102 protein-coding genes, 1 tRNA gene, 1 rRNA gene and 1 pseudogene (1 of these 105 running past the window's edge) are annotated in these 115,343 nt (G+C 44.9%); 21 read left to right on the top strand and 84 right to left on the bottom strand.

Features of this window, described 5'->3' with window-relative positions; genetic code table 11:
* The 5 genes from ACL9RM_RS00525 to ACL9RM_RS00505 form a co-directional block, all read right to left on the bottom strand.
* On the bottom strand, positions 1–590 hold the 5' portion of the coding sequence (locus ACL9RM_RS00525; protein ID WP_414125997.1) for a hypothetical protein. The gene continues 274 nt to the left of window position 1, outside the view; only the first 590 of its 864 coding nucleotides appear in the window; the start codon lies at positions 588–590; its stop codon lies beyond the left edge, outside the window.
* Between the two features lie 27 nt (positions 591–617).
* Positions 618–1,739, bottom strand: a complete 1,122-nt coding sequence (locus tag ACL9RM_RS00520) for a CHAP domain-containing protein (protein ID WP_414125995.1) — start codon at positions 1,737–1,739, stop codon at positions 618–620.
* Between the two features lie 121 nt (positions 1,740–1,860).
* Positions 1,861–3,285, bottom strand: a complete 1,425-nt coding sequence (gene araA, locus ACL9RM_RS00515; RefSeq protein WP_414126193.1) for an L-arabinose isomerase — start codon at positions 3,283–3,285, stop codon at positions 1,861–1,863.
* A 34-nt stretch (positions 3,286–3,319) separates the two neighbouring features.
* Positions 3,320–4,015, bottom strand: coding sequence for an L-ribulose-5-phosphate 4-epimerase (locus tag ACL9RM_RS00510; RefSeq protein WP_068939259.1), 696 nt, complete (start codon positions 4,013–4,015; stop codon positions 3,320–3,322).
* Between the two features lies 1 nt (position 4,016).
* Positions 4,017–5,630: a xylulokinase gene (locus tag ACL9RM_RS00505; RefSeq protein ID WP_414125992.1), complete on the bottom strand. Its 1,614-nt coding sequence runs from the start codon at positions 5,628–5,630 to the stop codon at positions 4,017–4,019.
* A 290-nt stretch (positions 5,631–5,920) separates the two neighbouring features.
* On the opposite strand from ACL9RM_RS00505, the gene ACL9RM_RS00500 reads away from it, so the two are divergent.
* Positions 5,921–7,009 (top strand): GntR family transcriptional regulator, encoded by a 1,089-nt coding sequence (locus ACL9RM_RS00500; protein WP_322159075.1) that lies wholly within the window; start codon positions 5,921–5,923, stop codon positions 7,007–7,009.
* 216 nt (positions 7,010–7,225) lie between these two features.
* Positions 7,226–9,220 (top strand): serine hydrolase, encoded by a 1,995-nt coding sequence (locus ACL9RM_RS00495; protein ID WP_414125990.1) that lies wholly within the window; start codon positions 7,226–7,228, stop codon positions 9,218–9,220.
* Between the two features lie 171 nt (positions 9,221–9,391).
* Here ACL9RM_RS00495 and ACL9RM_RS00490 read toward each other — a convergent pair whose 3' ends face one another.
* Together ACL9RM_RS00490 and ACL9RM_RS00485 are read right to left on the bottom strand one after the other, a co-directional pair.
* A complete protein-coding gene (locus tag ACL9RM_RS00490; protein ID WP_414125988.1) occupies positions 9,392–11,191 on the bottom strand; it encodes a response regulator in 1,800 nt (599 codons plus the stop codon).
* A 100-nt stretch (positions 11,192–11,291) separates the two neighbouring features.
* Positions 11,292–11,879 (bottom strand): sensor domain-containing protein, encoded by a 588-nt coding sequence (locus ACL9RM_RS00485; RefSeq protein ID WP_414126192.1) that lies wholly within the window; start codon positions 11,877–11,879, stop codon positions 11,292–11,294.
* A 397-nt stretch (positions 11,880–12,276) separates the two neighbouring features.
* On the opposite strand from ACL9RM_RS00485, the gene ACL9RM_RS00480 reads away from it, so the two are divergent.
* Together ACL9RM_RS00480 and ACL9RM_RS00475 are read left to right on the top strand one after the other, a co-directional pair.
* Complete coding sequence (locus ACL9RM_RS00480) at positions 12,277–12,516, top strand: hypothetical protein (RefSeq protein ID WP_254349798.1); 240 nt, start codon at positions 12,277–12,279, stop codon at positions 12,514–12,516.
* Positions 12,517–12,832: 316 nt separating this feature from the next.
* Complete coding sequence (locus ACL9RM_RS00475; protein WP_254349797.1) at positions 12,833–14,254, top strand: MDR family MFS transporter; 1,422 nt, start codon at positions 12,833–12,835, stop codon at positions 14,252–14,254.
* 136 nt (positions 14,255–14,390) lie between these two features.
* Here ACL9RM_RS00475 and ACL9RM_RS00470 read toward each other — a convergent pair whose 3' ends face one another.
* The 22 genes and pseudogenes from ACL9RM_RS00470 to ACL9RM_RS00365 form a co-directional block, all read right to left on the bottom strand.
* Positions 14,391–14,993 carry a class I SAM-dependent methyltransferase gene (locus ACL9RM_RS00470; RefSeq protein ID WP_414125986.1) on the bottom strand — a complete coding sequence of 201 codons (603 nt, stop codon included), beginning with the start codon at positions 14,991–14,993 and terminating at the stop codon, positions 14,391–14,393.
* Positions 14,994–15,224: 231 nt separating this feature from the next.
* The gene (locus ACL9RM_RS00465) at positions 15,225–15,758 is read right to left on the bottom strand and encodes a YceI family protein (RefSeq protein ID WP_414125983.1); all 534 of its coding nucleotides are present in this window, start codon (positions 15,756–15,758) and stop codon (positions 15,225–15,227) included.
* 222 nt (positions 15,759–15,980) lie between these two features.
* On the bottom strand, positions 15,981–17,315 hold the full coding sequence (locus ACL9RM_RS00460; protein WP_414125981.1) for an SMI1/KNR4 family protein: 1,335 nt from the start codon (positions 17,313–17,315) through the stop codon (positions 15,981–15,983).
* Between the two features lie 342 nt (positions 17,316–17,657).
* Positions 17,658–18,185 carry a hypothetical protein gene (locus ACL9RM_RS00455; protein ID WP_322159093.1) on the bottom strand — a complete coding sequence of 176 codons (528 nt, stop codon included), beginning with the start codon at positions 18,183–18,185 and terminating at the stop codon, positions 17,658–17,660.
* A 141-nt stretch (positions 18,186–18,326) separates the two neighbouring features.
* Positions 18,327–18,887, bottom strand: a complete 561-nt coding sequence (locus ACL9RM_RS00450; protein ID WP_414125979.1) for a DUF4303 domain-containing protein — start codon at positions 18,885–18,887, stop codon at positions 18,327–18,329.
* Between the two features lie 262 nt (positions 18,888–19,149).
* Positions 19,150–21,117: a GTP-binding protein gene (locus ACL9RM_RS00445; protein ID WP_414125976.1), complete on the bottom strand. Its 1,968-nt coding sequence runs from the start codon at positions 21,115–21,117 to the stop codon at positions 19,150–19,152.
* A 421-nt stretch (positions 21,118–21,538) separates the two neighbouring features.
* Entirely contained in the window at positions 21,539–23,260 is a 1,722-nt protein-coding gene (locus ACL9RM_RS00440; RefSeq protein ID WP_414125974.1) for a methyl-accepting chemotaxis protein, read from the bottom strand.
* Positions 23,261–23,360: 100 nt separating this feature from the next.
* The gene (locus ACL9RM_RS00435; protein ID WP_422759350.1) at positions 23,361–23,591 is read right to left on the bottom strand and encodes a hypothetical protein; all 231 of its coding nucleotides are present in this window, start codon (positions 23,589–23,591) and stop codon (positions 23,361–23,363) included.
* Positions 23,551–23,748, bottom strand: a complete 198-nt coding sequence (locus ACL9RM_RS00430) for a hypothetical protein (RefSeq protein WP_414125972.1) — start codon at positions 23,746–23,748, stop codon at positions 23,551–23,553. Before ACL9RM_RS00430 ends, ACL9RM_RS00435 begins: the two co-directional genes overlap by 41 nt.
* Before the next feature lie 252 nt (positions 23,749–24,000).
* Positions 24,001–24,093: pseudogene (locus ACL9RM_RS00425) on the bottom strand (methyl-accepting chemotaxis protein); the annotation flags it as partial.
* 175 nt (positions 24,094–24,268) lie between these two features.
* The gene (locus ACL9RM_RS00420; RefSeq protein WP_414125970.1) at positions 24,269–27,385 is read right to left on the bottom strand and encodes a DEAD/DEAH box helicase; all 3,117 of its coding nucleotides are present in this window, start codon (positions 27,383–27,385) and stop codon (positions 24,269–24,271) included.
* Between the two features lie 239 nt (positions 27,386–27,624).
* Positions 27,625–29,409 (bottom strand): M3 family oligoendopeptidase, encoded by a 1,785-nt coding sequence (locus ACL9RM_RS00415; RefSeq protein ID WP_414125968.1) that lies wholly within the window; start codon positions 29,407–29,409, stop codon positions 27,625–27,627.
* A 696-nt stretch (positions 29,410–30,105) separates the two neighbouring features.
* Entirely contained in the window at positions 30,106–30,357 is a 252-nt protein-coding gene (locus ACL9RM_RS00410; RefSeq protein ID WP_414125966.1) for a DUF2834 domain-containing protein, read from the bottom strand.
* A 317-nt stretch (positions 30,358–30,674) separates the two neighbouring features.
* Positions 30,675–31,463, bottom strand: coding sequence for a restriction endonuclease (locus ACL9RM_RS00405; protein ID WP_414125964.1), 789 nt, complete (start codon positions 31,461–31,463; stop codon positions 30,675–30,677).
* Entirely contained in the window at positions 31,464–31,691 is a 228-nt protein-coding gene (locus ACL9RM_RS00400) for a hypothetical protein (protein WP_422759349.1), read from the bottom strand.
* Between the two features lie 37 nt (positions 31,692–31,728).
* Positions 31,729–32,997, bottom strand: a complete 1,269-nt coding sequence (locus ACL9RM_RS00395) for a hypothetical protein (RefSeq protein WP_414125960.1) — start codon at positions 32,995–32,997, stop codon at positions 31,729–31,731.
* A 493-nt stretch (positions 32,998–33,490) separates the two neighbouring features.
* Positions 33,491–34,611, bottom strand: a protein-coding gene (locus ACL9RM_RS00390; protein WP_414125958.1) for an IS3 family transposase whose coding sequence is annotated in 2 segments (ribosomal slippage) — positions 33,491–34,362 and positions 34,362–34,611 — 1,122 coding nt in all. Because the reading frame shifts where the segments join, the coding sequence is not laid out codon by codon here.
* 318 nt (positions 34,612–34,929) lie between these two features.
* A complete protein-coding gene (locus tag ACL9RM_RS00385; protein WP_414125956.1) occupies positions 34,930–38,013 on the bottom strand; it encodes a type I restriction endonuclease subunit R, EcoR124 family in 3,084 nt (1,027 codons plus the stop codon).
* A gap of 12 nt (positions 38,014–38,025) precedes the next feature.
* Positions 38,026–39,237, bottom strand: a complete 1,212-nt coding sequence (locus ACL9RM_RS00380; RefSeq protein ID WP_414125954.1) for a restriction endonuclease subunit S — start codon at positions 39,235–39,237, stop codon at positions 38,026–38,028.
* Positions 39,234–41,798 (bottom strand): type I restriction-modification system subunit M, encoded by a 2,565-nt coding sequence (locus ACL9RM_RS00375; RefSeq protein ID WP_414125952.1) that lies wholly within the window; start codon positions 41,796–41,798, stop codon positions 39,234–39,236. Before ACL9RM_RS00375 ends, ACL9RM_RS00380 begins: the two co-directional genes overlap by 4 nt.
* A gap of 70 nt (positions 41,799–41,868) precedes the next feature.
* Positions 41,869–42,348, bottom strand: coding sequence for a 23S rRNA (pseudouridine(1915)-N(3))-methyltransferase RlmH (rlmH, locus tag ACL9RM_RS00370; protein ID WP_414125950.1), 480 nt, complete (start codon positions 42,346–42,348; stop codon positions 41,869–41,871).
* A 178-nt stretch (positions 42,349–42,526) separates the two neighbouring features.
* Positions 42,527–43,360 (bottom strand): DNA-binding protein, encoded by an 834-nt coding sequence (locus ACL9RM_RS00365; RefSeq protein WP_414125948.1) that lies wholly within the window; start codon positions 43,358–43,360, stop codon positions 42,527–42,529.
* Between the two features lie 177 nt (positions 43,361–43,537).
* Between ACL9RM_RS00365 and ACL9RM_RS00360 the strand changes: the two genes are divergently transcribed.
* Positions 43,538–43,882 carry a helix-turn-helix domain-containing protein gene (locus ACL9RM_RS00360; protein ID WP_322171823.1) on the top strand — a complete coding sequence of 115 codons (345 nt, stop codon included), beginning with the start codon at positions 43,538–43,540 and terminating at the stop codon, positions 43,880–43,882.
* Positions 43,883–43,964: 82 nt separating this feature from the next.
* On the opposite strand, the gene ACL9RM_RS00355 is transcribed toward ACL9RM_RS00360, so the two are convergent.
* The 4 genes from ACL9RM_RS00355 to ACL9RM_RS00340 form a co-directional block, all read right to left on the bottom strand.
* Positions 43,965–44,453, bottom strand: a complete 489-nt coding sequence (locus tag ACL9RM_RS00355) for a DinB family protein (protein WP_414125946.1) — start codon at positions 44,451–44,453, stop codon at positions 43,965–43,967.
* 29 nt (positions 44,454–44,482) lie between these two features.
* On the bottom strand, positions 44,483–45,418 hold the full coding sequence (locus ACL9RM_RS00350) for an AraC family transcriptional regulator (RefSeq protein WP_414125944.1): 936 nt from the start codon (positions 45,416–45,418) through the stop codon (positions 44,483–44,485).
* Between the two features lie 123 nt (positions 45,419–45,541).
* Positions 45,542–45,709, bottom strand: coding sequence for a CxxH/CxxC protein (locus tag ACL9RM_RS00345; protein ID WP_013373879.1), 168 nt, complete (start codon positions 45,707–45,709; stop codon positions 45,542–45,544).
* Positions 45,710–45,814: 105 nt separating this feature from the next.
* The gene (locus ACL9RM_RS00340) at positions 45,815–46,579 is read right to left on the bottom strand and encodes a class I SAM-dependent methyltransferase (RefSeq protein ID WP_414125942.1); all 765 of its coding nucleotides are present in this window, start codon (positions 46,577–46,579) and stop codon (positions 45,815–45,817) included.
* Between the two features lie 213 nt (positions 46,580–46,792).
* On the opposite strand from ACL9RM_RS00340, the gene ACL9RM_RS00335 reads away from it, so the two are divergent.
* Positions 46,793–48,514: a cellulase family glycosylhydrolase gene (locus ACL9RM_RS00335; RefSeq protein ID WP_414125940.1), complete on the top strand. Its 1,722-nt coding sequence runs from the start codon at positions 46,793–46,795 to the stop codon at positions 48,512–48,514.
* An 85-nt stretch (positions 48,515–48,599) separates the two neighbouring features.
* Here the strand turns inward: ACL9RM_RS00335 and ACL9RM_RS00330 are convergent, their stop codons facing one another.
* Positions 48,600–49,835, bottom strand: a complete 1,236-nt coding sequence (locus tag ACL9RM_RS00330) for a S1C family serine protease (RefSeq protein WP_414125938.1) — start codon at positions 49,833–49,835, stop codon at positions 48,600–48,602.
* Positions 49,836–50,338: 503 nt separating this feature from the next.
* Here ACL9RM_RS00330 and ACL9RM_RS00325 point away from each other — a divergent pair.
* Positions 50,339–50,545, top strand: coding sequence for a hypothetical protein (locus tag ACL9RM_RS00325; protein ID WP_025723164.1), 207 nt, complete (start codon positions 50,339–50,341; stop codon positions 50,543–50,545).
* On the opposite strand, the gene ACL9RM_RS00320 is transcribed toward ACL9RM_RS00325, so the two are convergent.
* The 32 genes from ACL9RM_RS00320 to rpsF form a co-directional block, all read right to left on the bottom strand.
* Positions 50,514–51,320: an MBL fold metallo-hydrolase gene (locus ACL9RM_RS00320; protein ID WP_023991120.1), complete on the bottom strand. Its 807-nt coding sequence runs from the start codon at positions 51,318–51,320 to the stop codon at positions 50,514–50,516. The genes ACL9RM_RS00325 and ACL9RM_RS00320 overlap by 32 nt on opposite strands.
* A gap of 6 nt (positions 51,321–51,326) precedes the next feature.
* Positions 51,327–52,091: a two-component system regulatory protein YycI gene (gene yycI, locus ACL9RM_RS00315; RefSeq protein ID WP_028540969.1), complete on the bottom strand. Its 765-nt coding sequence runs from the start codon at positions 52,089–52,091 to the stop codon at positions 51,327–51,329.
* 18 nt (positions 52,092–52,109) lie between these two features.
* Positions 52,110–53,450, bottom strand: coding sequence for a YycH family regulatory protein (locus ACL9RM_RS00310; RefSeq protein WP_414125935.1), 1,341 nt, complete (start codon positions 53,448–53,450; stop codon positions 52,110–52,112).
* Positions 53,447–55,201, bottom strand: a complete 1,755-nt coding sequence (walK, locus tag ACL9RM_RS00305; protein WP_413466305.1) for a cell wall metabolism sensor histidine kinase WalK — start codon at positions 55,199–55,201, stop codon at positions 53,447–53,449. Before walK ends, ACL9RM_RS00310 begins: the two co-directional genes overlap by 4 nt.
* A gap of 71 nt (positions 55,202–55,272) precedes the next feature.
* Complete coding sequence (gene yycF / locus ACL9RM_RS00300) at positions 55,273–56,004, bottom strand: response regulator YycF (RefSeq protein WP_254349776.1); 732 nt, start codon at positions 56,002–56,004, stop codon at positions 55,273–55,275.
* Between the two features lie 232 nt (positions 56,005–56,236).
* Positions 56,237–57,760, bottom strand: coding sequence for a peptidoglycan DD-metalloendopeptidase family protein (locus ACL9RM_RS00295; RefSeq protein WP_414125933.1), 1,524 nt, complete (start codon positions 57,758–57,760; stop codon positions 56,237–56,239).
* A 323-nt stretch (positions 57,761–58,083) separates the two neighbouring features.
* Positions 58,084–58,740 carry a hypothetical protein gene (locus ACL9RM_RS00290; protein ID WP_322171815.1) on the bottom strand — a complete coding sequence of 219 codons (657 nt, stop codon included), beginning with the start codon at positions 58,738–58,740 and terminating at the stop codon, positions 58,084–58,086.
* A gap of 147 nt (positions 58,741–58,887) precedes the next feature.
* The gene (locus tag ACL9RM_RS00285; protein WP_414125930.1) at positions 58,888–59,604 is read right to left on the bottom strand and encodes a GntR family transcriptional regulator; all 717 of its coding nucleotides are present in this window, start codon (positions 59,602–59,604) and stop codon (positions 58,888–58,890) included.
* A gap of 27 nt (positions 59,605–59,631) precedes the next feature.
* Complete coding sequence (locus ACL9RM_RS00280) at positions 59,632–60,639, bottom strand: CehA/McbA family metallohydrolase (RefSeq protein WP_414125928.1); 1,008 nt, start codon at positions 60,637–60,639, stop codon at positions 59,632–59,634.
* Complete coding sequence (locus ACL9RM_RS00275) at positions 60,632–61,099, bottom strand: hypothetical protein (RefSeq protein ID WP_414125926.1); 468 nt, start codon at positions 61,097–61,099, stop codon at positions 60,632–60,634. The genes ACL9RM_RS00280 and ACL9RM_RS00275 overlap by 8 nt, the downstream gene beginning before the upstream one ends.
* Entirely contained in the window at positions 61,096–62,610 is a 1,515-nt protein-coding gene (locus ACL9RM_RS00270) for a hypothetical protein (protein ID WP_250267078.1), read from the bottom strand. Before ACL9RM_RS00270 ends, ACL9RM_RS00275 begins: the two co-directional genes overlap by 4 nt.
* A gap of 30 nt (positions 62,611–62,640) precedes the next feature.
* Positions 62,641–63,483: an ABC transporter permease gene (locus tag ACL9RM_RS00265; RefSeq protein ID WP_165178318.1), complete on the bottom strand. Its 843-nt coding sequence runs from the start codon at positions 63,481–63,483 to the stop codon at positions 62,641–62,643.
* Positions 63,484–63,485: 2 nt separating this feature from the next.
* Positions 63,486–64,655: an extracellular solute-binding protein gene (locus ACL9RM_RS00260; protein WP_025723151.1), complete on the bottom strand. Its 1,170-nt coding sequence runs from the start codon at positions 64,653–64,655 to the stop codon at positions 63,486–63,488.
* Between the two features lie 98 nt (positions 64,656–64,753).
* Entirely contained in the window at positions 64,754–65,785 is a 1,032-nt protein-coding gene (locus ACL9RM_RS00255) for an ABC transporter ATP-binding protein (RefSeq protein ID WP_250267080.1), read from the bottom strand.
* 53 nt (positions 65,786–65,838) lie between these two features.
* Positions 65,839–66,663 carry an ABC transporter permease gene (locus ACL9RM_RS00250; RefSeq protein ID WP_250267081.1) on the bottom strand — a complete coding sequence of 275 codons (825 nt, stop codon included), beginning with the start codon at positions 66,661–66,663 and terminating at the stop codon, positions 65,839–65,841.
* A 204-nt stretch (positions 66,664–66,867) separates the two neighbouring features.
* On the bottom strand, positions 66,868–68,154 hold the full coding sequence (locus tag ACL9RM_RS00245) for an adenylosuccinate synthase (RefSeq protein ID WP_029518946.1): 1,287 nt from the start codon (positions 68,152–68,154) through the stop codon (positions 66,868–66,870).
* Between the two features lie 377 nt (positions 68,155–68,531).
* Positions 68,532–69,890, bottom strand: coding sequence for a replicative DNA helicase (gene dnaB, locus ACL9RM_RS00240; RefSeq protein ID WP_013373892.1), 1,359 nt, complete (start codon positions 69,888–69,890; stop codon positions 68,532–68,534).
* A 2-nt stretch (positions 69,891–69,892) separates the two neighbouring features.
* Positions 69,893–70,336, bottom strand: a complete 444-nt coding sequence (rplI, locus tag ACL9RM_RS00235; protein WP_013312788.1) for a 50S ribosomal protein L9 — start codon at positions 70,334–70,336, stop codon at positions 69,893–69,895.
* Positions 70,333–72,321: a DHH family phosphoesterase gene (locus tag ACL9RM_RS00230; RefSeq protein WP_039272108.1), complete on the bottom strand. Its 1,989-nt coding sequence runs from the start codon at positions 72,319–72,321 to the stop codon at positions 70,333–70,335. Before ACL9RM_RS00230 ends, rplI begins: the two co-directional genes overlap by 4 nt.
* An 11-nt stretch (positions 72,322–72,332) precedes the next feature.
* Complete coding sequence (locus ACL9RM_RS00225) at positions 72,333–73,250, bottom strand: DUF2232 domain-containing protein (RefSeq protein ID WP_039272110.1); 918 nt, start codon at positions 73,248–73,250, stop codon at positions 72,333–72,335.
* 5 nt (positions 73,251–73,255) lie between these two features.
* The gene (locus ACL9RM_RS00220; protein WP_013312791.1) at positions 73,256–73,558 is read right to left on the bottom strand and encodes a MazG-like family protein; all 303 of its coding nucleotides are present in this window, start codon (positions 73,556–73,558) and stop codon (positions 73,256–73,258) included.
* Between the two features lie 121 nt (positions 73,559–73,679).
* A complete protein-coding gene (locus ACL9RM_RS00215) occupies positions 73,680–74,108 on the bottom strand; it encodes a CBS domain-containing protein (protein ID WP_013312792.1) in 429 nt (142 codons plus the stop codon).
* 45 nt (positions 74,109–74,153) lie between these two features.
* Positions 74,154–75,212, bottom strand: coding sequence for an LCP family protein (locus ACL9RM_RS00210; RefSeq protein WP_250267083.1), 1,059 nt, complete (start codon positions 75,210–75,212; stop codon positions 74,154–74,156).
* Positions 75,213–75,448: 236 nt separating this feature from the next.
* Positions 75,449–76,390, bottom strand: a complete 942-nt coding sequence (locus ACL9RM_RS00205) for a D-alanyl-D-alanine carboxypeptidase family protein (RefSeq protein ID WP_061830438.1) — start codon at positions 76,388–76,390, stop codon at positions 75,449–75,451.
* 159 nt (positions 76,391–76,549) lie between these two features.
* The gene (locus ACL9RM_RS00200; RefSeq protein ID WP_250267085.1) at positions 76,550–77,515 is read right to left on the bottom strand and encodes an ABC transporter ATP-binding protein; all 966 of its coding nucleotides are present in this window, start codon (positions 77,513–77,515) and stop codon (positions 76,550–76,552) included.
* A complete protein-coding gene (locus ACL9RM_RS00195; RefSeq protein ID WP_149034876.1) occupies positions 77,512–78,495 on the bottom strand; it encodes an ABC transporter ATP-binding protein in 984 nt (327 codons plus the stop codon). Before ACL9RM_RS00195 ends, ACL9RM_RS00200 begins: the two co-directional genes overlap by 4 nt.
* A 13-nt stretch (positions 78,496–78,508) precedes the next feature.
* Positions 78,509–79,432: an oligopeptide ABC transporter permease gene (gene opp4C, locus ACL9RM_RS00190; protein WP_250267086.1), complete on the bottom strand. Its 924-nt coding sequence runs from the start codon at positions 79,430–79,432 to the stop codon at positions 78,509–78,511.
* Between the two features lie 11 nt (positions 79,433–79,443).
* Complete coding sequence (locus tag ACL9RM_RS00185) at positions 79,444–80,406, bottom strand: ABC transporter permease (protein ID WP_061830440.1); 963 nt, start codon at positions 80,404–80,406, stop codon at positions 79,444–79,446.
* A 68-nt stretch (positions 80,407–80,474) separates the two neighbouring features.
* Positions 80,475–82,214, bottom strand: coding sequence for an ABC transporter substrate-binding protein (locus ACL9RM_RS00180; RefSeq protein ID WP_165178321.1), 1,740 nt, complete (start codon positions 82,212–82,214; stop codon positions 80,475–80,477).
* A 526-nt stretch (positions 82,215–82,740) separates the two neighbouring features.
* Entirely contained in the window at positions 82,741–83,013 is a 273-nt protein-coding gene (gene rpsR / locus ACL9RM_RS00175) for a 30S ribosomal protein S18 (protein WP_013312800.1), read from the bottom strand.
* 21 nt (positions 83,014–83,034) lie between these two features.
* Positions 83,035–83,526: a single-stranded DNA-binding protein gene (gene ssb, locus ACL9RM_RS00170; protein ID WP_013312801.1), complete on the bottom strand. Its 492-nt coding sequence runs from the start codon at positions 83,524–83,526 to the stop codon at positions 83,035–83,037.
* A 49-nt stretch (positions 83,527–83,575) separates the two neighbouring features.
* The gene (gene rpsF, locus ACL9RM_RS00165; RefSeq protein ID WP_013312802.1) at positions 83,576–83,860 is read right to left on the bottom strand and encodes a 30S ribosomal protein S6; all 285 of its coding nucleotides are present in this window, start codon (positions 83,858–83,860) and stop codon (positions 83,576–83,578) included.
* Between the two features lie 331 nt (positions 83,861–84,191).
* On the opposite strand from rpsF, the gene ACL9RM_RS00160 reads away from it, so the two are divergent.
* Positions 84,192–84,386 (top strand): YjzC family protein, encoded by a 195-nt coding sequence (locus ACL9RM_RS00160; RefSeq protein WP_013312803.1) that lies wholly within the window; start codon positions 84,192–84,194, stop codon positions 84,384–84,386.
* A 366-nt stretch (positions 84,387–84,752) separates the two neighbouring features.
* A complete protein-coding gene (locus ACL9RM_RS00155) occupies positions 84,753–85,070 on the top strand; it encodes a hypothetical protein (protein WP_013312804.1) in 318 nt (105 codons plus the stop codon).
* 79 nt (positions 85,071–85,149) lie between these two features.
* On the opposite strand, the gene ACL9RM_RS00150 is transcribed toward ACL9RM_RS00155, so the two are convergent.
* A complete protein-coding gene (locus tag ACL9RM_RS00150) occupies positions 85,150–85,515 on the bottom strand; it encodes a hypothetical protein (RefSeq protein ID WP_250267087.1) in 366 nt (121 codons plus the stop codon).
* 161 nt (positions 85,516–85,676) lie between these two features.
* Between ACL9RM_RS00150 and ACL9RM_RS00145 the strand changes: the two genes are divergently transcribed.
* Entirely contained in the window at positions 85,677–85,889 is a 213-nt protein-coding gene (locus tag ACL9RM_RS00145; protein ID WP_250267089.1) for a helix-turn-helix domain-containing protein, read from the top strand.
* 732 nt (positions 85,890–86,621) lie between these two features.
* A complete protein-coding gene (locus ACL9RM_RS00140) occupies positions 86,622–87,293 on the top strand; it encodes a hypothetical protein (RefSeq protein WP_250267090.1) in 672 nt (223 codons plus the stop codon).
* Positions 87,294–87,823: 530 nt separating this feature from the next.
* Here the strand turns inward: ACL9RM_RS00140 and ACL9RM_RS00135 are convergent.
* The 5 genes from ACL9RM_RS00135 to ACL9RM_RS00115 all read right to left on the bottom strand — a co-directional run bounded on the left by ACL9RM_RS00135 (position 87,824) and on the right by ACL9RM_RS00115 (position 90,545).
* Positions 87,824–87,955, bottom strand: a complete 132-nt coding sequence (locus ACL9RM_RS00135; RefSeq protein WP_414125917.1) for a putative holin-like toxin — start codon at positions 87,953–87,955, stop codon at positions 87,824–87,826.
* A gap of 219 nt (positions 87,956–88,174) precedes the next feature.
* Positions 88,175–88,912 (bottom strand): tyrosine-type recombinase/integrase, encoded by a 738-nt coding sequence (locus ACL9RM_RS00130; protein WP_250267091.1) that lies wholly within the window; start codon positions 88,910–88,912, stop codon positions 88,175–88,177.
* 300 nt (positions 88,913–89,212) lie between these two features.
* A tRNA-Ser gene (locus ACL9RM_RS00125) sits at positions 89,213–89,303 on the bottom strand.
* A 77-nt stretch (positions 89,304–89,380) separates the two neighbouring features.
* Positions 89,381–89,605: a DUF951 domain-containing protein gene (locus ACL9RM_RS00120; protein WP_025723137.1), complete on the bottom strand. Its 225-nt coding sequence runs from the start codon at positions 89,603–89,605 to the stop codon at positions 89,381–89,383.
* Positions 89,595–90,545: a mechanosensitive ion channel family protein gene (locus tag ACL9RM_RS00115; RefSeq protein WP_235306825.1), complete on the bottom strand. Its 951-nt coding sequence runs from the start codon at positions 90,543–90,545 to the stop codon at positions 89,595–89,597. Before ACL9RM_RS00115 ends, ACL9RM_RS00120 begins: the two co-directional genes overlap by 11 nt.
* Before the next feature lie 250 nt (positions 90,546–90,795).
* Between ACL9RM_RS00115 and yyaC the strand changes: the two genes are divergently transcribed.
* On the top strand, positions 90,796–91,401 hold the full coding sequence (gene yyaC / locus ACL9RM_RS00110; protein WP_051717975.1) for a spore protease YyaC: 606 nt from the start codon (positions 90,796–90,798) through the stop codon (positions 91,399–91,401).
* On the opposite strand, the gene ACL9RM_RS00105 is transcribed toward yyaC, so the two are convergent.
* The 11 genes from ACL9RM_RS00105 to rpmH all read right to left on the bottom strand — a co-directional run bounded on the left by ACL9RM_RS00105 (position 91,355) and on the right by rpmH (position 101,766).
* Positions 91,355–91,876: a DUF4446 family protein gene (locus ACL9RM_RS00105; RefSeq protein WP_061830444.1), complete on the bottom strand. Its 522-nt coding sequence runs from the start codon at positions 91,874–91,876 to the stop codon at positions 91,355–91,357. The genes yyaC and ACL9RM_RS00105 overlap by 47 nt on opposite strands.
* Positions 91,877–92,074: 198 nt before the next feature.
* Entirely contained in the window at positions 92,075–92,917 is an 843-nt protein-coding gene (locus ACL9RM_RS00100) for a ParB/RepB/Spo0J family partition protein (RefSeq protein WP_039272130.1), read from the bottom strand.
* On the bottom strand, positions 92,910–93,671 hold the full coding sequence (locus ACL9RM_RS00095; RefSeq protein ID WP_013312810.1) for a ParA family protein: 762 nt from the start codon (positions 93,669–93,671) through the stop codon (positions 92,910–92,912). The genes ACL9RM_RS00100 and ACL9RM_RS00095 overlap by 8 nt, the downstream gene beginning before the upstream one ends.
* 186 nt (positions 93,672–93,857) lie before the next feature.
* Positions 93,858–94,676, bottom strand: coding sequence for a nucleoid occlusion protein (gene noc / locus ACL9RM_RS00090; RefSeq protein WP_013312811.1), 819 nt, complete (start codon positions 94,674–94,676; stop codon positions 93,858–93,860).
* 431 nt (positions 94,677–95,107) lie between these two features.
* Positions 95,108–95,830, bottom strand: coding sequence for a 16S rRNA (guanine(527)-N(7))-methyltransferase RsmG (rsmG, locus tag ACL9RM_RS00085; protein WP_250267092.1), 723 nt, complete (start codon positions 95,828–95,830; stop codon positions 95,108–95,110).
* Complete coding sequence (mnmG, locus tag ACL9RM_RS00080) at positions 95,830–97,719, bottom strand: tRNA uridine-5-carboxymethylaminomethyl(34) synthesis enzyme MnmG (protein WP_103049706.1); 1,890 nt, start codon at positions 97,717–97,719, stop codon at positions 95,830–95,832. The genes rsmG and mnmG overlap by 1 nt, the downstream gene beginning before the upstream one ends.
* A gap of 97 nt (positions 97,720–97,816) precedes the next feature.
* Positions 97,817–99,193 carry a tRNA uridine-5-carboxymethylaminomethyl(34) synthesis GTPase MnmE gene (mnmE, locus tag ACL9RM_RS00075; RefSeq protein WP_250267093.1) on the bottom strand — a complete coding sequence of 459 codons (1,377 nt, stop codon included), beginning with the start codon at positions 99,191–99,193 and terminating at the stop codon, positions 97,817–97,819.
* A gap of 128 nt (positions 99,194–99,321) precedes the next feature.
* Positions 99,322–100,083, bottom strand: coding sequence for an RNA-binding cell elongation regulator Jag/EloR (gene jag / locus ACL9RM_RS00070; RefSeq protein ID WP_250267095.1), 762 nt, complete (start codon positions 100,081–100,083; stop codon positions 99,322–99,324).
* Positions 100,080–100,946 (bottom strand): YidC/Oxa1 family membrane protein insertase, encoded by an 867-nt coding sequence (locus tag ACL9RM_RS00065; RefSeq protein ID WP_029518972.1) that lies wholly within the window; start codon positions 100,944–100,946, stop codon positions 100,080–100,082. The genes jag and ACL9RM_RS00065 overlap by 4 nt, the downstream gene beginning before the upstream one ends.
* Positions 100,947–101,017: 71 nt before the next feature.
* Positions 101,018–101,368, bottom strand: a complete 351-nt coding sequence (rnpA, locus tag ACL9RM_RS00060) for a ribonuclease P protein component (RefSeq protein WP_013312817.1) — start codon at positions 101,366–101,368, stop codon at positions 101,018–101,020.
* Between the two features lie 263 nt (positions 101,369–101,631).
* Complete coding sequence (gene rpmH, locus ACL9RM_RS00055; RefSeq protein ID WP_007433250.1) at positions 101,632–101,766, bottom strand: 50S ribosomal protein L34; 135 nt, start codon at positions 101,764–101,766, stop codon at positions 101,632–101,634.
* Positions 101,767–102,839: 1,073 nt separating this feature from the next.
* Between rpmH and dnaA the strand changes: the two genes are divergently transcribed.
* The 6 genes from dnaA to gyrB all read left to right on the top strand — a co-directional run bounded on the left by dnaA (position 102,840) and on the right by gyrB (position 109,160).
* Positions 102,840–104,186, top strand: a complete 1,347-nt coding sequence (dnaA, locus tag ACL9RM_RS00050) for a chromosomal replication initiator protein DnaA (RefSeq protein ID WP_103049703.1) — start codon at positions 102,840–102,842, stop codon at positions 104,184–104,186.
* Positions 104,187–104,372: 186 nt separating this feature from the next.
* Positions 104,373–105,515, top strand: a complete 1,143-nt coding sequence (dnaN, locus tag ACL9RM_RS00045) for a DNA polymerase III subunit beta (protein ID WP_250267097.1) — start codon at positions 104,373–104,375, stop codon at positions 105,513–105,515.
* Positions 105,516–105,562: 47 nt separating this feature from the next.
* A complete protein-coding gene (gene yaaA / locus ACL9RM_RS00040) occupies positions 105,563–105,781 on the top strand; it encodes a S4 domain-containing protein YaaA (RefSeq protein ID WP_023986416.1) in 219 nt (72 codons plus the stop codon).
* 54 nt (positions 105,782–105,835) lie between these two features.
* Positions 105,836–106,951 carry a DNA replication/repair protein RecF gene (recF, locus tag ACL9RM_RS00035; RefSeq protein ID WP_013308098.1) on the top strand — a complete coding sequence of 372 codons (1,116 nt, stop codon included), beginning with the start codon at positions 105,836–105,838 and terminating at the stop codon, positions 106,949–106,951.
* Positions 106,952–106,967: 16 nt separating this feature from the next.
* Positions 106,968–107,219, top strand: coding sequence for an extracellular matrix regulator RemB (gene remB / locus ACL9RM_RS00030; RefSeq protein ID WP_007433255.1), 252 nt, complete (start codon positions 106,968–106,970; stop codon positions 107,217–107,219).
* A gap of 30 nt (positions 107,220–107,249) precedes the next feature.
* Positions 107,250–109,160: a DNA topoisomerase (ATP-hydrolyzing) subunit B gene (gene gyrB, locus ACL9RM_RS00025; RefSeq protein ID WP_061830445.1), complete on the top strand. Its 1,911-nt coding sequence runs from the start codon at positions 107,250–107,252 to the stop codon at positions 109,158–109,160.
* 140 nt (positions 109,161–109,300) lie between these two features.
* Here the strand turns inward: gyrB and ACL9RM_RS00020 are convergent, their stop codons facing one another.
* Positions 109,301–110,128 carry a YheC/YheD family protein gene (locus ACL9RM_RS00020; RefSeq protein WP_061830446.1) on the bottom strand — a complete coding sequence of 276 codons (828 nt, stop codon included), beginning with the start codon at positions 110,126–110,128 and terminating at the stop codon, positions 109,301–109,303.
* Positions 110,129–110,593: 465 nt separating this feature from the next.
* On the opposite strand from ACL9RM_RS00020, the gene gyrA reads away from it, so the two are divergent.
* From gyrA to ACL9RM_RS00005, 3 genes are all read left to right on the top strand, one after another.
* Positions 110,594–113,158 (top strand): DNA gyrase subunit A, encoded by a 2,565-nt coding sequence (gyrA, locus tag ACL9RM_RS00015; RefSeq protein ID WP_061830447.1) that lies wholly within the window; start codon positions 110,594–110,596, stop codon positions 113,156–113,158.
* A 215-nt stretch (positions 113,159–113,373) separates the two neighbouring features.
* Positions 113,374–114,462 (top strand): HD-GYP domain-containing protein, encoded by a 1,089-nt coding sequence (locus ACL9RM_RS00010; protein ID WP_061830448.1) that lies wholly within the window; start codon positions 113,374–113,376, stop codon positions 114,460–114,462.
* A gap of 320 nt (positions 114,463–114,782) precedes the next feature.
* Positions 114,783–115,343 (top strand): 16S ribosomal RNA (locus ACL9RM_RS00005); the annotation flags it as partial.

Here is a 115,343-nt window from a genome sequence, read left to right as displayed (position 1 = left end):
TGCTTCAAATAGAACAAAATTGGATTTAACTCCTGAATTTGCTCCGCAATCTGTAATACATGCTGAATAAAACGATCTTCTCCAGCGTTATGTCGGGCGAGTAGTGCACACCCCGGGTTCTGTAAAAAACAGCATTCGAGTATTATCAACTTTTCTTTTTCTCGCTGATCTTTAACAAAAGACTTCCAACGTTGAATCATCAACTCGCAGTGCTTTTCTACGGGTACTCCATCGTAAATTTCATAACGCCGGATTTCCTCATGCAAACTAGAAGGGATTCCATTTGGAGCTGATTGCTGCGCAAGTGCATATGCGATTAAAGAGTCGTTGCCATTCACAGATACAAACGGATCAATGTAATGAAACACCTCAGAATAGATAGATCGGAGCCGATCAAGTTCTTCGTTCGGCATACATGCAACCGATTCATAATCAGCGGGATGTCGTAAGTTCCCTTCTAAAAATAGTTCCGATTCTATTTGATGTGTGTTTAACATGTCATGTATGTGTCTAGATAATGTGGATTTGCCAGAGCCAGGTATACCTTCAACGATAACCAGTTTCGTTTTCGTAGCTGGTAAATTGGCCATAGTATCACATCCTTATGAATTAAATGATTACCTTAAGGAGAAACCAATTATCTCGTTATAACGCCTATTATATTTAACGGATCGGCGTATATTGCCCACTGAAATGAAAATAATAGCCGTTGTCTGGATATATCCGAGAATACAATGACCTCTATCCCTGTATAAAACACTGGAGTAGTTCTTATTGTCTTTGTTACCTTCTGCAACCAAAATCTGGTTGTCATCACAACCTAAAATAATTCCTATATGATCGTGGGACTTATCCGACAGAAGCTTCTCGTAAACGACAATATCACCACGTGCTGGCTCAAATCCATCTTGCTTATCGTGATAAAAAAATCCTATTTCAGGCAGCTGGGCCCAATCCAACCATGCACCAACTCCAGCTAATCGATACATACAGTTGGGATATCGAATGGGCAGTAGAATTCCAACCTGCATACAACAATAATATACAAATGCAGCGCACCAATTGCCTTCCAGTACTTTATAAATATCAGAGTCCGGCCAATACTTGCAAATTTCCCGATAACGTTCATCTTCCGGGACACCAACAATGTTTTTCCCTGCAAACGTTTCTGCAAAATCAGCCAGCATAAGACGTTTGTCTTCAGCGTTACTGTTTTTCGTTTCCGTATCTGCGTTGAATTCCACTTCTACAAGCTCCACCGGAATCCCCAATTCAACAAACACATTTTGCAGTCTACGTATATCCGTCTTAAATGAATGGTTACCTGCATTCTGTAAGTACATCTGCAATAAAATAGCATCTTTAATTATTTCTTCGTATGGTCCATGTCCTTGATGTCTGTCTCCTTGATAAAAGATCGAGCGGAGAATGACAAGCTGCTCTTCGTCGGTAAAGAGTTGGGTGTTACGTAGTATAGGTCTTACAGCATCCGCACTGTTGGGACCAGGGAAGTCCTTAATTCCGGTTTTATAGAAATAGAACCCGTGTAGCAGTCCCGCGATTGCAGCGATCTCCACATCTTGTCCCCTTCTCATAGCAAGCATTGAAGCAAAATTGGATACCCCGAAAAGGTGAACCCAAGCTTCCTGCTTCTTAGAGGTATTCTCTGTAGTAACAAGCATTTCATGAACAAGACCACGAACACTTTCAAGCCGCTTAAACTTACTCTCATAAATCAAGCTTTCGCCTCCCTACCCTGCCCACTTCAACTTCCCTTATCTCGACATCCTTAGAAAACCAATAAAAAGCACTGGGTCCTGAGGACTGACCCAATGCTTTTAGTAGATGACTATCTTCTAGTTACTTAATAATTACGTATTCCAGGTTAACCAGTTTTGCATAAGTAACAATTTGGTCTGTGGTTAGATTCAAGGAAACCACGGTATGGTGACCACCGCCGTTCTCAATCCATGCTTTAACCCCATCTTGGAAGTTTGGCTTCACATTCCACAGTACACGGGCCACTGGAAGATTCGGAGCAGGAACTGTCGGTTCAAATGCAGTAACCTCATTGATCAACAGTTTATAATGCGTGCCAAAGTCAGCCATGGAAACAACTACACCGTCTCCTGCCTTGCCGTCAAACACCAGACGAGCTGGATCTTCACGATCGCCGATACCTAACGGAGAAACGATGATTTTAGGCTTGTTGCTTGCCAACGTTGGGTCAACTTCAAGCATATGGGATTGAAGGATCGATTCCTGACCAGCCGCTAATTCATAGGTGTAGTCTTCCATAAAGCCAGTGGATTGGTTATGGCTCATGACTTTAAGCAGACGATCGAGCGCTGCAGTCTTCCAATCTCCTTCACCGGCGAAGCCGTATCCTTGTGCCATCAAACGTTGAACGGCAAGACCAGGAAGTTGTTTCATACCATAGAGGTCTTCGAAGTTCGTAGTGAAGGCAGTATAGCCGCCATGATCCAGGAACCGTTTAAGGGCAATTTCATAGCTTGCTTGCACTCTTACGCTGGCTTCCCAAGCTTCCTTGCTATAAGTACCATAATCAAGTTCATAGAGTTCGGAGTATTCCGCGAACAAAGCATCAATCTCTTCTTCTTTCACAGCATTGACGTACTGAACAAGGTCGCCAATTCCGAAGTAGTCAACGGTCCATCCAAATTGAATTTGAGCTTCGACCTTATCACCTTCCGTAACGCCAACGTTACGCATATTGTCGCCAAAGCGGGCAACTTTGATATTGAAGCTTTCGTTATATGCAACCGCTACATCCATCCACTCTGCGATTTGCTTCTGCACTTCCGCACGTTCCCAGTACCCTACAACCACTTTATTCTGTTTCTTCAGACGGGCATTGATGAATCCATATTCACGGTCACCATGAGCTGCCTGATTGAGGTTCATGAAGTCCATGTCAATCGTAGCCCAAGGAATGCTTTCATTGAACTGTGTGGCCAAATGAAGCAACGGCTTCTGCAGCAATTTAGTACCGCGAATCCACATTTTTGCAGGCGAGAAGGTATGCATCCAAGTGATGACACCGGCAACTTCGTCACGATAGTTGACTTCTTTCATGAGATTGGTGATTTTGTCTGCACTAACCGCCAGATCCTGCAATACAAGCGGATAAGGCAGAACGCCACTCTTATTTAAGGCATCGGTCATTTCTTGTGCGTGTGCTTTAACTTCTGCTAATGCTTCTTCCCCATACAGATGCTGTGAACCTACGACAAACCAGAACTGTTTTGTACCTACTGTTGACATCATTCATCCTCTTTTCTTAATTTTTTAGTTTATATTACTTTTGCCCGTAGTACGCGTCTTTCCCATGTTTGCGTAAATAATGTTTATCTAGAATGCGTTGCGGCAATTCTTCAGCAAAATGATTCAATTCTCGTGCGAATAAATTCATTTTCGAAACTTCTTCCAACACGACGCTATTCATGACTGCCGATTTTGCATCTTTGCCCCAAGTGAAGGGAGCATGACCCTTAAGCAGAACACCCGGCACTGCTAAAATATCCAGCCCGCGCTGCTCAAAAGTTTCGATGATGACACGGCCGGTTTCCGCTTCGTAACCACGATCAATCTCCTCTTGTGTCAAGAAACGGGCACAAGGAACAGAACCATAGAAGGTGTCTGCATGAGTAGTCCCCATTACAGGTACATCCAAGCCTGCTTGAGCCCAAATGGTCGCCCAAGTCGAATGCGTGTGTACAATACCGCCGATCTCTGCATAATGCTTATAAAGTACGGCGTGAGTCGGTGTATCTGATGAAGGTCTCATTTCTCCTTCAACAACATTGCCATCAAAATCAACAACCACCATATCGCTAGGTTTCATCGTGTCATAACTAACACCACTTGGTTTGATAACGAATAAGCGGCTCTCACGATCAACAGCGCTTACGTTACCCCAGGTGTATTTCACGAGTCCATGTTTAGGCAAATCCAGATTGGCTTGATATACTTCTTCTTTCAGTTGCTCTAACACGTCAATTCCTCCAGTTTTCCACTAGATTATCTACAGCAGCCTGTTCAATCGCCAGGCCTTGTGTGTAGCGTTCCATGAATGCTTCAAATCCCTTAACGTCGGAACTGTCGGGAGAAATTTCTTGCCCCTCAGCATCTCTAAATACTTTTTGGTCGAGGAAGTCTTCCAGACTTTCTTGTTGATCCTTGTTCATCATGTAAGAAGCCAGAATAGCAATCCCCCACGCCCCACCTTCTCCAGCTGTTGACATCACTGATACCGGGACATTCATGGCAGCCGCAACAATTTTTTGTCCGACGATAGGGGTTTTAAATAAACCACCGTGAGCCAGAATGCTGTCAATTGCGACATTTTCTTTCTTTGTCAAAATATCCATTCCGATTTTCAAAGCAGCAAACGCAGTGAAAAGATGAGTCCGCATGAAATTGGCCAAATTGAAACGGCTTTCAGGAGAGCGGACAAACAATGGCCGGCCTTTCTCTATTCCGGTGATATTCTCCCCTGACAAATAGCCATAGCTGAGTAAACCGCCGCCATCTGGATCTGCTTCCAAAGCCTTGTTCAGCAGCACACTGAACAATTGATTCGGATCCGCCTTTTGCCCCATTGCCTCAGAGAATTCACGGAACAATCCCAGCCAAGCATTGATATCACTTGAACAGTTGTTGGCATGAACCATTCCGACCGGATTACCATTCGGTGTAGTCACCAGATCAATTTCCGGATATACCGCTGAAAGGTCCTTCTCTAATACAAGCATGGCAAAAACCGAGGTTCCCACAGAGACGTTGCCAGTCCGTTTTCTCACACTATTCGTAGCGACCATCCCTGTTCCCGCATCACCTTCTGGAGGACAAAGCGGAATACCTGGTTGTAAATCTTCGGATTTATCTAAGATTTTAGCTCCCGCGGCGGTTAGTACACCTGCCTGCTCGCCTGAAATATAAACTTTAGGGAGAATTCCTTCTAGCTTCCAATCGTAACCTTTGGCTGCAATGAGTTCATCGAACTGCTTAACCATCGATTGGTTATAATCATGTGTAGTCTCATCAATGGGGAATATGCCCGAAGCATCCCCGACGCCAATAGCCTTATTGCCAGTCAGCAGCCAGTGAATATATCCAGCTAACGTCGTCATAAAATCAATCTGAGGGACATGTTGCTCTTCGTTCAATATAGCTTGATACAGGTGAGCAATACTCCATCGCTCAGGGATGTTGAATTGGAATTTATCAGTTAACACTTTTGCGGCAGCACCGGTTGTCGCATTCCGCCAAGTCCGGAACGGAACAAGCAACTCGCCCTTGCTGTCAAAAGCCATATAGCCGTGCATCATTGCAGAGAATCCTATAGAACCAACGGTACGAAGGGTAATCCCATATTTTCGTTCAACCTCTTGCTTCATTTCACTATAAGCCTCTTGCAGACCCGTAATAATACTCTCTAAGTTGTACGTCCAATAACCGTCCACCAAGAGATTTTCCCACTCATAGCTTCCAGATGCGATGGTTTCAAAATGATGATCAATCAGCACTGCCTTGATACGTGTGGATCCAAATTCGATACCAAGTGAGGTTTCTCCCTTAGTAATCGCTTGTTTAATGTCTTGATCCATGCTCACGTTACTCCTCTCTCTGAACAACTGTTATAATCGCAATAATTGAAAGAAGGCGCTTTCTTTAATTTACAACCTTAGTATATTTTTTGTTCGTACATTTGTCAACACACATACATAGTTATACATACAAATATTCTGATAAACCGAGAATTTATCTATTTTTTCTTTAGTATTAATGCATGTTAGGCTATGGATTATAATAAGCTCATAATTATGCTAAAATATGTACATACAAATATTATGGGTAGGTAAATTAGTATTAGGACAACCAGGAAAGAAGGAATAAAGTGAAACCAAAGTATCAGGTCATCCTTGAGGATATAAAGAGCAACATTCTATCAGGAGCATACAGCGTAGGAGAACAAATTCCAACGGAATCGGCTTTGCAGGATATGTATAAAGTTAGCCGTCAGACGGTACGTAAGGCAATTTTAGAACTATCCAACGAGGGTTTTTTAAGAAGTGAAAAAGGATCGGGCACTTATGTCAGTAACCAATTTCGATCAAAAAACGGCGGGAATTCCAGTAATAAAACCATCGGAGTCATCACAACCTACATTTCCGATTACATCTTCCCTTCTATTATTCGCGGGATTGAAGCCAGATTGAATGAAGATAATTATTCATTGCTATTAGCTAGTACAAATAATGATGTCGCACAGGAAAAGAAAGCTTTGGAGATGATGTTGTCCTTTGGTGTGGATGGCTTGATCATTGAGCCTACGAAGAGCAATCTATATAATCCCAATATCTCTTACTATCTGACGTTCAAGGAGCAGGATGTTCCGTTTATCATGATTAATGCTTATTATGAAGAGTTGGAAGTTCCCTTCTTTTGTCTCGATGACGTACAGTCCAGCTATCTGGCAACAAAAGAATTGATTGCTAACGGACACACACACATTGGTATCATTGCCAAAATGGACGATTTACAAGGAAAGCATCGAATGAAGGGCTATATCAAGGCGCTTGGAGAAGCCAAATTACGGTTTTACCCAGAGCAAGTGCTGTCATTCTATACAGAGACGAAGCAGGACCTGTCCACCAACTTAAAAAAATTCCTAACCGAACAAAGAGACGGGTTATCCGCAATTGTCTGCTATAACGACGAGGTAGGATTAGAAGTTGTACATGTATGCAGACAACTTGGTATATCTGTTCCCGAAGACTTATCCATTATTGGTCAAGATAATTCCTATATTTCCAAGAATGCAAACATCAAACTAACGACATTAACACACCCACAGGAACAAATGGGACGTGATGCCGCCGATTGGGTTATCAAGAAACTGCAAGGAAAGAAGGACCTACGCAACCACACCTATTATCAACCTGTGTTAATTGAAGGAGAGACGGTAAAAAAGAAACTGAAGTGAAGGGGTCCAACATTCATTGTAAACAATCAAATGGATACACCCAAAAACGATATTACCATTGAACACTAGGCACCTAGTGCCTAATTGTCATATGACACTTTGAAGTGACTGGTATGGGTCGGTGACGAAATGTAACTTGTTGGTATGACAAGTCCTTTGCCATACTTGGTTTTGCCGGACGCTATGAGGCAAAAATACATTTCAAGGAGATCATTCATGAAAAAAATGATTCACACCAATCTCGCGGTTCTACTGTTATCTGCTACGATAACTACCGCCTGTATGGCACCCAACGGCGCGTCAGTTGCCGCACCCGTTAACGCACCAGTTGCATCTGAAAAGACTAGCTTGGAGGGGCCGCGAAATGCCAAGGAACTAGAAGCTTTTGCAGATGGTGTTTTTGCGGACAAGATGAAGAAGTTTAATACAGTTGGTTCTAATTTTGTGGTCGTCACGGGTGGGAAAGTGATGCTAAGCAAAGGTTACGGTTATGCCGACAGGGAAAAAAGAATTCCTGTTGATAAAAATACCGTTTTCCAAATCGGCTCTGTTACAAAGTCATTCACTGCATTGGCAGCTATGCAGTTGGTCGATAAGGGGAAAATGGATTTAAAACACGATATCCAAGAGTATTTAGGAGGAATAAAGGTTCCGAATAAAACAGGAAAAAAACTGACGATGTTTGATCTACTTACATATTCAAGTGGATTTGATGAACCAGATATTCTCATGGAAATGCATCCAGAATACGCGGACAAATATTTTCCAATGAAGAAGTACATTGCATCAAATATGCCAACTGTTGTCAGGCCTCCAGGAGAAGCGTACACTTATGACAATTTTGGTTTCATGCTAGCTGGATATGCAGTAGCAAACGTAACGAGCATGTCATATTCCCGATATATGGAAAAGAATATTTTCAAACCGTTAGGCATGACTTCGACGAATGTGCGGTTTACCCCCCAATTGTTAAGCAGAATGGCTGCTCACTATGGACCAACAGGTGAACTGATACCTTTGGACGGGTTTAAACCAACAGAAAAACCTGAAGGCGGTATGGTTTCAACAGCAGATGACATGGCGAAGTACCTCATGATGCACCTGAACAAAGGAAAGTACAAAGGTAAAGAAGTGGTGAGTCCAAAGAGCATAGAGCAAATGCACACATACCAATTATTCCCTGATAAGGAGTTCCCGGTTACAACAATTGGATTCGAAGGCTACTTCAAAGAGAAGATGAATAATCAGCATGTGATTCTAAAAGGAGGAAATGTTACAGGGCATTCTTCCTTGATTGTTATTCTGCCTGAAAAGAATACAGCGATGTACATGTCCTACAATAACGACTCCATGATGAGTCTTGACGTGTATGAGGAATTTATGAATCATTATTATCCGAGAAAAGTAGAAGTTCCAAAGTCAACCTACGCGACAATAAGTGAGCAGCAGGCCCAAGACTACGTGGGATTATACCAAAACACGCGTATCGCTGCCTTAAGGACGAAGGTTTCGTATTCAGACGGGAAATTAATATTGGAGACAGGAACATCAGGCAGACATACACTCAAAATGATCCACCCTTTATTATTTGAAGATGAATCAGGTAATAAATTGACGTTTAATAAAAATGAAGCAGGTCATATTGCATATTTGTATTACATGCAGCTCCCAGACCTCGTTGCTTATGCGCAAAAAATAAACATTGATTCACCATTTTCTGATGTACCTGCGGGTAGTAAATATATTTCATATATAAACAACCTTAATGCTTTGAAAGTCATGAGCGGAAAGTCAGCCAACCTCTTCGATCCGAAAGGAACGATGACTCAGGGAGAATTCTCAGAAGTGCTGCTGCGCGCCCACGGGTGGTATAAACAACCATTCATGATTGAACCGAATAAGAAGCAGATGATGGCCGGACTACGTAATTATCAGCCTAATTCTCCTATCACTAGACAAATGGCGGCGGTAATGATCCAGAACCTGAAACAGGTTGAGCCTGGAACTAAGGTTAAATTGAGTGGCGAAACGGATGCTTGGGCAGTTAAAGCAGTCACAGCTCTTGTTTCCCAAGGTATCATGGACCCGGATACCAAGACCAATTTAGACGGCTCCATAAACTTCCGCTCCAAACAGCTTTTGAAGCGTCAAGAAGCCAGTGCCTTATTGGATCAAGCATTTAATTACTATACGTTGCCAATCAGTCACTAATTCAAAAGGTTAACCAGAAAAAGTAAGATAATGATACTTTATATAAGGTTTCCTGAACCCCCGATCAAACTGGGGGTTTTCTTGTACAATAAGAAACAAGCGGCTGCTGATGCTGCCGCTTGTTTTTAGTTTTCTCCATATCCAACGGAAATCCGCATCGAGCCGTAAGGTTTATTCCAGAAGCCCTGCCTCCCGGGCTTTTTGCACCGCTTCCTCCCGGTTGCGAACCCCCAGCTTCAGATAGACCGATGACGCATAGTTTCTAACCGTACCATCAGATAAATACAATTTGGAGGCAATGGTTTTATATCGCAGTCCTTTCGACACGGACTGTAAAATTTCAAGCTCCCGTGGAGTTAAGTCATAGGTCGCGGCCACTTGAGTTGTCGACCGATCTTCCCCACTCTTGTCTGCTTCCAGCTGTGCAAACAATTTGTGCGACATCTCCTGATCGATCAGCGTGCCTCCGCGATAGACCGTGCGTATTGTTTCGGCGAGCTCTACCGGCTTCATCGACTTCAATAAGTATCCGTCCGCTCCGCTTCGCAGCGCTTCCAGAGCCTGTCCAGTATCTTCGAACGTGGTGAGAATCAAGATGCGGATGTGGGGCCACGTTTGTTTTATGGTACGGGATGCGGAGATTCCGTCCAGGTTCGGCATGTCCAAATCCATGAGCACCAGCTGAGGCTGAACCTGCCTGCACAGTTCGATGGCTTGCTCGCCATCTTCTGCCACCCCTACGACTTGCAAATCTTGCTGCTCCTCGAGAAGAGTCCGCAGACTTTCACGGATAAAAGGCTGGTCATCGACGACCAACAGACGGATGACATCATCCTTAAGCTCCGTTTGTCGTGGCAGGGTGCAGGTAACGAGGGTGCCTTCGCCCGGTTGGGTATAGACGCCAACATGACCTTGCAAATTCATTGCTCGCTCTTTCATGGCGTTCAAGCCGAAGCCATCCCGTCCATGTTCCATCCCGCGGCCGTTATCTTGAATTTCCAGCCTCGTCTGCTGAGGCTCGAATTGCACCAAAACCGTAATCTCCGTCGAGTGTCCATGACGCACTGCATTCGTCAATGATTCTTGCAAGCAGCGATACAGCGCTATCTTCGCTTGCTTCGTTACAGGGTATTCCTCTCCGAAGGCCTGGAAACGAACCGACACCTTAGCATGCTCCTGAAACTCCTCTGCCAGCTTCCGCAAAGACTGAAGCAGTGGGAGTTCTTCATGCGGCGATTCGATTTGATGCACATAGCCTCTCACTTCATCCATATTCTGGCGGGCCAGGTTCAATAGGGAATCGAGACGTTTCGTTCCTGTATCCGTCTCTAGCTCAGGGCGCAAGGTTTCCAATCCCATAATGAGGGAAGTGTAGGCATGACCGACAGTATCATGAAGCTCTTTGGAGAGCCGATTTCGTTCTTCGGCCAGCGTGATGCGCTCGATTTGGGACAAGTACTGCTCCAGCACCGCATTTTGCTCGCGTATAATTTCGCTTTGACGATGATTGACCATCAATAAATGGAAGGAAAATCCGAATGCATAAGCCGTCCCGAATTGAATGGTCATAACCCAAAAATCAGTCTGCTCTACAAGCAGCTTAATTATAGTGGGTAGGAGCAATACCGATAAAGGACCTGACCAAAGATATGTTCTTTGTTTGCTGTTAGCGGCAATTAAAAATGGATACAACAGGAATGTGAGGTAGGCTTCCGGAAAAAACGAAGCTAAATACAAGCACAGCCCGCCCGGGATCACAATCTCGGTAAGCAGGTAGTATCTATAATTGAGCTGCAAGCACAGCCAGGGAACGGAAAAAGCAATAAGCTGCCAAAACACAAGAACCCAAAGCGGCAGCGTGAAATGAGCTTGCCGCTCTATGATAGTGAGCAGGAGAGAAGTACTGCAAATCAGGCGGATCATAAGCATGAACCAGTCGTACCAGAACCACTGCTTTACCATATCGAACAAAACCATCAACCCCTAAGAACTTTCAGTATGACATTACGTACCTATTATAGAGCAGAACATCATCCAACAATACTTTTAAATCCAGACCGGGACATTCCGGTTAACGGTTCACACTCTTGATCATAAGATGGGTGTAGCCGCCTAGCATACGCGTCAAGCTGTTCGCAAGCCTATAGCTCACCATAGTGAATACGACTCCTGAGGCCGAAACCAGTATGGATTTTATCACAGTATCTATAAGAAAACCCATAAAATAATAATTAAATAGCGGAAAGAGGAGCGGGGTCGCAATCATTGCGAGTGGAGTTATATAAAGCAAGGCCGCACTAATGAGGCTAAAAATACCCACCGGAAGCTTCAGCATCAGCCAGCCGATAGCAATCCAGTTGCGCCGATTTAGCAGCTCCTTCCTTGCTTGAAGCCAGATAGAGGCATCGGTGTTTATTGGTTTAACGTAAAGCTCGGTGGTAATGTCCGTATAGATCTTGGTCTGTGTGCGTTCAAATTGCAGGAAGGCGTATGTAGTTCGCAAAATGCGAGTAATCAGAGGAACGCCCGCGACGGTAAACGAAAGACTCAAGCCTAATGTAAGAGCGACCAGATAAAAGCAAAAGTAAAACAATCCGGTAGCGAAAGTAAGCAGTAGGAAATAGCCATTTTGAATAAAGCTGACGACGGTTCTTGTCATCAAAGAGCCCACATCCTTTACAAGTAGTAGTCGTATCCTACGGCTCTTGATGTCAAATCGGCCAGTGCCATAATGTCATATGACACAAGGCGGAAAGACTTAGAAGCTTGAAATTAACACTATCCATATATCCTTTCTCCTCAGATATTTCCCAAGAAATTTTATATTCTTGGACAACGAATCCTTCAAGTTTCTGTGCTGGAACACATAGTGGAATAAAATGAGCTCCAGAGAAAGTAAAAACCGTTCGATCTTAGTTATACATACAAAAATTTTAATCCATCATATTAATAATTACTTTGTTTTCACATCACGTGGAAACCTCATCTGTTGACACTTCATGGAAAATACTGTATATATTCAAAGCCAATATGAAAGACAGAAAAGGAGGATCTGCATGCACAGAGTGGTCAAAATAAAATTTATGCTCTTTTACGGTGAAGCGCCTGAAGCAAAATGTTACGGGTACATGGAGTTGAATCAGGATGGAAATATGATCGCGCTCTACAATAGGTACGGTGAGGAAATAGACATGTATGGCCAACACGAATTTGTTAAGATACGGACACTTGGCAAATTTGATAACGAAGACCGTGATAATTTTTATTCTTTGTTAGAAAGTGATGGTGTAGGATAATCTGCACGATAGGCTGACGATTCCGGTGCCAAGGCACTACGAAAAATCAGCCTTTTTGATTTTATTTGCCTTGTAGAGTTGACCGGCACGTTATCATAATCCCCTAACCTCATCTTGTCAAGAAATAATGCGCGAATGAGCGACATCGCGGGGGAGCCCCCCTTATGCTTTCGAAATATGAATGAATTTCCGAGTATGATGGACAATTTCGCTTTTTCCAATTCATCCCACCTCACGTAGAATGATCTTCAGGCGTTGCGGGATAAGTGATATACAAACAATGGACGGAACGTAATGAACAATCGGGAGGTAGAAGATGGACAATCAGGCTCAAGATGCAAGAGGAATGAAGAGAGGAGAAATATTAACCGCTCTACTCATCGGTACATTTGTCGCGTTTCTTAACGAAAATTTACTTACCAATGCGTTTCCTGCATTGATGAGAGAATTTAACGTTGCGGCTTCGACCATACAATGGTTATCGACGGGTTATATGCTTGTGGTCGGCGTACTGGTGCCGGTGACCGCATTACTACAGCAATGGTTCACGACTCGCCAGATGTTTATGTCTGCGATGGCGTTATTTTTGGCCGGTACCTGCTTGTGTGCAGTATCCCCGGGATTCGGAATCTTGCTGATGGGCAGGGTTGTTCAGGCTTGCGGGACAGGATTATTGATTCCGTTGATGATGAATACGATTCTCGCCCTCTATCCTCCAGAACGCCGGGGTGCCGCCATGGGTCTCATGGGGCTGGTCATCATGGTCGCCCCTGTCATCGGGCCGGCTTTGTCTGGCTTGATTATCGATTTCTTTCAATGGCGATGGCTGTTTTACATGGTGATTCCTGTCGCACTGTTTTCGATGATTTATGCATTCATGTACTTAAAGAATGTGACAGAACTGACCAAGCCAAGGGTCGATCTTGTATCCATTGTGATGTCAACCGTCGGTTTCGGCTGCGTCACCTATGGCTTCAGCCAAACAAGTGTCTCTCTTGAGCCAGAAGGTTACGGATCAATTGCAATAGGTAGCCTTTTCTTGCTCTTGCTTGTATGGCGCCAGCTTAAGATCAAAGAGCCGTTGATCGATCTTTCCGTATTCCGGCATTCCACTTTTTCTCTGGTTGCGGTATTGATTGTAATTCTGATGATGGTTCTATTCGCCACAACAACATTGCTGCCGTTCTATATGCAGGATGTGATGAAGTTGACAGCATTCGCGACAGGCTTACTTCTAATGCCAGGTAGCATTTTGAACGGGATGCTGATGCCAGTATCGGGGAAATTACTCGATAAATTCGGGCCGAGACTCGTAATTGTGCCCGGACTGCTCCTGATCGTCATATCGTTGTGGCTGTTTACCGGCATCGACAGTGATACAACACAAGGTTCCGTTCTGTTCAATCATATCCTCTTATTCTTAGGCATGTCGTTCGTCGTCATGCCGGCTCAGACGACAGGATTGAATCAACTTCCACGTCACCTGATCCCTCATGGCACAGCCATATACAATACGCTCCAACAGATTGCAGGAGGGATTGGCATCGCATTGTTCGTCGGCATCATGTCGTCTGGGGCCAATCGTTATCTTCACCATTCGCTCAATCCCACTGCGATGCATGAGAAGACACAAAGCATGGCTTCCGGTCTACAAACGGTTTTTTGGATTGAATTTATTCTTGCAATACTTATTCTGGTGCTGGGTTGGTTTATAAAAAAGCCACCTGAACATAGTTGATTCATTACTAGGCACAGATTGAATCATAAGTTAAAAACCTTGCAAGAAGCATGAGGCTGTCTCATAAGGGGCGGCCTTTATTTCGTTGTACCTTAGCACCCCGACTATAAGGAGAGCTGATTTCTGCCTAAAAGTTTTATTTTTGAGAATCAAGAATAAACATAGATGCATCTTGTCCCATGAATATTTTACTTCCGTTAAAAAAAGTTTTCGACTGAATATCTCTATATCCTATTTTAGTCATAATGTCAGTCAGCTCTTCTTGATTAAATCCGTTATGAACTATATCTGAAACTACTTTTTCATTTTTATTAAAATCTACGATTAGTAAATGTCCTCCTTCATTTAGAACATCAAATAGCCTTGATAAAACGAATTCAACATCATGAATATGGAGTAGAACCTGAGCCATAAAAATATAGTCAGCATGTAAATCCGTTAGACCTTCCTTTTCAAAATCAAAACATAATGTATCTGCATTCTGAATATGAAGATCAGTAATTTCTTGCTTTATTTGATTAATCATGTTTTGTGAAGTGTCCAGAAAAAGCATAGAATTAAAATCATTTAACAAGCTCATTCCGACAAGACCCGTTCCACACCCAAAATCAATAGCATTCTTACTATTAGCGTCAACTACATATTCACGAATGGCATCAGATGATACCTTTGCAATTTGAATTCTTTCAGAAGTGTCATATATATTAGCTATCATTTCAAACTTATCCGTATTTCCCATGATTACTTCTCCAATCCGCCTTAATAAAATCCTGAATACAACAATATAGAATGATATTCTATCGAAGCATTAGCATTTAGTCCACATTCTTATTAGTAAGCTCTTAGTCTTGGTTCGTTTCTGAACGATTTTGCTTCAACATTTTCGCCCTTATTTGTGATATGGTCCACCACCCTACCTGTAACGACAAGTTTAAAGACCACCCCGCTAAAAGGATGGCCTTTAGGACTGCTAATCTATTCTAATTGCCTCGATATAAAGCTCGATTCTCACTTCATTTCCGACAACAACCCCACCTTTTTCCAGAGGAGAGTTGAATGTCAAGCCAAATTCATTGCGTTCGATACTGGCTGTTGAATGAAATCCTACACGTTCCCGGCCGCGAGGGTCCTTGTTAAGTCCTTCAAAAATAGTATGAAAAGTGACGGGGTTGGTTACTCCATGCAGAGTTAGATTGCCCGTAAGTTCATATTGCCTTTCGCTAGCAAGGACGCAGCTGGTGCTTTGAAACGTAATGGTTGGATACTTGGCTGCATGAAGGAAGTCGTCGCTCTTCAGGTGTTCATCTCGTTGCGATTGGCGAGTTGTAATACTATTTGCATCTATGGAAGCCTGAATACCCATGGTTGTTAAATCGTTGGGGTCAAAACTCAAGATCGCTTGGAAATGCTCGAATACTCCTTTAATTCTACTAATCATTAAATGCGTCACCGAAAACTCGACGGAACTGTGGTCCGGATCCACTTCCCAATTGATATTGCTCATAAATAAATTCCACCTCTATGATAAGATTTTGAGAAAGGTCGCCCCATCTCCAAACACTGCGCTATTCGCATACTCCTAATGTACAAAAAAGCTACTGACAACGGGATGTCAGTAGCTCTTTTTCATTTTTTTGGTTTCCTCGTAAATCCGATTTCGGAATGTTCAGGCTCCGCCACGTCAAATTAAATCGAAGGTGAGCTGAATAATTCATGTACACCTTCTTCACCATTCGTCTTTGTCGAAATAATCATCTGGCAAATGCAGCTCTCGCAAACAACCGATAAATTTTTCTCTGAAATTCGGATTGCTTTTGTATTGCGGCCATACCTCCTTATAGTAAGGCAGCAACTTCTCATGTGGAATAATGCCCCAGTATAAAATCGAGTTATTCAGAACCTCCGGGCCGCCCCCCATCAACATCTGTTCAATGATCTCCCAGCTTCCCAGCTTGTTTTCGCAACTGCGCGCGGCATAGATGGCAGTGGTTTGCATTTTCGGGTCAGCATGACACAAGAAAGACGCAAAGTTCTGGAGAGTAATCGCACCATAATCCTCCAAGATATACCCTGCATAACGCAACGTTTCCGGGTCGTGAATCCTGTCAAGCCTTTGCAAGATCACTGGAATAAAATCCGTTAAATTCGCAGTTTTACTGGAAGTATGTAGAATCTGTAAAGCTTGCAGAAAACCCTCATGCCCATCCGATTGCAACAGCTCCAGAAGATATTTTCTACCCGCGTCAAAAGAAGTTTTGCAGATGAGCCAAATGGCTGTGGTCCGATTTTTTGGGCTTTGCTCCGCAATATTCTTCAAAAAACCAAGGGTTGGCTGAGAGACTTTCTTAAACTTGAACATTCCATTAAGCGCTTTGGCTTGGATTTCTTCATTTGGAGCGCTCTGATAAATCTGGATCAGCGCATTCTCATCACCATGCATTCGACTACCAAACCACCCGATATCATAATCCAGAATAATTTCATCCAGCCAGCGCTCGTACCAGTCCAGAAAGCTGTCTTCATAGACAAAGAAAAAAGGATGATCGGGATGAAAATCGGAGGTGTACACAATTCTCCCCCTGTATTTCCCTTCAAGTACGAGATACATGTCGTATTCACAGCCTTGGGTGCCTATGCACAACATGCCGCCCAACACCTTATTACAGGTGGCGTCGTATTCCTCATCGGGAATGTCCTCGTCCTTGGTCAGGGGCTCAATCAGAGGGTTCCATTCCTCTTTGGTCATCCCGGGATGCAGAACGGATTTTGCAAGGAGTGCCTGGCGCTCGGTGTAGGAAGTTGCCTTTCCAATTGAATAGATTCCATAATAGGGTCCGGCGCCTCCGTTGCCGACTTTCGTTAAAAACAGCGCGTAAGGCTCAGGAAGTGTAACCTGATTGTGGGCTTGCCAGTCCGCCAGCTCTTTTGCTGTAAGCTTCTCTTTAACCCTATATTGATGTGAGGATGCTCCAAACACTGAGAAATCCGCGTCTTTGTGCATAGCTTGACTCAGTTTGTTTTTTATTCGATCCAGTTGCGTTTCTTTCTTCCTAAACCACATATTGAACCCTCCTGTTGACCATAGCCAGGTTTCCTTTGTTTGCTTATCCAGCAATTTTATTATTTTTTCTATGGGTCGTACCTCTTTAAAATGATATGTATCTTTAAGTAATCTTTCATTGTAGCTTCTCTTAAGGTCACCACTGAACCACCTTAGAGTACCACAGAAAAAATCCATATGAATGGAATCCATATGGGGGCCAACACGAATTTGTTAGGATACGGACACTTGGCAAATTTGACGACAAAGAACGTGAATTATTTTTATTCTTGTTAGAAAATGATGGTGTGGTCTAGCCCCCTTCGACCACTCAAAGGAGGCTTAAAGTCCACAGGTATACGATTATTCGTTATCCGGCGTGGCCGGACTGGCCGGGGGCATCAAGCCTTTAACGGCGCCGAGAAACGGGCGAATGGACTTGATCATGCCGTAGCCCATCTTCACGACCGGGACAAATTTCTGGATCATGCTGAACAGCCGCAAGCCGCCGCCGAGCATACCGCCAAGCCCTCCTGCGCCTGCAGTAGAGCCGCCAAGGCCGCCTAACAGCGAGCCCATCATCGGCAGGAATGCCGACACCTTGGCGTCCGGCTTGCGGGAGCGCGAACGGCCAGACGGTTTACGTGCGCAGCTTTTCCGGTTGCCGAGACGGACGCCCGGGGCATGCGAACTGGCTCTGCGTTTGAGAGATCGGGAATTTTGCCTCCCGGAAGAAGCGCGTGGAGGAGCTCCAGCACTGGCAAGTATCAACCCGCCGCGATTAACGTCGGTGATGTAGCCGACGTAGGTCTCTCCGCTGTGCAGGGTGACACAGACCGGACGGCCTTGAAATTTCTTAGCCCGTGCACGCATCTCCTTCGATTGTGCCATGGAAGTTCACCTCGCTCACTGATTATAATTCAGTTTACGCCAGGGGCGGGCTGCCTGCTTGTGCGAATAGGACATACGCACGCCAAAAATCGCTTGATGATTAGGCATTTTACAACTCTCCCTCAAGAAACGCGAATGCCCTTACTCCGCTGCTTCCACCAGCCATGCTTGCATAGCCGGAGACTCCGCCCGATTCAAACGTAAGGCGATTTCGGTATTGGTCTCATCCGGCGGCATGACCTCGACAAGGACGCATACAGCCTCTCGCGGTTGATTCAAGGCAAACACGCCTTCATCATCGAGCATTTTCATCGCCAGCTCCATGGCCTTCAGCCTCGAATCAAATTCACGATTCCATTCGTCAGCTTCAAGCTCCGCAATAGAAGGACGCCTCATAAACAATTGTTTAACATCATCGAAGTCCTCATCCCTGAAACAACAATAGGGTGAATCGGCATAGGACCATTTGGTGAGTTCCGCAATCGTTGACCCCGGCATGTCACTTTCTTCTCCTTGCCTGGCCGCTTCCCTCTCCAAGGCCTCCCATGACCAGGCGGAGATGCTTGGCGCATGTCCCTCTCCAGTAGTAAATAGCGTGCAGTAATAGTAACGTTCGCCATTTTCAAAAAGAGTGCGAAAGGACGTCCTAGCCACATCGGCAATCTCTGCCGCCAGCGCCTCTATTCCTTGCGTCGGTTTCATGACATTCGCCCTTAGCCCTATAAAATATATATCTTATTTCCATTATAAAAATTGTTTGTCCTAAATCTACCTTCTTTCTACCTGAATCCTGGAAATATGGACGATTCACTCCCTCATGATAAAAGAGGATGTCTCTCCGTTATTTTTCGGCTTTGAGACACCCTCTTTTGAACTATTTTGCATTCACTACAACATTTTTACCGTCACTTGAGGTATGGTTTTTTGCTCTCCTACCTGGAGTTTCATCTCCATTAGAGCAAGCTCATTCAGGTTCTAATTCAAGGTGCATCTTGGCTTCCGCCTCATCCCATGGCACCGAGTAACCCGCCCCCTTGGCGCAAAAGATGGAGGAGGATGTATACAGCGGGTCCGCCCCTTTGCGGTAGCCCATCCGCTCTATGACTTCCTCCGTATTATGGCAGCGGTCGTATCCGCTGAACACGCAGCGGATACTGCCTCGTCCATGCGTAAAGGATGCGAATTCGGCACTGTAGTTCATGAAAGTCGACACGGGCACCCTGCCCGTGACCACCGCTTGCGTTCCGGTTGTCTGCGGCGGATTAAAAATACCCGAAGCACGCTGAATATCGGACAGCACCCTGCCCATTTCATCGATAGCGACCTTGATTTTGAAATCGTAATAGGGCTCCAGCAGCACGTTGTCCGCCTTCTCCAGACCCTGCCGTAGTGCTCGAAAGGCAGCCTCACGAAAATCGCCGCCGTGGGTATGTTCTTTATGCGCGCGGCCCCTCAGTAGCGTAATGTTCACGTCGGTGACCGGCATGCCGGTCAGCAGTCCGTGATGCTCCCGTTCATAGAGATGATTCCGAATCAGATTCTGATAGCTGACATTCAGATCATCGGCATGACACCTGCTATCGAACAGGATGCCATTGCCCCTTTCTCCCGGTTCAATCAGCAAATGCACTTCCGCATAATGCCTTAGCGGTTCGAAGTGGCCGTACCCTTTCACAGCCGATTGAATCGTTTCCTTATACAAGATTTCCGGTTGTCCAAAAGAGATAGCAAAGCTAAACCGCTCTCTAACAAGCTGCTCCAGCACTTCCAGTTGAATCAATCCCATGACGCGGATAGAAATCTCCTGCAATTTCTCATCCCAAACGACGTTCAGAGACGGCTCCTCCGCCTCCAGCGTGCGAAAAGCACCGAGCACCTTCTGTACATGTATCGAATTGTCGAATAATACCTTCGATTGTAACGTCGGTTCCGACTCGTAAGCTAACTTGTCCGATATCGCCCCCAGGCCTTGTCCAGCCCCGGCGGCGGACAAGCCGGCAACCGCAAACAAATCGCCAGCTTCCACTTGCTCCACCGGCTGCGATTTAAGGCCGTTAAACAAGAAGAGCCGCGTAACTTTTTCGTCATATTGAACCCCGCCACTCTCGTAACTAAGCTGTTCTCTCACCTTCAGCCGACCACCCAGCGCCTTAATGAACGTGAGTCTCGCTCCGCCTGCATCGTGCCGAATTTTATAAACCCTCCCCTGGAACGAAGCATTCTCGTCATAAGTGGTTGTCGTCAACAGATGCAGCTGATCCAGAAATTCAATGACGCCTGTATCCTGAAGCGCAGAGCCGCAAGCACAGGGGAAGAGAAGACCCGCCGCTATCATCCTCTGCAAAGCCTCCAGCCAGAAGCCCGAATCCTCTCTCCCCTCCAGGAATGCTTCCAGCAAGGCTTCGTCCCGCTCCGCCATGGCCTCCCGCAGTGGCTCGCCGACTATGCCGTCAGCGAAGCTCTGTGTAATGCAGCATACTTCCCCCGTCAACTGCTGACGGATATCCGCCTCGGTTCTGCCTACATCCGCGCCGATCCGATCCGTCTTGTTGATAAAGAAGAACGTCGGAATCCGATGCTTGCGCAGCAGCTGCCAGACCGTCTCCGTATGGCCCTGGACACCTTCAACTGCACTTACAATCAGGATGGCATAATCAATGACCTGAACCGCCCGCTCCATCTCCGGGGAGAAATCGACGTGTCCGGGCGTGTCTATTAAATAATAGCTGTCTCCTTTATATTCTATTACCGCCTGATCTGCGAACACCGTAATGCCCCTTGCCCGCTCGATGTCGTGGCTGTCCAGAAACGCATCCTGATGATCCACCCGCCCCCGTGACCGGATACTGTTCGTATGGTACAGCAGCTGTTCCGCAAAAGTTGTCTTACCTGCATCCACATGGGCGAACAGGCCAATCGTTAGTCGCTTCATAGAATCCCACTTTCAACGCTTCTTGTTAATACTGCTCATTTTATTAAAGCATAGAAATCGGGAGAGTGGGTAGGAGTTGGTTTTGAGAGAGGATATTTTTTGATAGATAGAAGATAAAGGAAAAACTTCCCTTCGAATCTACACCATTTTAATCTGCAAGTTTCGCCCTGCTTATGATACAGTCACCGTGCTATCTACAACGGCAAGTTTTAGCTATCCCTTGTGGTGATGGCTTTTTAGACAGAAGCCATATAAAATCTAACGGTTGTGATGATCGCATTGAATGGAGATACGCATCAACACTTCCGAATAATTCACCATCCCCCCCTAGAGGTGAGACGGTACGCACGCATTTCATCAACGAGAGCAGAAAAGGAGCCATCCGTAGTCAGATAGCTCCTTTTCTTATTCTCAGCACTAATTATTCTTGTACAATTCGAAACCTGCTGATCATTTCGCTCACTTGTTGGCTTGATTGTTTCAATTGTTCAGCTGCACTATGCAGATGGGAATACGCTTGACTCTGATCGTTAGAAGCCGAACTTATCTCTTCTGTGGCAGAAGCTGCGTCTCGAGCTACATCGGATATCTTGATAATGGATGAGATGACCTGTTCCCTACTAACATTCATCTGCCCTATATCCCCATCCATCTCTTGAATCGAGCTGATGATTTCCTTTAGCATATCCATAATCGATTCAAATACCGTTCCCGACTCCTGAACAATAAGAGATTGTTCGGAGATAACCACCTCTGTCTGGTTCATGACCTGCAACGTTTGAGAAACTTCTGACTTGAGGCGTGCAATAGTTGTGTTAATTCTCTCTGTTGATTCATAAGTCATGGTCGACAGCTTGCGAATCTCTGTAGCGACGACTGCAAATCCTTTTCCGGAATCGCCGGCACGCGCCGCTTCTATGCTCGCATTTAATGCGAGGAGCTTCGTTTGCTCGGATACTTCATTAATCGTTTGTACGATTGTGGAAATCGTAAGCATCTGTTCTGCCAGGCCTTCAATATGTTGTACGACCAGTTGGTTTGCTTGTGTCGTTTGGAGATTGTGATCCTGTAATTTCTTTACTTTATCCATGCCGCCTCTTAAGACGATTTCCGCCTCCGAAGACAAGCTGGTCATTTTTTTGTTCCTTACATTTACCTTTTCAATCGTGTCCGATAGCGCCATCGTTTCACGGCTCGTTGCCTCTGTCACGGACGCTTGCTCGGAAGCACCAACTGCAATTTCATTAATGCCTGACGTCATTTCCTCGCCGGTTGCCGTTGTTTGTTCCGCAATAAAGGTAAGTTCATGAGCGGAAGTATTTACATGGCCAATCGATTGGCTTACTGTCGAAATGAGTTCTTTCATACGAGATACCATTATATTAAAATCAGCCGTTAATTCCCCAAGCTCATCCTGGGAGAAGGTACGTATATCGACGGCCAGATTGCCCTCCGCAATCTCTCGGACACGTCCGCGCAAATAACGGATCGGATGATGGATGGATCGGATGATCAAATAACCAAGCAACGATGAAGCGATCAAGCCTGCCAATGTTAAGAGGATACTGATCAATCGCAGGAAGCTGTATTGTTTTTGTGTGCTGTCCAACATGATTTGATTATCATCGTAGTACAGATCGCCTATGTGATCCAATGCGTCTTCCATCTGATCAAACTTTTCGTTGCCCTCCTCATAAGAAAGAAGATTCGCCCTTTCACGGACAGTTGAATCCTTTGATGATAATCCGTCAATCACTTTCTTGGAGACCAATTCATACGCTGCAACCGTTGCTTCGTAGTCTTGAATCAACTTTTCCTCATTATCAAAAATAGTTCCCATTGACTTATACTTATTAAGTTTCTTCTTTGCCGACTCCTTTTGTTTTCCGTAATCTTCTAGCTGTTTCAAAAATTGTTCCGACCCTGGTTCATAACTGTACAGCGATCGTTCTGCCAACAGCATCTGATATAGGTCGACATCTGCTGTACGAATGAGATCGATGACTTCCGCCCTAATACTGAGGCTCTCCTCAAGCGAGGATTGTACCCGCTTCAAATTGTAAATCCCAACGCCTCCGATCACAAGGCTGGTGATTACAGTAACGACGATCGTTAGAATTACCTTGTTCCTGATCGTCATCATGAACTTCATCCCTCTCATTATGCCTCACTCCCATCTAGTCCCTCTCGAGGTAACACGATGTACTTATTCAACATCGTTTGCCACTTTCTAAACATCAAAGTTATGCGGAAATCGTATAATTGCTAGAAACCAAGTTAAGAGCATAAATATCTATTACGCCCTCCATTAAAATCTCACTTACATTATTTGAAACAGCGGACATTTGATGAATTGCAGATTCAATCGCCTGACTCCTTTTGGGGGCCAGTTCCGATGCTACATCCACAGATTCCTTGACATGAATGGAACGATCAGCAATTTTGCGTAGCCTCCCCATCCATCTTCTGAACAAGCGTAACGCTGGCTTCGATGCTGTTCACCTGCGTCTGCGCTCCTTCGGCTAATTTTTCTGTAATGGACGCAACATGCTCCGTAGCTTGTCCCGTTTGTTCCGCGCTGGCTGTCAGCTCTTCCGATGATGCGGCAACCTGCTCCGCATTTGCGCCCACTTCCCGGATAATCCCGATACTTTACTATTCCTCATAAAAACCACTGCCCCCAGTTTGTCTAATGATGTCGAATATACAAGGAAACTTGTTGTAATTACTTTATCGGATTACTGCGCTGCTTTATTAACATATAACGAATAATGCCTATGCTAAAAGTTACAATTATTAACTATAGTATTATTATAAGGTTAATCACGAATTACTAGAGTTAGTAAGGAAAGAAACTCTACATAATTGGGAGATGAAATAAAATGCGACTACGGCAAATCCGCGACCCTGCTCGCCCGCTCTAGCTGCTTCTATGGCTGCATTCAAGGCCAGCAGGCCGATTTGCCCGGAGATGGTCTTTGATCACGTTGATGGGAATAGTCCCGATGAAGCAAGAACTCTTTGAGACTATTTCCACGTGCAGACAAAGAACTGCTTCTTATTGTCTTTCACAAATTCGCCCTACTTGTGGTACGGTTCTGGGTATCATCTCGAAGGCGAAAAGAAAAGCCCTCCACTTGGAGAGCTTCGCCTAACCATCATTCCCGACCTCATTATTGTTATAGTCGTCAATAATTGACATCGTTTTATTTGCCACTTCACTACCGAGTGAGGCATACAATTTCTTATCGCCGATCACATAAAATTCTTCTTTAGCTCGCGTCGCTGCAACATTCATCATATTGGGATCAGAGACAGCCCATCTTGCTGCCCCACTGCTATCAGAGTCCGCTCCAAGAACAAAGTAGACGACTTTGGCTTCTTTCCCTTGAAAAGTATGAACTGTACCAATATTCGTTGTCTTCCCGTTTTCTCGTTTTGTGAATTTAATTTCATCTAAAACCTGGGCAAGCTTATAAGCCACATTTCTAAATGGGGTGATCACATAGATTTCATCCGCTAAATCCGGATCTTCCTGCAGACGTTTATCAATCATTCTTTTCAAAAAGTCAGCTTGTTCCTTAACAAATTTGTCATTTGCTTTACCGGTTGAATCATACCATTGTGATTTCCCTTGTGCCTCATCTGCTGATTTACCTTGTACCATCAACCCCTCATACGAAATTTCATTTGAAATCGTAAACATCGGATAGTTCGAGCGTCTGTGTACCCAAAGGGGTATGCCAATCCATTCATCCTCATTTTTTTGGAAACCATACTGACTTGTGGCATCCACAATGGTTTGAGTAGACGCATCAGCAGAAACAAATTTCTCATCGACTTCATAGTGTCTTCCAATTAAAGTTAAAACATTTGAACCTAGCGTCATTACGGGTTTTATTTGTGATGGATCCCCAACGACCATAACCTTTTTACTTCTAAAAATGGCACCAACACTAGCTTGTGGCAGTGCTTGGCCCGCCTCGTCTATAAACAGATTACCTATTGAATCTTCATTAAGATTTTTAAACATTCGACCAAAACTAGCAAAAGTAGTGCTGACAACGGGGATCGTGAAATTCAACCAATTCCATGATTCTGAAATTAGCTGCTGTCCATTCTCTTTTCCCAAGTATTCAGACTGCCTATTCCAAATATTTCTCGCGGCTTTTAAATTCCTTCTGTTTTCATACAGAAATTGCTTTCTAACTTTTAAAGCTGAAATAAATAGCTCTGATTGTAATTTGCGGAATTTCACTGTAAACCATGGATTAGACTTTTGCAGCTCATCATACGATTGTGAAAAATCTGGTTCCTTAATGCCACTTTGATACTTGAGCTTTTCTAACAATACAATTTCTCGTTCCACTTTTTTAAAACCATTTTGTTGTTTGATCATCCATCGATCGAAGTTAGCTCTTGTGTCCTGAGTTTGTTTTTGAACATACTCACTTTTCGCAACATTTTCCCTTAACCTATTTTCGAGTCGCCTACGGTCATTTAACCATTTCGTTTTTTGTTTAGATAGATCATTTAAATGATTATTCGCATTATTCAGATCTTTGAAGTACTGCTCAACTTTTGCCTTATTAAATATTTTCTGAAGCCACAAAAAACTTGGCTTTTGAGAAGTAACTACGTCATAATTCCTTTTAACTTGAGCTTGTAGATCAATTAGGTTTTCTATCTCAACAGAAGCATTTGACCAATCCTCTTGGAGATTTTCAATTTCTTGTCCCGGTCTTTCTAGTTCACGTCTCGCCTCTTCTTCCTGTGAGATTAAATCTGTTCGTTTCTTTTTTTCTTCTTGTTCAAATGCAAACATTTGCTCTTTATGCTTGGTTTTTAATTTTCGAAGAGCATACATCTTCTCGCTATAGTCTTGCATTTTATCTCTTTCGATTTTTAATTCAGCATACAGACAGGAGAATTCTTGATATACACTTTCACCTGTATTCGCTTGATCATGATCCTCTAAATCTTTTTCGATTGCTTCAATGGTTAAAAGTAACTTGTTCATGTTTGTTGACGCACCGCCCTCTAACGAGAACACACCCCAATTTTCCTCATGTAAAAACTCACTTTTAATCTCGCGATTCTGTCCAAAACCTTCACCGGTTAATTTAGAATTGGAAACCTCTTTAAAATAATCTGCTTCATCTAGTAGCTTTTGAAAATCGCCCGCAATCGTTTCTTTCTTTGGTAACTCCTTAACAATATTTTGGACCGCCCCATTGTTTGAACTTGCAACAACAATGTTTTTATCTGAAATGGAGTGTGGTAAAACACCAAGCTTAAAATCTTTCCAATAAACCAGACTCCCTTTAATCCTTTTATCAGAAAGCTGCACAATTTCCGCTGTCTGTTGTACGACTAAATCAGCAAAAATATCTTTTAACAGTGTTGTTTTCCCTGTTCCTGGCGGGCCATTGACACTACGAATATCATTTTTATCATTTAAAGCTAGATTCACCGCAACCTGCTGCATAAATGAAAGCTCGAAACCGGGATTACTTGGGAACCGCCCGAGCGGATAGAACTTAGGTTGTAAAATAGTTGTCTCGAAAATTCGGGGGTTAAAATGAACGGACTCTTTATTGCCATCCAGATTGTGCCTATGTCCCGAAAAGCCATTAAAATATCGATCCAAATTTTTATTAGTGATTGTCTTTGCTTTGTTCAGATCTTCAATAAAGAACGAATGTAGATTTACATCTCCGTTATCCAGGTTTTTCACAAATGCATAGCGAAAATTTTCTGCGGAAATATGATATTTATGAAAAAGCTCAGAGATGGTGGTATGAAAACCTTCTTCAAATTTGCTGTTCAAATCTTCTCTAAATACGTTTTCAACTTTCAAAAAATCTTTCGGTAATTCACCATGTTGGCGGATATAACCACTCATTGTATAAAACAATTTGTCTGCTAGAAAATTCAATTCGTTATCAAAATAGATAGAGAAGGTGAATTTGTCAGATTTACTAACTTCCTCGTAGGTTTTAGCAATCTTGTATTTCTCCCTCAATAGTTCAACAACTTCTTGAAAATCAAAAATATCGAAATATAATACTAAGCCCGATTTCTTAAAGAACTTATCTGATACTTTTTGTTGTTCTTTTTGCTTCATTAAAAAGTCTGAAAAAAAACGATTCCAATCCTCTTCCATTGTATGTATGAGCTTTAGCGATTTGTCTTTTTTATTAATAGAACCTTCGGATAACTGCTCGATCGTAATCCAAGCATTTAAAATATCTTGCCGTTTATTCATGAGTCTCCCCCCCATTATCATCTGTAATTACTATAATAAAGCTCTCACCCTGTCATCTAAAGACAAAAAGAAAAAGCTCCCCAACTTAGAGAGCTTACCAATGTACCATTTAATTATATAAGATTTCACTGCTTTTAACAGCGTATTGTATTCCATTCTTATTCCAGCTCTGTCTCTGAGTTAATCTTAATGACTGTGCATGTGCAGGTTTACTAAATGCTTGTCATTTCCTGTTGTTATTATTTTTCAGAATGCCCAACGAAGCGCTGAATATCTTCCCCAATCAAGGCCAGCGCATCTCTCCAGAACTCTGGTGAACGCACATCGATACCCATTAACTGCCCGGCATCTGCAACCATGGTGGTGCTGCTGGCGGCCAGGAAGGCTTGAAATTGCTCGGCGAATCCGCCTTCACGTTTCTTATACTGCGCGAATAACCCTTTAGAGAACAACAGCCCGAACGAATACGGGAAATTCAGAAACTCATTGCCTGTCATATAATAACCAGCCTTGCTAACCCACTGGTAGGAATGAATAGAATCCGGGTCAATACTGCTTCCATAGGCCGCAGACATGGCATCCTGCATCAGGCTGTTCAGTTCTTCCACCGTTAGCGAGCCTGATTTCCTATGCTCATAAAGCTGGCTTTCAAACAGATAACGGGCATAGAAATCAACGATATAATAACCGGCATCCGAGAGGCTCCGCTCCAGGATCGGCAAGACTTCTCCTTCCGATGCACTCAGCAGTAACTCTTGATTAATCAGACCCTCACAAAAGATCGACGCCGTCTCGGCAATCGGAATCGGATAATCTATATTGACCATAGTCTTTCCGGCAAGACAGCTGCTATGGTAGGCATGACCAATCTCATGCGCCAGTACACCAACATCCATATAGCTCCCGGTGAAGCTGGTTATAATCCGGCTCTCTTGGATTGGTGCGATATCAATGCACATGCCAAAGTTTCCTTTTCCTGCCCGTGACTCCGCATCGATCCATCTGGAGATGAACACCTTGCGGGCGAACGCACCCAGTTCTGTACTGAACGAGTTAAACCCGGCAACAATAAGCTCTTGTACCTCCGGGTAGCTAATTTTGACGGAAGAATCCTCGCCAACCGGAGCAAAGATATCATGGAAAGGGAGCGGTCCTGCGTGGCCCAGGAGCTTTGCTTTGTGAAGATAATACTGATGAAAGGTAGGCAGGCTCTCCTTAATCGCTTGCAGCATTGCTTCCAGCGTCTCCTGATCCATACGTGAGGTCTCCAGTACTTTATGCAGCGGCGATTTGTACCCTCGTAGCTCATAGATTCCTATCGCTTCTCCACACACCGCATTAAGACAAGCTGCACTCTGTTCGGCAACACTGCGGCAAGCCTTGGCATCCGCTTCATATGCCGCCTGCCTAACCTGAGAATCATGGTCGTACACCAGATTGCGCAGCTCCGTCAAAGACAGCTGATGCGCTGCTCCTTTCATCTCCACCTCTACACACAATGTAGACTGTATCTTCATGTACAGCCTCTCCCACGCTTTGGCGCCGGTAAGCTGCATCCGGGCAATGACCGCCTCAGCTTCTTCACTGAGCAAATACCTTGACTGCTGCTGCAGCTGACGCAAATAAAAAGCATGCCGACCCACATACTCACCCGAGCCAATAATAGTGTCAAGCTCTTCCCCACTCATGCTTGCCAGCCATTTGCTGAAACTTGCTAGAGCTTCTTCGGAACCCGCGGCCATTTCTTCCAATACATCCATCTGATTTGCAGCTTCTGTATTCCCGTTGTCAATGCTGAATACCAGTTCTGCATAGCTGAATAAGCACAGATACACGCTCCTGAATGCATTATATTGCCTAAGAAAATCCTCCGTTAGAATCTCAGCCTTCTCTTGAGTGTGTAAATGAAGCTTTGCCATCGCACCAAGTTCATCTGCAAGCTCTGCTGCATGTTTATAGTCCTTTTGATATTTCTCCGACTGGAATGAGGAATACAGGCTCTCCAAGTCCCATGTTAAGTTCATCGCCGTTAATCTCCTTATCGTAAACACAAGCGATGCTATACGTATCCCGGCAACCGACCATATCGAACGTATAGCAGGCTGCGTTATATTTTATTGGGATAATTTGAATATTGTATTCTGCGGCTAAGACTTACATGTTTCCACCTCTTCCGGTACTATGTTAAGCAAAGTTAATGTCAAGTATAACACGCCCACTTATTTCCTAATATGTGATAAGTCGCTGACCAATCTTCTTCTTCACTTACACCAAAAAGCCCCACATCCGCAGGACTCGTCTCATTTTATCTTATTCATACCCTACAGATTGGTATCTACCTGTTTCAGGCGAATGTACTCGCTGTATCTCAAGGTCATCCTTCCATATGTATCATTGATAAAGTCTAAATAAAGTAGAGTAAATTTCGCCCTACTTGTGATACGGTTCACCGCGCTGTCTGTAACGGCAAGTTTTCATACTAAAACAGATTCTAGTGGACAACCCTTCAAATCATTTGCAGGAAACCCTTTGCCCGGTACCGCTGTTACTTCGACTTCAACATCAGGCTCATGTGTTTGGAGAACGTTTTGAAGTTTACGATCGATGCCCCTGCATCGGAGATTACATTCTTTGCTGCGTCGATGGCATCATGACGTTCAAGAAATGCCGAACATTTTAAACTGATTCGTTTAAACATGTTTCCGTTCCCATCTTTGATGTTATTTTAGAATGTTTTTCTCCAATTGTAATTGTCGAAGAAACAAAAACAAGGGAAGACCCAGTGAAGGACCTACCAGTAGTGTACCTGCAATCGGCAGCCATAAATATTTCATTCTCTTTCTGGTGCCTTCTAACAGAATGAATCCCATAAGCACGATTGCGGTAACTAAAACATCCATCCATGCAAAAGCTCCGATACGCGTACTGGTTATGGCTTCAAATAGGAGAGTCAAATCGAGGCCGTTACGCACGACCCAAGGGATGAATTGCGAATAGGCAAGACGAGTCCCAAAAAAGATAATACTCCGTAAAAATACTTCATTTATAACCCTCCATTATTTTGTAATTTCAAAACGCTCGCAAAAGTCCGTTTGCTCCATCTTCGCCTACGCGTGACCCCGACTCAACCCATGTCCTTTAAGGCTCCGTTCCAAGCCTGCTGCGCGATTTTTCAAAAAACTTGCCCCTACTTATGATACGGTTCACCATAACTTATTAAGTAGTAGGCCGAATATATCTCCATTTAGAAACTAAAAGACCTTTCCGTATACTCGGAATAGGTCTCTATTCAATCATCATCTTCTGCTTGTAGTGTTCCATACCTCATGGTAATTCTTTCTCTTAATTGGTGCTCTTCGCTATCCCCAATTAATTCAAACTTTTTGAAATGCCCTACTATCTCAAAAAGCCTAATTGGTAATTCACGGTGATCATGATTGGGGAAATCAGGTGTCTCGTCGTCTGCCTCATCATACAACCTGTGCACCTTCTCTTTAATCATTGTATAGAAATTCCCCTCACTGCTTAAACTCTCTAGTTCATCTACTTTGAAAGAAATTAAAGGTATTCCATATCTTAATAATATTTTTTTCCGTTTACCCTCTCCGAATCGCCATCCATAGCCACTTATCCCATTCAAAGATATGAAAACGCCGAATTTTGATCCTCTGTAACTTAATAACTCATATAGTTTTGCAACCATTCCTACATCGATGGGTGCAGACTTTTTATTTTTGCACTCACAGATAACCTTTGGAGCCATATAATCATTCATAAAAGCTGGCCTTGCCTTTTCACTAAGCACTGTTTCTACATCCATTTCATTGTCAGCAGGTCGCCTGTTTTTAGTAACTTTACTATCTATAAAGCGCTCAAAAAGAAATACCGCAAAATCTTCTAGCACTTTCCCTTTTTCATGATTTCTACTTCTGTCCCAGCCCTTTGACTCTTCAATTGTCTTGATATGTGCATCAAACTTTTTAATGGCCTCTAAGTCTTCCCAAATCGGTTTCCAGAAATAGTTGTCATGAAACATATTAATCACTTTTGAAAGATCTGAAAAACTTTTAATTTCCACTTACAATCTGCCCCCCTTTCTAAAACCTACTTTAGCCTCTTTAAATTTTATTTTCTCTCCACATTCAGAACAGTTATTACGTGTATCATACTGATAATACTCTGTAAGTGAAAAAAGTACTACTTGATGGGGAGACTCCTCGTTTGAACATTCTAAAACAATCACCACATCAAGAATTCCCTCATTAACTAAACTCATCAAGATCTTCTCTGCTAATTCTATATCCATAACAGATTTACGTGCCAGTGTATGCTTAGTTAAAATATCACTGGGACGAAGCGATTGGATCACCTGTGAAATTTTCTTTGTTATTAAAGAGGGCAGATTGTATTTCATCGCGATATTCGTTAAGTTTTCTGATGACAATGTTTACAACCTCCTCTTCAATAAAAGTGTTTTTTCCTCGTACTGAGTATGCATGCAATTCACATTCAACTAGAAATTTGTACATATTGTCTTCGGTCTTCAGTATTATGCCCAACAAGTCTATATCATTATCTGTTCTTGAACGTCGAGCTGCTTCTGCTGCTAAACCTTGACGGAGTCCAAATGTTGATTCGACATTAATTAAGTGAGTAACTCCGTCTGATCGTTGTCTAAAAGCGCTAAAGGAGTTTTCAGCATCTATAACCCCATACTTTTCCACTAATTGGGCTTCGAAAGACTGCTGAATATCTTGTGTGAGTTTAATATGAAGAGCTGTATTTGTTTCTACTTCAATATCGGCACCTTCAAGGAGTTTTTTTGCAAAGTTCGAAACCATTTCTTCCACATTAAAAGAGTGTGTTGCAATGACAGGATTATTATGATTGGTTGCTTCTTCCGCCAACTTATGTAAACCCTGCGGAATCCAATTCGGAGACTTTATAGTTTGTTTCCCAATCAATTTCTGCAACTTACTAAAAAATAAATCGGCTATAGGTGACCAATCAGTTCTATCTTCTTTCTCAACTCCGTTCACATTAAGCAAATTTGTGGTTGGGTTGAAAACTATCTTACAATAGTGGCTTTCTTCAAATAGTACACAATGAGCAAAAAATATTTTTTTGTATAAACGTACTAGACCATCCTTGTTTTTCCCGGTCACCACGCATGGTGCAATAAAAGAGAAGATATACTTTTTCAGTTTGTCATCATGATGAATACCTATAAGGTTAGTATCTGTCAAATTCGGCATAACATCATCAATATTTTCTGATTCATTGCTGGGATCAATATCCCATAGATTTATTTTTACTAGCTCGCTTTGCTTAAATTGCAGATTTGCAAGTAGTTCGATTCTTGGCTTCTTTTCAAGATAGTAAACGTAGCTGTAGTTATTCCCATCTATTTGATGATAGGATAACCATTCTTTGAAAGTTTCTTCAGAAATAACTGGCTCTAGAAAACCAGCGTTTGTCACTTGCTCTTTTAATGAAGCAAACATCTCTTTTCCAGATATCTTCTTTGGAAGCTTGTACTTCTCAAAGAGGATCTGATAGTGCTTAAATTGAGTATACATTCCCAAGATCTTTTCGATGTTGTCCCAATTCACCTCATGTACCCCCGATTACCCTATTTGTAGTATAAGTATACGTATTTATATGGAAAAAAGCACCTGTTTTTATTGTATAATCCCTCTTATCTAACAATACGTTTAATGAATTTATTTATTCTAAACCCAAACCTTAAGGTCTATATACCCACAAAATCTAGTATCTCCACTCTTATTTTCCTATGTTTACCTAGTGAAAAGCATATCAGAAATAGGATAAATTTACTAGTATTTAAATGAGTGGGTTCATTCTAAACACAGAAGAAGTTCTTACGACACTTCGGGGATCCAAAGAGATAATAAAGGCAATTGATTCCCAGATACGGGAACGCCCAAGTCCTGAATTCCCGTTTACCTACTGCTCCATAGGTTAAACGTGGAAATAGCAAAACCCCTCTACGGCTAATCTGGATATACACATACGCTATCCATGAAGGCTCGTGAGGGGTCTTTTTATCTAATCTTATTTTAAATCTGGATTGTCAACAGTAAATCAGACAGCTTTTTTAAGGGCTTCTTGGCGATACTGAACAGGTGTCATGTATCCCAGTGTTCCGTGAATCCGATGCTTGTTAAACCAGTTGACGTAATCGTATAGTTCCAATTCCAGATGACGAAGGTTTTGGAAGCTCATCTGGTGGATGAACTCGGTTTTCATGACTTTGTAGGTAGCTTCGGCCACGGCATTATCATAGGGACAGCCTTTCATACTTAGAGATCGGCCGATTTCAAAGGTCTCCAGAAGCTCATCCATCCTTTGATTTTTAAACTCGCTGCCGCGGTCCGTATGAAACCACTGAATTTGACGCAAATCACCCTGTACCGTAGCAAAGGCGCGTGAAATCAGAGCAGCGTCCTTATTTGGGCCTGCACTATGACCAATAATTTCTCGATTGAACAGGTCGATGAGCACGCAAATGTAATGCCACTTGTTTTGGACTTTCACATACGTCAGATCACTGACGACAAAGCGTTTAACTCGGGTTTGCTCGAACTCACGATCCAGCACATTTGCCGTCCGTGCATCGTTACACGCCGTTTTTACGGGCTTATATTGCGCCACCGTGTAGGTAGAGACGAGTCCTTGATCCTTCATGATCCGGCCAATGCGGCGTCTGGACGCGATGAAGCCTTGTTCCTGGAGCTTGACTTTGATCTTTCGCGTGCCGTAGGCTTTTCGATTCTTGTGGAAAATCTCCACAATCGCTTTCGTGAGTTTCTCTTCTTTTGGTTGTTCTTTCGCTTCGTAATAGAATGTACTTCTTGCCATTTGCAGGACGTCACACATTGCTGATACCGAGTATTTATCACGGTTGCTGCGGATGATAGCTACTTTCGTCCCATGATCAGCGCCGCTTGCTTTAAAATATCGTTCTCCATCCGCAGACGCTGAACTTCTTTCCTTAGAGCATTCAGCTCATTTTCTTCGGGTGAACGATTGTCCTTCTCCTTGAAGGAGCCTGTAGCCTGAGCTTGCTTGATCCAGCGATCCAAAGCCGATGCGGTGAGGCCATATTCCTCGACCAGATCTGCTCTGGATTTTCCATTTTCATAGAGCTGAACCATTTGTTTTTTGAATTCTGCTGTAAAGGTACGTCGTTGTTGTTTGGGCATGGTAGAGTTCCGCTCCTTAACATGATAGGTTTATTCTACAAGCCCTTATTTTTTCTGTCCAACTTAGTGTAGCCGATCCACCTATGTAGACAAATGATTTTGCCGAATTCTGTGGAGTGTCAACTTATTTACTACTTTTTTCAACTCAAGTTAGAACCCACTATGTTTTTTTTAAATAACCCGATATTTTTTAATCATGCCATCTTTTTTGGCATCTAAAACAATAAGTTGTTGATCTTTTTCTTCTTCTGAGCATGATCTAGTATACTTGATAGCTTACTAATTGCAACGAGTAAGCAGCATTTATATGAAATAAAATTAAATATACTTTTGCTTCGTTTCAGCAATCCACTGTGGGAGTTCTTTAGATAATCGTATACTATGTTTCAACTGACTTCCTGCCGTTTGATTCATTGCCTTACTGAAATCTACACTATTCAGAAGATCTTCAATATAAGGCACAACCGCAGGTTGTGATGTAGAGTATGCATATATTGACCTTTCAATCAGCTTACTATCTAATCCCCACTCCATGGCAAATTCATTGATTACATTGTGTAACTTGCTTGTCTTCCATAGTTCAAACGCCTCATCAAAGTTAACACTACTTGATAGGTGACCAGGCACAAGCTTGTCGTCTACAAATTCCCTCAACAACTTCGCTTGCTCATGCTCCCCCATATTACTTAACTCTTGAATTTGTTCATGGATAATTCGAAGTGTTTCCTTATCCACAGTTTGTATACCATAAGGTGAAGTCACTTTTGAACCAATTAAATTAAGAATATGATTAGCATCAATAACTTGCGTTCCTGCTAACTTTGTTTTCCCAACAAGCGCATTAACAGTTGTAGGTGGAACCGGTATGCCCGGTTGCCACGTTAAGTTCTTATAAGCACCGACATATTGTAACCAAGTGTGCTCATCTATACCAAAAGCAAGGTCATCCCACCTGAATTCATAATATTGCTCGACTACATTCAGTTGCTCAGCAACATCTTTAAATGCAAGTATAAAGGCTTCCTTTTTCTGTTCATCATTTGCAATGGATTGCCAATCTGTAGGGTCAGGTAAAGTCGGAATCATTACAGTAACTTTCACCGCTAATTTATGTACCGCATTAACATAGGTATCTACAATGGCTTTGCTGCTCTTTCCCCCACTGCCATACAACTTCAGCGCCTCATTAACAGCCTCTTCTGTAATCCGTGGATACTGAAAATTAATAATCGTTCCGAATTCTTTGGTAGAGCCAAACACACGATTTGTCCGTGAATACGCTTGAATTAATTCCTGAAGTTCAAGTTTACGATCAACATAAAGCGTATTCAATCGCTTCGAGTCATACCCTGTTAGTAATTGGTTGGCTACAATAACAAGATCTATATTCTTAGGATTTCGCCCGCTTCCCCCTCTAGTAGTACGTTCCACGACATCTTCGAAATAAGCATCTTCACCATGTTTTTTATCACCCATCACGAATGATATGCCCGTAAATAAGGCATAGTCTCTAAACATCATTTCAACGACTTTAGGATCTAACGGTGTAGGATCATTCTCATTACCAAAGCTAAAGGTCATTGCAACATTTAGGGTTTCCCCACGCTCAGCTAGCTGTTTTTTAAACTCATCATAATAAGCCATGACACGATTTTTATAAGCAACGGTCAGAATCGCGTTAAATTCTTTGCCCTGAGACTGCGATTCCCAATTATTCAGCATTTCTTCAACTACGCGTGGAATGTGGGCTTCATCCTGATAGATGAGTAAACTGTGTTTCACCGCTTGCTTTTCAACGTCAAGTTCTGACATGGCTTGCACCTGTCGCTCAATTTCCCTCTCTGGCTTATCTGGACTATCATCTTTCAATTTCTCGATTAATTGTTCTCTTAAATCATCATAACCTTTAAATTCCCCAGTATTGATATAATCAACGTGGAAACCTAATACGTTCTTATCAGCAATCGCTTCATCAATTGTATACTGATGTAATTTGGGCCCGAATAACTTTTCCGTTGTATTGATAAGTTCACTTTTCTCATTGATTTTACCCTTGACCTTATTTTCGTCAAATAAAGGTGTACCTGTAAAACCGATAAAGAGTGCGTTCTTCTTAAAATAGCCCTTAATATCCCCCATCATTTGCCCCATCGTTGTACGGTGAGCTTCATCAATAATAAATACCAACTTTTTATCTACTAAACTAGCATCTTGGGCTTCTTTAAGTTCTTTCACTAATCCATTTAATTTAAATGTAGTTGTAACCACAATACCGGTCTTAGCGGATTTAAGTATCTTTTTAAGCTGATACGTGTGTTTCGTGTCATCTACAGACACCGATTCGTACGCAGCATATGCTTTGAAATTCTCACTTGTTCGATTGTCTAACTCACGACGGTCTACCAGGAAGACCACTTTATCAAATCCTACTCTAGTAGATAAGAAAAATGCCGTTTTAAAACTTGTAATGGTCTTACCTGAACCTGTTGTGTGCCATACAAAACCACCATGCGGAATTTTTCCATCGTTGTCCCAGCCAAATGCCGCACCTTCGACTGCTTGCAAAGCATGTACTTGATAAGGGCGCATAAGCATATGTCGTCTATTCTCTTCCTCTCGTGCTTCATCAATAACGAGATAGTCCCCTATGATCTGATGAGCCATTGGAATCATTAAAAATTGTCCGATCACCTGTTGCCACGCATTCACCGCATGATTCTCTTTATCCGCCCAATGGAAAACAAAACTCAGGTTAAAATCTTTAATCGATTTGGGTGTAGCAAAATAACGAGTCGCAATTTCAGACGTCATCACCATCATCTGCGAAAAAGCCATAAAATTATGGCTGTACTCACCATCACGATAGTAACGTATAAATTGACCAAATGCTTCGTCTAGCGTCTTATCGGTACGCTTTTGCTCGATGTTAATCAGCGGTAGACCATTGATTAGCAGGACAATATCAAATCGGTTATCATTCGTAGTCCGTACCTCTCTAGCAATCTTATAACTTGAGTCTCCGCCACGTACCTCTGCTTTTTTTAGAATCGTTAAGGTGATTTGTTTCCTTGTTACTTTTGGATTGTCATCACGATAGATACCATCAATCTTGCCTTTTGAATTCTCTATGGCAAGTATTTTTGCCGCTTCATAGCTGTTACTGATCTGATTCACTTTGGCCATTACTTGTTTGAACTCATTATCAGTCAGTACCACGCCTTCTAGTTGATCCACATTGATTCGATTCAGCTCGCTCCGCCAATGATGAATTAGGTCATCGACAGTTACGGCCTGTTTATTCCCGTTTAAGAAATCAGGTGCTTCCCATTTATATTTTTGCAGTTCTTTGACAAATTGCTCCTGAAACGTACGCTCTGATGCACTCTTTGGTGTATTGCTCATAGGTTCCCCTTTCTAGACAAACATCTCGTTTAGGTATGCTCTTTTGATATTTTGTAGTTTTTCTAGCTTACGCTGATGAAGGGTGATGAGGTGGTCGAGTTTTGAAAAAAATACCCCAATTTCCTTTTGTTCCTCTTCATTTGGTAGAGCAATCTCTTGATTTTTCACAATGTCCGAATTCAAATTGACTTGACTTCCAGGCTGTCCATATTGTCGCCATTGCGGACGAAACGCCTCTAACCACTGGAACATGAATTCACGATCAAATTTCGGGTCTTGAAAGATTAAAAATCCATCATGTACGCCGGTCTTAATATAGTTTACAACTGGTTTTCCGACTGTTGCAGCTATACTCAACAATAAATGTGGCTCTTCTAACACTCGAGTTTTTTCTTGCCCAGCTTTTGAAATGCGTTGTTCAAGATGATGAATTCGTCCGTTCTGCTCAGTTACATCAGAAATTCGCAACCATCCTGTTTCTGATTTATCATCAAACCATTTTGGATCCTGAATAGGTCTAGGACTTGCACCGCGTACAATATCAGCTAGCTCCCCCAACTTACGCTGTTCCCAAGCGCCAGTAAAACCTGCAAATCTTCGTTTTGGCATATTTTCACCTTCAGCAGGAAACATTTCTGAGAGATAAGCAGATTTTAAAGATTTCAACTTCTCTAACTTACGCTGATGAAGGGTGATAAGGTGGTCGAGCTGTTTGAAAAAGGTACCGATTTGGGATTGTTCTTCAAATAATGGAATAGAAATTTCTTGTTTTATAACGGCATCCCGTGCAATCCCGGCTATTAAACCTCTAGCATCTTTTTTAATATTTTCTATTACTGAATTCAATAGGTAGAAATTAAAGACTTTATCTAGATTGGGTAGATTTTTCAAAGCCATAAATTGCCTAGCAATATGTGCTTTATCTTGTGCCAATACAGCGATTGCTCCATAACCAGATCCCTTACAGACAAGCAAAACGTCACCCTTTTCTGCTAAACATCTAGGAACTGTTGTCCAACGGTTAACGATAGTCTCTGTCCCAACTATACAACTAGCCCCTGTCATATAAGGTATACCGTTAAACGTATCGTTATATTCTGAAGGCGAAAAGTCCTGTCCCGACAATAAATCTATAACCTCGCCATACTCACGCTGTTCCCAAGCGGTGGCATTTCCGAATTCTTTAAATCGCCTTTTGGGAACTAATTTTTCTTGTTCCGTCATGGTCCCACCACCAATTCATTCATCAATGCCTCAAATGCCGATTCCAAGTCACGGCTCTCATCGTCAATCGCTGTTAAAGTCTCATGATATCGATCATGCAACATTTGCAATGTGTTCAGTTCTTTTTTTAGCGGTAACTCTACTAATCCAACAATTGTAGCGACTGTACTGCCAAACCATTTTTGAAACATCAATTGATCTATTTCTTCGTTCGTCAACGTTAGAATACGTTCTTGAACAGCTTCGTTCAGTGTCTTCTCATCCGCTTTGATCGCTTTGTTCATAGCATCTTTGTTCGTTAGGAACTGATCTACTTTCCCAAGCAGTTTATATTCTGCTGAATTCTTACTTACCTTCTTCAACTCAGCCTTAATGGACTTCTTCTCAAAGGCTTCTCCTGCTTCGTTCATACCTTCACTTAAAGCGGTAGCTTCTTCACTTTCTTCCACTTTTGCAGCTTCCACCAAGTCGGTAAGTTCATTTTCAATCTCTAACACACGTTCTTTCTTCAATTCAATTTCCTGCAATTTAGCCCGATACAGATGTTGTGTAATTAATTCATTCGGCACAATTAATCCGATCCAACCTTCCTGCTCTTCACGTTTCTTATCGCCGGACCCTTTCGTAACCATACGAGGTTCCCGAATACGTCCTGCTGTATAGAAATCACTTGATGCAATAATTTCTGTATCATGAGTTAATGCAGTCTTCCAAATTTCCGCCACAACCTGATATCCATCATAGACATTAATATGGTTAAACTCCGTCAATATTAGATTGATTTCAACCAGCATATTATCCATAAGTTCCTTCATATCGCTATTCTTGTTTACCGTTCGCAAAATATCCCAATATTTATGAATATACGATTTAGCTTTGTCTTCAATTTGCTTCGCTTTTTCAACCACTCGAACATCATTTAATATTTCCTTAGACAGCTCAGATATGGGTTTTTGAAGTTGAACATATCCGCTACGAATTTCCTTTAAGGCACTCTCCAATAGATCGGGTACTTCGGACTGCAACACATGCATATTTTCAATATTCTTCCGTGGAATACCGCCCAATAAATGTGCATCCACATCATGGGCAATATCTGCCTCGATGGCTTCTACATACCTTGGGATATTCAAGTTATAATCATTTTCAATGATCGTTTGGCGATCCGCTACAAAGCTGTATCCTTTCTCTACTCTACGTTCAACATAGGTGTCCACAATTTTGGCGATATCTTTTTCCCGTAGAATATTTTGTTTACCCACTTTAATAAAATCACGTGAAGCATCGATAATTAAGACTGGGACGTCTGGTGTACGATTCTTCTTCAATATCATGACAGCAACAGGAATCCCCGTGTTGGTGAAGAGGTTACTTGGTAAACCAATGACTGTATCGATCTGATTTCTATCAATCAATCGCTCACGGATTTTTCCTTCCGCTCCTCCACGGAATAACACACCGTGCGGCAATACAATAGCCATTGTCCCTTCCTGACCTAAGTGGAATAATCCATGCAATAGGAAAGCATAATCTCCCTTAGAGTCGGGCGGTAATGCTCCAGCGATTTCAAATCGAGGATCGCTTATTTTCAATTCTGCTTTATTCCAATTTTTAGCTGAGTAAGGTGGGTTCATTACGACCGCATCAAATAGCACACCTTCATTCGGTCGTTCCGGATCTTCTGGCCAGTCATGTGAAAGTGTGTCTCCATTTTTAATGGTCATTTTGTCAGGACGAACTCCATGAAGCAAGAGATTCATTCGGGTCAAGTTATAGGTAGCTGTGTTCTTTTCTTGTCCATAATAATTCAAATCTTTTTGAATATCTCTAGCTAGATGCTTCTTCACCGTCAAAAGCAACGAACCTGATCCAACTGTCGGGTCATAGATTGACTTTATGTTTTGTTTTTTTGCAACAATTTGTGCCATAACTTCACTAACTTGATGGGGCGTATAGAATTCTCCAGCCTTCTTACCTGACCCCATTGCGAACTGACCAATAAGATACTCATAAGCATCACCTAAGACATCACCTTTTTGCAAGGAAATCATGTTTAAATCAGCGAATAGCAAAATCAGCGCTTTAATATTCTTATTTCGTGCATTGGGATCATTACCTAAAGCTGTATCTGTTAAATCAAGTGTAGAACTTGAGAATAATCCTTTGAAATCATCGGAACCACCCGACACCGCAATTGTTCGCTCGAAGTTATTCAAACTGTCGGTTACCTTTTCAACTTCAAAATCTCCTGAACGAATATCCTTTAACCATGTCTGATAGAGGTACTCGGGTAACACATAATAACCAAGTGCCTGTTGAAGCATACCGTCCAGATCTTCACCAATTTCGGCTCTAGCATTGATATATTCCTCTACCAATTGTGACTCAGACATTTGTCCTAAACGGCTAACCTTTTTGAATGTGTCCAACGTCATGTCACTTAAAAACTTATAAAACATTAGTCCAAGCATATAGTCCTTGTATCGGCTTGCATCCATTGAACCTCGTAACTCGTTTGCTCCGTTCCATAATCTACGTTTTATTTCTTCTGATGTAATCACTATGCATCCTCCAATAATCTTACGTTTGACTAAGTAACTACTGACTTAGCTTAATTATACAAATTTCGCCCTACTTGTGGTACGGTTCACCCCGATTAATCTTCACCGCCCGATAAATCTGTTCCACCAGCACAAACCTCATCAGTTGATGTGGCAAAGTCATCCTTCCGAAGCTCAGCTTTTGCTGGGCGCGACGGAGGACTTCGTCAGAGAGTCCGTGGCTTCCGCCAATGACGAAGACAACACGGCTTGTACCGTAGGTGCCGAGCTTGTCTAATTCCTCTGCGAGTTCTTCCGAACTCCACAGTTTGCCGTCGATGGCAAGCACAATGACATGTGCTTCACTTTTCACATGAGCAAGAATGCGCTCTCCCTCTCGCTCCTTGACCTGTCGAACCTCAGCCTCGCTCAGTGTATCAGGAGCCTTTTCATCGGCTACCTCAATCATTTGGAACTTGATGTATGGCCCTAGCCGTTTGGCATATTCCTGAATGCCCATGACCAAATACTTCTCTTTTAACTTTCCCACACCTATAAGCTGAATAAACAAATTCCTTACCCCTATCTATGTCGAATGATAATGTAAAATCGCATTTACGATCCCTAACTTAAAAACATACCTGTAACATAGTTATTTTAGCACCTGAAACGTCTCTTACCTATCTATTTCCTCTCCACTACGAGCCTATTCCCTGTTCAGATTATAGCGGATCATTCATTTACACTCTTCACAATGGAATGCTCTCAGCTCCGTATTCATCAAGACACTGCATTAGCAGCTGTCGATATTGACTAATTTGTTCCGCTGTCGCCGACTCCCGTAATGTTTCAAACAATGCTGTGCATTTCTTGAAATTACGATCATTACCCGACTGATCAGCTAGTTGCATCGCTCGCACAGTAAGTATCACTGCATCCTGTAATCTGCCACACTTTCGATAGTACAAAGCCAAATGATAGCAGTAGCTATAATAGTAAGATATATTCTCTGCGTCTTCATAACTCTCAAATTCATCAATCTGCTCTGCAAACGTATGTAAAATATCCCCTACATCCAAAGGATACATAAGCGCTGCCTGTAATATGGTATTCAGCCCCGGTAATATTTCCTCTAGATTATCCTGCAAAAAGGCTACGTATTCCTCCAGCAGCTCTATATTTCCAGACAAAATATCTACTGCATATAAATTAGTTTTGGCTGAAAACCTGAATTCCTCGACAACCTGATTACCTTCTTCCTCTAAATCCTCCATCCACCCTAGCTCAACATACTTATAGATGCACTCCCTTGCCTGCTCATATGTACCCTGGTTCTGGTGAGCCATTCCACACATCAGGTGACTGAGCCCAAAATAATATACCAACGGACGTTCTAAATGGACATGCGGAATGGGTAATTTCATTGCTTTATGATACTGCCGTTCTTCATAGATACGCTGTACACACTGGTACAAAATATCCGCCGTCTCCATCACCTTTTTCCAGTTTTCAAAAGCCACAGCTATTTCTAACATTTCAACAATGATGTCCGGTTTGAGTGATTTTAGAATGTCCTCTTGCAAAAATGTTACCTCCTCTAGTATATCCTCATTATCGATTTAGAGTTGCTAACCACTCGTGAGGAGTGACTAAACAAATTAATTATACTACTTAAAATGCGTAATATAAACCATTTTTACTATATATTTTGACCTGACTTTTATACTGCATCTTCCATAAGCTTGTTATGAGGTGGTTATATGACAGAATTACGCAAGCAGATGGGAATTAGAATCCGTGCTATTCGAAATGCAAAGGGACTTACACAGCAAAAGCTAGCTGACATCGCAAGCTTGGACTATCGATATATTGGTGCATTAGAAAGAGGCGAAAGGAACTTTTCGATTGATACCTTGGAGAAAGTGTTAACTGCCTTAAACGTGTCTATCAGTGAGTTAATGTTTTCCAAAGAACATATGACTAAAGACGAAACGATTCGGCAAGAGGCAATAGATGAGTTTGTAGCGTTGACCAGCAGATTGAACGAAGAGCAAATCGGCATTCTCAGACGAGTTAGTAAAGAAGTTTCACGTGCGTTCAAGTAAGTCATGCCATCCTATAAAGGCCTTAAATAAAACCAAAAAAGAGCACCGCACAGGTGCCCTCCAAACGTTTTATAAAAGATACTCAAGCGTACAACATAAAAAAGCTCACTTCATGTCCCAGTTGCTTCAGATAATTATAAATCTGCGAACGATGATGGAATACGTGGGTCAAGATCTCAATCTGCCATTGAACCTGCAAATGTCCATGCTCCATATAGAAAGCTTTCGTCGAACGGTTCAGATAATCGTCTTCGCTGAGTGAAAGAATGTAAGCCTTATAAGCCTCAAAATTCTGCCTGAAAGTCACAGCCAAGCGCTCGGGATCTTCCACCCCGGACAGGCTGCTTTCAATGCTTCCCACTTCACCCTCAGACTTCTCCTGCATTATCGCAAGATCCGAAGCTGGGATAAGTACAAAGTGATGTACTAACTCCAGCAGCGAGCGGAAATTTTCCTGTGGACGAAAGCTCCAATCCTCTGGGCGTATTTTACGGATCAAAGCTTCCCCCGTCCGTACTCCGGTCTCCAGCTCATTCAGCAAATGATCTCGAACTTGCAGCGTTCCACTCATATTCTCATCTCTCCTTTGCCATTCCTTGTTCATATTTTGAGTATAGCCGAAGCCTCTGGGCGTGTATTGTAAAAATCGGACAACTTCCGTAAATCCTTAGCCGCAGTAAGCGGGGAATCGCCATAAAACCTGCGAAAATCGCGGATCAGATGCGCCTGGTCGAAAAAGCTGTGCTTCAATGCCAGCTCTGTCCAATCCAGACCCCCGTCGCTTTGGATACTGTGCAGAACGCTCTGGAAGCGGACGACTTCACTGAACTTTTTCGGGCTGATTCCGATCCATTGTCCAAACTTACGGTTAAGCTGCCTTTCACTGATCGCCTCACGCTCCGCCAGCTCCTTAACCCCCATACTCCCACAGCTCATGAAGATGCGATGCAGCAAGTTTTTCATCAGGTCACAATCGTTCGTGCGTTGGCGCAGCAGAAGCTGGTTAAGATACTCATCCATTATGCGCACCCGTTCATTGAAATTCTGCGCTTCCATAATGCGCTCACCTATGATGGTGATGCTTTCGGGCCAGAGATCTTCCAAGCGGTAATTACCGCCTGTAAACAAGTGAGTGGGCATCCCGTGAAAATAATGTGCCCCGCCCGGAAAAAATCGAACGGCAAAAATACGTGTCTCGGACCCTGCTTGTCTGGCAGACACAAATGGTTGCGTAAATGTCCCGCAGTACGAGAGTTGCTGACGCTTATTCACCGGATCGTATTCTAATAGAATATCCGTACAGCCATCAGGTAATACCCGCTCCATGGTTTCTTCCTGCGGCAGGCTTAACAAAGCGGTGTCTCCGTACGAAGCTGCTAGATTTCCCTCTACCACCCTATTAGCCGGACCGGACTCCCAATAACAGGCTACGTGGGCTTCTAGCGCAGCAGACGGCTTTTGTTCGATATAATACGTGGACAGATCACTTCCATTGACTTGAAGCGGACGAAATAGTGAATGCAGCAAAGGGTCCATCCATCGTTCACTCCTGTCTCAGCACGTGGTGGGAATAAATATAGCTCTATGTATGGGGTATTTTTGCAATAAATCCTGGTATACAAAAAGGACGTTTCTGCCCGAAACGCCCGTGCTTGTTTTTTAGACGACCAAAAACTCTGCTTTCTTCTCACATTCCTTGCACTTCACTGGAGGGTCCCAATCCGAAAATTTCGTTTCCTTGAGATCGACGACATCCGGTGCATCCTCGTATTCATCGACGAACATATCAATTGCCAGTTCTACATGCTCTTTACATACCACGTACATTCCAGTTGCATCCCTTTCCGTTTGAAGCTCTTCCTGTTGTAGGTGTGCCAAAATCGCCTTCTTTTGTTCTACCACACTTGACGCGGAAAGAAAAGGGCTTGCTTTTTACCCCGATCGTCTGGTTGTAAAAACAAGAAAATGAGTGACATTCAGGTCCTCGTGAAAATGGGGATATTTCTCCAACATTTCGGCAGACGGCTTGGGTTCGATCATCCCTTCCAACAGCAAACCCGCGTCAATAATGGTCTGTACATAGCTGCCCAGCGTACGGTGAAAGTACAAAAACTTTTCTTCCTGATCATAAGGGATTGCTTGCTCCAATGGGCCTTCGTTGAAATATTGATTCACTTTCCAATACAGCTTTTTTCCTGTCTCATCCTTCACCCAACCACTCTGCGGCGTCAGAAAGCACGGATGCAGAATAGAAAAAATAAAGCTGCCTCCTGAAACTAATAACCGCCGCATTTCGGCAATCGCCCGCTCATAATGAGCCAAGTCCTGTATGACCATATTCGAAACGATTAGATCAAAACTCTGGTCCCCGAACATCTCCAGCTTTTCCAGATTGCCATGGTGATATGTAATTCCCAACGCTGACGGTGTTCGCTCTTTGGCTAGCCTCAGCATCTCTGTCGAGTAATCGACAGCCTCAACCAAAGCACCCGCCCTGGCCATTTTCCGGCTTAGATAGCCTTCGCCACAGCCGGCATCCAGCACTTTTTTGCCCTCTAGGGGTTCCATACAAGCTTGCAATGCCGGATTCAGCAGGACTTCGCGAGACCGATCCCCTTCCTCCGTGTACTTGGCGGTAAAGTTTTCTGCATGCATATCCCAGCGTCGAATGGCCTCTTCCGTGTCCCACTTATTCATATTCATCTCCTTCTTTCTTTTGTAATTGAGGAATTGGTAGGGCCATAGATTCTACACTCATTTCTATATTTTTTCAATAATAACGCTTACAAATTTAAAACATCTAATAAATACATGATTTTTACATGAATTATACAGGTATTCCATATTCAAATCGTATGGTAGTGTTTATTAGAAAGCGTTTTCAAAAATAACTTTGTAAAGGGGCCTGTTATGTTAAAACGAAGACCCGTTTCATTGCTGTCGTTGACGCTTGCCATCACCCTATTGTTATCTACGTTCGCATCTGTTGCCGCTGCTGCCGAATCTGACGGACAAGCACCGCAAACTGCGGCTGCGAGCAGCATGCAATCGTATGTAGAAGCCATGCAGCCTGGATGGAATTTAGGAAATTCTCTGGATGCTGTCGGGGCGGATGAGACAGCCTGGGGCAATCCGCGCATTACCCAGGCGTTGATCCAGCAAATTGCTGCCCAAGGATACAAAAGTATTCGTATTCCCGTCACCTGGGATAAGCACATTGGAGCAGCACCGAACTATACCGTTGAGTCTGCCTACATGAATCGTGTAGAAGAGGTTGTTCGCTGGGCACTGGATGCCAATCTGTACGTCATGATCAATGTCCATCATGATTCATGGACGTGGGTAAGCAGCATGGAGCCCAAGCATGATGAAGTACTAGCTCGTTATAACGCATTATGGACACAAATTGCCCAGCGCTTTAAAGCTCAACCTAACAAGCTGATGTTTGAAAGTATTAACGAACCCCGTTTCTCCGAAGGAGGGACTACGGATGAAGCAAAAATGAATCAGATGCTCCAAGAACTGAATGTATCCTTCCACAAAATCGTCCGCGCCTCCGGCGGTAAAAATGCCACTCGCCCCCTTGTTCTGCCTGGCTTGGATACATCACCTGCTCAGGCCAAAATCAACGAGCTGTACAACACGATAACCAAGCTGAACGATCCCAACCTGATTGCAACCGTCCACTATTATGGCTTCTGGCCTTTCAGTGTGAACATTGCCGGATATACTACCTTTGAGAAAGATACCAAGAACGATATTGTTCAAACCTTTGATAACGTCTATAACACCTTTGTAGCCAAAGGTATCCCGGTCATTATCGGTGAATACGGCCTACTCGGCTTCGATAAACATACAGGTGTTATTGAACAGGGCGAAAAGCTGAAATTCTTCGAGTTCCTGACCTATTATATGAAGGAGAAGAAAATAACAGGTATGCTCTGGGATAACGGCCAGCACTTGAACCGGACAACGTACAAATGGTCTGATCCTGAACTCTTCAATGTCATTAAGTCCAGCCTAAAAGGACGTTCCTCCAATGCAGCCAGTGACCTCATTCACTTGAAGAAGGGCACTCCTGCTCAGGATGCCAAGGTCATTTTAAACCTGAACGGCAATCAGCTGAAAACACTCAGTGTGAGCAGCAAGCAACTGAAACAGGGCACTGACTATACGCTGAGCGGAGATACATTAACCTTCAAAGCCAGCTTGCTCACCAGCCTGACCACTTCCGGTAAATATGGGGAGAATGCCGTCATTACCGCTAAGTTTAACAAGGGGGCAGACTGGAATTTTAAAGTAGTCGTGTATGATACTCCAAAATTAAGTGCTGTCGAAGGGACTACACAAGCCTTTACCATTCCAACGGACTTCCGTGGTAGCCAGCTTGCCACGATGGAAGCCGTGTATACGAATGGTGGCAATGCCGGTCCACAGGATTGGACACCGTATAAAGAGTTTGGCAATACCTTTGCCCCTGCCTATGATGCCAACGGTATCAAGCTGTTACCTGAATTTTTTAATAGTGTAAAAAATGTCGACGTCACGCTGAAGTTCCACTTCTGGAGTGGCGATGTGGTGACATACAAGATCACCAAGAGCGGAACCCGTGTGACGGGGACGACATCTTAATCTAAGGCGCAGCAAAAAATCGAAAAAGGCGTTCCCGGGAATAAGCCGGAGAGCGCCTTTTTATAGTTAAACCTATAATCATACCTTAGCCTTCCGGCTTATCTGTTAATTTTAACGTCACCGTTTCTTCCTTGCCTGCCCGGTAAAAAGTAACTTTCAGCTCATCGCCAATCTTCTTGTTATCGTACAAGTAGCGACGCAAATCAAGCGTAGAGTTAATCGGTTCGCTATCAAACGCTGTAATGACATCGTTCAGCTTCAAGCCAGCCTCCTTGGCAGGACCGTGGGCTTCCAGAACGACAGCCCCATTCTTCACGCTGTCCGGCAACTTGAGCTCCTTGCGCTGAGTTTCATCCAGCGGTGCATATTCATTATTGAGGTCGACCGTGTATACCCCCAGATAAGGGCGAGTGATCTTGCCGTCCTCAACCAGTTCATTCACCGTCTTCATCACCTCATTGGCGGGAATGGCGAAACCAAGTCCCTCAACACCTGTATCAGCGATTTTCATCGTATTGATGCCAATCACACGTCCGTCCAGATCGACTAGGGCGCCGCCGCTGTTTCCCTCATTAATCGCCGCATCGGTCTGGATAACATGCTGCTCCCAGTCATACACGCCATCCTGGTTAATGGAAATCGGAATGATGCGATTCGTATAACTCACAATACCGGAGGTAAGCGTGTCTCCCAGGCCGAGCGGATTGCCAATAGCAATGACCGTCTCACCCAGACGAAGTTTACTGGAGTCGCCAATATCCGCTACCGTGCTAATGCCTTTATCGTCCACTGCGAGTACAGCGATATCACTAATGCGATCCTTTCCGATCAGCTTTGCCTCTTTTCTGACGCCGTCTACCGTTACAATATCCAGATCATCTGATCCTTCGACCACATGGTTATTTGTCATAATGAAGGCTTTGCCTGAACTCACTCGGAAAATAACACCCGATCCAAGCGCGGATTGTTCCGTGCTTTTCCCCTCTTCCTCTTTCAGGTTCACGATGCTGACGACGGCTGGGCGCACCTTGGCTGCCGCCTGCACAATCCGGTCATACGGATCACCCGCTGCTTGCCGCAAGGGATAGTGACTGGCTCCGGTTACCGCTGTAGTGGAGGGCAGACCTGTAATAAAGCTGAACAGAAGCACAGCAACCACTGCACTGACTGCACCGCTAATGACAGCAGCTTGCACCGGACTTACTCCACGCTTCCTGTGTGGCCAACGTCCCCGTCCTCCACGGCGCGCCTTAAATGCCATTTTTTTAGCCGCACGTGTGGATACCTTCGTTGAATAAAAATCGTCCTCAAACAAGCCCATGCTAATCCTCTCCCCTTCGTTGTCATGCACCGACACTCACTAAAAAATTAGGGCTATTCGGGCTTGCGCCAACCTATGCTACAGAGAACCTGCTCCGTTGAACATCTCAAATGGATTGAATATCCCTTATCATCGGAATCCAGCAACCAATCGTTCCGGCCTACTTATTAATCACCACAAATGGTGCCTTCCTAAGCAACCGAATCTCATAAATTAGCATACACGCCGAATCTGACTCCGAATAGAGGAAAAAAGAGGAATGATTTCCAAACCAATGGACTACAATAGTAACAAGTCTTCTATTCTATTACAAAATGATCGTCTCATAGAGACGTTCTGGCCTGTTCCCGTCCGCTTAAAGCTGCCTATACTTTCGATGAGAGCCTTCCTTCAGAAAGCTTTCCGTTGTTAGCTTTATTGTATCACAGCACCCAGCAAAACCACAGGCAGAACCAAGCTCATTGCACGCCATTTCTAAAATATTTTTACAGGAGGAATATATGATGAATTCACATCGTTCGGCTATGGATGAAGTTCGCATGGCTGCCAAGCTTGCGGATTTGAAAGACGAGCATTACCGCAATACACTGGCGCTAAGTACATTGATTGAACTACTGGTGGACAAAGGCGTAGTGACCCGTGAAGAGGTAGAACGCAAAGCCGCCGAGCTGGACAGCTTTATGGCTCACTTACCTTATCCCAAGGTGTAGGACGATCATAGTACGTATCGCACAATCGAAACTCACTGTCCTTGTAAAAACAGCCGCGGTCTTCCATCGCCCCACGTACAGTCAACTTCGCAAGTTCCATCATATTGTGGTCGCGGCTCAAATGTGCCAAATACGTTCGCTTCGTACGGCCTGTCAGCAGCTCGCTAAGAATCGCGCCCGCCATCTCATTGGATAAATGACCGATATCGCTGAGAATACGGCGCTTGATGTTCCACGGATAACGACCCATACGCAGCATTTCCACATCATGATTAGACTCCAGCACCAATACATCCGCGTCTGATATCGCCTGTTTCACTTTGTCGCTGACATAGCCGAGATCGGTCGCTACACTGAGCTTCTCTGCCCCATCATAAAAGCTATACCCTACAGGCTCAGCCGCATCATGGGATATGCCAAAAGACTCCACGCGTAATGACTCAAATTCCCGCGTTGCGCCTGTCTCCAATATTCTGCGGTTATCGTCTGCGATTTGCCCAACAGCATTGCTGATGGCAAACCATGTCTTCTCGTTAGCATATATAGGTAAATTATATTTACGCGCCATGGCGCCTAGTCCTTTAACATGATCGGAATGCTCATGCGTGACCAAAATACCATCCAACTCTTCTCCGCTCAGATCGCGTTCTTTCAGCAATTCGTCAATACGCTTCGCGCTGAGACCTGCGTCGATGAGCAATGTCGTGTCTTCGTTCCGCACAACGGTAGCGTTGCCGGTCGAACCGCTCGACAGCACGGTAAATGAAATCCCCATATCTGTTCAAGACCCTTCTGTATGTTCTGTCTTTGGACTAATGACATCTCCGTTCATCTGCACATAATACACACCTTTCCCGTTGTCCAGCATAAACCGCCACACGGGGGCAGCCACCTGGCTATCGGAGTTAAAGGTCTGTCCGTAATAACCGAGCCGGATATCCTTCACAATCGTATCACGCGGCAAATAGCCGTCGATCAGCCTTGCCAGTGCTTTGGACGCAGGCAGCATTTTCTTTGCCTCATCCGAAGGCTGGAGATCGACCTTAATTTTGCGATACCCTGTAATCTTTTGATTGCTGTAAAACAGAGCCAACTTCACATTAAATAGCGGCCATTTGCCCTGAACCAGCGGATGAAGTACAAAAGCATCTGCTTGTCCGGATGCCAACTCCTCCTGAACATCCAGCGGATCGTACTGAAAGTTATCGATATCCTTGATTTGTGGCTCCAATGCCTCAACTAGCGCGTCATGGGTAAATACCAGTTTGCTGTCCACCGGCTTCACCAGCTGCACACGATCATCCTTTTCTCCACTATGAACATATGTGTAAGAAAGTTTAGGCAGCTGCGGGGTATCGCCGGGAATCGGAGCCAGCACCTGAATGCTTTTCTCTTCCATTAAACGCTGCGTATTTTCATCCAATGAAGTAAAATCCAGATTCGGCCCTGCCGTTTCCTGCGCATCATGCCACAACTGGTAACCCAATACCACATTGAGCAGCAAAAATGTACAAATCAATACGTTCTTGGCGCGGCTCCAATCCATTCCCGTTCCCCCTTCCTGTCACCTCTTTGTCTCCCGGTCTGGCTTCGTTTGTGTTGTGTTGGATGCTGTCGTTACAGGAACAGCATGAATTTCTGCAACAGAACCGTCACTGAGCGTAACGTGCCACTCAGGAGCAAGCTTCAATCCATCATTGGTCAGCTCCGGTTGATATACAGGAGTCAGATCACGAATCGTCTTCCCTTTTGCTACACTCTCCAGTTGCTTCTTCAAGGGCTCGCCACCCAGCAGCATAACCTTCTTCGAGGATTGCTCTCCTCCCTTGAGATACAGTAGCGAACGTTCATAGACAGAAGCCGTTTCCTGCTGGATTTGCAGCGAAATCGTACCAAAGCGGAACGATGGTGTATCCAGCACCGGATAAGCACCATAATATTGCTGAAACATCACAGTCGTACGATTTTCATCACTGCTTCTCAATTTCAACTGATATGAAGCATCCCAACCGCCATGCTGATTCACAAAATCAACTGCGGCCAGCACATCCCTAATTGGACTGCTTCCACTTGCCCCTGGCGCACTGGGATCGGTATAGCTCATCCATCGTTGCTCCTGCTTGATTTGCAGACTACGCTTGCTGTCCGTGTAAATTTGTGAGCCGTCCTTCTCCTGAATATTGCGCGTAATCCCCGGATCGAAGAACAAGTTCCGCTGCATTTGCTCCGTCGTAAACAACCCGGCATACACCACAGGCTGCACAGTTTCCAAGTCATTCACGGGAATGTAGTACTGATTATCCACCAGCTCGTACAACGGGGCATTTTCACCGAAATTCACATGCTGCCGAATGTCCTCTACCGTCATGTCGAACTGGTTCGCCTCATACACGACATCGCCTCTGGCACTGAAAAAGAGCGCATGCGGCTTGGCATTCCTTTCGTCTATATAGATCCAGATGCGGTTAATCGTCTCTCCCTGAAACACCGAATCCGGCGTCAGACGCATGACCCGCTCCAGTAATGAAACCGGGACTCCGCCTGAAAAGGATAATTCGATGCCTTCGTTTTCGCTGCGAATCTGCGCCCAGTCCGCCGATTGAATACTTCGACGTTGAAAGTTGTTAAAGCTCCGGCTTTCCAGCCGTGTATAAATTAAATCGTAAAAAGTAACACCCGGATAAAAAACGGTATGCTTCTTCTCACCTTGGTGAATGAGCATTTTATCAGGAAACACGAGGTTCTCAATCTTTTTCTCCTGTCCCATGCTTTCGGTTTTGACATAGTTCGTTTCTGAAGTGAGTACAGAATCACTGCCTGGAAGGCGGTAAATCAAAAAATAAGTCTGTACCAGGCTGGAAGCAACCAGCAAAATAAGCGTCCAGGACTTCAAACGTTCCTTCACTGTGCTTCCCTCCCTTCACTCGACATGGGTAGCGTAAAGGTCGTACAGGTTCCCTGACCGTATTCCGATTCCAGAAAAATCTGGCCCCCATGCGCCTTTACAATTTCCCGGGCAATCGACAGTCCCAGTCCCGTACCACCCATATTGCGCGATCTCGCCTTGTCTACACGATAAAACCGTTCAAAAATCCGGTCCAGATCTTTTTTGGGAATACCAATTCCGGTGTCTTGTACCGAAATGGACAGCATTCCCTCACTGTTGCGGCGAGCTTCAATCCGAATACTCCCGCCATCTGGCGTATATTTCAACGCATTGGACATCAAGTTGTCCAACACCTGCTCAATTTGGTCCCGGTCGATCACGACCTTACCGATTCCCTGCTCTACGAACATCCCTGAGCGAATGTGCTTTTGCTTCATTTGAAAAGAAAACCGATCTGCGACTTCGTCCAGCATCTCCATCACATCCGCAGGCTGCATCCGCAAAGGCGCCTCATTGGAATCAAGCCGTGACAGATGCAGCAAATCCGTAACCAACCGGATCATACGCTCTGTCTCATTGCGGATCACGCCTACAAAACGCTCCGCGAGCTGCGGTTCAGCCATCGCGCCGTCATCCAGCGCCTCAGCATAGCTGCGGATGGTCGTCAACGGAGTGCGCAGCTCATGTGATACATTCGCTACGAATTCCCGCCGTGTCGTCTCCATTTCCTCCTGCTCCGTCACGTCCTGGAGCACGGCAATCGTCCCCGTAATGCCAATTTCACGCCGATGAATCGGCGTGAATGTCACACGGATGACGATGGGTTCATCCTGACCGGCTGGCTCCAGCTGCAAGAGCGTGGAGGCCGAAGATCCGCTATACAGGGCCTCGGTTTCCTCCGGGTCGATCCCCAGCAGTACCGCGATATGCCTGCCGGTCATTTCGTTTTCGTTTACGCCCAGCATGGCGCTGGCCCGACGGTTGACCAGAATGACCCGGCCGTTGTCATCAGTAGCGACCACACCGTCGCTCATATTGGTCAAGATGGAGGAGAGCTTCTCCTTCTCCTCTTCATTTTGAGACAGTGCCTCACGCAGACGGCCTGTCATATAGTTAAAGGCCACGCTGAGCCTGCCGATCTCATCATCCCCAAATACAGGCATCTGCTGGTCAAATTTTCCTTCGGCAACCTCTGTTGCATGACGTGTCATCACCTTAATCGGATGCGTAATCGTGTGGGCCAATACCACGCCCAGCACAGCCGTTAGCGCCAGCGCAATGAGCATACCTGAGAGAAACACATTGTTAATGCGTTTCATCGTATCGTAGAGCTCGGTCATCGAAGCGGCGATGTACACCGCGCCGACAATCTTGCCTTGGCTGATAACAGGCTTGGCGACGACCTTCTTGCGGACATTATCCTCGTCCACCATGTATTCCTCGTTATCACGGATACCTTGGAGTGCGCGGCTGACCACTGTCTGCGTATTTTTGCGTCCAACATAATCGGCGTGTGAACCTTGGGAAGTAATTAACACTTTGCCGCTGGCATCCAGCACCTGAATTTCCGCGCCGCTGAAATCAAACAAATTATTTACGCGTGCACGCAGGCTTTCCACGCTGTCTTCTTCCATTTTACCGTCACTGCCACTCAGATCCTGCTCCGCCAGCACGGACAGCATCTCCGCCCGTGCTTGCAAATCCTGCGTAAAATTACTCGTGAGAGAGTTCTTCATCGAGCTGACAAAATAGACCCCAATCAGCTGCATAGCCACCAAGATAAGCAGCACATAGATAATAATCAGCTTTGCATGAATGGTACGAAAGAAAGACAGCCATCTCATGCCCGCAGGCCACCTTTGCCCCCGCTAACGATATATCCAAGACCACGGCGCGTCAGGATGGTCTCCGGCTTGCTCGGGTTCTCCTCAATCTTCTCGCGCAACCTCCGAATGGTCACATCTACTGTCCGTACATCCCCGTAGTATTCGAAGCCCCATACCGCCTGGAGTAAATGCTCCCGCGTCATGACTTTTCCGGCATTCTTCGCCATATAGTACAATAGCTCATATTCGCGGTGCGTCAGATCAAGCGGTGTTCCGTTTTTGTAAGCTGTATACATATCCGTGTCAAAAAAGAGGTCACCCACGCGCAGCCCCTGCTTATCCTCCTGCGGTCGGCTTTCCGACGTGCCCGCCCCGCCGCGTTGCTGTCTGCGCATCTGTGCCTTCACCCGTGCCAGCAATTCCCGTGTGCTGAACGGCTTTGTCACATAATCGTCCGCGCCCAGCTCCAGCCCCAGCACTTTGTCGATTTCGCCGTCCTTGGCGGTCAGCATAATAATCGGCGTCTGGAGCTGATGCCCGCGCACCTCGCGGCATACGTCCATGCCATCCATGCCCGGCAGCATCAGATCCAGCAGAATCAGGTCAGGCTGCTGCTTGACCGCGATATCCACCGCGCTGATTCCATCGAAGGCGCAAATCACCTGGTAGCCCTCTTTTTCTAAATTAAATTTCAAAATATCAGCGATTGGCTGTTCATCATCCACTACCAGAATCGTTCCCTGCATATAGCGTTCACCTCTCTTCACGGATCATAATCTATAATTAACTTTCGTTTGTCAGTACCTATAAGATGTTTATTCTATTCTATCATACCCGTGCGCCATTCCATTACTTCTCCAGACCCTTTTCTTTACGCAGAAAAAAACCATGCCTGCACCTACCGTTAAGCATGCAGAAAAACATGGCCTTTCCCCTTGATCCTCATAAATCATGTAACTCTCGATATAAACATCCAATCTATCTTAAATACGTCATTGGATTGCGTGGCGTATTATCTTTACGAATTTCAAAATGCAGATGCGTTCCTGTCGAACGTCCTGTGTTCCCCATGACCCCGATCGACTCGCCTTGCTGAACAACCTGTCCTACATGAACCCCAATACTGCTCAAATGTCCGTAGACCGTTTGGTAGCCGTTGCGATGATCGATCATAATGACATTACCGTATCCATTCTGCTGACCTGCAAATGTTACCACGCCTTCATCTGATGCGCGAATGTCAGCACTACCGACCAAATCGACACCCTCATGCATACGTCCCCAGCGTGCGCCAAAGCTACTCGACATCGATGCACCGGACACCGGCCAAGCGAACTGTCCTGAGCCTTCTCCCACGACCTTCGTTCCTCTAAGAACCACCTCAGTAACAGACGGCTGCAGCACCTTTTGACCGAGCCATTCCTCTTGCACGACCTCACCGTTCTCCTTGGTCAAACGATAGTCCATCTCTTTAAGACCTGCTTGTCCCGGTCTGACCACTTTGGTAACTCCTGCCTTCAGTTCATCGCTCTGGCGAATCTCAACCTCAGGCTCGATGGCAATCTGTTCGACGACCTTCTCTACTGTTCGCACCGTAACCGGAGCCTTCGGAGCAGTAAGCTTCAATTCGTCTCCAATTTGCAAATACAGCTCACGCGAGCCGGGATTGTTCTGCTTAATCTCCCAAGCGGTCATATTAAATTTAGTTGCAATCGACGACAAAGAATCGCCTTCTTGCACTGTATACGTGATAGGAGCCTCACGCCCCTCAGTCAACACTTTGACTGCTTCAGCCTCTGTCAGCACCTTGTTCGGGTCTGCTTTCACAGGCTCATACGCGATTTTCTCACGGATACTGGCAGACTCCAGCCATGCCTTAGGGGTTTTAGTACTAGCACTCGCATGACTACTGCCCACAGATGTTTTGCGAACCAGCCCCTTGATGCCTGTAGATGTACCCTCACCCACAGGTGTGTACTTCTTCTGTACTTGCTTTAAAGCCGCCTGTGCAGTCGCTTTATCCTTTACAATGCCAACCGACTGTCCGTTGACCTTCACTTCTACCCCTTTGGCATACGCTGTCAGCATACCATCCAGCTTCTTCAGCGTGGCTGCGCTGTCGATATCCGCTTTATATGCCTTCTCAATATCTGTCGTTACCGCGCTCGTATTGAGCACCATATCGACGCCGGGATACTTATCCTTATACTGTTTGCTCTTCGTTGCGTACAGCTGTTTAAGTTGTTGCTCATTCAAGATATTTCCGACCTCGACGCCTTTTACATACACTTTATAATAAGGAACTGTGTTAGCTCCGACATACTGATTACTCGCAAAAATAAGACTGCCTGCAATCACCACACCGCCTGCCGTCCAGCTCAACCATTTTCTCCGACCGCTCCACCACTTTGCTATTTTCCCCGCTTCCACAGCAGGCTTGTCTGCAACGTTTGAAACTGCATTCCTGCTGTCTGGTGAATCCTGCTCCTTCAAAACCTTCATGACTCTCTCCTTTTCAGCATATCTTATCTCTATATAAATGCGTTCGTTATTGGTCTTTCACACTATGAATTTAGCCTGTATTCACAAGCATCTATGATATTAGTCGCTATCTACCATTGCATAGTTGCGTAAAAGGTTTCAAAAATTTAACCTTTTCACAACACTGTTTACTTTAACATAGCCTTTACAAAGAATTCAACTACACTCCAATTCCTTCCTGGCACGCAAAAAAATCCGCGCATGGCGCGGATTCTACAGTCCTATTTTGAGCATACACATTGCCCCTGAATTCATCGTTATTTATTCAGGATTTTGCAAAATACTCATTTAAGCAAATCCATCAGCTTGTTATATTCCTCTTTGGTCAAATACTTCGCTAGCACCTGCTGAATATCCTGAAGCTCCTGCTCGGTGAGACCACCTTCCATCGCAGCTGATATCTTCTGCATCTCCTCCGGCGGCAGCTTATTCATCAGAATCGCAAAAATCTCCTGCTTCTGTGCCGCTGGTAAATTGTTCTTCTTCTCCGTCAAATGGTCGGGCGTAATAACCAAATCATGGCCTTCAATACTTGTTTCAGGTGTAGCTGTACCTTCTGCCTGCTTCCGTGAATCGTTGCCTGATGTTCCCGCCGACGTGGCTCCCTCCTGAGATACCTTGCCATTGGCTGCGCCACCAGCCTCACTTCCGCTTTCTTCTAAGCCCTGTCCCATGACAGGCAACGCATCATCAGGCGGTGTTACACTTCCCGAGTCGCTCCCTGTCGTCTTGTTCTTCCCCGTGTCTGTGCTTTGGTCAGTACCCGCACTGCCCTTTAGCCAACCCAATCCCCATATGGGCTGATGATCAAGCTGAATGTTAAACTGCCGCAGCAGCGATTGAACATAAGCATTAACGACTACACCTGTCACTGCCAGCGTTAGTGCGCTAACCAACACGACTGTCATTCCTTTTTTGAGCAGCCATCCAAGCCACCTCATATCCCGTTACCTCCTTATACGCATCCTGCCATGTGTGTATCATCATGAAGTGCATATAAATCAGTATTGACGAGATATGACGATTTTTAACCCATGGAATATGTAAAACTAGCACAATTCAATAGAAGATGCCACCTTCTGATTGAATCAGCGCGTACGACGCACCCAGAAACGGAAAATGTCACTGCGGACATAATCCAGAGAATACAGCACCTGCCTGTTCATTTCATCATAGTGAAGCTGCTTCAATAGTAATACCGTAGCCTGCGGATGCTTCAACAGACGCGTCATATGTGCGTCGTCATAGTTGGGAACGGTGAGCTCGGAATACGCTCCGACGATTCGTACCCCCGCCTTGAACTCAAGATTCTGAAAAAGCGAGCCTGAAAAAGAGTCACCTTCCAGAATGGGTCCGGCTAATTTCTCTGGCATCCAGTTGATAGAGTGGGCTACAGCCTCTCCGTTGGCAGTGCGTGTACGCTCTAGGGCAATCATAGGCTCATTTTCCGAAAATCTCATCTGTTCGGCAATATCAGGAGGACAAACCGAAATTCTCTGAATGGATTCTAGCTGCTCGTCTTCCCGTAACCCTGCCGAACGAATCATGTCTCCGATGCTGTACAGCCGGTCCAGCGAGCTTGGAATACTCGGCAGCGGGCAAGTCGCAAACGTGCCACTCCCGTGTTTTACAAGCAGCTTACCTTCCGATTCCAGTTGGCGAATAGCTCCCCGTAGCGTCGTACGCGAGACACGAAACGATTGGGAAAGTGCAGTTTCCGACGGCAGCCGATCCCCCGGACCCATTTCATTAACCTTCATATATTCCTCTATAAGTTGCTTTATGTTCTCTTGTTTTGTTGACACCGTCCGAAGCCCAGCCTTTCTATTGTGTTAAGCCATATAAATCGGATTCGTAAAAGCAATCATCATCACGCAGTCTTCCATGCAGCCGTAAAGCTCAGCTCGTATCCAGCCCTTACCTAGAGGATCTTGCAATGACAGCGTATATTCTCCTGTGTGAGCAGGGATCTGAATCTCGGAGCATATTCCGTGACTACTTGTCAGCAGAAGACGAAGATTCTGAGGCTTGAGGTTGTAATGGGCTGCTCTTGCTTCCACATCCAATTGAACCGTCACAGATAGTGAATCTTCTACAGTCAGCTCTATGCATTCGCCGATGGGATAACGATGTTCTCTGCCCTTAATCTGTGCCCACATCGTCAGTAACGGTCCCATCGTAACTGACACTGAACCGTGGCGAATCGCCTCAACTGCCCGGTCTGCTAAGCCTTCTCGCTCTTCTGCTTCATCATGAACCCCCAGATACGTAACAGCCGGAAGCGCATCATCCGGTTTAGATACATGCCAGTCCCGACCGCTTACCGCAGTGATGCGATACCCCTGATTCAACAAATCGGTCCACATGGCAAACGCCCGCTGGCTATCCCGCTTAATAGATGGCATAAGCGTTGACCAGACTTCTATATAATCCACCTCATGCCAATCCTGAATCGTGTATTCCCAAAAGCACCCCGTACAGATCGGACTTCCGATCCTGAATGGATGGGCAATCCCTGCAATGCCTCCCTGCTCATGCACCTGCCGAATCCCCTCATGGATGTCATCTGGTCCCAGCACACGCCAGTCGATAAAGCGGTCAACCCCAAGCGTCAGCATATGCCCGTAAAAGGTCGTCCACTCCATCCCTGAAATGATCGGGAGACCAAACTGCCGCTGAACCTGTTCCTGATCCGCAAGTGCCGATTGCGTGTTGTGATCCGTCATAGCGATGCACCCAAGTCCCAGATCCACTGCGCTTTGAACAAGCTCCTCCAGCGTTTGCTTTCCGTCGCTGTGAAGCGTATGGGTGTGAAGCTCAGCCGGAATCCATTTAAGCATATGCTGCTTCCTCCCCCAATACATGAATTTGGTAGGCAAGCGTCTCGGTTACAACGGCATGCAGACTGACCGTAATCCGCCACATGCCCGCCGGATTATCTCCTGCGAGGAATCCCGGCGAAGCCGCAGGCGAACCGAGCCAATGCTCCTGCTGCATCTCGGGACGGTGCGCATTTCCACGGTGACGGAGAGGATCATCGACAGACAGCGTTAATAAATTTTGCAGCGGGACATACTTCTTCCATAGATCGGATGAATGCCCCGGCTCGTCGTATCCGTATTTGCTCATGCTTTCCTCAATGATTCCTCGTGCTTGCTCTTGATCCTCCAATAACTTGGGCGTGTAAGAGAAGTGAATACGGATCGTTTCAGTCGGCTGTGGAATATGAAAAGAGTACGTAATATGGCTCTGAGTGCAGGTTCTGTCAACCGTTCCTTCCACATACAGTAGTCTGCTCATGACTTCCCATCCTGGCTAGACGGTTCATCCACAACATGCTTTACCATATCATTCACAGGATGTTCTTCATCACCCGACATGTCTTTGTCTGCCGCCCATAAAACACCCACGGGTTGAAGCCGCGTCAGCTTAATCACCCGGTCTGTACGAATACCCGGAAACTGCGGGAGATTATCCTCGTTTAACGTAAAGGCACACAGTCCGGCTACTTCCATGCTGTCCGCACCGCCTTCAAGCAATACGGCTCTGATTTCAGCTATATCCTCAAGCACAGCCTCTCCAGACAGCTTGATCGTGGTGGAAAAATGTGACTCTGCCCCCTCATAAGCGGCTCTAAAATCCCCCAGTCTCAGATCATGATGGCACGATGAATACCACTGCTCCGAGCCGTGAAGGCGAAGCTGAACATCGACACAGGCATCTTCCTCGCGCCGATTGAAGCCCGACTTGAACCCTGGAGACAATTCTCTGTCTGAATCCCGTAAGGGGCGTTTGGAAGTCTGGATAAACACATAGCTACGCTGGTGTGCAAGTGCAATGGAAGAGGCTTGTGACGGTATCTCCAGCTCCTGCTGACGTTCCATTTCCCACCCAGTGACCTGATAGGCAAAAGGAAAACGGCTCATGACCGCCTCACGTGGCTCTTCCTCTGGTTTCCACTGGAAAGCAGGCGGCAGCATAAAACGATAGTCCGATGAAATGTCATCCTTAAAGTTTCCGTTAGTTGTTGCGGATTGGAGAACAGGATGCCCACCCAGATCATAATTCCCATTAAACGCAGTCGTAATATGATGTGCCCCCTGGAAAACAGCCTCCAGAACATTGCCCCCTGCATCTAGCTCGACGCGGTACATCCATTCGATATCGGTGGTTCTTCCCCATTTGCTCATAAGCAGCGGCGCGGGCGTTCCCTCATCTTCATGACTGAACATCATCTGGTATTCGATGACTGTCTTCTCCTCATTCCCTTCCACGGAATAGAACAAAACAAGCGGTGTATCCGTAAAGCGATTCTCATAGGGATGTGACAGATTGCGGCCATATAAAAGCGGGGTATGGCGATAAATCAGCGATCTTGGAGAGGAATCAGCCACGCAGCGCAGTTCAACCCCATCGATCCATGCTCGAGATACAAGCGGAGCTGATTCCAGTTCGCGAAATTCGGCATAGACCTCATAATCGCCTTCTTTTAGATATCCCAACAAACGGGTATATACTCCCTGACTGCTGCCATAGTACAAAATGACATCTTGATTATAGGCTTCATTCAGGTAGAGGCGTACGAAGGCAGATTCTCGATCTGTCGCAGCCCAGTCACTGTCTGATCTGGCGAACAGATCAAGCTCCGCGTATCCGTCTTCTGGCATGGAGAACCTAAACCGGAACCCGTTTCCCGGGCTGAGCTCAACCTCCGCCTTGTGTAAGGCAATCCGATAACCGCAATCCAGCAGATCCTTTTCCCACACTCGCCCACTAAACCCGGTAATTTGCACCTCTGCTTGGCTGTTCATCCCTGTAACCTCCTTAGTTATAACGGCGGTCTAGCTGGCATCTGCATCCTTCACCATTGTCCGAATATAAAAGTAGCCCATAAAAGAACACAGTAAAAACATAAACACTGCCATTGCGCTGGCCGTATGCGTCTCCTGATAGCTGGAAAATACCTGCTGCATCGCAACACCCAGCACCTGCGGCGAGTTGGCACCGATCAGGAAGGGAGCCGTAAAGCTACCCATGATTCCCATAAAAATGAAGGTCACCGCAACCCACATCGTTTTGTAGGAAAGGGGTAAAATAAAGCGACCAAACAGCTGCATCGTGCTGGCTCCGGCATCTCTGGCGCTTTCGACGACGGCGTTTGGAATGCTGGCAAGTGCCGAGCTGAGCAGCATGGTTGCGAACGGAATGTTGAACCACAAATTAGCCAGCACCAGCCCTTTGTAGTCATAAATAATCCTCGGAATCGTCTCAATGCCGAGCGGCAGCAAAAGACGTGCAGCCCAACCGTGATTCCCATACATAGTAATAATCGCATACGTTGCAATTACACCGGGAACAAACATCGGAATAAAATACAAGCGGCCTATCCACTTTACGACAACCCCTTTGCCGAATCTCAGATAAATCGCCAAAGCATAGCTGATGACCAGAGTAAGGGCCGTCGAGACTAACGTGACATTAATCGTATACATGATATTTCTACGCATGGCAGGTTCCGTGAACAGCCGAATATAATTGGCCAGACCGTAGCCCGTTCCATATTGATCAATCAAGCTTTCCTTCACGGCATAAAGAATCGGAATAATAACGACGACCAGCAAAATGAGAAAAGACGGGATGACCAGAGCAAGCCCCAGCATCCCCCTTTTGGACAATGAACTCATGCTCAACCGCCCGCTACTTCACTTTGCCAGCGTTTGTAGATTTCCTGCTGAAGCTCTCCGCTGTTAAAGCTGCGGTATCCAGAAGATACACTGTTGAATTTCTCTTGCAGTTCCGTTGGCATCAGATTCCACTTAATCCCCGGATAGCCGTACATTTTATTAATAACCACCGTTTGCGCTTCAGGCGTCAGTATATAATTCAAGAATTCCTGGGTTGCTTCTTTTTTGGAGGAAAGTGAAGGAACCATCAGATAAGAGGGGCCACCTGTAAAAGCAGGGTCGATCTGTGTCAGCTTCACCGTGTCTGGAAGCAGCCCTTTAGCCAGTTGTTCGAGCGCCATATCAGACCAGGCTGGAACCATGTCTACCTCTCCACTTGCTAAAATATCAAGCGTACCTTGGTTCTTCTTAGGATAGACTCCTTTTTGGTACATTGAAGGGCCCAGTTCCTTGAGCAGTGAGAAACCTTGATCCCATTTTTTCATATTTGCCGGATCATCACTGTTCATCGCCTCTGGCGGAAGGAAATTATAGATAACCGTGTTCACAAATGAGCTGCCTGATCCACCTGTGGACGGATCATTATAGGCAAACTTGCCCGGATGCTGGCGAATCCACGTGTACAGCTCGTCGGCTGTTTTCGGAGGTGTCGCTACTTTTGCACTGTTATAGGCAAGGACAACCGAAGAAGCACGGTATGGAATGGCCTGATTGTTGACTTGCTTGAGATACGTTTCATCCACATTCTTCAAATTTGGAACCTTGGCAGCGTCCACCGTTTCCCACAGTTTCTCGCCTACCCCTTTGGTGATATCATCCAGACTGCCTTCGTACAGGTCGATATCTGTATCGGTTTGTCCGCTTTTCTTGGCTGCGATCAGACGGTCCAGTGTAGATGCACCTCCGGTTCCTGCTGGCAAATACACCAGTTTGACCTTAACGTGATCATTTTTAGCTTCAAAGTCCTTGATTAACGTTTCCCACAGCTCTTTTACGTTCAGAGACCCTCCAGTGTACAAGGAAATTTCCGTTGTTCCCGTAGCGGCTCCCGCTTTGGTAGACTTGGCTTCCCCTGTAGCCGTGGCGGCATTACCGCCGTTTCCACAGCCAGCCAACAACGATAAACTAAGTACCCCTGCCAAAACCAGACCCATATTCTTTTTCCCAAACACGTTGTTGCCTCCTTTAGATAGTTGCACAAGTTCGCAGCATCACCAGATGATGCTTTCGTGATGGACATTGATGCGATATAGAGGTTGATCGTGAATCTTCACTGTGCTGCTGGAAAAGTAACAATTTTACTGAAGCTGAATCTGATGTGCTCTCCACTGCGCAGCTCGGTCGCTCGTTCACGCGGCACAAACATTTTCAGATGATGGGTACCGCTATCCAGCGAAACTTCCGCATAATGCCCGAGAATCATCACTTGTCTGATCGTTCCGGCTAGAGAACCTTTTTCTTCCGTCGTCAGAACAATATCCTCTGGCCTTACACCAACCATGGATTCACCCGTGTATTCATGCTCTTGTGCAAACGGTATTCCGCTCACAGAGACACTGCGACCTGTACTCACCCCCTTTAATAAATTGATCCGGCCAATAAAACCTGCTACAAAAAGTGACTGTGGCTTGTCATAGATCTCCTGCGGTGAAGAGAGCTGCTCAATCCGGCCCGCATTCATAACGACGATGCGGTCGGAAATGGACAACGCCTCCTCCTGATCATGGGTGACGAACACCATCGTCATCCCCGTCTGGGTCTGGATATCGCGCAGCTCCTCTCTCATCTCCATACGCAATTTGGCATCAAGCGCGGAAAAGGGCTCGTCCAGCAGCAATACATCAGGCTTTAGCAGCAGAGCCCGAGCGAGTGCTACCCGCTGCTGCTGACCGCCCGAGAGCTGTCCCGGCGTTTTACGCTCTGCGCTCTCTAGCCGAACCAGCGCTAGCGCTTCCTTCACCTGACGGTCAATCTCTGTCTTCTTCACCTTTCGAATCTTCAAGCCGAAAGCCAGGTTGTCATACACGGTCATATGCGGCCACAAATTATAGCTTTGGAACACCATAGCCGTCGGACGCTTTTCGGGCGGCAGCTTGAGTACGCTTTTACCCTGAATCTGAATGTCGCCACTGTCCGGGTCCAAAAAGCCGCCAATGGAGCGAAGCACGGTTGTTTTACCACAGCCGGAAGGTCCCAGCAGTGTCACCAGCTCTCCCTTCATCACGTCAAGTGAAATGCCTTTGACTCCGTCTCCTGTCTTGAAGCGCTTGGTTAACTCTTGAATGGATAATTGAATGGGCATTAGCTTAGGCTCCTTTTTCAGGATTTTACAAACTCCTCTTTTGACCAATTACGTTATTTCACCTGAAATCCGCCTGCCAGGACATCGGCACTTACAAAACGCTTGGCTGCCAATAGCAGAATGATCGTTGGCAGGGTAAGAATGACCGAGAAAACAGCGCCTGTTGTGCTTGGATAATCAGCAATGATGGAATACATGATGACTGGCATTGTTTTATAGTCCGGCGTTCCGACAAGGAGTGTCCCCTGTGCTTCATCCAGTGAAGCAAGAAAGGTAAAAATGGAGGCGACCACAATGCCGGGCAGCGCCATAGGAAAGGTGATTTTCCAAAACACTCGAAATGGTCCGGCCCCAGCATCCCGCGCCGACTCCTCCTGTGCACGATGTACGCTGCGGAAGGCAGAGGAAGGAATCCAGGTCATATACATGAGCGTGTTTACCATATGGATAAGCACAATGCCTGCAAAGGTGTTCATCAACCCGAATTGGTAGAATAGTACGGCAATAGACACATACAAACCCATTTTCGGAAAAGCATGCGTAAGTAGGAATGAGAAAAGGAACCACTTACTGAACGGGAAAGGAATTCGTGCAAAGGCATAAGCAGCAGGAATACATACGATAATGGAGCAGACCGTAACGGTAATCGCAATCAGGAAGGATAGAGAAATCGAGCTGAGTACATCATCCTGGGTAAGTACATACTTCCACCATTCCAGTGACAAGCTCTGCGGGAGCGGTGCAGGATACTGCCATTTTCCCGAAACCGCCAAAAGGAGAAGATTGGTCAGAGGCCCCAGAAAAAAAATGAAGAAAATGACAAGCACGATGAACTCCACAATTTTGCGTGTGCCGAGTGAGCGAAGATACCAGTTCATAATTCATCCCTCTCAAGACGTCTAGACGTCCGAATCTCTTTTCTATTTGGATTATAGAGAGGGTTTGTTATCACAAATCGACAAGGAAGATAAGATTATGTAAAGGGGGAGTAACCATTTAACACTTCACAGAATAAAAAAAAGAGAGAGGCTGCTAACAGCCTCTCTCTTTAAATGTATATCAATAGCTATATCATTCTTGTCCTACAAATAAATCGGAAGCACCTGATTCGTTTGATCGCGATTACGCCCAACCGAGAAAATAGCGATTGGGATACCTGTCAGATCAGACACGCGTTGTACGTAATTGCGTGTAGTCTCAGGCAGTTCCTCCAGCGTTTTCACACCAGTGATGTCTTCGCTCCAACCCGGCATTTCTTCATATACCGCTTCGCATTCCGCCAGCATTTTCAGGCTAGCCGGATAATGCGTAATCACCTCGCCGCGGTACTTGTAACCTGTGCAAATTTTCACCGTTTTCAGGCCAGTCAATACGTCCAGCGAGTTCAGGGAAAGACCCGTTAATCCACTGACACGACGGGCATGACGCACAACGACGCTGTCAAACCAGCCAACACGACGAGCACGACCTGTAACCGTACCGTACTCATGACCTGTTTCACGAATGTAATCGCCGACTTCATCGTTCAGCTCAGTTGGGAAGGGTCCATCACCTACACGAGTTGTGTACGATTTAGCTACACCGATGACTTGTTGAATCTTGGATGGTCCCACACCGGAACCAATACATACGCCGCCAGCCGACGGGTTAGAGGACGTAACGTATGGATACGTACCTTGGTCGATATCGAGCATAACGCCTTGCGCACCTTCAAACAGTACCTTTTGATTTGCGTCAATCGCGTCATTCAACACGACAGACGTATCGCCTACATAAGGACGGATAAATTCAGCATATTCCAGATACTGTTTCAGTATTGCTTCTACATCCAATGGCTCGCCGCCATATACTTGTTCAATCACTTGATTTTTTTCTTTCGTTTGATGGCGCAGCTTCTTTTCGAATTCCTCTGCATCCAGCAAATCAGCAATACGAATACCGTTACGTGCAGCTTTATCCATATAAGCAGGGCCAATCCCTTTACGGGTAGTACCAATTTTGTTAGGACCTTTGCGGTCTTCTTCCAGCACATCCAGCGTCATATGGTACGGCATAATCACATGTGCACGGTCACTAATGACCAGATTTTTTGTGGAAAAGCCATTATCATGAATGTAAGTAATTTCTTCAATAAGAGCGGCTGGATTTACTACCATACCGTTGCCAATAACACACTTTTTATCTTCATAAAAAACGCCGGATGGAATCAGGCTCAGCTTGTACTTTTTACCGTCAATGAGAATCGTATGACCAGCATTGTTTCCGCCTTGGTAACGGGCCACCACTTCAGCGCTTTCCGCCAGATAGTCCGTGATTTTACCTTTGCCTTCGTCTCCCCATTGTGTTCCCACAACGACTACAGTTGACATGTTTCATTCCTCCGTGGAGTGCCCACAGACACTCTGATTTTGAGCTGACACACTACGCATATCCGACTTCAACCGCCTGAGCGAGCAGATATGGAGCGTTCTCGGACAGCAGGAAAAAACGTCCGTCGCAGACATTCCGTAGGTTCGGAAAGCCCCGGGCGTAATGATCTCCCCACTGCGTTGAAGCAGCACTATAAGTGTAACAGCACCATTTTTTAAAGTCAAATAAAAAGCGAACATTATATTACATGAAAATATTATTGTTCGTAATTGAGAGTTTCATTCCTTATATGAAAATACGTGAATTCTATAAAAAAAGACCCTTTCGAGATCGCGAAATCCGCGTCGAAAGAGCCTTTTCTAATGATACTAATATGTTATCCGGCGAACGCATCCGAATGGGCACGCTCGTAATTAGCGAATTTATTATAATTTTTGAGAAAGACCAACTCTACCGTACCGACCGGGCCGTTACGCTGCTTGGCAATGATAATCTCAATAATATTCTTCTTTTCTGTTTCCTGATTATAGTAATCATCCCGGTACAGAAACGCCACGATATCAGCATCCTGCTCGATAGAACCCGATTCCCGCAAGTCACTCATCATCGGCCGCTTGTCTTGACGCTGCTCCACACCCCGACTCAGCTGGGAGAGGGCAATTACAGGCACTTCAAGCTCACGAGCGATTTGTTTCAATGTCCGTGAAATTTCGGATACCTCCTGCTGGCGGTTCTCGCCTGCTTTGCCTCGTCCGTGGATCAGCTGCAAGTAGTCAATTACGATCATACCCAGTCCCTTTTCCGCTTTAAGACGACGGCATTTGGCACGGATATCAGCCACAGTGATGCCGGGTGTATCATCGATATAGATTTCTGCCTCTGACAAGGCTGCAATGCCCATCGTCAGCTTCGCCCAATCGTCGTCGCCTTTAAATTCACCTGTCCGCATGACGTTCGCGTCCAGATTGGCCTCGGCGCAAATCATCCGCTGCACGAGCTGAGCGGCCGACATCTCCAGACTGAAGATGGCTACTGTCTCTTTTGCCCGAACTGCAACGTTTTGCGCAATATTCAGAGCGAACGCTGTTTTACCTACGGATGGACGGGCGGCCACAATGATCAAGTCATTGCGCTGGAAACCCGCTGTCATCTTGTCCAAATCAACAAATCCAGACGGAATTCCGGTCGTATTGCCCTTGTTCTGATGCAGCAATTCAACGCGGTCAAACACTTCCATCACGACATCGCGGATGGCAATAAAGCCACTACCTGAGCGCCCGTTGGATATCTCCATAATCTTGCGCTCAGCATCGCTCAGCATACCAGCGACATCCTCGCCACTGCTATAGCCTTCGCTCACAATCTGTGTAGCTGCACGAATCAAGCGACGAAGCATCGCTTTTTCTTCAATGATCTGGGCATAGTAATCCACGTTAGCCGCTGTTGGCACCCCGTGAGCCAGCTTCGCCAGATAACTGACACCGCCGATATCCTCTAGCTGTCCCTTGTCCTGAATTTTCGAGGTCAGCGTAACCAAGTCAATCGGCTGTCCGGATTCACCCAGCTCAATCATTGCTTCGTAAATCATCTGATGAGCCTTATCATAAAAGTCCTCGGTCTGCACCCGCTCCATTGCGGTAATCAGTGCTTCAGACTGGAGCAAAATAGACCCGATAACCGCCTGTTCAGCCTCCAGATTTTGCGGAGGAATCCGATCAAAAAATTCGCCGCCCATAATTATTCTTCAGTCACCTGTACTTTCAGCGTAGCTTTGACCTCAGGATGAAGCTTAACGGTCATTTGAGTCACGCCCAACGTACGAATCGGTTCTTCCAGCTCAATTTTGCGTTTGTCCAGCTTGATGCCAGTTTTAGCTACTGCCTCCGCGATTTGCTTGCTTGTAATCGCGCCGAACAGCCGTCCACCTTCACCAGCCTTCGCCTTGAGCTGAACCGTTGTCTCTTCCAGCTTTTTGCCGAGTGCTTGCGCCTCTTCCTTTTCCTCTTGCTTACGCTTTTCCTCCGCAGCATTCTGATTTTCCAGCGTCTTCATATTTCCTTCTGTCGCTGGACGGGCAACACCACGCGGCAACAGGAAATTCGCTGCATAACCGTCCGAAACTTCCTTAATTTGCCCCTTCTTGCCTTGGCCCTTCATATCTTTAATGAATATCACTTTCATTCAAATAACCCCTCTTCCCCATCAATTTCGGCCAGCACGTCGACCACTCTGCGCTTAGCTTCCTCCAGCGGGCAATCCAGCTGAACCGCCGCATTCGTCAGATGTCCTCCGCCGCCTAGCCGTTCCATGACGACCTGTACGTTCATGCGTCCGAGTGAACGGGCGCTGATCCCCACCAGGCCGTCAGGACGTTCACTGACCACAAAGGAGGCCAGTACATCCGTCATATTGAGTAATGAATCCGCCACCTGAGCAATCAGGAGCTGCGGTATTTTCTGTCCGGGCTCAGTTACCGCAATTGCGATATGCCCATATATCATTTTAGCATGCTTAATAATTTCCGCCTTAGCAATATATTCATCCAGGTCCTCTTTTAACATGCGCTGGATCATAACTGTATCTGCCCCGCTACGCCGTAAAAAGCCGGCTGCCTCGAATGTACGCGAGCCTGTATGCAGGGAAAAATGCTTGGTATCCACCGTAATCCCTGCCAACAGTGATGTTGCCTCCAGCGGTGTCAGTTGGACCTTCTCATGGATATATTGCAGCAGCTCGGTCACCAGCTCACAGGCCGATGACGCATAGGGCTCCAAGTAGATCAGAACCGAATCGTTAATAAATTCCTCGCCCCGACGATGATGGTCGACAACCACCACCCGACTGGCCGTCTGCACTAGACGCGGCTCAATCGTCATGGAGGCCTTGTGCGTGTCCACCACGACCAGCAGACTGTGCTCAGTCATTAGCTGGAGCGACTGCTCTGGCGTCAGGAGCGCTTGCGATAACTTCTCATCCTTGTTTACCTGCTCCATCATTCGGTCGATAGACGGATTAGATTTATCCAGTACGATATGTGCCTCTACATTGTAAAGCGCCGCAGCCTTCCACACACCGATGGCCGCTCCCACTGCATCCATGTCCGGTATTTTGTGTCCCATGATCAGCACGCGGTCGCTCTCCTGCATCAGATCACGCAGCGCATGTGCAATGACTCGGGCACGCACTCTGGTCCGCTTCTCGACAGCATTGGACTTGCCTCCGTAAAAGGACAGGCGTTGTCCCGCCTTCACTGCAGCCTGATCGCCTCCACGCCCAAGCGCCATATCTAGACTGGATTGGGCCAGCTCCCCTAGCTCCTTGATGCTCTCTGCACCGAAGGATAAGCCAATACTCAGTGTCATCGGTACTTTCAAATCCGCTGTCATTTCCCTTACGGTATCCAGAATGACGAATCGACTTTGCTCCAGCTCCTGAAGCGCTTTATGATTTAGCATAATGAGATAACGCTCAGAAGATAATCGACGCAAATAAATATTGTACTGATTAGCCCAGGATGTAATCTCGCTTGACACCTTCGCAATAAGCGCGGTACGCTGCTGATCGTCCATCCCCTGAGCAGCCTCGTCCATATTATCGAGCATGACGATACCGAGCGCCAATCGCTCGTTTTCATACTGCTTGCGTAGCACCGCCAACTCCGTGACTTCATACAAATATATCAGACGCTCATCGGGCACAATCAGAAACTGATAATGACGCTCATCATGCTGTAGCTCCACCTTCAGCTCACGGGCAGGCTCCTTTGTTTCCTTCTTGGTGCTTAGAGCACCTGCGAGTTGAGGAAACAAATCTTGAAGAGATTCACCAATCAGTGATTGCTCCTCGAACATCTCCCCGGCAAACCGATTGTGCCATTCTACCGTTCGATTTTCACTGTATAAAATGATGCCGAACGGCAATGCACTAATCGCTTCCCCTTCCACCCGCTTGATCCGGAAGGAAAGACCGCTGATATATTGATTCAGTTCCCGACGAAAATCCAATTCCGTCTTCAGCATCAGCCCGCCGAGCAAGAATGACAGCAGCAGTCCTATCACACCCAGTTCCCAGTTGTACATGGAAATACATATGACAAGCACCAGCAGCAGTAAAAACGCCCAGACCGTCTGATAGCCGTGCCAGCGTTTTTGTAGAAATTTAGGCATGACTGTTCACCCTATTTCTTTGATCTTGTAATAGCTTCACGCAGCGGAAAGGCCAAATCAATAATACCTATAATGCGGAGCGGCTGGAACACCAGAACGACGAGCGACAGCAGCAACGCAATCACCGGGCTCATTTTACGGCTATGCGTCCAGAAGTATACAAAACCAATCGTCTGGATAATAAAACATGCATGAATCAGCGGTAGCATACTAATGGAAACCATTTGAATCCAGCTGCTATCGGAAGACCCTGCTATCCATTCAATTACAATTGCCAGCAGATAATACCAGATCAGTGCGCGCGGTAGCCTCCACTCGCGGGCAGGCTTCATTTTGCGTACCGGTACGTCGAGACTGCTCAATGCCGGACGTGCCAAAGCATGCGTAATCACCGCCAATATGAACGAGGTCACGATCAGCACATACGGAATTTTTCCAATCAGCATTGTGCCGAGTTTCTGCGTATCCTCTGCCGTCCAATTCATGTTTGAAAACATCGGATTAGCACTCAAAACCTGCTGTACAATACTTGCCGATATCGCAGCCTGATCACGAAGGTACTGCGAAAGATCAAATCCAAAGGAATACGTAGCGATAAACAGAACAACCAACAACTCGGCTAAAATAATGCCCATTCCGGTCATCAACGCTTGAAAAGCAGGTCCTCCCTTTTTATAAATCCGTCCCATCATTATTGAAGGAATCAGAAAATAAATCGCAGGGAGCAGCGAATACACATCGAGTAGCGCTATAATTAACAGCACCGGTATGACGTGGACCAGAAATCCTTTGAAAGGCAGCGATGAAAACAATACAGCGCCAGGCACAATCAGCAAAAATACGGTAATGATTCTTAATGGTGTCAATAGAGTCAGCAGCAGAAGCAAATAAATGACGCTCCATGCTACAGTTGCCAAGCGGAATTTCAACGTTTTCACCTCTTACGCATATGTTCTTCCAGTGCGGAAATGTCCTGATACCAATCCTCCAGCTGGTGTCCTTCTTTTCTGTGCTTTCTTAGCTTGTCGATGAGTAGATCATCCAATTCACGGTAAGACACTCCAAGGCGCCTCCCCAAAATATAACTGCTCATCACCAAACTCGCCAAACAATCACCGATGCGGGCTGTACTGCCTTCCCACATCGCCTTAAACAGACGGGAGACTTGGTCAAGCACCTCTGTTTTAAGCCATTCAATAACCTTGGCTCGTTTAACTACATCCATTTCTTTAGGCATATGATGAAGAGTCACACCCCTCTGAAAAAGCTTTATTCTCCATTATAGCATATCCTATTCTGAAAATAACTGTTACCCCATAGGGTAAATCGTTATTTTCGGAGCAGCTTTTCTGCTTATTTTAGCTTGAAGTATTAAGCGATTCCCTGGATACAAATTTTTCACAATACTCAATAATCTGGCTGCGACGTACAATGCCAATAAACCGTTCCATATCATCTACGACGGGCACAAAATTCTGTACCTTAGCCAAATTAATTAAATCCTCCATGTTCGCGTCAATGGATACGGGCTTCATCGTAACCCGCAACGGAACGTCCTTAAGCATGAACTTAGAAGCGTTTTCAAAGGTGATTTTCCCCTCGGACTCTTTCATATGCCACAACAGATCACCTTCTGTAACCGTACCTGTATATCTACCTTCTTTATCCAAAATAGGAACCGCTGTAAAACGGTGATATTCCATCCGTTCCAACGTTTGCCGTAAAGTAGCATCCGCCGTTACACAAGCAACTTCCTGTTTGGGAAGCAAGAAAAAAGCGATATTCATGAGAAACGAATCCCCCTCAAAATCAAATATAAATCCATTGATTATTCACTGAATGTCCTGCTTGTCGGGAAGCCTCAGCGTCTGCGGGGTTGTATCGGAATCTAGCCAGTTGGCAATCATGAGTCTGGCATATTCAAGTTCCTGTTCATTAGCCCGGTCATAATACAGGCCCTTCTTCTTGAACCCTTCCCCCGTAATCGTAAAACTTGAAATTTGTGGATTCCCCTGCGAAATAGCTTGCTTGCCAAGCCCAGTAATAAAAGTAGGTTCCATATCGGTTTTAAAATTGGCTCCCATAATATCGAGCAGCTCCGGGATCTTGGTAATTCCGTTGATATTCAGCAGCTTATCCGCCATAGCGTTCAAAAATATTTGCTGCCGTTTTGTACGGTTGAAGTCACTATCTTCCCGATATCTAACATAATACATGGCTTCTTCACCATTATAAAGCGGCTTGCCCGCCTCAATACGGAACTTGATATGCAGCGGGTTTTTATTCTCAATGGGCTTGTCGATTGGAAGCACAACTCCACCCACTGCATTCACCGCCTCCTGAATACCCTGGAAATTAATCGTAGCATAATAATCGGCCTTATGCTCCATCAACTTCTCTACTGTAGCCATGGACATATCTTCGCCTCCGAACGCATAAGCATGCCCCAACTTATCAAAATCATCCTCGCCATCGCGATTCGGATCATGTCCGGCAATCTGTACGTACGTATCCCTTGGAATGGAAACCAAAAGCACACGCGATTCCGCGGGCCGTACTACTGCATACATAATCGTATCCGAACGACCACGCGCCTTTTCATTTGGCCTTTGATCTGTACCCAGTAACAGCACCGAAAAGGGTTCCTTACGGTAAGCAACTGTCTCTTGCTGCTGCTGTTCCCCGGATTGTCGCGGCTGATAGGATTTCTCCAGCTTGCTTTCCAACGTCGGTGATACAAACCAATCAAAAGCCACCAGTGTCAGCTGTTTGCGGAACAGGTAGCCTCCCACTGCAATCAAAAATAAAACAATACATGAAATATATAGAGCGGTAAACCTCTTTTTCTTTTTGGGCTTTCCACTGGTCCTTCTCTTATGTCTTCTCTCCATAACAGGTACCTTCCTTCTTTTCGTCACAAATCCCATCTCTTCATTAAACCAAATTGGTCCCACATGAAGCTGAAACTTCCCTTCAAAGCATAAAAGGTCTACTACCTTGTTGTCAAAAGTGTCATGGCGTGGTCAGCTCCTCGAATTCATACCAAAAAAGGCTTCGACCTCACGGTCAAAGCCCCAATTCATGTTTATATCCGTATCCTATGTAGCTTTCAAAGTCATTTTTCGCCTTAATGTGGAGCCAGTTTCACCAAATTTTGCAGTCTCACCGGGAAAGAAGTCGACAGGGAAAAACCATAATCGAACAACTTCCGTGTCTGCTCAAAACGCTCTTCCTTGCTCGGTGCACCCAGCACCACAGCAACTAGCCGTCTTCCATGCTGCTCAGCTGTGCCCGTGAAGCAGTATCCAGCGTCGCTTGTGTACCCTGCTTTCAGTCCGTCCGTTCCCGCGTAAGAGTACGGTCCAGCCAAGGAAGGCAGCATCCAGTTCGTATTACTAATGTAGATGCCTTTATCCTTCAACTCCATTTGCGTACGACTGGACGTTCTCAAAATCTCCGGGTGTGACGTAATCAAATAGGAGGCCAACTTTGCCGTGTCGCTTGCTGTCATTTTCGTTTCTCCCTGAATATCCTCAGGGTGATTCGGCCCCAGTTCACTCTGACCTGCCCCAGACGCATTGCTAAAGCGACTATCGGATGACAACCCGATTTGGGCAGCTTTCCCATTCATACGCTTCACAAAAGCTGATTCGTTCCCTGCTGAACGCTCCGCTAACGCGACAGCGGCATCATTCGCTGAATACACAACCATACTCTGGAACAATTCGGATACGGTCATCCTTTCACCATACCGGAGGGAGAGATTTACACCGCCCACTGTACTGGCGTAACGGCTAATTCGCACTTCATCATTCCAGCCTAACCGTCCGGCCCGAATATCCTCCAGCACCAATAGCTCAGTCATGAGCTTGGACATATTTGCGGAAGGCATAGGCGTATCACCATTCACATCCATCAGCAATTCCCCAGTATGCATGTCCATCAGCACCGCAGCCTCTGCATCCACATTCGGCTTTCCGATCAACAGGCGGGGTCCAAGCGTAATAAAAATCAATATAATAAGTACCGGGACGACAATAGCCCAACGTAACCAATGTTTTTTCATCATCGTAATAACCTCCATACTTTATTAGACGATGAAAAATCCATTTTGTCTGCAATTTTTCGAAAAAAAGATACAATTTTTTTACCTTTTTTATTCCACGCCAAAATATCCGTCAATTCTGCTTTCAGGATGACGGATATTTTGCTTCCTAATTATTATATTTTAGGCAAAGTGACAGGCTACAAAATGCTGATCGCCCGCATCGTGGTATACCGGAGTCTCTGTTTTACAACGTGCTTCTGCCATAGGACAACGTGTATGAAACTTGCATCCTGAAGGCGGATTGGCCGGAGATGGGATGTCTCCTTTCAACACAATCCGTTGTCTCTTGATCGTGGGATCGGGAATCGGTACAGCCGATAGCAGCGCCTTCGTGTACGGATGAAGCGGATTACTGAACAGTTCCTCCTTGGAGGAAAGCTCTACCATTGAACCCAGATACATCACACCAATCCGACTACACAGATGCTCGACTACACTTAGATCATGCGAGATGAACAGATAGGTCAATTGGCGTTCCTGCTGCAAATCACTTAACAAGTTAATGATCTGGGCCTGAATAGACACATCCAGAGCAGATACCGGCTCGTCAGCCACAATAAAATCAGGATTCAAAATCAAAGCCCGTGCAATCCCGATCCGCTGGCGCTGACCGCCAGAGAACTCATGCGGATACCGATCATAATGATACGAGGACAGCCCGCAAATGTTCAGCGTTTCATTGACCTTCTTCCGCAGCTCACTACGATCAATCAACCCGTGATCCAGCAACGCCTCTCCAATGGCTTCACCGACCTTAATTCTCGGATTCAGTGAGCTAAAAGGGTCCTGAAAGACGATTTGCAACTTCGGACGAAGCGCACGGATCTGCTCTTTGTTTAACGCGTGCAAGTCTTCGCCTTTATATCGTACCGATCCCTCTGTCTTATCCATCAATCTGAGAATCGTACGTCCAATCGTACTTTTGCCGCAACCCGATTCTCCTACCAGACCGAAGGATTCACCCTTATGAATGTTAAAGGATACGTCATCGACTGCTTTCACATGTCCGACAGTACGCTGAAAAATTCCGCCTGTGATCGGGAAATACTTTTTCAGCCCTTCCACTTGAATCAAAGGCTCGCTCATATCCGTTGCCCTCCTTCTTTCTCATATAGCCAGCAGGCAACCTTATGACCATTCTCCTTTTCATTCAAGGGAGGAGCCTGATCCTTGCAAATTTGCATACAATGGGCGCACCGATCATGAAAATGGCAATTTTCCCCCAGCTCAATCGGGTTTGGAACCTGTCCTGGGATGGAATAGAGTCGATCCATTTTCTGATTAATGACGGGCTTCGCCTTTAATAAGCCTTGAGTATATGGATGTTGCGGATTTTTAAACAGCTCAATGACAGGCGCCTCTTCAATGACGTTTCCAGCATACATAACAACCACATAATCAGCCATTTCTGCCACGACGCCCAAGTCGTGCGTGATGAGCATAATGGACGTTTTAAGCTTATCCTTCAAATCCCGCATTAAATCCAGAATCTGTGCCTGAATCGTAACATCCAGTGCCGTTGTCGGTTCATCCGCAATCAATAGCTTCGGATTACAGCTTAATGCGATGGCAATCATGATCCGCTGGCGCATACCGCCACTCAATTCATGAGGATAGGAATGAAATATTTCCTCTGAACGTGAAATCCCCACCAAATTAATCAGCTCAATTGCCCGAGCATGTGCTTCTTTTTTACTCATTAATGTGTGCATCAGCAATGGCTCCGTGATCTGTTCCCCAATCGTAAGGACGGGATTCAGAGAAGACATGGGCTCCTGAAAAATAATCGAGATGTCATTGCCGCGAATTTGCTGCATTTGACCTTTATTGAGTTTTAGGAGATCCTTGCCCTCAAACCAGATTTGTCCGTCTGAGGTGTGGGGAGAATCAATCAACCGCATCATCGTCATCGCTGTTACACTCTTACCGCAGCCTGATTCTCCTACCACACAGAGCGTTTCACCCTCACGAATTTTAAAACTGACGTCATTGACCGCTTTGACAGTTCCGTTAGAGGTATGAAAGTGGGTTTTCAGGTTACGAAATTCAATCAAAGCATTTTCCATAAACGTTCGTCTCCTACTTCTTCATTTTAGGGTCCAGCGCGTCACGCAAACCGTCGCCAATCAGGTTAATCGCTACAACGGTAATGAGAATACACATTCCCGGTGGGACCCATATCCAAGGTCGTTTGCGGAAGTCAATCAGGTTATTCGCAGCCGATATCATATTCCCCCACGAAGGTGTAGGCGGCACAACACCGATTCCCAAGTAACTAAGTGCAGATTCTGTAATAATCGCACCCGCTACTCCAAGCGTAGCCGTAACAATAATGGTAGGAATCGTGTTCGGCAGCAGATGTCGGAATATTTTGCGACGGTCTCTCAAACCTAGCGCTTCCGTTGCCTGCATAAACTCCTGTTCACGCAGCGTAAGAATCTGCCCCCTGACCAGACGGGACAAGCTCGTCCAGCTCAGGACCCCGATAATGAGCATCAGAAAATAAATGCGATTCGACGGATCAACCTTCAAATCCGACAGAACAGCACCTAAAATAATAAGCAGCGGTAATGTAGGGAGTGCCATGAAAATATCGGCAATCCGCATAATAACTGTATCCACGCCTTTACGATAAAACCCTGCCAGCGCACCCAGCGTCGCTCCGATCATGACCGAAATAAACGTGGCCACCAGCCCCACCGTCAAGGAAATACGGCCGGCCAGCATTGTACGCAGCAAAATATCTCTACCAAACTTATCTGTACCAAGCCAGTACTTAGCATTAGGCGATAAATTTTTGTCAGCTAGCTTGTAATCATCTAAATGATAAGGTGAAATCATCGGTCCAAAACTACAAATGGTAACCATCAGAATTAATATAACGAGACCAGCCAAAGCCAGACGGTTTTGGTTAAAACGGCGAACGGCGATTCTCCATGGAGACGCTTCAGGACGGATCGCCGCCTTTTGATTCGTTTCAATCGTGACTGTTTCTGCGGACAATAGTATCCCTCCTACTTCAAGCGAATTCTTGGATCTGCCATGCCATACAATACATCAGAGAGCAAATTACCGATAAGCGTAAGTACCGCTAGGAAAATCGTGAAGCCCAACATAAACGGATAATCCCGCATACTGATCGACTCCAGATAGACCTGACCCACACCCGGCCACACAAATACCTTCTCCAGAATCATCGCTCCACCAAATAAGGCCGGAAGCTCGAAGCCGAGTAGTGTGATGGCTGGAATCAGTGCATTGCGCAGTGCGTGCTTGAAAATAACCGTACGTTCCTTCAGGCCTTTGGCGCGTGCGGTACGAATATAATCCTGACGAATGACCTCAAGCATGCCTGTACGGAAATACCGGGTCAGACTTCCTGTGCTCAGCATCGTAAGTACGAGTGTCGGCAGGAACATATGCTTGAGAACATCTACCATATAAGCCCATGAGCCTGGCTCCATCCCTGCTGTGGTCATGCCCCCAACCGGGAGAATTCCCCACTCCAGGGCAAATATCTTGATGACCAATAGACCAATAAAAAATGAAGGCAGCGACATACATAAGAAAATGAATAATGTGACAAACTTATCGAATAACGAATATTGAAACTTGGCTGAAAATACTCCTGCAATAACCGCAATCAACCAGCTAAATATAAGACTAAAAAAAGCGATAATAAATGAGTTCCATACATAATTGCCAATGACCTTCGTTACCGGCTGCTTATGCTGTAATGAATCCCCCATATTCCCCTTTAACATATTACCGGCCCATATAAAATAGCGTTGGTATTCCGGTTTATCCAGCCCGTAGATATGTCGTAGCTGCTGCGCCTTTTCGGCCGTCATATTCGGGTTCTGCTTGGCTGTAATATAATCACCCGGCACCATGGCTGAAATCGCAAATACGATAATGGATATGCCAATAAGTGTGGGGATGAGTTGCAGCAGTCTTCGAATAATGTACTGCTTCATATTCATTCCTCCAGACGAATAAAGTGATATGCCCAGCTCGTGAGAGCTGAGCATACGGTTGGCAACCCTTATTGAGCGATCTGAGCGTTATGCAGAGTGAACTCAAAATCTTTGTATGGTGTAATTTCCAAGCCGGTTACACGTCCATTAACTGGCCACATATCTCTGCGTTGGTACATAAAAATAGTTGGCAGATCCTTGTTCAACTCTTGATAGAGCTGTTTGTAAATCTGTTTGCGTTTCTCTTGATCCAGCTCATGCTTACCAGCAAGCGTTAGTTCATCGACCTTCTTATTGGAATAGCCGATATCATTTTGTGCACCATTCGTAATAAAAGTCGTTGTATCCGGGTCTGGAGTTAAGCCCCAAGCCGCAAAGAACATATCAAACTTGCCTGTGTCCTTTTTATCCATAATGGCGTTAAAATCTAAAGTTTCGGAAGTCAGCTTGATGCCTAGCTCCTTATAGTTATTGGACATGATCGGCAGTAAGGCCTCTACTACTGGATTATCAGCGGTCGCAGAGAAGTTGATGGTCAGCTTTTCTCCATCCTTTTCACGAATTCCGTCAGCACCAACCTTCCAGCCTGCCTCATCCAGCAAAGCCTTCGCCTTAGCTGTATCAAATTCATATTTGTTGATACCTTCATCCGTATAAGACCAAGATTCTGTAGATTGTGGAATGTTAATAACATTCGCATATGGACCATATACACCCTGCACAATCTCCTTGCGGTTTAAGCCAATCGTTAGAGCCTGACGTACTTTAGGGTCCTGAAATTTCTTTTCCTTGTGATTAAACGCTATATATCCATAGCCATTTGTCGGCATAATATTCACGTCCAAGAAGCCTAGAGCCTTTAATTCCTCTACATTGTCTTCCGTAACTGTGATGTTGTCCATGTCCGTTTCGCCCGTTTGCAGCATAGACAGGTTCGTTTCTTCTGTTGTTGTTTTGAAAATAACCGATTTCACCTTAGGTGCGCCTTTAAAGTAGTTTGGATTCGCATCCAATACGACTTGTTGACCTGGGGAGAAGCTCTTCAGTACATACTGACCAGAGCCGATCGGCTTATTATTAAGCGCCTTGATGCTGTCCAGGTTACCCTTTTTGAACCCTTTTCCGTAATAAGCTTCTGGCATAAAGTATTGCTCACCCAGAAAATCCTTCGTATACGCTGTTGCTTCTGTAACGGTGACCTCTACTGTATTATCATCAATGACCTTGATCCCCGAGATATCATTTGCTTTGCCATCGTGATATTCTTTACCGCCTTTAATCTTAAAAGACAATACATCGGTTTCTCCATCATAATTCGGATCATGCAGCACCTTAAGAACAAAAGCATAATCCTTCACGGTTACTGGAGTACCGTCACTATACTTCACACCTGGTTTCAGATGGAATGTGTATTTTAGACCATCCGGCGATACATCAACCTTTTCAGCCAAACTATTTTCATATGTACCATCCGCCTTCACCTGTAAGAAGGAATCAAATACTGTTCTGACTACATATAAATCGTAAGTCGTTTGCCAGAATAGCGGGTTGAATACCCCTTTAGGTGATGTCATACCTACTACAATGTTATCTTTCCGATTAGTCGCTCCCGGAGGGTTTTGCGACAGATCAGTTGCTTTAATAACGCCCTCCGTAACAGGTGCACTTGCTTCATTTCCCTCTGTTTTATTGCCCGCATTGCCTTGCTGTGGCTGTGCCTCATTGGCACCTCCGCTACATCCTGCAAACAGAACACCAACGATCGTAAGCATCATAAGCAAAGAAACCCATTTCTTCGTCTGCATCATCCTGTTAATCCCCCTTAGTCGGTTCTTTATTTAACAGCCTGTCTCATTCCTGCGGTGATTCGTTAAAGCTTGAGGTTTGAAAATGAAGTTTGCACATCCTCCTTACTGTCTTTAATAGCGTAAACACGTGTTTTAGACCTCTGGTCAATTTTGTGCGTTAACAACCATTACATTTTTATTAAGGTTTATCTTAAGTGTAAAATAATATCACGTCAATATCTTTTTTTATGTAATATAAAAATGCAAAATATCTATTTATGTAAACTTTATGAATTTTACTTGTGGAAAATGACAAAAAACAAGATTACATGTAATATAAAATAACATTCCGGAAGGCCGAAATGTTTACTCTGGCGAGTCGAGGAGCTTGCAATTTCACAAGCCATTAAAAGGTATGCTATGGTTTATGGGTAAACATGGATTGTATTATTAGTAAGTTACAATAGATGGCACTTGTTGTCAATATAAAAGATCACAAAAAAAAGACATTCCCGGGATCGGGAACGTCTCTTTTTTCCGCCCACTACTATTCAGTAGTGTAAGGAAGCAATGCGATTTGACGGGAACGTTTAACAGCGATTGTCAACATACGTTGATATTTCGCGCTTGTTCCAGTCACACGACGAGGAAGAATTTTTCCACGTTCGCTGATGAATTTTTTAAGCAGGTCTGTATCTTTATAGTCAATGTGAGTAATTTTGTTCACAGTGAAGAAACATACTTTACGACGTTTGTTGCGACCACCACGACGAGCTGGTCTTTTGTTATCGTCTCCGCCTTCTCTTTGTCTGAAGCCCATTCTTTGTCAGTCCTTTCCCAATTAAAATGGTAAATCATCATCCGAAATATCGATCGGTTTTCCGTCATCAGAAAAAGGATCCTGATTGTTTCGCGAGTTATTATTCCCGCGTCCACTATTGCTGTTACCGCCTCCGAAAGGAGACTCCTCACGCGCAGCTCCACCGCTATTGCCGCCACCGTTACCGCCATCGCGGTTAGATTCCAAGAAACGCACATTATCAGCTACAATTTCAGTCACGTATACACGTTTTCCTTCATTGTTCTCATAATTACGCACCTGAACACGGCCTTCAACAGCCGTTAAACGACCTTTGCGAAGATAGTTAGCGCATGTTTCAGCAAGCTGACGCCAGGTTACGATCGGCAAGAAATCCGCTTCCCGTTCGCCGCCTTGACTCGTAAACGGACGGTCTACAGCCAGGGTGAACTGGGTTACTGCTACACCAGACGGTGTATAACGCAGCTCTGGATCTTTGGTCAAACGACCGATCAGAATGACACGGTTCAACAATCCAATCCCCTCCTTTGAGCGTTGTTCATTACATAATCACGTACAATAATTAAGCTACGTCGTTCGTAATGAGATAACGAATTACTTCGTCAGAAATTTTCATGATACGCTCAAGCTCAGTAACAACAGCAGGTTCTGCTGTGAAGTTTACCAGAACGAAAGAACCATCACGGAATTTCTTGATCTCATACGCAAGACGGCGTTTAGTTACATCGTGACTCGTAATTTCGCCACCGCCGTTAGAGATGATACCTTGGAATTTATCGACTGTCGCTTGAACAGCTTCTTGTTCAATGTCAGGACGAATAATATACATCGCTTCATATTTGCGCATTCTTTACACCTCCTTATGGACATAAGGCCCTCAATCTCAGTTGAGAGCAAGGAACGAGCCTAAGCTCGCACTAAAACAGTTTACCAAATCGAGCAACTGAATGCAACCTACAAATTCAATACACAAGCCTAACACGGCTAAATACACTGCATATCATTAGCTTTATACAATTTTATAAAACATCAAAAATTTCGCATATATATTTCGCATATATAAAGGAAATCATTTGATTCACTCACTATCTGTATACCCGATTTCGCATGTTTCTGTTCAAGACAGCGCACAATAACCGTTGCAGTTCAAATTCATTTATCTAAGGAGGCACCACTGTATGGGTGAAAAGACTGAGTTCGAACCAGGGGATAAGGTCCCAAACGACGGCGTATACATGGAGGTCGGAGAAAAGAGCTTCCATACTGAAATCCAAAACCCACAGCAAGTAACGCTGGAAAGAGGCGATTCTTTTCCCGAGACCGCCAACCATAATCGCAAATGGAAGAAAAAAACGAAAGCTCGTGTCCACTAATGTATATTTCCTCGGAATCCTGGCCATATTATGATTAGGCGATACAACAGAGAGGTGTGGTTCCGTTGGATGACGTAGCCGGACAAACTGTTAGGAGATCCATTCCGGGCATTAGAAGCGTTAGGTTTGTGTAAAAGGACACTGTCTTTTCAACACGGTATTGCTTGTCAGTACACCGAGTTTCATGATGTGATTGGACAGATCGTATCCTGTTAAAAATGTATCGCCTACGATGGAGGACCTTTGTGGTCCTCCTTTGTTGCATTATCGGACTTTTTGCATATCCTGGTAAAATGCAGATTAATTCAGCTCCTTCTGCTAGAATATATCCAAGTACAAAGACCTACTATCTACGGAGGTTTAAAGATGAGCTATTCTCGAATATTAAAGTGGATATCAGGTATATTCGAATTGGTGCTTGCCGTACCGATTGTGGGGGGAGCTATTGTCATGGGGACCGGCTACTCGGCTCTGGGATTTATGCTTGTCCTGCACGCAGTAACACTTATCCTGTCGTTACGCAATCAGGAAGCGATCTACGGCTCCGTATGGGGAGTACTCACTTCTTTGCTGGCCTGGATACCCTTTGTAGGCTGGGCTCTCCATTTGATTGCAGCGATCCTTCTGATGATCTCTGGCTCAAAAAAAACAAAACGCTATCATTACCCGCCTAACCAGCTATAACAAAAAGTGCTCCTAACGGCAATGTTTTTCTGCTGTCAGGAGCATTTTTTCTTGAAAGACAACATTCAGAAGGAACAACCTAACCCTTGTCTTTTACAAGGTCGAGCTGTATATCTCCCCTTTCTCGCAGACACAGCAATTCATCGAACAGGAAAGTTAGACCGCTTTTGTCTCTCCAGTTTCTGATGATGTCCGTCACTACCTCTATCAAATCACGCTGAATCCCCTCTGCCAGTTGTAATCCTGCACTGTCACCATCAATGAACAAATGTGTGTGTTCCAGCTGCTCCAACTTGCGCACCTGGCGCAGACATAGCACATCATTGTCCAGATAGAAGAAGTAGCATCCTTTATATAGAACCCCTTCAAATATCTCATACATATGCGGCAAATCATACGGTCCGTATACCATCGAAGCCCATTCCAATCCCAGCGATTTACTCATACATCGCTTTCCTCCTTCTCCCTTTATCCATTTTAGTTATTAAACTAATTAGAGAATAATTTTTCAATTTGTACGCTTATACGTACGACATGTATCCCAATTATATTGTACGCTTATGAGTACAGTCAACGGTTTTTAAAATAAAAATAGGAGTGTGTGGGATGAAGGTAAAAGTGATGCTTGGCGAGTTGATCAAAGCGAGGGGAATTTCTCTAAATGAATTGTCTCATAAGACTGGTGTCCGCAGGGCAGCACTATCTGAACTTGCGAACGAGAAGAGAGAAAACATAAACTTCAAGCATATTGAAGAAATTGCAGATGCGTTAGACATAACAGACATCCGTGAAATAATCACTCTTATAGATGAGAAATGAAACAGGAAAAAGCAGAATTCGTACTCACACACGGCTTGCGACGCCTTACTGATTTCGAGTCACGTAGTTGACGATAAAGGTCCGTTAATCCCGTGCTGTGTCACCTGTCAACGTTTAGCTTGCAGTCACATAGCGAACTGATTACGTTAACTCTAGGCTGTTTGAATTAGTTTCTTCTATTATAAGAGCACGCGTTTACGAAGCTATCAAGCGAACACACCTACAAACAAAGAAAAACGCAAGCCTCCAAAGAGACGAGCGCTTAGATTATTGTTATATCAGTTTACCTCCGAGTTAAAATATTGACTAAATTACTTTCGCACCGTCTTCCAAGGACCTGCACGCGGGTCCTTGGAAGACGGTGTAGCCTCGTTGTGTTAAAGCGTTTTTAATTCAAACCTTTGTATTCCGAAAACAAACAATTTCGGAATCGAACCAATGTTAGAAATGTGGTTTCATTTACGCACTTTCTTTATTAAATACGCAACCAGATATCCTAGTGCTACTACCCCTGTACTTATAAAGCAAACTATTAAACCATTTACTTCTACTTTTCCACTAAATAAGTATATAGCGAAGAGTCCGGTAAAAAATGTGAGGATCAAGTTTGTTACAAAGTTTTTCAAAATTAACAATCCTTTCTAAAAAAGATGTATACAAATAGAATATTTGTATGGTATTCTATGGAATGTAATTGAAATTATATCATATTATTAGGAGGTAAGTGGAAAAATGAAGAAATTTGTATCGGCTTTTATGGCAACAATCATGCTAATGCTTGTTATCACCACTTCAGCAGCACTAGCAGCGAAATCAAATGAAATACAGGAAAGGTCAACCGGTGAACTCAGTCAAGAATTAATTGACAAAACAAATCCTTACATAAAATTACAGTCACAAAGATTTACTTTAAGTGAAGAGGCTTCAAAAAATTTGTCTGAAGATGAACTTGGGCTCGTTAATAAAGCATTGGATTCGGCAAATGATCAAGCAAAGAATATTCCAGATGATGTAACAGTTACCGTAACGGATAAAAACAGTTTAAAAATAGCACCTTCTAATTTCTCTACAGCTTCTATTAATACTTCCTCCTATTGGGATTATGAATTGCTTTGGTGGGGATACCGTATCTTTCTATCTCACCAATTAACACAAGATATCAAAGAAAAATCCCTTTACATAGGGGGAATTGGAGCAATAAGCTCAGGAAGTCTTAATGCTATTCTTACGTCTTTGGGTCTACCAGGTTGGATAGCTAATATTGTCGTAGGGGTATTTATAGTCAAAGGTGCTACCATTGTTTATGCAGATAATGGAAGAGGGGTTTATATTGATGCATTTTGGGCTGTTGACCCTGCTAGCCAGGTAATAAACTTCGCTTTATCTAAAGTCTATGGTGCTTGATAACTCCTAAATTTCATTTTCTTGTCTTGTTGAGGTGAAAAAGCGTGAAATAAAAATCCGGTAGAGGTGCACTCTCTCCGGATTTTTGTTGTTTTTGAGAAAGATATGGGTTAACTCAAATGAAGTTATGTAAGAGAGAAGCCTTACCCAGCCCCGTTGAACGTCGAGTATAGGCCAGTCCCGATTAACGCGTACAAAACCATATCAACGCCGATTTGCCACGTTCCGAAATCCGGTGCGACTCCGTACTTTTCGAGAACTTGATACGCAAGGCCGACGAAGGCTACGATTGATCATTCCATTTGCAATGTACGCCGTTATTAATCCAGACTCAATCATACAAACTAATATACGTTGTTAGATGGATTTCAACATACCAAAATAATTAAATATAATGAATTGCTGTTGTGTCATTAAGCAATTAGCTGTAAAATATAATTGACAAAAGAAAGAAGCCGTAGTGGCAAGACGCACGGCTCCCGTTTATAAAATTATCTGTAGAAGTAGCCTAGTCCCCGCCAAGAGATAGGCTATTTTCTTTTTTGTACTCTATTTTCTTCGCGTTTTTGCTTAAATGTAAATATAGAGATGACGACGGCTAACAGTGTCAAAACAAACATTCCAAAATTAATCATTAACGACACAGACTCGAAAACACTCATTCGCAATTCCTCCATGCCGTGCGTCTTGCTTATACAATTATACAACATACTTCCGCTAAACCCTAGTATCACTCTACTATAAATTTCATTTTATTTCCGCAGTCTTGATAACAGAGAATATTTCCGATGCTCATCCGCTAAACTTCCCTCGCCAATCTATACATACTTCCGCGTTGTTACAATATCTGCGTGTCCCATTAACTTCTGTAGATGAAATATCTACATTCCATTCTCAGCCGCCATAGTAGCAAAATTATGCCTCAACACATGCGGTGACATGGATCGACCGAGCTTTGCCTTCTCCGCGTATTTATCGAACGATTTCTGAATCGTCTTTTCACTTAGTTGATGTCCGTAATTGGTTGTGAATAAGTATGGCGTGTCAAAATGCTCCGCTGTCTCTGTGGACAACTGTTTTAGTAGCCGAATTGTAGTTGTGGATAACGGTAAAATACGCGATTTACCGTTCTTATTCTTTACCGCCGGCAGCACGATTTGTTTCCTCACGTAGTCAACCTCGGACTTTTCTAACGCGCACCCTTCCCCGAGACGCATTCCGCAATCCAATATCAGTGTCATTATTATATAGTCACGCCATTGCGCCCATTGTCTTTGATCGGGAGCCTTCATAAAGCGTCGCAGCTCGTCTTCTGTTAACGGCATAACTGTATTGACGTCTTGGCGCATTAGAGACAAGTTTGCGACCGGATTACGGTTAATAATGTCCTCATCGTATAACACATTAAAGAACGTCTTTAGCACACGTATACGCACGTTCATAGACGCCGGAGAAAGCCCCTTACGCTCTTTATCGTAGTCCGCCTTAAATGGATGGCCCGCGTAGTATTCCTTATCATTAGCGCACCACAAGACGTATTCGCGCAGCATCGCCACCGTCACGCCGTCAATCGAAATATCTCCGTACCTCTCTGCGACCCATTCGTTGAAATAGCCCATGTTCTGTATGTAACCCTTGATCGTCCGTTCCTTTAAGTTATTACTTTAACAACGAAATCAAGCGCATCCCCCAGCGAGTACGAGGGCGTCCATTTTACTACGACTGGGTCGCGTTGAGTAATCGTCTTTCTTCCGGTTCTCTTATCCATACTAAAAAACCTCCTACGCATGGTTAGCGTAAGAGGTTAACGGAATCATTTAGGTATATCGGAATCATATAGCTCAATTTCGTGTAAAAATCGTATAGCTTTCGATCCACATATCGTACTGTAAACGTTGATACAGCGCGATTTATTATAGTGGCGGAAAGAGTGGGAGTCGAACCCACGCACGCCTTGCGACGCCTAACTGATTTCGAGTCAGCCCCCTTAGACCTCTTGGGTACCTTTCCGCAGCAAGGATAATTATATCATCATTGCAACTGTGACGCAAGCTGATTCTGGTTCATCGCCATTCATCTTTCTTGGCTCAATTTGCTTCTGTGTTTTGCTCGTCGGCATTAGCCTTTGATCGCAGCACTTTCTTCATATTCTTTTCGAACTTGGCACGCGGAATCAGCACACTATGCTGGCAACCGACACATTTGATTCGAATATCCATCCCCATGCGGATAATTTCCATTTCATTTGTTCCACACGGATGAGGCTTCTTCATCTGTACAATGTCCCCTAGTTCAAATGACTTACGCTCCACCCTTCTCTCCCCCTTTTCTTCCTTGTTCATCTTCTTTTTCTAGGGTTATCGCTGTCTCCAAGGCTGCCTGACGATGTTCCTCATCCTCTAGGGCCTTCTTGATGTTATTCTGAATATCACGCTCTACCACGGCCCCTGTATTCGGCATACATTCTGCCACAACACGCACAATATACTCTGAGGTAGTCATGGACTGAACCCCTAACACATCCGGTATATTAAGTATCTGTACATTGGACTCTTCAATACCTTGGATTGCTTGTTTTACCAAACCAACTGCTTCCTCTAGGCTACGCTCGGCCTTCATTGGCACATCCACTACCGCTAACGCGTTGGACATAGAGAAGTTCGTTACCGTTGTAATTGAGCCGTTTGGTAAAATGTACACCTCACCCTTCCAGCTCACCAGTCTGGTTGTACGCAGCCCGATCATTTCCACTGTACCCTTGAAAGTACCTGTCTGAATGACATCTCCTACGGCAAATTGATCTTCAAAAATAATAAAGAATCCGGTAATTACATCCTTAACCAAACTCTGTGCCCCAAAACCAACAGCCAATCCAAGCACTCCAGCTCCAGCAATCAGAGGGCCGAGATTAATACCCATTTGCGATAGCACCAGCATAATCAAAATGAAATTAAATACAATATTGGTTACATTTTTCAACAGTTCCCCAACAGTCGTTAACCGTCTTGTATTCAATCGGAACCTGCCGTTATCTCCCTTTTGTTGCATCGACTTATCTATAATTTTATTAATAACTCGAATAAAGATACGTGTGATGATAAAAATAATCGCTATTTTCAAAATCACAAACAAAAGGGTCGACCACATCGTACTATCAGTGAGCCATTTCCATACAGCATCCTTCCATTGAATCGCATCTTTCACTACGTCATCCGTACCTACATTACCGGCCAACCAATGTATTAAGGTCATGCTGTACTCCTCCTTAAACAAGGGAACTACTCTTCCTGCTTCCCGAATTCTATTCCTACTATATAAGCTTATCTACTGACTTCAAACATATGGCTATGAATAATCTACTTCCTTCGAGTATAAAAACACAAGTTTATCCATATACTAGCTACTATCTTGAGCATAAATGTTACCCGCAGGCTAAATGTTATTCTCCAAGGTACAGCGAGCGTAACCCGCACACTCCATTACAGAGCGAAAGGAAGATTCCATGACTCATCCATCTGACTTCATTCCGGGGCAAGAACCCCTAAGCTTAAAAATATCACACACAGATCCCGGGATCCAATCAGCCATCATCCATCGTCTGCTGTTCCATCTGCACCAGGCGCCGAGTCTGCAAAATATCGTCATTATTTGCATCGGCACTGACCGTTCTACTGGAGATTGCCTGGGTCCGCTCGTAGGTACGCATTTAGCACGCTACAAAAGCCCTCTGTTTAACCTATACGGTACATTAGAGGAGCCTGTACATGCCATGAACCTGCAAACGACGCTGAACGGCATACAAGACCGGTATGAACAGCCTTATATCATTGGTATAGATGCATGTCTTGGACAAACCTCCAGTGTTGGATGCATTCAGGTTTCAGAAGGCCCTCTCAAGCCGGGAGCAGGCGTAAATAAAGAATTACCGCCGGTCGGCGATATCCATTTGACTGGTATCGTTAACGTCGGCGGCTTCATGGAATACTTCGTGCTACAAAATACGAGACTAAATTTGGTAATGAAATTATCAGATATCATTGCTGGTAGCCTATACTCCGCGATTAAGGAGTGGCATTACCGTTCTGTCCTGCTTGCTGCGCAAGAGTAACGGCTTCTTTTTCTTCAGGTGATAAGGAATAGGTGGATTGTCCCGCTTCTAGAGGCTTGGCATACACATATGAACCATCTCGGTTATAAATGCCGGTTAATACCATACCATCCTGATTGTCGTCTACAATAGCCAGAGAGAAGCTTAAATCACTTCCTCTCTCACCAAAGGCATTATAGCGTTTAATGCCTATATGTCCCTTCAAGCCAGTCAGTTTGCTGCGTAGTGATTTCATACTTGCACGATGGGTTTCCTGCTCATCCTCAATCGAATCCATCTGTACCTTCAAATCAATCAGCAGCGTTTCCAAATTCTCGACACCGCTGCCTGCCATCATGGTTTCATACTTTCGCCGCATCTTCTTCAGCTTTGCACCCTGCACGATAATAACAATCAACAGGATGAGCAAAATAAGCACGATCCCTGCAACGATTCCGGCAAGCTGTTCCATGATTAGTCCATTCAATTCAGCCATATGCTTGCTTCTACTCCTCTACCTCAAAAATCATGTACCTGCATACTTATATTTTATACGTTTGAGAACAGCGAAACAAATAACACAAGGCTATTAGTTTATCCATCAAAACCATTCTAATTCCTGCAATTCCAGACAAAACAAAGACATATCTCACTTTCCATTTTGCACAAGGAGACATGTCCATATTTCAACAAACTACTGTAATAGCTCCAGTAATCTTTCCAAATCCTGCTGGCTGTAATAATTCAATTCAATTTTGCCTTTATCCTTATTGTGCTTGATCTTCACAGTTGTTTTAAAGCGTTCACGCAGGGACTCTTCCATATGGTCAATATAGGGGTCCTTTTTTCGCACCTTTGCTTTGGCTTTCGCCTCACCAGGTTTATGATCCAACTGCTGTACAGCTTCCTCCAGTTCGCGAACACTCCACTGCTGTTCAATACATTGCTGTGCTAACTGTTTCACCATGTCTGGATCTTTGAGCCCAACAATAGCCCTAGCGTGTCCCATAGACAATGTTCCACGTGAAACATGATCTTTAACTTCTTCAGGCAATGCGAGCAAACGAAGGAAATTGGCAATATGAGAACGTGATTTTCCCACTTTCATGGACAACTCTTCCTGAGTTAAAGAAAATTGATCCATCAATCCCTGATAAGCTACTGCTACTTCCATAGCATTCAAATTCTCACGCTGCAAATTCTCAATCAGGGCAATTTCCATCACCTGCTGATCCGTAAAATTGCGAACAACTACAGGTATAGTCGGATTCCCACAAAATTGAGACGCCCGAAAACGTCTTTCCCCGGCTATGATTTCGTATCCTCGCAATACACTACGTGCAATAATAGGTTGGATAACACCGTGTTGACGTATGGATTCGGCTAATTCCTTAATGGACTCTTCATCAAACGTTTTTCGAGGCTGGTACGGGTTTGCACGCAACTGGCTGAGCGGAATGTCAACAACCTTATCTTCTTCATTGACCATAAGGGAGGGAATGAGTGCATCAAGTCCTTTTCCCAACCGTTTACTCATAAGATACCACTTCCTTTGCCAACTCAATATATACCTCTGCCCCACGGGAACGGGGATCATACGTAATAATGGACTGGCCATGTGATGGTGCTTCGCTGAGTCTCACATTGCGTGGAATAATCGTCTGATAAACCTTGCTTTGAAAATACTTTTTCACTTCTTCAATCACCTGAATACCCAAGTTCGTGCGGGCATCAAACATGGTTAACAACACACCTTCAATTTGCAGTGAGGTGTTCAGATGTTTTTGCACTAATCGCACGGTATTCAACAATTGACTTAATCCTTCTAATGCGTAATATTCACACTGGATTGGAATAATGACTGAATCGGAAGCCGTCAATGAATTAAGCGTCAAAATACCCAGCGATGGCGGGCAATCAATTAATATATAATCATAATTATGCTTAACGAGTTGAAGCGATCTTTTTAATCTCAATTCGCGAGAAATGGTCGGCACCAGTTCAATTTCCGCGCCTGCTAACTGAATGGTTGCCGGAATAATATCCAATCCCTCAACCTGTGTACTCATAATAGCTTCGCTAGGATCAACCTCGTTAATGAGTACATCATAAATGCAATTTGCCACGTCCGCCTTATTGATACCCACACCGCTGGTTGTATTACCTTGCGGGTCGATATCCACGAGCAATACCCTTTTGCCGAGGGAAGCAAGTCCGGCGCCCAAATTAACGGAAGTAGTTGTTTTGCCTACTCCGCCCTTTTGATTGGCTACGGCTATTATTTTTGACACTTCATTCACCTCATAATTTAATCGGAATCCTGCTACACTCCATAACTACAAAGCGCTCTATGGAGACGTTACTTAGTCCTTAACTTACGGATAACGGCAATTTCAGAATAGAATTGAGTATGCTGCGGTTTTATTCGGCGTTAGACAGAAAAAGCGGCAATTGCTGCCGCCTGTACGCTTCATCCCTTACTTACGTTTGGGAATTTGAATGACAATCTCATAGTGATCCTCATGATCAGATTCCTTGGTCTTGATATCCAAGCCTGAGCCAGACACCATATCAATGGATTGACGAATCGTATTCAGCGCAAGCCGGACATCCTTGGTAAAGGAAATCCGCTTCGATTTCTTATTGGTGGATACTTGTTTATAAAAGGCAACTCGTGCCTCTGTCTGCTTCACATTGAGTTCCTTGGCAATGACTTCATCTAAAACCTTGTACTGTAGTTCTTCAGTCTCTAATGACAATAATGCACGAGCATGACGCTCGGACACCTTCCGTTCCATTAGAGCCTCTTTCACTCTCTCCGGCAGATGAAGCAACCGTATCTTGTTAGCAATAGTGGATTGGCTTTTGCCAAGTCGTTGAGCGAGGCTTTCCTGGGTGAGCTGATGTAGATCAATCAGCTTTTGGTAAGCTACAGCCTCTTCAATCGCAGTTAACCCTTCCCGTTGAAGATTTTCAATCAACGCGATGGATGCAGCTTGTGAATCATTAAACTCACGAACAATGGCTGGAATAGTTTCCATACCCAGCTTGGTGACAGCTCTCCAACGACGTTCCCCTGCTATAATCTCATATTGTCCATTACGGAAACGAACGACAATCGGTTGAATTACACCATGCGTCTTAATGGTCTGGCATAGCTCATCAATCTTCTCGTCGTCAAATATGGTACGGGGCTGATAAGGACTGCTGACAATATCCCGAACTGGAATTTGTTTTATTTCGTCCCCAGTAGATCGCTCCGTCAAACCAAATAGCTTGGAAAATTGTTCTTTCATTCCGTATAATACCACCTAATTTCATAATAGCACCATACTAACAGCGCTTCGTGAAAAACAGTTCCTTACGCGGATCGTAGACCCTTTTATATGAAACAGCGCCGTAAGCGGGTACACTCCACGTACACCCCTGACATTTGTTGTCCCACTGCCCTATATGTATATCTGAATTCATGGGTACGGGAGCAGTCAACTTACATTAAAACGATTATCTCTATTCTATCACTTTTCCAGCCATAATCCTATCGTCTCTATCAGCTTTTCGGAAGGATCAGATAATAAATTATACATCCTCTTTGACAACTATCTATCCATCTTCTTCCCCCATGTAAACAAGAACGCATGTTAGCAAAGTGTCTTTTATGTAAAGAGTCTTTCAGCCATAAAAAAAGTGAATGTTTCACGTGAAACATTCACTTTCTTTCAAACAATTACACTAACGGCGTCTTCAAAGGAGTACCCGGCTTACGTGGATATTTCCGTGGTGTAGCCGCTCTTTTCTCAATAATAATCATATGTCTGGCTGCATCTTCAACAGGTAGCTGGAAAGCCTGAACATGTTTGATTTTTCCCTTTAGCTCCTTCAAGCTGTAGGAAGCTTCCTTGATTTCCTCCGTAGGATCACTACCCTTCATCGCGGCAAAGTGTCCCCCTTCACGGACAAACGGCAAACAAAATTCATTCAATACGGCGAGACGAGCAACCGCTCTGGCTGTCACTAGATCATAGCTATCGCGGTATCCTGGTTTACGCCCCAATTCCTCTGCCCTGCTGTGAATCAGTTCAACATTTTCCAAACCCAGCTGCTCTACTACATGGGTCAAGAATTGTATACGTTTGTTCAACGAATCTACAATAGTCAACTGAATCTGCGGAAAGCATATTTTCAAAGGAATGCCTGGAAAACCTGCACCTGATCCAATATCAGCCAAGCTTCCCACATCATTTAACGGAACATAAAAGGCCAGGGAAAGAGAATCATAAAAATGCTTGGTGTACACTGCATCGCGCTCAGTAATACCCGTCAGGTTCATTTTTTCATTCCACTCAACCAGCACACGGTAATATGTTTCAAACTGCTCTAACTGACTATCATTAATCACAATACTATGCTCTGCCAGCCGCTGCTTAAATTGCTGTTGTATCGCGTCCATTATGATCCCCTTGCTGCCGTTACGCGGTTATAATGCTCCAGATAAACCAGCAAAATGGAAATATCGGCAGGAGTTACACCCGAAATACGGGATGCTTGGCCAATCGACATCGGACGGATCTTTTCAAGCTTCTGCTTGGCTTCAATGGCCAGTCCTTGAACTTCATTGTATACAATATCCTCTGGGAGCTTCTTCTTCTCCATCTTTTGCAGACGCTCCACATGCATCAATTGCTTTTCAATGTAGCCCGCATACTTAATCTGGATTTCCACCTGCTCCTGTTCTTCCTCAGTAAGAGCTATAGGTGAAGGTGAGATTTGTGCTACTTGCGCATAACTGATCTCTGGTCGACGTAGCACCGTTAACAAATTACTGCCATCCTGTATAGGTGCAGATCCGCCTTGCTCCAGCATCTCATTTATATCAACCGGACGAACCTTCGCCAAGCGCAGACGTTCAATCTCTTGCTCTACCTTTTGCTTTTTATCCAAAAAGCGCTCGTATCGTTCATCCGTAATTAGGCCAATATCATGCCCGATCGGAGTCAATCGCAGGTCCGCGTTATCATGACGCAATAACAGACGGTATTCTGCACGCGACGTCAGCAGACGATAAGGCTCATTCGTCCCCTTCGTCACCAAATCATCGATCAGAACCCCAATGTAGCCTTGCGAACGGTCCAATACGACGGGCTCTTTGCCCTGCACCTTACGAGCTGCATTAATCCCTGCCATAATTCCTTGGCCCGCAGCTTCTTCATAACCAGAGGTACCGTTAATCTGACCTGCTGTGAACAAGCCAGGAACTTTCTTCGTTTCCAAAGTAGGCCATAACTGCGTAGGTACCATTGCATCATATTCAATAGCATAGCCATTGCGCATCATCTCTACCTTTTCCATCCCCGGAATCGAACGCAGCACAGCTAATTGCACATCCTCTGGTAAGCTGGTCGACAAGCCTTGAACATAGTATTCAGATGTGTTTTTACCTTCAGGCTCCAAAAAGATTTGGTGCTTAGGCTTATCACTGAAACGTACCACTTTATCTTCAATAGATGGGCAATAACGTGGTCCCGTTCCTTCAATCAGACCAGAGAACATGGGTGCACGGTGCAAGTTATCATTAATAATCTGATGCGTTTCTACTGAAGTATATGTCAGCCAGCAAGGAAGCTGTTCATTATCCGAAGACTTCGTTTCATAGGAAAAGAACTTCGGTTGATCATCACCCGGTTGTATTTCCGTTTTGCTAAAATCAATCGTGTCCTTGTGTACACGTGGTGGCGTTCCTGTCTTAAATCGAACCAGATCAAAACCCAGTTCTCTCAAATGCTCAGACAATCTCAACGAAGGCTGTTGATTGTTCGGACCACTCTCATACATCAGCTCGCCCATAATGATTTTTCCGCGCAGATAAGTGCCTGTGGTTAGGACAACTGCTTTACTTCGATACTCTGTGCCCGTCTTCGTAATTACACCTACGCAATGGCCGTCTTCCATAATCAGCTCTTCCACCATACCTTGGCGTAAGGTTAGATTCGGTTCCTTTTCCATCGTTTCCTTCATCGCATGCTGATAAGAAAACTTGTCTGCTTGTGCACGCAATGCATGAACCGCCGGACCTTTACCGGTATTTAACATTCTCATTTGGATAAATGTCTTATCAATATTCCGACCCATTTCGCCGCCCAGTGCATCAATTTCTCGCACCACATGCCCTTTTGCAGGACCGCCAATAGACGGGTTGCAGGGCATGAACGCGACCATATCCAGGTTAATTGTGATCATCAACGTGCGACAGCCCATCCGTGCTGCTGCCAAGGCTGATTCTACGCCCGCATGGCCCGCGCCTACGACAATTACGTCATAGTCGCCTCCTTGGTAACCCATACCTTTCTTACCTCCTTATACATTCCGGTCTTCACACCGAATATGCTCTTGTATATCTATAACGATAGCAGGCTTATACCAGCCATACTTGAATGTTCTATTTGCCCAGACAAAATTGTGAAAATATTTGATCTATCAACGCATCATGCGCAGTATCGCCTACAATCTCACCCAAATGCTCCCATGCCAGTCTTACATCAATCTGGATCATGTCGATCGGAACAAATTGATCAGCGGCTTCATAGGCATCTACCAGCGATTGGCGCGCCTTCTTCAACAAAGCAATATGCCGTACGTTGCTGACATATGTCATATCCGCTGATTCCAGCTTGCCACTAAAGAATAACTTGGATATCGCCTGCTCCAGTCGGTCCGCTCCCTCATTTTCCTTCACAGACATCGGTACGATAAGCTCTTCGGGAACATAACGCAGCAACAAATCCCGGTCTACTTGGGCCGGTAAGTCCATTTTATTCATAATGACAATCGCTTGTCTACCGCGGATTTGTTCCATTAATGCCATTTCATCCTCATGCAGTGGTTCGTTGGCGTTAATAACGATGAGCAGCAGATCCGCTTCACTAACCGCCGTTCTCGAACGTTCTACTCCGATCCGTTCCACTACATCCATCGTTTCACGAATCCCAGCTGTGTCCAGCAGCTTGAGCGGAATACTATTAATCGTCACATATTCCTCAATAACGTCACGAGTTGTGCCCGGAATATCGGTCACAATGGCCCGCTCGCCCTGAGCCAATGTGTTCAGCAGTGACGATTTGCCCACATTTGGCCTTCCAACAATCGCTGTAGTCAGCCCTTCGCGTAAAATCTTTCCCTGCTCCGCCGTATGCAGCAGCCGATCAATTTCCGACATGACCTGACTGCTTTTATCCTTGATTAATTCAGATGTAAAAGATTCAACATCATGCTCAGGATAATCAATGTTCACTTCAATATGAGCAAGTGTCTCCACCAAGACATGACGCAGACGACGAATATTCTGGGATAGTTGTCCATCTACCTGCTTCAAAGCCACCGAAAAAGCTTTATCTGATTTGGAGCGGATTAAGTCAATGACACCCTCCGCCTGACTCAGATCAATACGACCATTCAGAAAAGCACGTTTCGTAAATTCACCTGGCTCAGCCAGGCGTATATTTTGCAGCAATAGTAAATCCATCACCCGTTTGACGGCTACGACCCCGCCATGAGTGCTGATTTCTACGACATCTTCTGTCGTAAAAGAACGTGGCGCCCGCATCACTGTAACTAAAACTTCCTCCACCTTTTCCTGGCTTTGAGGATCTATAATATGTCCATAATGTACTGTGTGAGTTGGAGCCTTGCTTAGAGGTGTTTTACTACGGAACAAAGCCTCCACTTCTGTGACCGCTTCTGGACCGCTGACTCGTACAACTGCAATGCCGCCCTCGCCGACAGCCGTTGCAATGGCAGCTATAGTATCACTCAGCATAAAGTTTCTACCTCCTATCAAGTAGAAACGACATTGCCGTCCTTCATCAAGGACGGCAGCCGTTTCAGCGAGAAATATAAGAAAAAAAGCAATGGCTTCTGCATCTTGCAGAGAGCCATTGCGTCGGATTATTTTTTAGCAATGATGACGCGCCGATTGGGCTCGTCCCCCTTGCTGTATGTTCTAACCAGCGCATGCTGTTGGAGCTTGGCATGAATCAGCTTCCGCTCCTGTGACGGCATTGGCTCCAGTACCACTTCCTTGCCATAACGAATAGCCTGGTTCGCCAACCGATCTGCCAAATCCTCCAGCGTTTTTTGCCGACGTGCACGAAATTGCTCGGCATCCAGCACAATTCGGATGAACTTGTCAGAATGACGGTTGGCAACGATATTCGTCAGGTACTGCAATGCCTCCAACGTCTGTCCTCTGCGGCCGATCAACATACCGAGCGACGGACCGGAGATATCCAGTGTACTTTCATCCTTGCGGTGGCGGACATCGACTTTAACGTCCAGTCCCATTCCTGCTGCTGTTTCACGGATGAAACGCACCGCCTCTTCATAAGCATCTATATGTCCCGAGGGTGCTTCCATGTTCATCTGTGCTTCCTGTGCAACAGGCCCAGTTTCTTTTGATAAAGCCTGTCCTACGCTAGAAGGTGCTTGAGCCGATACATGAAGTTCAGCCGCGTGTGTGGTTTCAGGAGACGGCTCAGAGAGCAGCGTAAGCTCCACCTTCGCCTTCTTGACCCCGAGCCACCCCAGGAATCCTTTTGACGGCTGTTCCAACACGCTTACGGTTACCCGTTCACGGCTTACTCCCAGCTGGGAGAGTCCTTGTCTTACAGCATCTTCAACGGTTTTTCCTGATGTCACGACTTTGGTCATCTCGACTTTTTAGCCCCCTTCGTGTTTTTACCACCTTTTTTCTTACTATTGGAGGAACCAGTTTTCGCAAGACTGGCTGTTTTCACATTCGCCAGTGCTGCTTCTTTATCCTTATTCCGATAAAGGAAATAGTTTTGAATGATCGTGTAAATATTACTGTAGAACCAGTACAACGGCAAAGCGGATGGGAAGTTGTACGACATGAACAGAATCAGCACCGGATAGACGTACAGCAAAAATTGCATCGGTCCCTGCTGCGGCGTCGGATTCATTTTCATCATCATCCAAGTTTGGACAAATGTCGTAATCGCTGCCAAAATCGGCAGGATAAACAAGTGATCCGGTTTACCTAACTGGAGCCACAAGAAGTCATGATCCCGCAATGCCGAGTTATAATAAATGGCATTATAAAGCGCGATGAAAATGGGCATCTGTACTACCAAAGGAAGACAGCCCGCCATCGGGTTGACCTTGTTTTCCTGGAACAACTTCATCGTCTCTTGCTGGACCTTTTCAGGCGTATCCTTGTATTTCGCTTGGATTTCTTTTAATTGCGGCTGAATGGCCTGCATAGCTTTGGAACTACGTACTTGCTTGAGTGTAAGCGGCAAAATAATGGTTCGCACGATAATCACCAGAACCAGTACGGCTAGGCCATACTCTCCAGAGAACCATTGGGCAAATGTATCTAGCGCATACGAAAACCAGTAAACGACATATCTTTGCCAAACTGATCCATTGGCCAAGTCTGCCGTCGTGTAAGAATTGTGGGCCGTCTGGGCACATCCGGACAGCACAGCAACAAGTGCCAATAAGGCAATCAGGAGGAACCATTTTCCCCGTTGAGTCTTCAAACGCGACACTTCATAACCCCTTTCTTAACCAATCCATTCCAACGTAAATCATACCATATCCTGTAGGACAAAGATACTGACTATCGGCGTGAAGACTTGAGCAGCGAGGCTTTGCGTAGAACGTGCAGCACGCTTTTCTCCAGCTCTTGATACGACATTGTAACCGCACCTTTACGAACGATAAAAATCAGGTCAATCTGCTCCACCAATTCATGTTCATGATGGCGCACAATTTCCTTAACGATTCTACGCATCCGGTTGCGAACTACTGCATTGCCGATCTTCTTGCTGGCCGAAATTCCGACGCGGAACTGCTCTACCTCTCTGCGGCGGAACCAGTACACCACAAACTGATGGTTGGCAAAAGATTTGCCATGGCGGTATACGCGCCCAAAGTCCGCCCGGTTTCGTAGACGCAATTTTTTTTGCACGGCGCTTCTCCTTGCTCATCTCTTTTACACATGTCGGTAAGCTTACCTTTACCTTTTATATAGTAAGAAGTATGGACAACATTCCAACATGGTAATCTCGCTTATTTTATATCCGTTTTCAAAAGCTTCATCTAATATAGGACAGGATGCTGGACTTCTCCCTCTTCTTTCACTACATTTTTACAACAATAGAAGAAGGGATCCGATCCCTGAATACCTCAATTATGAAAAAAAAGACCACCGTAGTGGTCTTTATGCACGCATTACGCACTCAATACTTTTCTACCTTTTTGGCGACGAGCTGCCAAAACTTTACGGCCATTCTTCGTGCTCATTCTTTTACGGAAGCCGTGAACTTTTTTACGTTTGCTGACATTCGGTCTGAAAGTCGGTCTCATTGTGCTGCACCTCCTTACAAGGAATACGTTTTATATGGAATATACCTAACATAGCAATCTCCACAAAAAACACCTTTGTACATTTAACCACAAATAGCGGCCAAAGTCAATGTACTTGTGAATCCTCTCCCTCTTTTTCGCATTCAGGAAGCCTCCTCCCCTTCCCCCGCTCACTCACTTCGCTCTTTTATTCCCTTATTTCAAAAAATTTCTTTCGCCTCTCCTCCATCATCAGCATTCTATTGGTAGTTTTCACTCCTCCAAAAACTGCTCTTTTTACATTCCTTCATTCTGTGACTTGAATCCATCCTATTTTCAGATCGACGTTATCGGGTTCGTTCAAAAATAATGTCGGAAACGTTACCGGAAATTTTCAACAGAAAAATAAGCCTCTGTGACCAAAAGGCAACGACTGTTATACACAGATCCACAAAAAGAACTGAATTGTGATTTAAATGGTCATAACCTGTGCATAACATTTTAGAGTAAAAAAGAGTTATTGTCGAAAACTGAACAAATTATAAACAATATCTTGTGTTGTGAATAAAAATTGTACACAACAGATTGAATTTGTGGATAAATAACCACCAGTCATTGAAATACAAGGCTTCTTTTGCTATGATGATATTACTTTTGAATGTGAATATGTTGTTTTACCCTCCATATTATCAACACCCTGTGGATAAAGTTGTGAACAAGTTCAATTTATCCATCTTTTTATTTTTGTGCGGATTTGGGATTCTGGGGATATATTCTACATTTTTCATTTGATTTCGACATATTGCAGTCCCGTTTTGGCCTGCGGGATCAAGAGAACGGATCGTGCCGCACATTCCCTCCTGAGAAATATCGCCTCTCTTCTGCTGATCAGCAGCGGAATTTCCATTAGCTATTTTTCAGGGTCATTTTGTGCTGCGTTCTCTCACCACACTGCCGCATGATTTAGGCGGCGGTATGTCTTTTTATGGCCTTCAACAACATTTTTGGGATTTTAGGCGTTTTGCCGAAGCGCCGAGAGCAGCTCTCTGCAGCTTAATTCGGTAAAATGTCAGGATTTAAAAGGAGTGACGTCTGTGGACAGCCATACCTCTGAACTATGGCAGCAAATTCTATCCATTATACAAACCAAGCTGAGTAAGCCGAGTTACGACACTTGGTTTAAGGCTACCAAGGCAGCGAAACTAAATGACCACTCCATTGTGATTTCTGCACCGACAACTTTTGCCGTGGAATGGCTTGAAAGCCGCTATACCAAGCTAGTCGGAGCAACGGTTTATGAAATTTTGGGCAAACAGCTAGAGGTCAAGTTCGTTATTGAAGAGAACAAGCCCGCCGAGGTCGACCTTCAGCAACAACCTCAGCAGCAGCCGGTCGTTCATGAAGAAGCTGTGTCCCATATGCTGAATCCCAAATATACATTCGATACATTCGTCATCGGATCGGGGAACCGTTTTGCCCATGCGGCATCGCTGGCCGTCGCCGAGGCGCCGGCCAAAGCTTACAATCCGCTGTTTTTATACGGTGGTGTGGGGCTGGGGAAAACGCATCTGATGCACGCTATCGGGCACTATATTTTGGAGCACAATCCGACCAGCAAGGTCGTTTATTTATCGTCGGAGAAGTTTACGAATGAATTCATTAATGCCATCCGGGACAACCGCGGGGAAAGTTTCCGGAATAAATATCGCAACATTGATATTTTGCTCATTGATGATATTCAATTCATTGCGGGCAAGGAATCGACGCAGGAGGAATTTTTTCACACGTTCAACGCGCTTCATGAGGAACGCAAGCAGATTATAATCTCAAGCGATCGGCCGCCCAAAGAAATTCCAACGCTGGAAGAACGGCTGCGCTCTCGCTTCGAATGGGGACTTATTACGGATATTCAACCGCCGGATCTGGAGACGAGAATTGCTATTCTTCGGAAAAAGGCGCGGGCGGAAAACCTGGATATTCCCAATGAGGCCATGATGTATATCGCTAATCAAATTGATACGAACATCCGTGAGCTGGAAGGGGCGCTAATACGCGTTGTTGCCTATTCTTCCTTAACAAATCAGGATGTAACAAGTCATCTTGCGGCTGAAGCGTTGAAGGACATTATCCCGTCCAGCCGTCCAAAAATGATCACGATTCAGGATATACAGCATCAAGTCGGGGAATTTTACAATCTACGGCTGGAGGATTTTAAAGCGCGTAAGCGGACGAAGGCTGTAGCTTTTCCACGACAAATTGCCATGTACCTGTCTCGTGAGCTAACCGACTATTCTTTGCCGAAAATCGGCGAAGCTTTCGGTGGGCGTGATCATACGACTGTCATTCATGCGCACGAAAAAATCTCCAAATCCATTCAAGTGGATCAGGATCTGTTTAAAGTTATCAACAACCTAATAGAAAAAATCAAAAATCCAACCTGAACAAGTTCAGAGCCTATACACAATTTATACACATGTGGATAGGCTTGATTTTATTAGGGTTACAGTGACTTATCCACATATTCAGTGCGCCTATTACTATTACTAATATATTTTAAAGATATACATCACCTAAATAAGGCCCGCGTCAACGCGTGCTTGAAGGATTAAAACCCGTAGGAGGAACTTATGAAGATCAGCATTCTGAAAAACGTTTTGAACGAGGCTATACAACATGTATCCAAAGCGATATCAAGTCGGACTACGATTCCAATTCTGAGCGGTATTAAGCTGGATGTGAATCACCAGGGAGTAACGCTGACCGCCAGCGATACAGATATCTCCATTCAATCCTTTATTCCGATGGAGGATGGTGACCAAGCTGTCGTTCAGGTCGAACAACCCGGTAGTGTTGTACTGCCAGCCAAATTCTTTGTCGAAATTATCAAAAAGTTGCCGTCTCAGGAAATCCGTATGGAGGTAAAAGACCAATTCCAAACCTTTATCTCGTCCGGTGCAACTGAAATTCAGATTGTTGGCTTGGACCCTGAAGAATTCCCGGTGCTTCCCAACATTGAAGAAAATCAAGTCATCTCTGTGCCAGGAGATTTACTTAAAAATATGATTAAACAGACGGTGTTCTCCATTTCCACCCACGAAACGACACCGATTTTAACCGGCGTGTTGTGGAATCTGGCTGAGGGAGAACTGAAGTTTGTGGCAACGGACCGCCACCGCCTTGCCACCCGCAGCGCTCATTTGGAGACGTCTGAAGGCTTGCGCTTTAGCAATGTTGTCATTGCGGGCAAAACGCTAAATGAGCTGAGCAGAATTATTCCAGACCAAAATATGCTTGTGGATATCGTAGTAGCGGACAATCAGGTATTATTCAAAGTAGATCGGGTGCTATTTTATTCCCGCATCTTGGACGGCACCTATCCTGATACTTCTAGAATTATTCCGACCTCCTACAAAACAGAACTGATTGTGGATACAAAAAGTTTAAGTGAGTCAATTGACCGTGCTTATTTGCTGTCCCGTGAGGAAAAAACGAATATTGTAAAAATGCAGTCGCTGGAAAATGGCGGCTTGGAAATTTCCTCTAGTTCCTCTGAGCTTGGCAAAGTGCGTGAGGAAGTAACTGTGTCCAAATTTGAGGGAGAGCCGCTCAAAATTTCGTTCAACTCCAAATACATGCTCGACGTGCTCAAGGTGATTGATAGCGAGCAGCTGACGATTGCTTTTACCGGCATAATGAGTCCCATTATTTTAAAACCGGCAGATTCCAGCAATGCGCTGTATATCATCCTGCCATATCGCACAACCAACTGACGTTTAGCTTTAACCCACCCGAGGACAAGCGAAAGGATGAACAAGCCTTGAAACAGATATCTATACAGACCGAGTACATCAAGCTCGATCAATTTTTAAAATTAGCCGATTGTGTATCCACAGGAGGCATGGCTAAAGCCCTGCTGCAAGAGGGACAAGTCCGTGTGAATGGTGAACCGGAAGAACGTCGTGGAAGAAAACTGTACCCGGGTGATACCGTAGAAGTAGAGGACAACGGAAGTTTCGAAGTTACAGCAGGAGCATGATCGCCTGGGTGGCAAGGACTCCTTTTAGGTACGGAGTAACAAGGGGGACCCTATGTGTTTGTGAACAACATTGTTTTGCAGCAGTACCGGAACTATGAACAGCTGGAGCTGAATGAATTTGGGCCCGTTAATTTGCTGATCGGACAAAATGCGCAGGGCAAAACGAATCTGGTAGAGGCGATTTTTGTACTGGCTTTAACCAAAAGTCATCGAACGTCCCGCGACAAAGAGTTAATCTCTTTCGGGGCTACTTCCACTCACCTAGCTGCGGATGTGGATAAAAAATACGGGAAAATCAGACTGGATCTCGCGTTATCCACACAAGGCAAAAAAGCAAAGATCAACGGACTGGAGCAGCGAAAACTGAGCGATTTTATTGGTTCGTTAAATGTGGTCATGTTTGCACCTGAGGATCTCGAAATCGTCAAAGGAACACCGGGGGTTCGCCGCCGGTTTCTTGACATGGAAATTGGACAGGTTGCGCCAGGATATCTGTATCATTTGCAGCAATACCAGAAAGTATTGGTGCAGCGAAATAACCTGCTCAAGCAAGCTTGGGGTAAGGATATGGCTTCAGTACAGCTGATGCTGGAGGTATGGAATGAGCAACTTGTTGAGCATGGTGTTAAAATTGTTAAAAAGCGGAAACAATTTATAACAAAGCTACAAAAGTGGGCTCAGGCCATTCATGAAGGGATTGCAGGTGGGACAGAAGAGTTAAAATTAACCTATGTTCCCTCCTTCAGTGAGCCAGAGGAAGAAGATGAAGCTGTCTTATTGGAGCGATTTATGATAAAGTTATCCCAAATGAGGGAACAGGAAATCCGCCGTGGCATGACTTTGGCGGGACCCCATCGTGATGATTTGGCCTTTGCCATTAACGGCAGAGAAGTGCATACGTATGGCTCGCAGGGGCAGCAGCGGACGACGGCCCTGTCCTTGAAGCTGGCCGAAATAGAGTTAATTCATGAAGAAATTGGTGAATATCCTGTCCTGCTGCTGGATGATGTTTTGTCCGAGCTGGACCCCTATCGTCAGACTCAGCTGATCGAGACTTTCCAAAGCAAGGTACAGACCTTTATCACGGCAACCGGGGTTGAGACTTTGAACGCAGAACGACTCAAGGATGCCAATATTTATCACGTCCACGACGGGCATGTGGAACACTAAGGAGTGAGTGACCGCTATGTATATTCATCTGGGTGGAGAAAAAATCATCCGCTCTTCAGAGCTTGTGGCTATTTTCGATATCTCGATTGAAAAATCCTCTAAAATCTCCAAGCAATACGTGAACCACGCCCAACAGCAAAAGCATGTCGAGATGATTGGCGAAGAGGAAGCCAAGTCCATCGTAGTGACTCAGAATACGGTGTATTATTCCCCCATCTCCTCAACAACACTCAAAAAGCGGGCAAACCAGTTTGTTGCCAATGCTTAACCATAGAATCTATAGAAGTAGGTGAAAGGCATGTCTATGAATCAACCGTCTTATGATGCGGGCGAGATTCAGGTCCTTGAGGGCCTGGAAGCGGTTCGGAAACGTCCCGGGATGTATATTGGCTCCACGAGCGCCAAAGGTCTCCATCATTTGGTCTGGGAAGTTGTGGACAACAGCATTGACGAAGCGCTGGCGGGTTACTGTGACAGCATTCAAGTTGTCGTTCACGAAGACAATAGCATTACCGTTACAGATAACGGTCGCGGTATTCCAGTAAGTGAACACGCCAAAATGAAAAAATCTGCGCTGGAAGTCGTTATGACCGTGCTTCACGCAGGTGGTAAATTTGGAGGCGGAGGGTACAAGGTATCCGGTGGTCTGCACGGGGTTGGTGTATCCGTAGTAAATGCCCTCTCCAGCAAAATGATCGTTCATGTTAAACGGGACGGACATCTGTATGAGCAGGAATATCATCGTGGTGCTCCGCAGTATGATGTCAGAGTCATCGGTGACACAGACGAGACGGGTACCCAAACGACTTTTTATCCTGACGATCAAATCTTTACAGAAACGACCGTATATGACTATGATACGCTCCAGACGCGGATTCGTGAGTTGGCTTTCCTGAACAAAGGTATTGCAATCAGCTTGACTGATGAACGGACGGGCGCCAGCGATACATTTCACTACGAGGGCGGAATCAGTGAATATGTGCAATTTTTGAATCAAAAAAGAGAAGCGCTGCATGAACAGCCGATTTATGTCGAAGGCTCGCGTGATATGATTCAAGTCGAAGTGGCATTGCAATATAACGACAGCTATACCGAGAATATTTATTCTTTTGCCAACAACATCAACACCCATGAGGGCGGAACTCACGAATCAGGTTTCAAGAGTGCATTAACCCGGATTATTAACGATTATGCACGTAAAAATGGCTTGATTAAGGACAACAACGCCAACTTGACCGGTGACGATGTGCGTGAAGGATTGACGGCGATTATCTCCGTCAAAATTCCAGAACCACAGTTTGAGGGTCAGACCAAGACAAAGCTTGGTAACAGCGAGGTGCGGGGGATTGTCGAATCCCTATTCGCAGAGAAACTCCAGGAATTCCTAGAGGAAAATCCGTCTGTTTCCCGCCGGGTGGTTGATAAATCCTTACAAGCAGCACGTGCCCGGGAAGCAGCGCGTAAAGCGCGTGAGCTTACACGTCGTAAAAGTGCGCTGGAAATCAGTTCGCTCCCAGGCAAACTGGCGGATTGTTCCTCTAAGGATGCTTCGATTAGTGAACTGTACATCGTCGAAGGTGATTCAGCAGGAGGATCGGCCAAGCAGGGTCGTGATCGTCACTTTCAAGCTATTTTGCCGATTCGCGGTAAAATCCTGAATGTTGAAAAGGCACGCTTGGACCGTATTTTGTCCAGTGATGAAATCCGGTCGATGGTAACAGCAATGGGTACAGGGATCGGAGACGACTTTGACATCGCCAAAGCCCGTTATCACAAGGTCATTATCATGACAGATGCGGATGTCGATGGTGCCCATATTCGTACGTTGTTGCTGACGTTCTTCTATCGGTACATGCGTAAAATCATTGATGCAGGCTATATTTATATAGCTCAGCCACCACTATTCAAAGTGGAGCGTAACAAAGTTGTACGTTATGCGAACTCCGAGGCGGAACGTGATGAGATCATCAGGGAATTTGGAGAAAACGCGAAATACAATGTACAGCGCTATAAAGGTTTGGGTGAGATGAATGCGACCCAACTTTGGGAAACTACAATGGACCCTGAGAGTCGTACTATGCTTCAGGTAACTGTCAGTGACGCGATGCTGGCTGATACACTGTTCAATACCTTGATGGGTGATAATGTAGAACCCCGTCGTGACTTTATCCAAGAACATGCGAAGTACGTGAAAAATCTTGATTTTTAATGTGTGATGTTCCTTCCTAGTGGCTGTTTTACGTGCTCATTAGGTAGTATTTTGTAGGAGTTCCAAGGGGCGCCCAAATGGGCGTCCCTTTTCTTCTCATTAACCAGCCCGGGTGTATTTGAATATTTGAACTCATTGTTTTAGGCTTTTTTCTTAGAGCGTATGGTTTTACCCGTGGATGAAGAGTACCGGCCGTAGCCTACTGCATATCTGAATATTTTATGATAGAGGCTTTTGTTGGGAAGGGAAGAGAACACCTTAATTGCTGGTCTCGTATTAACCTCCAGAATCCACGGATAATTTTGTTGATCCAGTCCCACATCTAATCCAATTTCCCTTAAACGTGGGTATTTTTTTTGCAACTGCCAGGCTACCCGTTCGCCCATTTTTGATAATTTTTGCTCCAGTCGTACAGCTTCCTTTACATCCATGTATGGAGCGACTAGCTCATTGAAAAAGCGCGTTGTCCCACCGCTGTGATGATTGGTGACGACTTTGTCAGGAGCAGCTACGCGTCCTACAATAAGCGTTGTTTCCCATTGGTGTCTCAAATTCATCTGGGTTAATACCCTCAGATCGAAAGGGCGTGCTTCATGCTGAAGAAGTGGAATTCCACGCTGGATCAGATATGGACGTTTTCGTATGCGGGAAGAAACCACTTTATGCAGATCTTCTAGACTTTCGAAGGTGAAGGTATCTACTTCATAGCGAAGCACATACCAAGTTCTCTCTTCGATAATTCCTTCTTCTGTCGGTGGAAGCGGCTCTGTCAGCCTCTCTGCCCGCATAACCCCTTTTCCATAAGTACCGTTATCCGGCTTAATATAGACAGTACCATACACAGCTAACATTTCGTTCAAGTGATCAAATGTGTACAACCGTGTTTCCGGTACATAAGCGGCCAATGTCGGATTGGGGAGAATGGCATTTGTTTTGGTCCACTTACTGGATACTCGCTGAATAGACAAGTAATCTCATCCCTTTCTTTTCGAAATATGAGTCATGTACTTGGAATCCGCAACACTTTGACAAAACAAGGGAAACTAAAGGACAAGCGCGTAAAACAATGATATAATAGAGAAATACGGCGTTTTTCGGAATTTTGCTAAGTGAACCCTGACCGTATACGTATTGTATGTGGAAAAGGCCCTTAGGGTGGGGGCTAATCCCCAGCTCTGGGGAATTTGTTATAATCAGGGCTTGTGAGTTGTACAAGAGATAGCAATCTGCTACTCGCAGAAAGAGAATGACGAGGGATTTACGCTGTAAAGAGGACAGATGCGTTTAATTGTGCTCTTTTTGTGAAAGTAATATAATTACACAGATGAGGATTTCAGCCAAAATCCTGCGCAGAGAGCGGAGTGTATAGGCAGTATCTTGTTAGGCTTTTCACATAGAGAGCATTGTATTGAAGGATAAGAAGGAGGACCAGCATGGCGGATCAAAATAACTCGCAAATCATCAATAGGGATATCGGAGTGGAAATGCGCGAATCCTTTATGGATTATGCCATGAGTATTATTGTTAGCCGTGCCTTGCCTGATGTGCGGGACGGACTGAAGCCGGTACACCGTCGTATTTTGTATGCGATGTCCGAGCTAGGCATGTCGCCAGATAAGCCTTACAAAAAATCGGCAAGAATTGTCGGCGAAGTTATCGGTAAATATCACCCTCATGGTGATACGGCTGTATATGATACGATGGTGCGGATGGCGCAGGATTTTTCCTTGCGTTATATGTTGGTGGATGGACACGGTAACTTTGGCTCCGTGGATGGAGATATGGCGGCTGCGATGCGTTACACCGAAGCACGGTTGTCCAAGATTGCCATGGAAATGCTACGTGATTTGAACAAAGAGACCGTTGATTTTATGCCGAACTACGATGGTGAAGAGAGCGAGCCCGTTGTATTACCTGCACGTTATCCTAACTTGCTGGTAAATGGCGTCGGCGGAATTGCAGTCGGGATGGCTACCAATATTCCTCCGCATAACTTGGGAGAGGTTATCGATGGTGTACAAGCACTAATCGAAAATCCTGACATTACGCCGATGGAACTTATGGATTATATTCAAGGGCCGGATTTCCCGACAGCAGGTTATATTTTAGGACGCTCTGGTATTCGTCAGGCGTACCAGACTGGCCGCGGATCTGTGACCATGCGTGCGAAGACCACCATAGAAGAGATTGGCAATAAAGCACGGATTATCGTGCATGAGCTGCCTTACCAAGTGAATAAGGCTCGTCTGGTCGAGAAAATTGCCGAATTAGTACGTGACAAACGTATTGAAGGCATTACGGATCTTCGGGATGAATCGGACCGTACGGGTATGCGTGTCGTTATTGAGTTGCGTAGAGACGTGAACCCGAATGTCGTTCTGAATAATTTGTTTAAACATACGGCCATGCAGTCGAATTTTGGTATTAATATGCTTGCCATTGTAAACAACGAACCGAAGATTTTGAACCTGAAGGATGTCTTGTATCATTATCTCAAACATCAGGTCGAGGTTATTCGTCGCCGGACAGAATTTGATCTGAAAAAAGCCGAAGCTAGAGCACACATTCTGGAAGGCTTGCGCATTGCCCTTGACCATCTGGACGAAGTTATTGCCTTGATTCGTTCTTCCCAAACTGCAGAAGCAGCTCGTGAAGGACTGATTGAGCGTTTCTCGCTCACTCTTGAACAGTCTCAGGCTATTCTAGATATGCGTCTGCAACGCTTAACCGGTTTGGAACGTGAGAAGATCGAGAACGAATATAACGAGCTAATACAAAAGATTGCGGAATATCGTGAGATTTTGGCGAACGAGCATCTGGTACTCAATATTATTAGCGAAGAGCTGAATGAACTTAAAGAACGTTTCGCTGATGAACGTCGCACTGAAATTACAGTGGGTGAAGAGAGTATTCTGGATGAGGATCTCATTCCGCGTGAAGATGTTATTATTACTGTAACCCATACAGGATATATCAAACGCCTTCCTGTTACTACTTATCGCAGTCAAAAACGCGGTGGTCGTGGTGTAGTGGGTATGGATACCAAAGATGAGGATTTCGTAGAGCATCTGTTCATTACGAATTCACATCATCATTTGTTATTCTTTACCGACAAGGGTAAGGTATATCGGATTAAGGCCTATGAGATTCCTGATCTAAGCCGGACTGCCCGGGGGACACCGATTATTAACCTGATTCAGATTGAACAGGGTGAGTCGATCAATGCGGTAATTCCAATCGAGGAATTTGTGGAGGATAGCTATCTATTCTTTGCGACCCAGCATGGAATTATAAAGAAGACACCTCTTGACGACTATGCAAATATCCGCAAAGGTGGCTTGATTGCCATTAACTTGCGTGAAGATGACGCCCTGATCGAAGTGAAGCTGACGGACGGACAGCAGGAAATGATTATTGGTACAGCACAAGGCATGTCTATCCGTTTCCCTGAAAGTGATGTACGGTCTATGGGCCGTAGCGCTACAGGGGTTAAAGGGATCAACCTTGATGAGAGTGATGCTGTAATAGGTATGGATATCGTAGATACCAGCCTGGATATCCTGATTGTAACGGCCAAAGGTTATGGCAAGCGTACCCCTGTTGTGGATTATCGTATCCAAAGCCGTGGAGGTAAGGGGATCAAGACGATTAATGTTACGGATAAAAATGGTCCGGTTGTCGGTCTCAAGGTTGTAAAAACCGAAGAGGATCTGATGATCATTACAGCTAGTGGCACCTTGATTCGGACTAGCATGGGGGAAATCTCCACGATGGGTCGGAATACACAAGGGGTAAGGCTGATTAATATTCGCGATGATGATTCGGTTGCAACTGTTTGTCGAGCGAACAAGAATGAGGAGCAGGATGAACTGCTTGAAGAATTATTAGAGGATGGGGAAGCTGGAGAGGGCTCCTCTCTATCATCTGTTGAACCAACTCTCGAAATGAATACAGAAGATACGGAAGGTAACGACCCAGAATCTTCTGAGGGCGAATAAGAGCCTGCATATGGAAACAACATTAGTTATTAAATTTTAGATGGAAGAGACTCTCTGACTATTTGGTCGGGGAGCCTTTTTCTTTTTCTGGCTAACGAATTCAGACAAGTATGCTTTAAATGGCATAAAATGAATGTACAGGATCAATCCCAAGTAATATAATGACATCATAACTGGCAGCTGGAGCAGCTGTTGTGAGAACAGAGAGGTTGACCATGACAACTGTACCCGTACCCGAATTAAAAGCAGGACTTAGATTGCAAAGCGATGTATTTACAGAAATGGGCAGCTTGCTGCTACCAAAAGGGCGCATTCTGCTACCGCGTGACTTGGAGATTTTACAGGCGTTCCTGATCCAGCAAGTTGAGGTAGGAACGGATGATCTTACAAAATCCAGTGGCGAGTCTACGACTGTTCGATCTGGAATATCTGAATCGCAAGGTCCTTCGTTAGATGGGCGAGATGAATCTGAACAATTTCAGGATGAGTATGACAAAATGGTGATGCTCGTTAAGAACGCATTTCAATCGGTACTCGTCTCTAATTTATCTATATATGAACTGCGAGGACAATTGGAGTCCTTACTGGTGCACATTCAGCGCTATAATGTAATGACCTATACTCCGCCTGCCATGATCGAAGTGGACTATATTTTTCACAACGCCGTGCTAACCTCCCTTACTTCCTACTCCATTGCACAATGGATCGGATTACCTCAAAAGGATTGGATGCAGGTGGCTTTTGCTGGATTGCTTCATGACATAGGGAACGCTAAAATGGACCCGGCCATTCTGTACAAGCCCTCCAAACTAACGTGGGAAGAGCAAGAAGAAATACGTAGTCATACATCACTAGGATACCAGCTGCTTAAAAATGTGAAAGCCATTAACGAAGGTGTGCGTTTGGCAGCTCTTCAGCATCATGAGAAAGTGGACGGTACTGGATATCCACTGCGTCTTAAAGGGGAACAAATCCACATCTACGCTAAAATCGTTGGAGTAGCTGATGTGTTCCATGCTATGACTCTAGAGAAAACATACCGGCCTGCCCAATCACCGTATCTGGTTCTGGAGCAAATCAAGTCAGAATCATTTGGAAAGCTGGACCCAAGTGTCGTACAAGTTTTTATTCATAAGCTAACCCAATTCAATAATGGAACCAAGGTGCGCCTCAATGATAACCGTACAGGGGAAATTATATTTGCTGATCGAGATCATCCGACTCGTCCGTTGATTCAAGTAGATGGGGAAATCATTAACTTAATGCTGCAAAGAGAGCTTTATATCGAGTGTATTGTTACTTAACTAAGTATTTAAAAAAAACAGTTGCACAATATAAAGAAAGTATGATATATTATTTCTTGTCGCTTCAAGTGTTATCAAAAAGAGCGAAAAACACTTTTGAAAAAAAAGTGTTGACATAACTCTAGGAAATATGATACACTATGAAAGTTGCTGAGGGGTTGAAAGAAACGCCGAGGCGGACAATGAATGTTTGATCTTTGAAAACTGAACAACGAGTGAGTAAAACGATTTTGCTTGCAAAATCAAACAAGAGATATTTTTATCTCGTCAGTTTCAACATGAGCTTATCGCTCTTTCTATAAACTAACTTCGGTTGGTCTTTAATGGAGAGTTTGATCCTGGCTCAGGACGAACGCTGGCGGCGTGCCTAATACATGCAAGTCGAGCGGGGTTGTTTAGAAGCTTGCTTCTAAACAACCTAGCGGCGGACGGGTGAGTAACACGTAGGCAACCTGCCCACAAGACAGGGATAACTACCGGAAACGGTAGCTAATACCCGATACATCCTTTTCCTGCATGGGAGAAGGAGGAAAGACGGAGCAATCTGTCACTTGTGGATGGGCCTGCGGCGCATTAGCTAGTTGGTGGGGTAAAGGCCTACCAAGGCGACGATGCGTAGCCGACCTGAGAGGGTGATCGGCCACACTGGGACTGAGACACGGCCCAGACTCCTACGGGAGGCAGCAGTAGGGAATCTTCCGCAATGGGCGAAAGCCTGACGGAGCAACGCCGCGTGAGTGATGAAGGTTTTCGGATCGTAAAGCTCTGTTGCCAGGGAAGAACGTCTTGTAGAGTAACTGCTACAAGAGTGACGGTACCTGAGAAGAAAGCCCCGGCTAACTACGTGCCAGCAGCCGCGGTAATACGTAGGGGGCAAGCGT

It is taken from the genome of Paenibacillus sp. S29, from assembly GCF_049319765.1.
In the GTDB taxonomy this organism is placed as follows: Bacteria; Bacillota; Bacilli; order Paenibacillales; family Paenibacillaceae; genus Paenibacillus; species Paenibacillus polymyxa_B.
Note: the sequence above shows the minus strand (reverse complement) of the source record. Positions and strands in the feature narration are given on the sequence as shown.

What these genes read in the sequence shown, in the direction of transcription:
- ACL9RM_RS00465 (WP_414125983.1), bottom strand. Translation starts at nt 15,758, where the DNA reads ATGAGCAATATCAATTGGGAAGTGGATCCGGACCACAGTTCCGTCGAG.
- ACL9RM_RS00445 (WP_414125976.1), bottom strand. Translation starts at nt 21,117, where the DNA reads ATGAAGCGACTAACGATTGGCCTGTTCGCCCATGTGGATGCAGGTAAG.
- ACL9RM_RS00415 (WP_414125968.1), bottom strand. Translation starts at nt 29,409, where the DNA reads ATGAACTTAACATGGGACTTGGAGAGCCTGTATTCCTCATTCCAGTCG.
- ACL9RM_RS00270 (WP_250267078.1), bottom strand. Translation starts at nt 62,610, where the DNA reads ATGAACAGCCAAGCAGAGGTGCAAATTACCGGGTTTAGTGGGCGAGTG.
- ACL9RM_RS00400 (WP_422759349.1), bottom strand. Translation starts at nt 31,691, where the DNA reads ATGGATATAGAATTAGCAGAGAAGATCTTGATGAGTTTAGTTAATGAG.
- rpsR (WP_013312800.1), bottom strand. Translation starts at nt 83,013, where the DNA reads ATGGGCTTCAGACAAAGAGAAGGCGGAGACGATAACAAAAGACCAGCT.
- ACL9RM_RS00360 (WP_322171823.1), top strand. Translation starts at nt 43,538, where the DNA reads ATGACAGAATTACGCAAGCAGATGGGAATTAGAATCCGTGCTATTCGA.
- gyrB (WP_061830445.1), top strand. Translation starts at nt 107,250, where the DNA reads ATGTCTATGAATCAACCGTCTTATGATGCGGGCGAGATTCAGGTCCTT.
- ACL9RM_RS00355 (WP_414125946.1), bottom strand. Translation starts at nt 44,453, where the DNA reads ATGAGTGGAACGCTGCAAGTTCGAGATCATTTGCTGAATGAGCTGGAG.
- araA (WP_414126193.1), bottom strand. Translation starts at nt 3,285, where the DNA reads ATGTCAACAGTAGGTACAAAACAGTTCTGGTTTGTCGTAGGTTCACAG.
- ACL9RM_RS00455 (WP_322159093.1), bottom strand. Translation starts at nt 18,185, where the DNA reads ATGGCACAATCGAAGGAGATGCGTGCACGGGCTAAGAAATTTCAAGGC.
- remB (WP_007433255.1), top strand. Translation starts at nt 106,968, where the DNA reads ATGTATATTCATCTGGGTGGAGAAAAAATCATCCGCTCTTCAGAGCTT.
- ACL9RM_RS00450 (WP_414125979.1), bottom strand. Translation starts at nt 18,887, where the DNA reads ATGAAACCGACGCAAGGAATAGAGGCGCTGGCGGCAGAGATTGCCGAT.
- gyrA (WP_061830447.1), top strand. Translation starts at nt 110,594, where the DNA reads ATGGCGGATCAAAATAACTCGCAAATCATCAATAGGGATATCGGAGTG.
- ACL9RM_RS00255 (WP_250267080.1), bottom strand. Translation starts at nt 65,785, where the DNA reads ATGCCCATTCAATTATCCATTCAAGAGTTAACCAAGCGCTTCAAGACA.
- ACL9RM_RS00485 (WP_414126192.1), bottom strand. Translation starts at nt 11,879, where the DNA reads ATGACAAGAACCGTCGTCAGCTTTATTCAAAATGGCTATTTCCTACTG.
- ACL9RM_RS00345 (WP_013373879.1), bottom strand. Translation starts at nt 45,709, where the DNA reads ATGTACGTGGTATGTAAAGAGCATGTAGAACTGGCAATTGATATGTTC.
- ACL9RM_RS00505 (WP_414125992.1), bottom strand. Translation starts at nt 5,630, where the DNA reads ATGGATCAAGACATTAAACAAGCGATTACTAAGGGAGAAACCTCACTT.
- dnaN (WP_250267097.1), top strand. Translation starts at nt 104,373, where the DNA reads ATGAAGATCAGCATTCTGAAAAACGTTTTGAACGAGGCTATACAACAT.
- ACL9RM_RS00280 (WP_414125928.1), bottom strand. Translation starts at nt 60,639, where the DNA reads ATGCTTAAATGGATTCCGGCTGAGCTTCACACCCATACGCTTCACAGC.
- ACL9RM_RS00160 (WP_013312803.1), top strand. Translation starts at nt 84,192, where the DNA reads ATGGGTGAAAAGACTGAGTTCGAACCAGGGGATAAGGTCCCAAACGAC.
- ACL9RM_RS00155 (WP_013312804.1), top strand. Translation starts at nt 84,753, where the DNA reads ATGAGCTATTCTCGAATATTAAAGTGGATATCAGGTATATTCGAATTG.
- ACL9RM_RS00245 (WP_029518946.1), bottom strand. Translation starts at nt 68,154, where the DNA reads ATGTCAACTGTAGTCGTTGTGGGAACACAATGGGGAGACGAAGGCAAA.
- ACL9RM_RS00195 (WP_149034876.1), bottom strand. Translation starts at nt 78,495, where the DNA reads ATGGAAAATGCTTTGATTGAATTTCGTAACCTGAAAACCCACTTTCAT.
- rpmH (WP_007433250.1), bottom strand. Translation starts at nt 101,766, where the DNA reads ATGAGACCGACTTTCAGACCGAATGTCAGCAAACGTAAAAAAGTTCAC.
- ACL9RM_RS00150 (WP_250267087.1), bottom strand. Translation starts at nt 85,515, where the DNA reads ATGAGTAAATCGCTGGGATTGGAATGGGCTTCGATGGTATACGGACCG.
- mnmG (WP_103049706.1), bottom strand. Translation starts at nt 97,719, where the DNA reads ATGGGTTACCAAGGAGGCGACTATGACGTAATTGTCGTAGGCGCGGGC.
- walK (WP_413466305.1), bottom strand. Translation starts at nt 55,201, where the DNA reads ATGCAGCTGATTGGGGTCTATTTTGTCAGCTCGATGAAGAACTCTCTC.
- mnmE (WP_250267093.1), bottom strand. Translation starts at nt 99,193, where the DNA reads ATGCTGAGTGATACTATAGCTGCCATTGCAACGGCTGTCGGCGAGGGC.
- ACL9RM_RS00495 (WP_414125990.1), top strand. Translation starts at nt 7,226, where the DNA reads ATGAAAAAAATGATTCACACCAATCTCGCGGTTCTACTGTTATCTGCT.
- ACL9RM_RS00275 (WP_414125926.1), bottom strand. Translation starts at nt 61,099, where the DNA reads ATGAGCAGACTACTGTATGTGGAAGGAACGGTTGACAGAACCTGCACT.
- noc (WP_013312811.1), bottom strand. Translation starts at nt 94,676, where the DNA reads ATGAAAGAACAATTTTCCAAGCTATTTGGTTTGACGGAGCGATCTACT.
- ACL9RM_RS00145 (WP_250267089.1), top strand. Translation starts at nt 85,677, where the DNA reads ATGAAGGTAAAAGTGATGCTTGGCGAGTTGATCAAAGCGAGGGGAATT.
- ACL9RM_RS00265 (WP_165178318.1), bottom strand. Translation starts at nt 63,483, where the DNA reads ATGAGTTCATTGTCCAAAAGGGGGATGCTGGGGCTTGCTCTGGTCATC.
- ACL9RM_RS00010 (WP_061830448.1), top strand. Translation starts at nt 113,374, where the DNA reads ATGACAACTGTACCCGTACCCGAATTAAAAGCAGGACTTAGATTGCAA.
- ACL9RM_RS00470 (WP_414125986.1), bottom strand. Translation starts at nt 14,993, where the DNA reads ATGGGAAATACGGATAAGTTTGAAATGATAGCTAATATATATGACACT.
- ACL9RM_RS00475 (WP_254349797.1), top strand. Translation starts at nt 12,833, where the DNA reads ATGGACAATCAGGCTCAAGATGCAAGAGGAATGAAGAGAGGAGAAATA.
- ACL9RM_RS00250 (WP_250267081.1), bottom strand. Translation starts at nt 66,663, where the DNA reads ATGAACTGGTATCTTCGCTCACTCGGCACACGCAAAATTGTGGAGTTC.
- ACL9RM_RS00230 (WP_039272108.1), bottom strand. Translation starts at nt 72,321, where the DNA reads ATGCCTAAATTTCTACAAAAACGCTGGCACGGCTATCAGACGGTCTGG.
- ACL9RM_RS00115 (WP_235306825.1), bottom strand. Translation starts at nt 90,545, where the DNA reads ATGACCTTAATACATTGGTTGGCCGGTAATGTAGGTACGGATGACGTA.
- ACL9RM_RS00330 (WP_414125938.1), bottom strand. Translation starts at nt 49,835, where the DNA reads ATGGGCTTGTTTGAGGACGATTTTTATTCAACGAAGGTATCCACACGT.
- ACL9RM_RS00130 (WP_250267091.1), bottom strand. Translation starts at nt 88,912, where the DNA reads ATGGGCTATTTCAACGAATGGGTCGCAGAGAGGTACGGAGATATTTCG.
- yycF (WP_254349776.1), bottom strand. Translation starts at nt 56,004, where the DNA reads ATGCAGGGAACGATTCTGGTAGTGGATGATGAACAGCCAATCGCTGAT.
- ACL9RM_RS00210 (WP_250267083.1), bottom strand. Translation starts at nt 75,212, where the DNA reads ATGGAGAGAAGACATAAGAGAAGGACCAGTGGAAAGCCCAAAAAGAAA.
- yyaC (WP_051717975.1), top strand. Translation starts at nt 90,796, where the DNA reads ATGACTCATCCATCTGACTTCATTCCGGGGCAAGAACCCCTAAGCTTA.
- ACL9RM_RS00105 (WP_061830444.1), bottom strand. Translation starts at nt 91,876, where the DNA reads ATGGCTGAATTGAATGGACTAATCATGGAACAGCTTGCCGGAATCGTT.
- ACL9RM_RS00200 (WP_250267085.1), bottom strand. Translation starts at nt 77,515, where the DNA reads ATGAGCGAGCCTTTGATTCAAGTGGAAGGGCTGAAAAAGTATTTCCCG.
- ACL9RM_RS00215 (WP_013312792.1), bottom strand. Translation starts at nt 74,108, where the DNA reads ATGAATATCGCTTTTTTCTTGCTTCCCAAACAGGAAGTTGCTTGTGTA.
- rpsF (WP_013312802.1), bottom strand. Translation starts at nt 83,860, where the DNA reads ATGCGCAAATATGAAGCGATGTATATTATTCGTCCTGACATTGAACAA.
- yycI (WP_028540969.1), bottom strand. Translation starts at nt 52,091, where the DNA reads ATGGATTGGAGCCGCGCCAAGAACGTATTGATTTGTACATTTTTGCTG.
- ACL9RM_RS00380 (WP_414125954.1), bottom strand. Translation starts at nt 39,237, where the DNA reads ATGACGGAACAAGAAAAATTAGTTCCCAAAAGGCGATTTAAAGAATTC.
- dnaB (WP_013373892.1), bottom strand. Translation starts at nt 69,890, where the DNA reads ATGGGCGGCGAATTTTTTGATCGGATTCCTCCGCAAAATCTGGAGGCT.
- ACL9RM_RS00340 (WP_414125942.1), bottom strand. Translation starts at nt 46,579, where the DNA reads ATGAATAAGTGGGACACGGAAGAGGCCATTCGACGCTGGGATATGCAT.
- ACL9RM_RS00385 (WP_414125956.1), bottom strand. Translation starts at nt 38,013, where the DNA reads ATGAGCAATACACCAAAGAGTGCATCAGAGCGTACGTTTCAGGAGCAA.
- ACL9RM_RS00295 (WP_414125933.1), bottom strand. Translation starts at nt 57,760, where the DNA reads ATGAAGGTTTTGAAGGAGCAGGATTCACCAGACAGCAGGAATGCAGTT.
- ACL9RM_RS00460 (WP_414125981.1), bottom strand. Translation starts at nt 17,315, where the DNA reads ATGTGGTTTAGGAAGAAAGAAACGCAACTGGATCGAATAAAAAACAAA.
- ACL9RM_RS00135 (WP_414125917.1), bottom strand. Translation starts at nt 87,955, where the DNA reads ATGAGTGTTTTCGAGTCTGTGTCGTTAATGATTAATTTTGGAATGTTT.
- rsmG (WP_250267092.1), bottom strand. Translation starts at nt 95,830, where the DNA reads ATGGACGCGATACAACAGCAATTTAAGCAGCGGCTGGCAGAGCATAGT.
- ACL9RM_RS00335 (WP_414125940.1), top strand. Translation starts at nt 46,793, where the DNA reads ATGTTAAAACGAAGACCCGTTTCATTGCTGTCGTTGACGCTTGCCATC.
- ACL9RM_RS00350 (WP_414125944.1), bottom strand. Translation starts at nt 45,418, where the DNA reads ATGGACCCTTTGCTGCATTCACTATTTCGTCCGCTTCAAGTCAATGGA.
- jag (WP_250267095.1), bottom strand. Translation starts at nt 100,083, where the DNA reads ATGACCAAAGTCGTGACATCAGGAAAAACCGTTGAAGATGCTGTAAGA.
- ACL9RM_RS00100 (WP_039272130.1), bottom strand. Translation starts at nt 92,917, where the DNA reads ATGAGTAAACGGTTGGGAAAAGGACTTGATGCACTCATTCCCTCCCTT.
- ACL9RM_RS00420 (WP_414125970.1), bottom strand. Translation starts at nt 27,385, where the DNA reads ATGAATAAACGGCAAGATATTTTAAATGCTTGGATTACGATCGAGCAG.
- ACL9RM_RS00290 (WP_322171815.1), bottom strand. Translation starts at nt 58,740, where the DNA reads ATGAGGTGGCTTGGATGGCTGCTCAAAAAAGGAATGACAGTCGTGTTG.
- ACL9RM_RS00440 (WP_414125974.1), bottom strand. Translation starts at nt 23,260, where the DNA reads ATGATGACGATCAGGAACAAGGTAATTCTAACGATCGTCGTTACTGTA.
- ACL9RM_RS00320 (WP_023991120.1), bottom strand. Translation starts at nt 51,320, where the DNA reads ATGGGGATTTCATTTACCGTGCTGTCGAGCGGTTCGACCGGCAACGCT.
- ACL9RM_RS00205 (WP_061830438.1), bottom strand. Translation starts at nt 76,390, where the DNA reads ATGATGAAAAAACATTGGTTACGTTGGGCTATTGTCGTCCCGGTACTT.
- ACL9RM_RS00140 (WP_250267090.1), top strand. Translation starts at nt 86,622, where the DNA reads ATGAAGAAATTTGTATCGGCTTTTATGGCAACAATCATGCTAATGCTT.
- ACL9RM_RS00480 (WP_254349798.1), top strand. Translation starts at nt 12,277, where the DNA reads ATGCACAGAGTGGTCAAAATAAAATTTATGCTCTTTTACGGTGAAGCG.
- ACL9RM_RS00325 (WP_025723164.1), top strand. Translation starts at nt 50,339, where the DNA reads ATGAATTCACATCGTTCGGCTATGGATGAAGTTCGCATGGCTGCCAAG.
- ACL9RM_RS00185 (WP_061830440.1), bottom strand. Translation starts at nt 80,406, where the DNA reads ATGAAGCAGTACATTATTCGAAGACTGCTGCAACTCATCCCCACACTT.
- rplI (WP_013312788.1), bottom strand. Translation starts at nt 70,336, where the DNA reads ATGAAAGTGATATTCATTAAAGATATGAAGGGCCAAGGCAAGAAGGGG.
- ACL9RM_RS00180 (WP_165178321.1), bottom strand. Translation starts at nt 82,214, where the DNA reads ATGATGCAGACGAAGAAATGGGTTTCTTTGCTTATGATGCTTACGATC.
- ACL9RM_RS00220 (WP_013312791.1), bottom strand. Translation starts at nt 73,558, where the DNA reads ATGCCTAAAGAAATGGATGTAGTTAAACGAGCCAAGGTTATTGAATGG.